This is a genomic window from Sulfurimonas sp. HSL3-7 (assembly GCF_039645985.1).
GTDB classification, from domain to species: domain Bacteria; phylum Campylobacterota; class Campylobacteria; order Campylobacterales; family Sulfurimonadaceae; genus Sulfonitrofixus; species Sulfonitrofixus jiaomeiensis.
Genome location: NZ_CP147919.1, coordinates 628005 through 743347, shown reverse-complemented (window position 1 = coordinate 743347; position 115343 = coordinate 628005). Strand labels below are relative to the sequence as shown.

General features: G+C 49.3%; 115 protein-coding genes, 5 tRNA genes and 3 rRNA genes (2 of these 123 cut by a window edge). 51 read left to right on the top strand and 72 right to left on the bottom strand.

Going from position 1 to position 115343, the window contains the following annotated elements; all coding sequences use genetic code 11:
- The 7 genes from thrB to nadA all read right to left on the bottom strand — a co-directional run.
- On the bottom strand, positions 1–261 hold the 5' end (the start) of the coding sequence (gene thrB / locus WCY20_RS03805) for a homoserine kinase (RefSeq protein WP_345977109.1). The gene continues 621 nt to the left of window position 1, outside the view; 261 of the gene's 882 nt are visible here — the first part of the coding sequence; the start codon lies at positions 259–261; its stop codon lies beyond the left edge, outside the window.
- 9 nt (positions 262–270) lie between these two features.
- On the bottom strand, positions 271–723 hold the full coding sequence (locus tag WCY20_RS03800; RefSeq protein WP_345977108.1) for a hypothetical protein: 453 nt from the start codon (positions 721–723) through the stop codon (positions 271–273).
- Positions 716–1600 (bottom strand): UDP-3-O-acyl-N-acetylglucosamine deacetylase, encoded by an 885-nt coding sequence (lpxC, locus tag WCY20_RS03795; protein WP_345977107.1) that lies wholly within the window; start codon positions 1598–1600, stop codon positions 716–718. The genes WCY20_RS03800 and lpxC overlap by 8 nt, the downstream gene beginning before the upstream one ends.
- A gap of 62 nt (positions 1601–1662) precedes the next feature.
- Positions 1663–3030: a M23 family metallopeptidase gene (locus WCY20_RS03790; RefSeq protein WP_345977105.1), complete on the bottom strand. Its 1368-nt coding sequence runs from the start codon at positions 3028–3030 to the stop codon at positions 1663–1665.
- On the bottom strand, positions 3027–3956 hold the full coding sequence (locus WCY20_RS03785) for a DHH family phosphoesterase (RefSeq protein ID WP_345977104.1): 930 nt from the start codon (positions 3954–3956) through the stop codon (positions 3027–3029). The genes WCY20_RS03790 and WCY20_RS03785 overlap by 4 nt, the downstream gene beginning before the upstream one ends.
- Before the next feature lie 13 nt (positions 3957–3969).
- Positions 3970–4785: a carboxylating nicotinate-nucleotide diphosphorylase gene (nadC, locus tag WCY20_RS03780; RefSeq protein ID WP_345977102.1), complete on the bottom strand. Its 816-nt coding sequence runs from the start codon at positions 4783–4785 to the stop codon at positions 3970–3972.
- Positions 4782–5807 carry a quinolinate synthase NadA gene (gene nadA / locus WCY20_RS03775; protein WP_345977101.1) on the bottom strand — a complete coding sequence of 342 codons (1026 nt, stop codon included), beginning with the start codon at positions 5805–5807 and terminating at the stop codon, positions 4782–4784. The genes nadC and nadA overlap by 4 nt, the downstream gene beginning before the upstream one ends.
- A gap of 138 nt (positions 5808–5945) precedes the next feature.
- On the opposite strand from nadA, the gene plsY reads away from it, so the two are divergent.
- The 6 genes from plsY to WCY20_RS03745 all read left to right on the top strand — a co-directional run bounded on the left by plsY (position 5946) and on the right by WCY20_RS03745 (position 11088).
- Positions 5946–6560: a glycerol-3-phosphate 1-O-acyltransferase PlsY gene (gene plsY / locus WCY20_RS03770; protein WP_345977100.1), complete on the top strand. Its 615-nt coding sequence runs from the start codon at positions 5946–5948 to the stop codon at positions 6558–6560.
- 2 nt (positions 6561–6562) lie between these two features.
- Positions 6563–6886 (top strand): dihydroneopterin aldolase, encoded by a 324-nt coding sequence (locus WCY20_RS03765; RefSeq protein ID WP_345977098.1) that lies wholly within the window; start codon positions 6563–6565, stop codon positions 6884–6886.
- Positions 6887–6966: 80 nt separating this feature from the next.
- Complete coding sequence (gene hsrA, locus WCY20_RS03760; RefSeq protein WP_345977096.1) at positions 6967–7638, top strand: homeostatic response regulator transcription factor HsrA; 672 nt, start codon at positions 6967–6969, stop codon at positions 7636–7638.
- Positions 7639–7827: 189 nt separating this feature from the next.
- Positions 7828–9129, top strand: coding sequence for a HAMP domain-containing sensor histidine kinase (locus WCY20_RS03755; protein WP_345977094.1), 1302 nt, complete (start codon positions 7828–7830; stop codon positions 9127–9129).
- Between the two features lie 128 nt (positions 9130–9257).
- Positions 9258–9515, top strand: coding sequence for a YfhL family 4Fe-4S dicluster ferredoxin (locus WCY20_RS03750; RefSeq protein WP_345977092.1), 258 nt, complete (start codon positions 9258–9260; stop codon positions 9513–9515).
- A 106-nt stretch (positions 9516–9621) separates the two neighbouring features.
- Positions 9622–11088, top strand: coding sequence for a Ppx/GppA phosphatase family protein (locus WCY20_RS03745; RefSeq protein ID WP_345977091.1), 1467 nt, complete (start codon positions 9622–9624; stop codon positions 11086–11088).
- 65 nt (positions 11089–11153) lie between these two features.
- On the opposite strand, the gene bamA is transcribed toward WCY20_RS03745, so the two are convergent.
- A complete protein-coding gene (gene bamA / locus WCY20_RS03740; RefSeq protein ID WP_345977089.1) occupies positions 11154–13406 on the bottom strand; it encodes an outer membrane protein assembly factor BamA in 2253 nt (750 codons plus the stop codon).
- Between the two features lie 316 nt (positions 13407–13722).
- Here bamA and WCY20_RS03735 point away from each other — a divergent pair, with 316 nt between their 5' ends.
- Positions 13723–14556 (top strand): prephenate dehydrogenase, encoded by an 834-nt coding sequence (locus tag WCY20_RS03735; RefSeq protein ID WP_345977087.1) that lies wholly within the window; start codon positions 13723–13725, stop codon positions 14554–14556.
- On the opposite strand, the gene WCY20_RS03730 is transcribed toward WCY20_RS03735, so the two are convergent.
- From WCY20_RS03730 to WCY20_RS03690, 9 genes are read right to left on the bottom strand one after another with little or no spacing between them, the layout of a single operon-like run.
- Positions 14553–15965, bottom strand: coding sequence for a BatD family protein (locus tag WCY20_RS03730; protein ID WP_345977086.1), 1413 nt, complete (start codon positions 15963–15965; stop codon positions 14553–14555). The genes WCY20_RS03735 and WCY20_RS03730 overlap by 4 nt on opposite strands.
- The gene (locus WCY20_RS03725) at positions 15946–17577 is read right to left on the bottom strand and encodes a VWA domain-containing protein (RefSeq protein WP_345977085.1); all 1632 of its coding nucleotides are present in this window, start codon (positions 17575–17577) and stop codon (positions 15946–15948) included. The genes WCY20_RS03730 and WCY20_RS03725 overlap by 20 nt, the downstream gene beginning before the upstream one ends.
- Positions 17574–18500, bottom strand: coding sequence for a VWA domain-containing protein (locus WCY20_RS03720; protein WP_345977084.1), 927 nt, complete (start codon positions 18498–18500; stop codon positions 17574–17576). Before WCY20_RS03720 ends, WCY20_RS03725 begins: the two co-directional genes overlap by 4 nt.
- Positions 18493–18897, bottom strand: coding sequence for a hypothetical protein (locus tag WCY20_RS03715; protein ID WP_345977083.1), 405 nt, complete (start codon positions 18895–18897; stop codon positions 18493–18495). Before WCY20_RS03715 ends, WCY20_RS03720 begins: the two co-directional genes overlap by 8 nt.
- Positions 18894–19727 carry a DUF58 domain-containing protein gene (locus WCY20_RS03710; RefSeq protein WP_345977082.1) on the bottom strand — a complete coding sequence of 278 codons (834 nt, stop codon included), beginning with the start codon at positions 19725–19727 and terminating at the stop codon, positions 18894–18896. The genes WCY20_RS03715 and WCY20_RS03710 overlap by 4 nt, the downstream gene beginning before the upstream one ends.
- Positions 19728–19736: 9 nt before the next feature.
- Complete coding sequence (locus WCY20_RS03705) at positions 19737–20684, bottom strand: MoxR family ATPase (protein ID WP_345977081.1); 948 nt, start codon at positions 20682–20684, stop codon at positions 19737–19739.
- 39 nt (positions 20685–20723) lie between these two features.
- Positions 20724–21851, bottom strand: a complete 1128-nt coding sequence (locus WCY20_RS03700; RefSeq protein WP_345977080.1) for a hypothetical protein — start codon at positions 21849–21851, stop codon at positions 20724–20726.
- Positions 21832–23367, bottom strand: coding sequence for a VWA domain-containing protein (locus tag WCY20_RS03695; RefSeq protein WP_345977079.1), 1536 nt, complete (start codon positions 23365–23367; stop codon positions 21832–21834). The genes WCY20_RS03700 and WCY20_RS03695 overlap by 20 nt, the downstream gene beginning before the upstream one ends.
- Positions 23364–24260 (bottom strand): VWA domain-containing protein, encoded by an 897-nt coding sequence (locus tag WCY20_RS03690; RefSeq protein WP_345977077.1) that lies wholly within the window; start codon positions 24258–24260, stop codon positions 23364–23366. The genes WCY20_RS03695 and WCY20_RS03690 overlap by 4 nt, the downstream gene beginning before the upstream one ends.
- Positions 24261–24430: 170 nt before the next feature.
- Between WCY20_RS03690 and WCY20_RS03685 the strand changes: the two genes are divergently transcribed.
- Both WCY20_RS03685 and WCY20_RS03680 read left to right on the top strand, forming a co-directional pair.
- Positions 24431–24506 (top strand) — tRNA-Lys (locus tag WCY20_RS03685).
- A gap of 9 nt (positions 24507–24515) precedes the next feature.
- Positions 24516–24590 (top strand) — tRNA-Glu (locus WCY20_RS03680).
- Positions 24591–24595: 5 nt separating this feature from the next.
- Here WCY20_RS03680 and WCY20_RS03675 read toward each other — a convergent pair.
- The 8 genes from WCY20_RS03675 to WCY20_RS03640 all read right to left on the bottom strand — a co-directional run bounded on the left by WCY20_RS03675 (position 24596) and on the right by WCY20_RS03640 (position 33877).
- On the bottom strand, positions 24596–25234 hold the full coding sequence (locus WCY20_RS03675; protein ID WP_345977075.1) for an alpha/beta fold hydrolase: 639 nt from the start codon (positions 25232–25234) through the stop codon (positions 24596–24598).
- Between the two features lie 566 nt (positions 25235–25800).
- Positions 25801–25916, bottom strand: a 5S ribosomal RNA gene (gene rrf, locus WCY20_RS03670).
- A 156-nt stretch (positions 25917–26072) separates the two neighbouring features.
- Positions 26073–28987 (bottom strand): 23S ribosomal RNA (locus tag WCY20_RS03665).
- A gap of 172 nt (positions 28988–29159) precedes the next feature.
- Positions 29160–29232, bottom strand: a tRNA-Ala gene (locus tag WCY20_RS03660).
- 23 nt (positions 29233–29255) lie between these two features.
- Positions 29256–29332: transfer RNA gene (locus WCY20_RS03655), tRNA-Ile, on the bottom strand.
- 118 nt (positions 29333–29450) lie between these two features.
- Positions 29451–30968, bottom strand: a 16S ribosomal RNA gene (locus WCY20_RS03650).
- The 16S, 23S and 5S rRNA genes sit together here with 2 tRNA genes alongside, the layout of an rRNA operon.
- A 348-nt stretch (positions 30969–31316) precedes the next feature.
- Positions 31317–33407 (bottom strand): MMPL family transporter, encoded by a 2091-nt coding sequence (locus WCY20_RS03645; RefSeq protein ID WP_345977073.1) that lies wholly within the window; start codon positions 33405–33407, stop codon positions 31317–31319.
- A 2-nt stretch (positions 33408–33409) separates the two neighbouring features.
- Complete coding sequence (locus WCY20_RS03640) at positions 33410–33877, bottom strand: hypothetical protein (RefSeq protein WP_345977071.1); 468 nt, start codon at positions 33875–33877, stop codon at positions 33410–33412.
- 405 nt (positions 33878–34282) lie between these two features.
- On the opposite strand from WCY20_RS03640, the gene WCY20_RS03635 reads away from it, so the two are divergent.
- The gene (locus tag WCY20_RS03635) at positions 34283–34657 is read left to right on the top strand and encodes a hypothetical protein (protein WP_345977069.1); all 375 of its coding nucleotides are present in this window, start codon (positions 34283–34285) and stop codon (positions 34655–34657) included.
- 24 nt (positions 34658–34681) lie between these two features.
- Here the strand turns inward: WCY20_RS03635 and WCY20_RS03630 are convergent, their stop codons facing one another.
- The 3 genes from WCY20_RS03630 to WCY20_RS03620 all read right to left on the bottom strand — a co-directional run bounded on the left by WCY20_RS03630 (position 34682) and on the right by WCY20_RS03620 (position 36208).
- The gene (locus tag WCY20_RS03630) at positions 34682–34864 is read right to left on the bottom strand and encodes a hypothetical protein (protein WP_345977067.1); all 183 of its coding nucleotides are present in this window, start codon (positions 34862–34864) and stop codon (positions 34682–34684) included.
- Between the two features lie 12 nt (positions 34865–34876).
- On the bottom strand, positions 34877–35764 hold the full coding sequence (locus WCY20_RS03625) for a 3'-5' exonuclease (RefSeq protein ID WP_345977065.1): 888 nt from the start codon (positions 35762–35764) through the stop codon (positions 34877–34879).
- Between the two features lie 69 nt (positions 35765–35833).
- The gene (locus WCY20_RS03620) at positions 35834–36208 is read right to left on the bottom strand and encodes a hypothetical protein (protein WP_345977064.1); all 375 of its coding nucleotides are present in this window, start codon (positions 36206–36208) and stop codon (positions 35834–35836) included.
- A 70-nt stretch (positions 36209–36278) separates the two neighbouring features.
- Between WCY20_RS03620 and WCY20_RS03615 the strand changes: the two genes are divergently transcribed.
- Positions 36279–36677, top strand: coding sequence for a rhodanese-like domain-containing protein (locus tag WCY20_RS03615; RefSeq protein WP_345977062.1), 399 nt, complete (start codon positions 36279–36281; stop codon positions 36675–36677).
- 223 nt (positions 36678–36900) lie between these two features.
- Here the strand turns inward: WCY20_RS03615 and WCY20_RS03610 are convergent, their stop codons facing one another.
- The 6 genes from WCY20_RS03610 to WCY20_RS03585 form a co-directional block, all read right to left on the bottom strand.
- Positions 36901–37218, bottom strand: coding sequence for a hypothetical protein (locus WCY20_RS03610; protein ID WP_345977060.1), 318 nt, complete (start codon positions 37216–37218; stop codon positions 36901–36903).
- Between the two features lie 81 nt (positions 37219–37299).
- Positions 37300–37638, bottom strand: a complete 339-nt coding sequence (locus WCY20_RS03605) for a translation initiation factor (protein WP_345977058.1) — start codon at positions 37636–37638, stop codon at positions 37300–37302.
- Positions 37635–37850 carry a DUF1653 domain-containing protein gene (locus WCY20_RS03600; RefSeq protein WP_345977056.1) on the bottom strand — a complete coding sequence of 72 codons (216 nt, stop codon included), beginning with the start codon at positions 37848–37850 and terminating at the stop codon, positions 37635–37637. The genes WCY20_RS03605 and WCY20_RS03600 overlap by 4 nt, the downstream gene beginning before the upstream one ends.
- Complete coding sequence (locus WCY20_RS03595; protein WP_345977054.1) at positions 37843–38673, bottom strand: DUF5718 family protein; 831 nt, start codon at positions 38671–38673, stop codon at positions 37843–37845. Before WCY20_RS03595 ends, WCY20_RS03600 begins: the two co-directional genes overlap by 8 nt.
- Positions 38660–40264: an ATP-binding cassette domain-containing protein gene (locus WCY20_RS03590; RefSeq protein ID WP_345977052.1), complete on the bottom strand. Its 1605-nt coding sequence runs from the start codon at positions 40262–40264 to the stop codon at positions 38660–38662. Before WCY20_RS03590 ends, WCY20_RS03595 begins: the two co-directional genes overlap by 14 nt.
- A 151-nt stretch (positions 40265–40415) precedes the next feature.
- On the bottom strand, positions 40416–40790 hold the full coding sequence (locus tag WCY20_RS03585) for a YchJ family metal-binding protein (protein ID WP_345977050.1): 375 nt from the start codon (positions 40788–40790) through the stop codon (positions 40416–40418).
- 172 nt (positions 40791–40962) lie between these two features.
- Between WCY20_RS03585 and pta the strand changes: the two genes are divergently transcribed.
- The 4 genes from pta to WCY20_RS03565 all read left to right on the top strand — a co-directional run bounded on the left by pta (position 40963) and on the right by WCY20_RS03565 (position 45463).
- Complete coding sequence (pta, locus tag WCY20_RS03580) at positions 40963–43056, top strand: phosphate acetyltransferase (RefSeq protein ID WP_345977048.1); 2094 nt, start codon at positions 40963–40965, stop codon at positions 43054–43056.
- Positions 43053–44246 (top strand): acetate kinase, encoded by a 1194-nt coding sequence (locus WCY20_RS03575; RefSeq protein ID WP_345977046.1) that lies wholly within the window; start codon positions 43053–43055, stop codon positions 44244–44246. Before pta ends, WCY20_RS03575 begins: the two co-directional genes overlap by 4 nt.
- Positions 44247–44531: 285 nt before the next feature.
- A complete protein-coding gene (locus tag WCY20_RS03570; RefSeq protein WP_345977044.1) occupies positions 44532–44735 on the top strand; it encodes an RNA-binding S4 domain-containing protein in 204 nt (67 codons plus the stop codon).
- Positions 44735–45463 carry a hypothetical protein gene (locus WCY20_RS03565; protein ID WP_345977042.1) on the top strand — a complete coding sequence of 243 codons (729 nt, stop codon included), beginning with the start codon at positions 44735–44737 and terminating at the stop codon, positions 45461–45463. Before WCY20_RS03570 ends, WCY20_RS03565 begins: the two co-directional genes overlap by 1 nt.
- 15 nt (positions 45464–45478) lie before the next feature.
- On the opposite strand, the gene WCY20_RS03560 is transcribed toward WCY20_RS03565, so the two are convergent.
- Complete coding sequence (locus tag WCY20_RS03560; protein WP_345977040.1) at positions 45479–45712, bottom strand: hypothetical protein; 234 nt, start codon at positions 45710–45712, stop codon at positions 45479–45481.
- Between the two features lie 158 nt (positions 45713–45870).
- On the opposite strand from WCY20_RS03560, the gene WCY20_RS03555 reads away from it, so the two are divergent.
- The 3 genes from WCY20_RS03555 to WCY20_RS03545 are packed head-to-tail and all read left to right on the top strand — an operon-like array spanning position 45871 to position 48237.
- Positions 45871–46572: a WbqC family protein gene (locus tag WCY20_RS03555; RefSeq protein WP_345977038.1), complete on the top strand. Its 702-nt coding sequence runs from the start codon at positions 45871–45873 to the stop codon at positions 46570–46572.
- Complete coding sequence (locus WCY20_RS03550) at positions 46569–47549, top strand: ATP-grasp domain-containing protein (protein ID WP_345977036.1); 981 nt, start codon at positions 46569–46571, stop codon at positions 47547–47549. Before WCY20_RS03555 ends, WCY20_RS03550 begins: the two co-directional genes overlap by 4 nt.
- Positions 47530–48237 carry a metallophosphoesterase family protein gene (locus WCY20_RS03545; protein ID WP_345977034.1) on the top strand — a complete coding sequence of 236 codons (708 nt, stop codon included), beginning with the start codon at positions 47530–47532 and terminating at the stop codon, positions 48235–48237. Before WCY20_RS03550 ends, WCY20_RS03545 begins: the two co-directional genes overlap by 20 nt.
- A gap of 41 nt (positions 48238–48278) precedes the next feature.
- On the opposite strand, the gene WCY20_RS03540 is transcribed toward WCY20_RS03545, so the two are convergent.
- Positions 48279–48992, bottom strand: coding sequence for a DUF445 domain-containing protein (locus WCY20_RS03540; protein ID WP_345977033.1), 714 nt, complete (start codon positions 48990–48992; stop codon positions 48279–48281).
- Between the two features lie 87 nt (positions 48993–49079).
- Here WCY20_RS03540 and WCY20_RS03535 point away from each other — a divergent pair, with 87 nt between their 5' ends.
- Entirely contained in the window at positions 49080–49553 is a 474-nt protein-coding gene (locus tag WCY20_RS03535; protein WP_345977031.1) for a hypothetical protein, read from the top strand.
- A gap of 32 nt (positions 49554–49585) precedes the next feature.
- Here the strand turns inward: WCY20_RS03535 and WCY20_RS03530 are convergent, their stop codons facing one another.
- The 5 genes from WCY20_RS03530 to WCY20_RS03510 all read right to left on the bottom strand — a co-directional run bounded on the left by WCY20_RS03530 (position 49586) and on the right by WCY20_RS03510 (position 52916).
- Positions 49586–49948, bottom strand: a complete 363-nt coding sequence (locus WCY20_RS03530; RefSeq protein ID WP_345977030.1) for a hypothetical protein — start codon at positions 49946–49948, stop codon at positions 49586–49588.
- 190 nt (positions 49949–50138) lie between these two features.
- A complete protein-coding gene (gene lpoB / locus WCY20_RS03525) occupies positions 50139–50753 on the bottom strand; it encodes a penicillin-binding protein activator LpoB (protein WP_345977028.1) in 615 nt (204 codons plus the stop codon).
- A gap of 9 nt (positions 50754–50762) precedes the next feature.
- Positions 50763–51122 carry a DUF1425 domain-containing protein gene (locus WCY20_RS03520; RefSeq protein WP_345977026.1) on the bottom strand — a complete coding sequence of 120 codons (360 nt, stop codon included), beginning with the start codon at positions 51120–51122 and terminating at the stop codon, positions 50763–50765.
- A 1-nt stretch (position 51123) separates the two neighbouring features.
- Positions 51124–52554, bottom strand: coding sequence for a hypothetical protein (locus WCY20_RS03515; protein WP_345977025.1), 1431 nt, complete (start codon positions 52552–52554; stop codon positions 51124–51126).
- A 2-nt stretch (positions 52555–52556) separates the two neighbouring features.
- Positions 52557–52916, bottom strand: coding sequence for an MmcQ/YjbR family DNA-binding protein (locus tag WCY20_RS03510; protein ID WP_345977023.1), 360 nt, complete (start codon positions 52914–52916; stop codon positions 52557–52559).
- 57 nt (positions 52917–52973) lie between these two features.
- On the opposite strand from WCY20_RS03510, the gene WCY20_RS03505 reads away from it, so the two are divergent.
- Complete coding sequence (locus tag WCY20_RS03505; RefSeq protein WP_345977022.1) at positions 52974–53402, top strand: hypothetical protein; 429 nt, start codon at positions 52974–52976, stop codon at positions 53400–53402.
- Between the two features lie 6 nt (positions 53403–53408).
- On the opposite strand, the gene WCY20_RS03500 is transcribed toward WCY20_RS03505, so the two are convergent.
- Entirely contained in the window at positions 53409–54713 is a 1305-nt protein-coding gene (locus WCY20_RS03500; protein ID WP_345977021.1) for an aminopeptidase P N-terminal domain-containing protein, read from the bottom strand.
- A 243-nt stretch (positions 54714–54956) separates the two neighbouring features.
- Here WCY20_RS03500 and WCY20_RS03495 point away from each other — a divergent pair, with 243 nt between their 5' ends.
- On the top strand, positions 54957–55139 hold the full coding sequence (locus WCY20_RS03495; RefSeq protein WP_345977020.1) for a DUF2892 domain-containing protein: 183 nt from the start codon (positions 54957–54959) through the stop codon (positions 55137–55139).
- On the opposite strand, the gene WCY20_RS03490 is transcribed toward WCY20_RS03495, so the two are convergent.
- The 7 genes from WCY20_RS03490 to greA are packed head-to-tail and all read right to left on the bottom strand — an operon-like array spanning position 55140 to position 60822.
- Positions 55140–55754: an ABC-type transport auxiliary lipoprotein family protein gene (locus WCY20_RS03490; RefSeq protein ID WP_345977019.1), complete on the bottom strand. Its 615-nt coding sequence runs from the start codon at positions 55752–55754 to the stop codon at positions 55140–55142.
- Positions 55755–56714 carry an MlaD family protein gene (locus WCY20_RS03485; protein ID WP_345977017.1) on the bottom strand — a complete coding sequence of 320 codons (960 nt, stop codon included), beginning with the start codon at positions 56712–56714 and terminating at the stop codon, positions 55755–55757. It lies immediately after the preceding gene.
- Positions 56711–57466, bottom strand: a complete 756-nt coding sequence (locus tag WCY20_RS03480) for an ATP-binding cassette domain-containing protein (protein WP_345977015.1) — start codon at positions 57464–57466, stop codon at positions 56711–56713. The genes WCY20_RS03485 and WCY20_RS03480 overlap by 4 nt, the downstream gene beginning before the upstream one ends.
- Positions 57467–58597, bottom strand: a complete 1131-nt coding sequence (locus WCY20_RS03475) for an MlaE family lipid ABC transporter permease subunit (RefSeq protein ID WP_345977013.1) — start codon at positions 58595–58597, stop codon at positions 57467–57469.
- Positions 58598–58600: 3 nt separating this feature from the next.
- Positions 58601–59338 (bottom strand): metallophosphoesterase, encoded by a 738-nt coding sequence (locus WCY20_RS03470; protein ID WP_345977012.1) that lies wholly within the window; start codon positions 59336–59338, stop codon positions 58601–58603.
- Positions 59328–60326, bottom strand: coding sequence for an N-acetyl-gamma-glutamyl-phosphate reductase (gene argC, locus WCY20_RS03465; protein WP_345978212.1), 999 nt, complete (start codon positions 60324–60326; stop codon positions 59328–59330). Before argC ends, WCY20_RS03470 begins: the two co-directional genes overlap by 11 nt.
- The gene (gene greA / locus WCY20_RS03460) at positions 60319–60822 is read right to left on the bottom strand and encodes a transcription elongation factor GreA (RefSeq protein ID WP_345977011.1); all 504 of its coding nucleotides are present in this window, start codon (positions 60820–60822) and stop codon (positions 60319–60321) included. The genes argC and greA overlap by 8 nt, the downstream gene beginning before the upstream one ends.
- Positions 60823–61056: 234 nt before the next feature.
- Between greA and WCY20_RS03455 the strand changes: the two genes are divergently transcribed.
- The 6 genes from WCY20_RS03455 (at position 61057) to WCY20_RS03430 (ending at position 65511) form a co-directional block, all read left to right on the top strand.
- Complete coding sequence (locus WCY20_RS03455; protein ID WP_345977010.1) at positions 61057–61224, top strand: hypothetical protein; 168 nt, start codon at positions 61057–61059, stop codon at positions 61222–61224.
- Positions 61225–61245: 21 nt separating this feature from the next.
- Positions 61246–61392, top strand: a complete 147-nt coding sequence (locus tag WCY20_RS03450) for a hypothetical protein (protein ID WP_345977008.1) — start codon at positions 61246–61248, stop codon at positions 61390–61392.
- Complete coding sequence (locus tag WCY20_RS03445) at positions 61352–61561, top strand: mechanosensitive ion channel domain-containing protein (RefSeq protein ID WP_345977007.1); 210 nt, start codon at positions 61352–61354, stop codon at positions 61559–61561. The genes WCY20_RS03450 and WCY20_RS03445 overlap by 41 nt, the downstream gene beginning before the upstream one ends.
- Before the next feature lie 187 nt (positions 61562–61748).
- The gene (locus WCY20_RS03440) at positions 61749–62546 is read left to right on the top strand and encodes an N-formylglutamate amidohydrolase (RefSeq protein WP_345977006.1); all 798 of its coding nucleotides are present in this window, start codon (positions 61749–61751) and stop codon (positions 62544–62546) included.
- Positions 62543–64471, top strand: coding sequence for a flavohemoglobin expression-modulating QEGLA motif protein (locus WCY20_RS03435; RefSeq protein WP_345977004.1), 1929 nt, complete (start codon positions 62543–62545; stop codon positions 64469–64471). Before WCY20_RS03440 ends, WCY20_RS03435 begins: the two co-directional genes overlap by 4 nt.
- Positions 64468–65511, top strand: a complete 1044-nt coding sequence (locus tag WCY20_RS03430) for a glutathione synthetase (RefSeq protein ID WP_345977003.1) — start codon at positions 64468–64470, stop codon at positions 65509–65511. The genes WCY20_RS03435 and WCY20_RS03430 overlap by 4 nt, the downstream gene beginning before the upstream one ends.
- A 21-nt stretch (positions 65512–65532) precedes the next feature.
- On the opposite strand, the gene polX is transcribed toward WCY20_RS03430, so the two are convergent.
- On the bottom strand, positions 65533–67251 hold the full coding sequence (gene polX / locus WCY20_RS03425; RefSeq protein WP_345977001.1) for a DNA polymerase/3'-5' exonuclease PolX: 1719 nt from the start codon (positions 67249–67251) through the stop codon (positions 65533–65535).
- 43 nt (positions 67252–67294) lie between these two features.
- Here polX and WCY20_RS03420 point away from each other — a divergent pair, with 43 nt between their 5' ends.
- From WCY20_RS03420 to nadX, 7 genes are all read left to right on the top strand, one after another.
- Positions 67295–68026, top strand: a complete 732-nt coding sequence (locus tag WCY20_RS03420; RefSeq protein WP_345976999.1) for a DUF72 domain-containing protein — start codon at positions 67295–67297, stop codon at positions 68024–68026.
- Positions 68023–68760, top strand: a complete 738-nt coding sequence (locus WCY20_RS03415; protein WP_345976997.1) for a protein-L-isoaspartate(D-aspartate) O-methyltransferase — start codon at positions 68023–68025, stop codon at positions 68758–68760. Before WCY20_RS03420 ends, WCY20_RS03415 begins: the two co-directional genes overlap by 4 nt.
- 4 nt (positions 68761–68764) lie before the next feature.
- Entirely contained in the window at positions 68765–71173 is a 2409-nt protein-coding gene (locus tag WCY20_RS03410) for a hypothetical protein (protein WP_345976995.1), read from the top strand.
- Positions 71174–71230: 57 nt separating this feature from the next.
- Entirely contained in the window at positions 71231–71662 is a 432-nt protein-coding gene (locus tag WCY20_RS03405) for a CBS domain-containing protein (RefSeq protein WP_345976994.1), read from the top strand.
- A 44-nt stretch (positions 71663–71706) separates the two neighbouring features.
- Positions 71707–72834, top strand: a complete 1128-nt coding sequence (locus tag WCY20_RS03400; RefSeq protein WP_345976993.1) for a site-2 protease family protein — start codon at positions 71707–71709, stop codon at positions 72832–72834.
- Positions 72835–72966: 132 nt separating this feature from the next.
- Complete coding sequence (locus WCY20_RS03395) at positions 72967–73827, top strand: universal stress protein (protein WP_345976991.1); 861 nt, start codon at positions 72967–72969, stop codon at positions 73825–73827.
- Positions 73828–73882: 55 nt separating this feature from the next.
- Positions 73883–74641 (top strand): aspartate dehydrogenase, encoded by a 759-nt coding sequence (nadX, locus tag WCY20_RS03390; RefSeq protein WP_345976989.1) that lies wholly within the window; start codon positions 73883–73885, stop codon positions 74639–74641.
- Between the two features lie 49 nt (positions 74642–74690).
- On the opposite strand, the gene WCY20_RS03385 is transcribed toward nadX, so the two are convergent.
- Entirely contained in the window at positions 74691–75353 is a 663-nt protein-coding gene (locus WCY20_RS03385; RefSeq protein ID WP_345976987.1) for a DUF2459 domain-containing protein, read from the bottom strand.
- A gap of 113 nt (positions 75354–75466) precedes the next feature.
- Between WCY20_RS03385 and WCY20_RS03380 the strand changes: the two genes are divergently transcribed.
- From WCY20_RS03380 to WCY20_RS03365, 4 genes are all read left to right on the top strand, one after another.
- Positions 75467–76753, top strand: a complete 1287-nt coding sequence (locus WCY20_RS03380; RefSeq protein WP_345976985.1) for a nodulation protein NfeD — start codon at positions 75467–75469, stop codon at positions 76751–76753.
- A 2-nt stretch (positions 76754–76755) separates the two neighbouring features.
- Positions 76756–77517 (top strand): slipin family protein, encoded by a 762-nt coding sequence (locus WCY20_RS03375; RefSeq protein ID WP_345976984.1) that lies wholly within the window; start codon positions 76756–76758, stop codon positions 77515–77517.
- A 6-nt stretch (positions 77518–77523) separates the two neighbouring features.
- Positions 77524–78741, top strand: a complete 1218-nt coding sequence (locus WCY20_RS03370; protein WP_345976982.1) for an APC family permease — start codon at positions 77524–77526, stop codon at positions 78739–78741.
- Positions 78742–78821: 80 nt separating this feature from the next.
- Complete coding sequence (locus WCY20_RS03365; RefSeq protein WP_345976980.1) at positions 78822–79307, top strand: Mut7-C RNAse domain-containing protein; 486 nt, start codon at positions 78822–78824, stop codon at positions 79305–79307.
- A 4-nt stretch (positions 79308–79311) separates the two neighbouring features.
- Here WCY20_RS03365 and WCY20_RS03360 read toward each other — a convergent pair whose 3' ends face one another.
- Positions 79312–81747 carry an ATP-binding protein gene (locus WCY20_RS03360; RefSeq protein ID WP_345976979.1) on the bottom strand — a complete coding sequence of 812 codons (2436 nt, stop codon included), beginning with the start codon at positions 81745–81747 and terminating at the stop codon, positions 79312–79314.
- 216 nt (positions 81748–81963) lie between these two features.
- Here WCY20_RS03360 and WCY20_RS03355 point away from each other — a divergent pair, with 216 nt between their 5' ends.
- The 7 genes from WCY20_RS03355 to WCY20_RS03325 all read left to right on the top strand — a co-directional run bounded on the left by WCY20_RS03355 (position 81964) and on the right by WCY20_RS03325 (position 91574).
- Positions 81964–82269 (top strand): hypothetical protein, encoded by a 306-nt coding sequence (locus WCY20_RS03355; RefSeq protein WP_345976978.1) that lies wholly within the window; start codon positions 81964–81966, stop codon positions 82267–82269.
- Positions 82270–82342: 73 nt separating this feature from the next.
- Positions 82343–83518 (top strand): TolC family protein, encoded by a 1176-nt coding sequence (locus tag WCY20_RS03350; RefSeq protein ID WP_345976976.1) that lies wholly within the window; start codon positions 82343–82345, stop codon positions 83516–83518.
- Positions 83515–84567 (top strand): efflux RND transporter periplasmic adaptor subunit, encoded by a 1053-nt coding sequence (locus WCY20_RS03345; protein ID WP_345976975.1) that lies wholly within the window; start codon positions 83515–83517, stop codon positions 84565–84567. Before WCY20_RS03350 ends, WCY20_RS03345 begins: the two co-directional genes overlap by 4 nt.
- The gene (locus tag WCY20_RS03340; protein ID WP_345976973.1) at positions 84564–87629 is read left to right on the top strand and encodes a CusA/CzcA family heavy metal efflux RND transporter; all 3066 of its coding nucleotides are present in this window, start codon (positions 84564–84566) and stop codon (positions 87627–87629) included. The genes WCY20_RS03345 and WCY20_RS03340 overlap by 4 nt, the downstream gene beginning before the upstream one ends.
- A 168-nt stretch (positions 87630–87797) precedes the next feature.
- Positions 87798–88718, top strand: coding sequence for a substrate-binding domain-containing protein (locus WCY20_RS03335; RefSeq protein ID WP_345976972.1), 921 nt, complete (start codon positions 87798–87800; stop codon positions 88716–88718).
- 2 nt (positions 88719–88720) lie between these two features.
- Positions 88721–91204: an EAL domain-containing protein gene (locus WCY20_RS03330; RefSeq protein ID WP_345976971.1), complete on the top strand. Its 2484-nt coding sequence runs from the start codon at positions 88721–88723 to the stop codon at positions 91202–91204.
- 139 nt (positions 91205–91343) lie between these two features.
- On the top strand, positions 91344–91574 hold the full coding sequence (locus tag WCY20_RS03325) for a hypothetical protein (protein WP_345976970.1): 231 nt from the start codon (positions 91344–91346) through the stop codon (positions 91572–91574).
- Positions 91575–91602: 28 nt separating this feature from the next.
- Here WCY20_RS03325 and WCY20_RS03320 read toward each other — a convergent pair whose 3' ends face one another.
- Together WCY20_RS03320 and WCY20_RS03315 are read right to left on the bottom strand one after the other, a co-directional pair.
- A complete protein-coding gene (locus WCY20_RS03320; RefSeq protein ID WP_345976969.1) occupies positions 91603–92055 on the bottom strand; it encodes a hypothetical protein in 453 nt (150 codons plus the stop codon).
- The gene (locus WCY20_RS03315; protein WP_345976967.1) at positions 92055–92594 is read right to left on the bottom strand and encodes a DUF2202 domain-containing protein; all 540 of its coding nucleotides are present in this window, start codon (positions 92592–92594) and stop codon (positions 92055–92057) included. The genes WCY20_RS03320 and WCY20_RS03315 overlap by 1 nt, the downstream gene beginning before the upstream one ends.
- Positions 92595–92803: 209 nt before the next feature.
- On the opposite strand from WCY20_RS03315, the gene WCY20_RS03310 reads away from it, so the two are divergent.
- Positions 92804–93268 carry a DsrE family protein gene (locus WCY20_RS03310; protein ID WP_345976965.1) on the top strand — a complete coding sequence of 155 codons (465 nt, stop codon included), beginning with the start codon at positions 92804–92806 and terminating at the stop codon, positions 93266–93268.
- 297 nt (positions 93269–93565) lie between these two features.
- Here the strand turns inward: WCY20_RS03310 and WCY20_RS03305 are convergent, their stop codons facing one another.
- The 8 genes from WCY20_RS03305 to WCY20_RS03270 form a co-directional block, all read right to left on the bottom strand.
- Positions 93566–94315 carry a DUF695 domain-containing protein gene (locus WCY20_RS03305; RefSeq protein WP_345976963.1) on the bottom strand — a complete coding sequence of 250 codons (750 nt, stop codon included), beginning with the start codon at positions 94313–94315 and terminating at the stop codon, positions 93566–93568.
- Positions 94316–94327: 12 nt separating this feature from the next.
- Positions 94328–94669: a hydrogenase maturation nickel metallochaperone HypA gene (hypA, locus tag WCY20_RS03300; RefSeq protein ID WP_345976961.1), complete on the bottom strand. Its 342-nt coding sequence runs from the start codon at positions 94667–94669 to the stop codon at positions 94328–94330.
- Entirely contained in the window at positions 94669–95667 is a 999-nt protein-coding gene (gene hypE, locus WCY20_RS03295; RefSeq protein ID WP_345976960.1) for a hydrogenase expression/formation protein HypE, read from the bottom strand. Before hypE ends, hypA begins: the two co-directional genes overlap by 1 nt.
- Complete coding sequence (locus WCY20_RS03290) at positions 95664–95840, bottom strand: hypothetical protein (RefSeq protein ID WP_345976959.1); 177 nt, start codon at positions 95838–95840, stop codon at positions 95664–95666. Before WCY20_RS03290 ends, hypE begins: the two co-directional genes overlap by 4 nt.
- On the bottom strand, positions 95812–96933 hold the full coding sequence (hypD, locus tag WCY20_RS03285; protein ID WP_345976957.1) for a hydrogenase formation protein HypD: 1122 nt from the start codon (positions 96931–96933) through the stop codon (positions 95812–95814). Before hypD ends, WCY20_RS03290 begins: the two co-directional genes overlap by 29 nt.
- On the bottom strand, positions 96933–97223 hold the full coding sequence (locus tag WCY20_RS03280) for a HypC/HybG/HupF family hydrogenase formation chaperone (protein ID WP_345976955.1): 291 nt from the start codon (positions 97221–97223) through the stop codon (positions 96933–96935). The genes hypD and WCY20_RS03280 overlap by 1 nt, the downstream gene beginning before the upstream one ends.
- A gap of 1 nt (position 97224) precedes the next feature.
- Entirely contained in the window at positions 97225–98004 is a 780-nt protein-coding gene (gene hypB, locus WCY20_RS03275) for a hydrogenase nickel incorporation protein HypB (RefSeq protein WP_345976953.1), read from the bottom strand.
- 66 nt (positions 98005–98070) lie between these two features.
- Positions 98071–98712: a hypothetical protein gene (locus tag WCY20_RS03270; protein ID WP_345976951.1), complete on the bottom strand. Its 642-nt coding sequence runs from the start codon at positions 98710–98712 to the stop codon at positions 98071–98073.
- Positions 98713–98850: 138 nt separating this feature from the next.
- Between WCY20_RS03270 and WCY20_RS03265 the strand changes: the two genes are divergently transcribed.
- Positions 98851–99531 carry a transposase gene (locus WCY20_RS03265; RefSeq protein ID WP_345976949.1) on the top strand — a complete coding sequence of 227 codons (681 nt, stop codon included), beginning with the start codon at positions 98851–98853 and terminating at the stop codon, positions 99529–99531.
- Positions 99528–100094, top strand: a complete 567-nt coding sequence (locus tag WCY20_RS03260; RefSeq protein WP_345976948.1) for a HyaD/HybD family hydrogenase maturation endopeptidase — start codon at positions 99528–99530, stop codon at positions 100092–100094. The genes WCY20_RS03265 and WCY20_RS03260 overlap by 4 nt, the downstream gene beginning before the upstream one ends.
- A gap of 67 nt (positions 100095–100161) precedes the next feature.
- On the opposite strand, the gene WCY20_RS03255 is transcribed toward WCY20_RS03260, so the two are convergent.
- The 10 genes from WCY20_RS03255 to WCY20_RS03210 all read right to left on the bottom strand — a co-directional run bounded on the left by WCY20_RS03255 (position 100162) and on the right by WCY20_RS03210 (position 112297).
- Positions 100162–100719, bottom strand: a complete 558-nt coding sequence (locus tag WCY20_RS03255) for a hydrogenase maturation protease (RefSeq protein WP_345976947.1) — start codon at positions 100717–100719, stop codon at positions 100162–100164.
- Positions 100712–102955 (bottom strand): carbamoyltransferase HypF, encoded by a 2244-nt coding sequence (gene hypF / locus WCY20_RS03250; RefSeq protein ID WP_345976946.1) that lies wholly within the window; start codon positions 102953–102955, stop codon positions 100712–100714. Before hypF ends, WCY20_RS03255 begins: the two co-directional genes overlap by 8 nt.
- A gap of 13 nt (positions 102956–102968) precedes the next feature.
- Entirely contained in the window at positions 102969–104891 is a 1923-nt protein-coding gene (locus WCY20_RS03245; protein WP_345976944.1) for a hypothetical protein, read from the bottom strand.
- A 302-nt stretch (positions 104892–105193) separates the two neighbouring features.
- Positions 105194–105901, bottom strand: coding sequence for a cytochrome b/b6 domain-containing protein (locus WCY20_RS03240; protein ID WP_345976943.1), 708 nt, complete (start codon positions 105899–105901; stop codon positions 105194–105196).
- Positions 105902–105911: 10 nt separating this feature from the next.
- On the bottom strand, positions 105912–107690 hold the full coding sequence (locus WCY20_RS03235) for a nickel-dependent hydrogenase large subunit (RefSeq protein ID WP_345976941.1): 1779 nt from the start codon (positions 107688–107690) through the stop codon (positions 105912–105914).
- Positions 107690–108922, bottom strand: coding sequence for a hydrogenase small subunit (locus WCY20_RS03230; RefSeq protein WP_345976939.1), 1233 nt, complete (start codon positions 108920–108922; stop codon positions 107690–107692). Before WCY20_RS03230 ends, WCY20_RS03235 begins: the two co-directional genes overlap by 1 nt.
- Before the next feature lie 175 nt (positions 108923–109097).
- Positions 109098–110396, bottom strand: coding sequence for a nickel-dependent hydrogenase large subunit (locus WCY20_RS03225; RefSeq protein ID WP_345976937.1), 1299 nt, complete (start codon positions 110394–110396; stop codon positions 109098–109100).
- On the bottom strand, positions 110377–111285 hold the full coding sequence (locus WCY20_RS03220) for a hydrogenase (protein WP_345976935.1): 909 nt from the start codon (positions 111283–111285) through the stop codon (positions 110377–110379). The genes WCY20_RS03225 and WCY20_RS03220 overlap by 20 nt, the downstream gene beginning before the upstream one ends.
- Positions 111266–111859, bottom strand: coding sequence for a TetR/AcrR family transcriptional regulator (locus WCY20_RS03215; protein WP_345976933.1), 594 nt, complete (start codon positions 111857–111859; stop codon positions 111266–111268). The genes WCY20_RS03220 and WCY20_RS03215 overlap by 20 nt, the downstream gene beginning before the upstream one ends.
- A 361-nt stretch (positions 111860–112220) precedes the next feature.
- Positions 112221–112297: transfer RNA gene (locus WCY20_RS03210), tRNA-Met, on the bottom strand.
- A gap of 230 nt (positions 112298–112527) precedes the next feature.
- Here WCY20_RS03210 and groES point away from each other — a divergent pair.
- From groES to WCY20_RS03195, 3 genes are all read left to right on the top strand, one after another.
- The gene (gene groES, locus WCY20_RS03205) at positions 112528–112788 is read left to right on the top strand and encodes a co-chaperone GroES (protein WP_345976931.1); all 261 of its coding nucleotides are present in this window, start codon (positions 112528–112530) and stop codon (positions 112786–112788) included.
- A 35-nt stretch (positions 112789–112823) separates the two neighbouring features.
- The gene (groL, locus tag WCY20_RS03200; RefSeq protein ID WP_345976930.1) at positions 112824–114461 is read left to right on the top strand and encodes a chaperonin GroEL; all 1638 of its coding nucleotides are present in this window, start codon (positions 112824–112826) and stop codon (positions 114459–114461) included.
- 334 nt (positions 114462–114795) lie between these two features.
- Positions 114796–115343, top strand: the start of a protein-coding gene (locus WCY20_RS03195) for an EAL domain-containing protein (RefSeq protein ID WP_345976928.1). The gene runs 637 nt beyond the window's last position; only the first 548 of its 1185 coding nucleotides appear in the window; the start codon lies at positions 114796–114798; its stop codon lies off the right edge, out of view.

The window sequence follows — 115343 nt, the reverse complement described above, 5'->3', positions numbered from 1 at the left end:
GCGTGAAAGCGGAATGTTATTATAAAAGGTAAATTTAAAGTTTTGGCGTTTGCTTGTCAGCCGTTTATAGTGGTCATTAAAGATACTGATAAACAGGTTATTGCCCTTAAGACGTGGGTTACCTTCCCCTTCACCTTTGATGCTGACACTAAAAAACCGTGAAGGTTTAAACTCTACACGATTTCGCAGGTTTACAGCCAATCCTAAAGAGTCAAATCCAGGTCCTAAATTTGCACTGGTTGCCGGTACGCTTATCGTCACTATATGTCCTTATCCTACTGCACCGATACCGTAAAACGGCGCAGTCTCTTCGCTAAAATCTTCTAATATTAAATCTTGGGGCAGAGCAAATTCCATGACAGGCACTTCGCTGAAGCTCTGAGTCGCAATTGTATCCCTATTTTTAACAAAATAGAGCTTTCCAACCGCTTTGATGGGGGCATTGTTGTTAAAGTAAAAAGCATCTGTAGCCAAAAGGGATATATTTTTGACGATGCAGAGTGTGCGAAGAAAAATATAGCTCACTTTGATGGCCATAAAACTGCCCGGGCCTTTGGCATAGATGATATGACCTACCTCATATTTAGAGAGCAGTTCCTTGAATATCTCGGGCAGGATCTCAGAACTTCTTTCATCACTTTTTATTGTGTCTATGAGTTTTTTATCTTTATAGACACCAATGATCAATGGCGGGGTAAGTGCGATGACAACCAGATCATGCATAGGCTTTTGCCATCTCCTTCTCCTGTTCGCCGGAGAGTTCAACCACCTCAAAATTTTCAGGGTCTTTTAATAGGGCCAACGTCAGCTTATGGTTCAGATCGTGGCTGCCGGCAAAGGCTTCATACGAACCGATAAAGTTGAGTCCAAGAAGAGACATATCGCCGATGGCGTCCAATATTTTGTGACGAACGAATTCATCGGTATAACGCAACCCTTCGGGGTTCATTACTTTTTTGTCATCCAGACCGATGGCGTTGTCCAGGCTTGCGCCCAGCGCGAGCCCTTTTGACTGCAGGTACTGCATCTCATGCAAAAAGCCGAAGGTACGTGCCCTGGAGATCTCTTTTTTGTAGTTTACTTTGTTAAAGTTCAGCACAAAGCTCTGTTTGTCAATGACAGGATGCTTGAATTTGATCGTAAAATCATATTTCAGGTCGCGCGAAGGCATCAGCTTGACATATTTGTCACCCTCTTTGACACTAACCTCTTTTTTAACACGAATAATCTTTTTAGGCGCATCCAGTTTCTGTGTGCCCGCCTCATCAAGCAAAATACAAAAACTTGCACTTGAACCATCCATGACAGGCACTTCGTCAGCATCAACGATGACCCTGAGGTTGTCAATCCCATAGGCATAAACAGCAGAAAGCAGATGTTCGATCGTCGAGATGAAATACCCTTCTCGTCCGATCACCGTTGCCATCTTGGTGTCAACCACATTCTCGGGTTTGAGCGGAATGGAAACTCCTGCATCTTTGCGATAAAAGATAATACCGCTGTTGGCTTCAAGCGGCTCAAGACGCAGACGAACCGGACTGCCTTTGTGTAGGCCGATACCGACGAGTTCTACTGCTTTTTTAATGGTGGTCTGTGTCACATATATCCTTTAGTAAAGGCTTCACATTGTGTGAAATATTCTGGCTCTATTATAGCAAAAAATTATCGTTGATTGATCAGCTTTCTTGCCTGACGCATCGGGTCGGTGATACTTTTACGGATCCAGTCTTGATCCATCCACTCCTGCGGACGGACTTCAATACCTTGTACCAGCACACCGAAATGAAGGTGGTCACCCATGGCATAACCGCTTAGGCCGGTCTTAGCCACCGTTGAATTGGAGCTAAGCGAATCGCCCTCCTTGACCATCATGCTTGAGCAGTGCCCATAGATCGTATAAAGCCCAAGCCCATGGTAGAGCACCGGCATGTTGCCGTAGATCCCGTTCTCCTCGGCGTAGGCAACGACAGCCGGGTTCTGCGTCTTAATGGGCGACATTGCATTGCTGGCAAGGTCAATGCCCACGTGATAAGCTTCGGAGATCACTTCGCCTTGATACGAATAGATGCGGTGATCACCGAACTGGGCCACAACCTGGCCATTTTTCAGCGGGTACATCTTGTTGAGAGGGAAACTGCTGATCATCGTATCGCTGACCTTCGAGGTGATATTATGAATCACATCCTCATTGTTTTTACGCATCTCTTCATTAACGAATTTAAAGCGTGAAATAAGATCGGCATCATCTTCAACACCGTAAGCGTAGGCCAGTTCGGAGACTTTTCCGTTAAGAAAACTGTCGCTGAGATTGATCTTCGAGACTTTATAGCTTTTGTTATACGGGATAACCGGAACCTTCACTTTGCCTATATTGCCGGCACTGTCTTTAGCTGTAATATACGCGGCAAAGGGTTTGTCTTCGGTCACAGGCCAGGCAAGCAAGGTCACATAATATCCCTCTTTATAAAAAGGCTGTGCGATAAAGCGTTTTCCGAAATTGCTTTCGACGTAAAACTCTTCCATATTGTCATCTTCCGCCTTGAAGATAACAACTGCGGAACCGCCTTTCATAATGCGGTACGAAGCAGCGATCGTTGCCACATAAGGGCGTTTTTTGTCCACTTTAAGCGTGATCTCGCGGCTTGATTCATTACCGGCAAGGAAGTTCCATTTACTGGCGTCTTTGGCCTCCACCATGATCTTGACCTCTTTGCTTTTTAGCGCATAGGCACGTTTAGGCGTTTCGATCTCCAGAAGCTGGGTACCTTGAGGCGCCGCGAACTGTTCATCGGAAAGGACAAAGGTCTCGGTGCCGCTAAGAAGTGTCACTTTGTATGAGAGCAGCCCGCTGGCATCATCGATCTTGATCTTAAGCGGAGCTCGCAGGTTCCAATAGCCGCTGTTCTCTATTTCAATCGTCGGTTTGTCACGCTCGAACATTGCCGAGTTGTAAAGATAGACCACACCCCCGATTATTGCCAACAGAGCAACCGTGACCATCATCGAACCAAAATTTCGTTTTTTTCTCATATGAACTCCTCTTTTATTATATTCAACACTTCTTCACAAAGCTCAGCCAACGGCCTGTTCTCAACGTCAAAACCGGCAGCATGGCTATGCCCGCCGCCGCCGAAACGTTTAGCGATCTGTTCAACATCGATATCACCGGTCGAACGCAGCGATCCTTTGATCGTACCGTCCCTGTTCTCACGTAGCATCAAGGCGAACACAGCATGCGGCAGGCCCATGCTCTCTTCGAGCGCGGCCTCACAGTCCACTTCGCGGGCACCGCTCTGCGCCATCATTTGGGCCGAGACAAGATGCACAACAACTCTGGCCTCAAAGAGCAGCTGCATCCGTTCAAACATCATGCCTTTAAGACGCAATGCTGCCAGGGAGTGACGATGAAAAAGAGCATCGGCGCACTCCGAAGTATCAGCTTTCGCTAGCGTCAGCTCCTCTGCCATCTTAAATGTTCTCGCATCCGTCTTTGGTGATAAAAAACTGTGAGAATCATCCAAGAGTCCGGCATAAAGTGCGGTTGCCATCTTCGGATTTATCGTAATGCCTTCTCTTTTAAAGGCATCAAACAGTACCTGTGTCGTACTGATCGCAGAGATATCAATGACATTGACATCACCGTAGTTCTCATTGCTTTTGTGGTGGTCCACATTGACCATCGGGCATGCCACCTCGACACCGAGACGCGCATAGGCCCCGCAGTCAAAACTGATCGCTAGATCAGCTTTGGCCGGAAATTGATGGCGTATTTTATCGAACCAGGGTAAAAACGCCAAATGGGGATTGATACGTTCAGTCACGCAGAAAAGGGTTATTTTCTTCTCCAAACGAAGCAGATGGGTGTACATTGCCGACGCCGAACCGAGAGAGTCGGCGTCAGGGTTGATATGGGCAATCAGGACAATATGACGGGCATTATCAATAGCTTGAAACAAAGGTGCCGCTACCCTAATTGACTTTCATCGAAAGATCGATCCAGTTGGCTTGATGGATCAAAGCACCCGAACTGATCGCGTCGACACCCGTTTTAGCATAGGCCTCGATCGTCTCCAGAGAGATATTGCCGCTGGCTTCGAGCAGAACACCCGGGTAATGGGCCTGTTTATAGCCGACCACTTCCGCCAACTGTTCCGGTGTCATGTTGTCACACATCACGATATCCGCACCCGCCGCCATAAACATCTTCGCCTGCGCAAACGTCTCCGCCTCGATCTCGATCTTTGAGGTAAACGGGATCTTCAGACGCGCCTCGGCCATGAATGCGTCAAGATCATCAATGGTCTTCAGATGCGTATCTTTCAGCATCAGGCAGTCATCAAGCCCCATTCTGTGGTTGACGGCACCGCCGCAGCGCGTCGCATACTTCTCAAAGACGCGCAGCATCGGACGGGTCTTGCGTGTGTCCAACAGACGCGTGCCGTAGGGTTTGACGATATCGGCAAAACGGCGTGTCAGCGTGGCGATGGAGGAGGCATGCAGCAGCATATTGAGCAGGGTGCGTTCGCACTTCAATAGCGTGTGCGAATCGCTCTCCACGAGCGCTATCTGATCGCCTTTGGCAAAGGTATCGCCATCGTTTTTAAACCAGGTGACTGAAAGTCCCTCTTCTTTGGCCAGAACATCACAATACTTTACACCCGCCAAGACACCGTCACTTTTGGCCATGATGTTGGCCGATGCTGCTTGTGCTTCGAAGACCAATGCGTAGAGATCACCCCGTCCGACATCCTCCGCCAGGGTTTCGAGTACAAACTTCCTGATCATAGCGCCAACATTCTGTCAAGAGCGACTTTAGCCCATTTTCGGGTCTCTTCGTCGATAAAGATCTCGTTGATCGGCTCACCGTCTTCAATCGATTTAAGCGTCAGGTAAAGATCTTCCAGTGTCGTCTCGTTCATCGTCGGGCATTCCGGCTTGGTCGAAGAGAGGACGTAGGTATTTTTCTTACGCAGGCGGTTGACCAGGTTGAACTCCGTACCCACGGCCACCTTCTGTTCGGGATCGAGGTCGGCGATGTATTTGATCAGCTGCGAGGTTGAGCCTACAAAATCCGCTACAGCACAGACAGAGGGGTCGCACTCCGGATGCACCGCGATCTTGATGCCCGGGTATTTTTTACGGTAGAAAGCGACATCATCAACACTGAAAAGCTGATGGACCGAACAAAAACCGTTATAACAGATGATATCGGCGCTTGCGAGATCTTCGTCTTCACCGATCACCGCTGATTTCAGGCCCATCATATGTGCGATATTCTGTCCCAGACATCGGTCCGGCACAAAAAGAATCTTTTTGCCCTCTTCAAGCGCCTTTTCGATGATCATCTTCGCATTGGAGCTGGTGCAGACCATGCCGCCCATCTTGCCCACTTTGGCTTTGACGTCGGCGTTGGAGTTGATATAGGTGATCGGCAGGATGTTCTCTTTGGCAATTCCCTGCTCTTCCATTGCTTTGACCGCGTCATCGTAATACATTGAATCGATCATACGTGCCATCGCACAACAGGCAAGTTTCGGCATCAGTACCCGTTTCTCCGGACTGAGCACCTTGACACTCTGCCCCATAAACGCGACACCGCAGAAAACGACGTACTCCGCATCATCCGCCATCGTTTTTTTGGCGAGTTCCAGTGAATCACCGGTAATATCACCCATCTCGAAGACCTCGTCACGCTGATAAAAGTGCGCGACAACAGTCACATCAAGACGTTTTTTAAGATCGTTGATCTTCTCTTTGAGTTCTTCGGTTGTGTAGTTCAAACACAGTCCTTGTACAATAAAGCGCATATCACTTTATATTGATATCGATTCGCGATTATAACAAAGTTGTAGTTAGCAATCTATTTTTTTCGTCAATTTATCCAGATGTAACATGCTTTAAAGTAAAATCCACCCACATTTCTCAACATTGAGGTCAACAAAAACATGGATTTTCTTTTCAATATCAACGCACAGTTTTATATTGCCGCCTATCTTGTCGGCGGGATTCCCTTCGGGCTGTTACTTGCCAGATTTTTTGCCGGTGTCAACGTCAAAGAGAGCGGTTCTAAAAGCATCGGTGCGACCAATGTTTTGCGTGTCGTCAAAGAGAGCAACCCGGCACTGGCTAAAAAGCTGGGAGCCGCGACCCTCCTGCTTGACGCACTAAAAGGGATCGCCGTACTTCTGGCAGCGATGTTTGCAGGCATGCCGGAGTCGACACTTTGGGGTGTCGCGGTCTTGGCGGTTATCGGCCACTGTTTCAGTCCCTACCTCTGGTTCGAAGGGGGAAAAGGAATCGCAACAGGTATGGGGGTACTGATGGTAATGCTGCCTCTGGAGACCTTGGTAGGGATCGTAGTCTGGGCTGTCATGGCCAAAACGCTGAAGATCTCATCCATCTCATCGCTTACCGGTGTTATTGCCCTGCTTGTTGCATCATTTTTTATTCATCCGGAGATGGCACACGCCCCTGTCGTTATCATTACCATCATTCTTTTCTACAAACATATTCCCAATATTGTCCGCCTTGTCAAAGGTGAAGAGAAGGCGGTCGTTTAAGCATGCAGATCAAGATCAAAGATCTGGAATTTGAGACCATTATCGGGATCCTTGACCTTGAACGGGTCGAAGAACAAAAAGTCCGTATCAATTGCACTATTGAGTACGACTACGACCAAGAGTTCCTCAACTATGCCGAAGTCGCAGCACATCTTCAAAAAGAGATGAAAGAAAAAAAATTCGAATTGATCGAAGAAGCGCTTTTGTCTCTAAAAAACTCATTAAAAACAGAATTTCCGCTGATAAAGAACTTAACCTTAGAAATTTCTAAACCGGATATCCTCCCAAACTGCGAGGTTTCACTCTCCGAAAGTTTCATTTTTTAAAATAAATTTAAAAAAATATTAAATTTTCCTAAAACTATGCTATAATTCCGCCCACAAAATTAAAATTTATGAGGTAATGCATGCGCATTTTAATCATTGAAGATGAAGTTACACTGAATAAAACTTTGGCAGAAGGTCTTAAAGAGTTTGGCTATCAAAGCGATGTCGTTGAGACACTTAAAGATGGTGAATATTACCTTGACATTCGTAATTATGACCTCGTACTGATGGACTGGATGCTTCCGGACGGAAACAGCGTTGACATTATCCCTGATATCAAATCAAACACGCCAAAAACAAAAGTGGTCGTACTTTCGGCCCGTGATGACAACGAAAGCGAGATCACAGCATTAAAAGCAGGCGCTGACGATTATATTCGCAAACCTTTTGATTTTGATGTCCTTGTTGCGCGCATTGAGGCGCAGCTTCGTTTCGGCGGCAGCAACATTATTGAGATCGACGACCTTATCATCAATCCTGAAGAGGAGAAGATCGTCTATAACAACATCGAGATCGAGCTTAAAGGCAAGCCTTTTGAAGTACTGACACACCTTGCCCGTCACCGCGATCAGATCGTCTCCAAAGAGCAGCTCCTTGACGCGATCTGGGAAGAGCCGGAGTTGGTAACGCCAAACGTTATCGAAGTCGCGATCAATCAGATCCGTCAAAAAATGGACAAACCGCTTAACATCACGACAATCGAGACCGTGCGTCGCCGCGGTTACCGCTTCTGCTTCCCTAAAGAAGCGTAAGCTTTTTCAACAGAGGGGAAATTTCTCCTTTGTCTCCAATTCCCTCCTTTTTTTTTATTTACTTCTCTGGCATCAACTCTAATCAAAAAAAAGTATTATATTTGTTAGAATATAACCATTAAATCAACCTAACAGCATTTCTGACATCGCAAAGATTTCTGGAGTCGCCTTCAACGTAGAGAGGTCATTTTGTTTTCACAGCGCAGTATCCGAAGCCGTTTCCTTATTCAACTGATCATCGCCTCCGTTGCCCTGATGATAATATTCTCCTCCATACTCTATCTTTTCATTCAATCTTCGATCTATGATGAAAAACGCAATGAGCTTTTGGGTATTGCAGAAAATATCTGTTCCTACAAATCTCTGGTCGACGCGCAGGAGAACAGCAATGATGCGATGCTCGGCTTGACGGTTGAACTGGTCAACCGTCACACTGAACAGCAACAGATCGATTTTTACGAGATGGAGAGTGATGCACAGACTTTAATCATCTTGCTCTACCCTTTCAACCTCATAGAAGACAGTTATATCAAAATAAGCAAGAACATCACACCGACCAAACAGCTGCTTAAAAAAATTCTCAACTCCATCTTTATCATCAATGCTATCGGTTTCCTTCTGGTCATTGTCTATGCGATCATCTTCTCCAAGATGCTTATCGCACCGATTACGGGACTCAACAAACGTCTCTCAAATATGAATGAACATATGATACGCCCTCTTGTCGTACAGGAGCTGCCCGATGAGTTTATCTCTTTGGGTGAAAGCATCAACCATCTGATCAACCGAATTCAGAACTTCGTAAAGTACCAAAAAGAGCTTTTTATCGGAGCCGCCCATGAACTTAAAACACCTCTCGCGGTGATGAAACTCAAAAACCAGGTCACCTTGATAAAAAAACGCTCACCCGAAGAGTACGTCGACGCGATCAAAGTCAACAACAAAACCATAGACGAGATGAATGCTATTGTTGCAAGCATCCTGAACATCGGTCGGCAGGAAGGTGCACAGCTTGAGACACCGATACAAGCTGACGTCATCGCTATCTTGAGGCGCAAGGCCAATGATTTTGCCCTTCTGGCCGAGTCAGAAGGCAAAGAACTACAGATGCATTTCGAGCCCAACGCCTTTATGGCGATCCTCCAAGAGAGTCTTCTCAACCAGATCATCCAGAACCTCTTACAAAATGCGCTGAAATTCACCCCGAAGGGAAAAAAAGTCTTGCTGCAGAGCCGTCTTAATGACGAGGGGCTTCTGATCGAAGTGATTGATGAGGGGTGCGGAATCGATGATACCGTCGATCTCTTTGCCCCGTTTAAACGCCAGGGGAACAAATCCGGTGCGGGCCTCGGACTCTTTTTGGCAAAAAGTGCAGCGGATGCACTTGGGGGTGAACTGGAGCTTAGAAACCGCGATGATCATTCCGGTACTGTTGCTTCGCTGCTGCTGCGCTCAAAACTCCACTGTATACTTCCTATCAAATCAAAGTAATTTTTAGGTGATAAACTAAGGCTTCTGGATTTCATTTTTCGTTTCAAATTACTTCAAGCTTTCTTTTGTTATAAATCGGGCAAGAAATATTTTCAGGACTTATACTAACGTCCTCCATAAGGTTTACGATGGCACTTTTGATTAATGATGAATGTATTGCGTGTGATGCCTGCCGCGAAGAATGCCCGACTGAGGCTATTGAAGAAGGCGACCCGATCTATATCGTCGATCCGGACCGTTGTACAGAGTGTGTCGGCGTCTATGATGAACCTGCCTGTATCGCCGTTTGCCCGGTTGACTGCTTTGAGCTCGATAAAGACAATGTTGAAACCATTCCCGAGCTTCAGTTCAAATATGCACAAATCCTTAAAGAGTATGAAGAGTAATTTCCTCTTCTCTCTTACCCTCCCTTAACTCCCCTTTACCTATAATATCTCCATAACTATTTCGAGTCAGTTCCTAACAATTGGCTCATCTTTGAGGCACAACAGTATGGCAAAACGCACCGCAGTTATTGATATTGGTTCCAACTCTGTCCGCATGATCATTATGGAAAAGACAAGCCGCTTTGCTTTCCACCTGCTACACGAGGTCAAATCACGTGTACGCATCTCTGAAAACGCCTACCAGAACGGCGGTGAACTTCAAGAAGAGCCAATCCAGCGTGCCATCTCTGCACTTAGGGACTTTATGCAGATAGCCCACTCCTATGACGCGCGTAAGATACTCTGCGTTGCTACATCTGCCGTGCGTGATGCAAACAATAAAAAAAGTTTTCTGTCGCGGGTTCGAAAAGAGTTGGGCCTTAATATCAAAGTGATCAGCGGTGAAAGGGAGGCTTATCTTGGCGGGATCGCCTGTGCCAATCTGCTTCCGCTGAAGGATGCTATGACGCTGGATATCGGCGGCGGCTCCACGGAGTATGCCTGTACGCAAGATGCCAAAGTGCTCTCCTCGGATTCACTGGACCTGGGAACCGTGAGGCTCAAAGAGCTCTTTTTTGACAAGAACGACATCAAAGGGGCAAAGGCCTATATCGACAGTGTACTTGAAGGCCTTAAAGCAGGTAATCAAGAGGATATCATCGGGGTCGGGGGAACCTTTCGTGCGTTGGCACAGATCATAATGAAAAAGAAAGCCCATCCTCTTGATAAACTGCACGGTTTTACTTTCAATGCCGAGGATATGGTTGCTTTAGGCGAAAAGATCATCAATGCGAAAGATACGGCCGCACTCAAAGCGCTCGGTGTTAAAAAAGAGCGTTACGATGTCATCAAGCCCGGTACCCTTATTTTGCTGCGCATCATCAAAAAAGTAGGGGCCAAAAGACTCATTTCAAGCGGTGTCGGCTTAAGGGAAGGCCTCTATCTTAGTGATCTTCTGCGCCATAACAAAGATGTCTTTCCTGAAAACTTCAATCCATCACTCACCTATCTGCTGGATCAGCACAGCCATAATGCCGCGCAGCGTAATCTCCGTGTCAAACTGACAAAAAGACTTTTCATGCTTTTACATCAGGAACTCGCGCTTGATCCGACATTAGAGAAAAGCCTCCTGATCGCGGCCAAACTTGCCAAGGTCGGGGCCGCGCATAACTTCTACCACTATCAACAGCACAGTCATTATCTTGCCTTGAGCGCCCTTGAGTACGGTTATACCCATCAGGAGATTGCCCTGATCTCCATGCTGCTGCTCTATCAGCTCGGGAAAAGCCCGAAGAAGAGTTACATCGCAGAGTATCAAGTCCTGCTTCCGTCAATAGATACCATCAAAAAACTGAGCTATCTCTTGGCGCTTTCGGATGCGTTGCTTACCGATCATCCTTCGAAAATCGATTTTGAACTGCGAGTAGAAAACAGCACCCTGGTAGTAGTACCTAATAAAAGATTGGCCTATTTGGCCAAGGAGAGTGTTCTTGCTCTAGGCGACGACACGATAAAGGTTGCGTTCGCTCTTTGAGCCCGCTCTTTTTACAGAGAGAGATCGGCAGCGACGTCGAAGCTGCACAGCGTCAATGAGTCTGATTAAAAACGCTGTCCGATGGTGAACTCAAAGTGGGAGATATTATCATTGCTGTCCGCATTGACAGGGTTCGCGAAGACCAGCTGAAGAGGTCCTACCGGTGAGAACCACTCCAGACCTGCGCCGTATCCCATACGAAACATTTCGGGCACATTGCCAAGCTCAGGACGGTCTGTTTTGATCCACCCCAGGTCGTAAAAGACGGAAAAACGCATTTTGGCTTTCGGTACAAGCGGAAAGCTCACCTCAATGTTGCTTGAAGCGGTCTGTGTCGCTGATACACGCACGGCATTACCCTCTTCATCTATAATATACGGCAATGAGTAGGACTCATATCCGCGTACCGAACCAAGGCCGCCCATATAAAAACCTTCAGCCTGCGGCAAAAAGCCGGTGTCTGCTGCAGCATAAAAACGCCCCTTGAAACGGAAGATAGCATCAAATCCGAGGTAAGGTTCCAAGCCGTTGTATTTGTTCAGGGTAGAACGGCTTTTAAAGAAGTTGGCATCCCCGCCGATACCGGATTTTTCAAATGACTGCGAGATCGCCCATCCGCTTCGCGGAAGATAATAGTCATCGGTGTTGTCGAAATTGGCACTGACCGTGACCGAGCTTTTGTTATAGCTCTCAAAATAGCGAACAAGCTGCGGGTTGAGTATAAAATACTCCGGATCGATATCCTCGTAACTGACGGCCGCGTAGTTGTAACCGAGATATCCCGAGATAAAACGTGTGAAGCGGTGGCCCGCACCCAATGTCACCCCATCCGTATGGACCGTATAGTCATTATACTCGTAGATCGATTTGTAGATGGAAAAGTTACCGCTGAAGTCACTGTCGTTAAGACGCGGGTTCGAGATGTTGAACGAGTAGTTCTGCGTACGCTCAGAGTGTTCCAGTTTGATCCCCACATTGATACCCGAGCCGAAGATGTTACGGTCATTGACCCCGACGCTCAACAAGATACCGCCGTAAGAGCCGTAACCGCCGCCGAGCTGGACATTGCCTGTCGGTGCTTCTTTGACTTTCACAATAAGGTCCATCGTTTTTTCGTCGATACGCTTCTCTTCAATGGTCGAACTCTCGAAATACCCGGTACGCCCCAGCGCATTTTTAGAGTCGCGAAGGTCGGTCAGGTTATAACGTTCACCCGGTCCAAGGTAGAGCTCACGGCGGATAATTCGGTCGAGAGTACGCCCGTTACCGGCAATGACAACGTTGCGAATATAGACCTTTTCGCCCGGCATAATGCGAAAAACAACCTCAACAGTTTTGTTCTCTTTGTCTTTACGCAGATCCGGCACGACCTCAACAAAGGCATAACCTAAATCCGCGATCTTTGTCTTGATACGGTCAGCATCTTCACGAAAGGTCTTGATATTGAAAGGTTCCTGCAGTTCCAGCTGGACTACTTCACGCAAGAGTTCATTATCGATCACCTGTTTCTCTTGAGAGAGCACGATACCACTAGTACGGTAGACATTGCCTTCAGAGACCTGATAGCTCATCTGCGCCGTGTATGAGTCGAAATCGACACGTACGAACGGCTCGTCGACTTTGGCATCAAGATAGCCGTTCTGCATGTAGACATCACGCATACGAAGCGGATCGTACCCCAGTTCTGCCAGCTGCATCTTCCCGTCGTTACGGCCCCAAAACCATCCCATCCACTGATGCGCTTTGTTAGCGATAGAAGCTTCAAAAACGTCCGGTTCCAACCCTCCGACACCTTCATACTGCATCGCTTCGATGATGATGGTCTCACCCTCGTTGACTTTGAACTCGACCGCGACACTGCCGTTATCGAGGTACTCTGTCTCTATTTCAACGACCGAGTCGATCTTCCCCTCTTGCGAGAGGGCTTCGATGATGCGTTTTTTAGCGGCCTGAAGACGTTTATCATCATACAGGGCCCCTTTTTTGATCTGCAGCAAGGAGTCCTGAACCTCTTTGTCACTCTCTTTCCAGCCGCTCATCTTGATCTTCGAGATGATCGGCTTTTCGACAAAGTGAAATGTCAGGACACCATTCTCCTCATCAGCCCAGATATCGGTAAAGTAACCCTGATCAAAGAATGCTTTTATACTCTTATCAACATTTTCAACATCAAGTTCATCGCCCACCTCGACTTTTAACATGCTTTTGGCAATAGACTCGGAGATGTGGACCATCCCCACAAACTTAATATCGGTGATCGTTGTTGCAAACAGTGGCAAAGAAAGTAAAAGGGCCGAGGCGGCTTGAAAAAGCTTCATCCATATCTTTCGTCAGTATCTCTAAAAAACCGGCTCGTCACCACCGCGCTTTTTAGAAATACTCGTATCATAATTTAGGCTGAGATTTTAACAACAGAAGCATTAATGCTGGGTAAATATCAAGGATTTCTAACATATTAAGAGATATCATTACGCAAACATTAAGTTAAAATCTCAAATGAACAAATCTATGGGACTGCTCTGTACAGGGTTCACATTCTTTTGTCCCGTTTGATTTGCTTTTTTCGACATAATTGCTTAATCAGACAATCACAACTTAATCGCATTGAAATACACACCTAAATAAAGGTTTATTATGAAAATCGGTATTGTCGGGCTGGGGCTGATGGGCGGTTCCCTTGCCCTGAGCCTCCGCAAACTCTCTTTTGTCTCCAACATCTATGGTCTTGACCATAACACGGAGCACCAAAAAGAGGCGCTTCGGCTTAAACTGGTTGAGAAGATCATCGGTTTTGATGAACTTTGCACCCTTGATCTGATCATTTTGGCTATACCTGTCAACGGCATTATCAAAAGCCTCCAGGCACTGGAGGGCAAGATCTCCGAAACAACAACGATCATCGATCTCGGCAGTACCAAAGAGGTTATTGTCAAAGCGGTACCGCCATCCATACGCAAAAACTTTGTTGCCGCGCACCCGATGACAGGAACAGAGCACAGTGGCCCAGGCGCTGCGTTCGCCGATCTCTATAACGATCAGGTCGTCGTACTTTGCGACCTGGAAGATTCAGGCACCCTGCAGCAGGAGACAGCCGTACGTATCTTCTCGGGCATTCATATGCGTCTTAGCTACATGCATGCCCATGAGCATGACCGCCATGCTGCTTTCATCAGCCATATGCCGCATGTCATCTCCTACTCTATTGCCAACTCCGTCCTTTCCCAGGAAGATCGCTACAACATCCTTGCCATGGCAGCCGGAGGGTTCCGCTCAATGAGCCGTCTTGCCAAATCTTCTCCGGATATGTGGGAGGATATCTTCAAGCAGAACAAAGCGAACCTTCTCGATGCAATAGAGACCTTTCAAAACGAACTTGAAGAGTTCAAAAAGGAGATCAAAAACGATGCGTGGCAAGAGGTACGCGAAAAGATGCTCAAAGGCAATAAACTCGACGAAATCTTCTCTTAAGAATATTTCTTCAACAATTTTTTCAATACTCTTTCATCGATCTTCTCATCTTTACCCTCATAGAGAAACGCTTCGAGTTTTACGATCATCGCCTGCACGTCAGGCGCATCTTTATGCATCAGCAGTACGCGTAGAACACGCCTGTAATCCGCAGCAGAGACTTTCTTTGCAGCGGGAACCGTTTTCACGTACCTTCGCCACGGCAGCATGAAGAGCAGTGCCGCACTCGCCGCGCCCAAAAGATAGATCACAACGGCCTGCACCATATTTATTCCTTCACCTTTTTGCTTAAGGGCATGCTCTTCTTCAATCGTCTCTTCGCTTTTCTGCGCATCAATCACATAAATAGATACCGGCTGCGTCTGTACCCTTTTCACACGCCTCTCTTCAAGATCAAAATAGTCCAAAGTGATTGGAGGGATCGTGAAATTGCCCTCTGCGATAAAAGTGAGCTTTTGACGCCAAAGTTCCTGCCTGCCGGCACCCTTCTCCTCAACTCTCGGATCACCTGATAATACCTCAACACCCGGCACCGTCGGCCTGAACGCAGGTATGTCCTCAAAATTACCGGTACCTCGGATGAGGAGTTCCGCCTCCAGCGGCTTCTTCGCCTCCACCCTGTCTGCGTCAAGCTCCAGCGCCATTGAAAAATCGCCCACCATTGTAATATCTGCAGGCAGAGCCTTCACCTCGAGCTCCAGGGCGTTGGAGTAGTAGCTCTGCCAGACGCGTTCATCTTTCGGGTTTCCCCAGCCGTCGTCTCTTTGATAGTCCGCCGCGATCTTCATCTCGGCCGGATAGATACGCAAGGTGCCCGCTTGCTGCGGCACCATCAGATAGCGGGTTGTCGCAACACTATAAAGCCCCTCTTTTGTGTAGAGAGTCTCAGATATTTGTTTGATCCAAAGATGCTCTGTCTCCGGCATGATGAGTGAAGTATTCCTTTCATCCATTAACGCTCTTATTTTAAAAACGGCTTGAACCTCAAAGAGTTCTCCGACGTACAACTCTTTTTTGTCACTTTGAAGTTCAAAGAAGATGCTGCTGTCACCTTTGCCGTCAACCTCGATCTTTATCGGCTGGGAATAGCTCTCAACACCATCCACCTCAATGGCGATCGGCGCGATCACGCAATCCGACTCGGGCCGAAAACGGTACTGATAAATCTCCGCCTTCTGAAACCCGCCTTCACCACTCTCGGCCACCGTCCGATGCGCATGCTGCTCTATCCCGACACCACACAGCGTTGTCATCGGCGGCATTGAAAAGGTCTTGCCTTCAACCCGTAATATCAGGGCGACGGCTTCGCCCTTTTTTACCGTCGTCTTATCCACTCTTGCCGTTACGCTTGCATACAGCGCCGTACCGATCAGAAGAAAAAACATTAGTCTACCAGGGCTTTTCATCATCGCCCCCCTCATCGGGATCATCGACTGCTATTTTGTAGGGGTGCAGGCTTTGATGCTCGCCCAGGATTTTCAGCCACTTTTTCGCTTCTCTGTCGCTCATCCCCCTCTCTTCCTCTTGCGACAGGGCAGTAACACCCGGTACCTTTTTGACGTCAGCTTCCGGGGTCATCTTGGCTGATCGTGCTGCGGCAGCTGCAGCAGGCTGCTTGAGCGCTCTTCTATCTCCCTTTCGTAACAGCTCTTCCACCATTGCCAAGTTTTCCCTGCTCGCTTGATCTTCCTGAAATCGCAACGCCTTGTTATAGGCCTCCACCGCTTTTTTCAGATGCGCCTCATCACCGAGCTTCACCAGGGCATTGCCAAGATTATGATACAAGAGGTGATTCTTTTGTGCTTCGACAAAATGGATAGAATTGTAGAGCCCTATCGCCCTTTCATAACGTCCAAGCCTGTACAAGGCATTTGCCTCGTTATAGATCGCTTCCGCACTTTTGTGCTCTATGCCATAGCGGTGGTAGCCTTTCGCACTGGCGCGAAACGCTTCATTTTCATACGCCGATTTTGCCTCATCAAGATTCCTGTAGTCGAACAGAGAAGCTTTGAGCTGCGCCGGCTGCACCAAGTTCACCGCTAATAACAGAAGTGCCGGAAGATGATAACGTTCGCCCTTGCCAAAGGAGCTGGTTGCGATCAGCAGCATCAGCATCGCCATGCCGATAAAAAAGACAAAGAGATGAAAATAGATCGGTTGCTCTTTCTCCGAGGGGTTCAACTTCTCACCGCTGATCTTCTGAAGGAATGCATTCATCTCCATACTTTCGATGCTGACGAACGTACCGCCACTCTCCTCAGCCAGCCGGCTTATCCCCCTATTGAGGCGGCTTATGACAACACGTTCTGCACTCTCTTTGCGCAAACCGCCTCCGGATTCACGCAGAGGCGCTCCCCTGTCGGTGGCCACACCAAGAACAAAGACCTTGATACCCCGCTCTTTGGCAAAAGCGATCTCTCTTGAAAAGGCTTCGCTGTCTCCGCCGTCACTTACGATCAGAAGCTTCTTCTCCCCGTCCTGAGCAAAAAGTTTGTCAGCCGCTTTTAACAGCGTCAGTATATTAGTTCCCTGCTCACTGATGTGTGTTCCCTGCAGACCTTTGAGAAAAAAAGCAATACTCCGATGATCAAGCGTAGGCGGCGAAAGCAGATAGCTCTCTTTGGCAAACGCCAGCAGACCGATCTGGCTCGAACGCGCCGCCTGCAAAAGCTCCAGAAGGGTCAACTTTGCACGTTCAAGCCGGGTAGGATAGATATCGTCACACAGCATCGAATCGCTGATATCGAGTGCGACAAAAAATGCGTCGTCCTTCACCTGCACCTTGGCGATCCCCTTCTCTATGACGGGGCCGGCGAGTGCCATGATGATAAAAAGGAACATCAAAAAGTAAAAGAAGTTTCTGACCCGCGTAGAGAGTCTGTTTGTATCGACACGCAGTTTTTCCAGTATTTTTGGGGAGAAGAGCTGCTCTTGCACCTCGCTTTGGGTGAGCAGAAGCGCAAACAGGACGATCAGGACCGGCAGCATCATATAGATAAACTCAGGGTACAGGAACGTCATAACCACCCTCTCCTGTTACGCAGATAGACATACAGAAGCAGGGTAAAAAAGGCTAAAAAGAGGGGGTAGAGATAAAAGTACTCTTTAAACGTGTAGTCATAACGTTCGATCTCCGATCTTTCCAGCGCATCGATCTTTTCATAGACACTCTGAAGTTCCTGCGCATTCGTTGCCTTGAAACTTTCGCCGCCGCTCTCTTCGGCAATGTACCCCAGCAATGCGCCGTCATATTCGTTTTCACCGCCGATGCCGATCGTATAGAACCTGACCTCCTCTTTTCTGGCCAGGGCCATTGCCGCGTGCAAAGGTATCTTTATATTCGCCGTGTTGTGCCCGTCACTCAGGAGTATCGCGATTTTGCTTTTTGCCTCTGACTCGCTTAAGAGCCTGACAGCCTGTGCAACCGCTTCATACAGGGCTGTTGAACGTCCTGCTATGCCGACATCAAGATGGCCCACGACCTGCTGGAGGATCTTTTTGTCATATGTCAGCGGCGAAGCGACGAAGGCGTAGTCGCCAAAGAGCACCATGCCTAGGTTGTCCTCCTTGCGCGAGGCGATAAAATCGTTGGCGATCGCTTTGACGACATCGAAGCGGCTCTTTTCAGGCCGGGTCGTGTCAAAGCCTTCCGCTTTCATCGATTGGCTGGCATCGAGCACCAGGGCGATAGCATAGCCTTCGACGGGAGAAAGTTCCAAAACAGAATCTTTGACAGGCGACATGATGGCGAGGGTGAGCAGCACAATACTCAGCCATTTCAGGATCCACATCCATGTGGAGACCTTTGCCGTCTCGCGGGTCAAAACCGCTGCACGGGGGAAATAGATCGCCGAAGAACGGAGCTTGCAGTAGGCTTCACAGGCGATATAGATAAAGATAAAAGTCACGACTTTCGGGTACTCGAAATAGAGCCCTTCAAACATCGATCATCCCGAGATAGATATTGTAATAACTCTTGCTCTCCTCATCTATAGCCTCGACTCTCTTTCTGTATTTATAGCGGTTGAGACGTACAACCAGGTTATCATAGGCTTCATGCAGCCGCTCGGAATCATCGGCAAAGACACGCCCGTGGTCGGTGATCGCGTAAGCGGCTTTTTTAGGGTCGCTAAAGTCGATATTCTCAAGCGCCGTATAATGGATTTTCCTGAGATTGAGTGTTTGACGGCTTCTTACGAATCTGTAAAGCAGATAGAGCCCGCCCGAAAACAGGAGAGTTGCAATGATGATGATCACGCTCAACAGAACGAACGAGTTGTCCGAAACCTCCATCAACGGCTTTATGTCGTGCAGCGGGATATCATACGAACCGGGAATCATATCTGTCCTTCAAAGAGACGCCGCAGTGCGATGGCACTGTTCTCGTCGGTATAGATCTTTGTAAAACGCACCCCGTCTTTTCGAAGTGTACTGTAAAGGGTTCTGTCGTGTGCATGCACTTTTTTGGCATAGGCATCAACGCTCTTCTGCGAATAATCACCCTCAAGCTGCACGCCTGTTTCGGGATCGCGAAGAGAGGCAAAGCCCATCACCGGCGGTTTCTCCTCCAGCCTGTCACGAACGATGATGGCGACCACTTCGTGTTTCTTGGCCAAAAGCTTGAAGTCCGGCAGTTCAAAGAAATCGGCCACCACCAAAATCAGCGAACGCCTGCGCACCCGTTTGTACAGCGTCTCGGCCAGCCCCTTGTAATCTGCAACTTTGTTGATCGGATCAAACTGCAATATCTCATCAACGCTTTTCGTGACCGATGAGACCTTTTTGGTCGGCCTGCTTTCGCTGTAAAGCCTGTCGGCATAGATATGGGTGCTTAAAAGATCGCCGTTATGCAGGATCGCGTAGGAGAGGTTCGCCACGATCTCGGCAATGAGCTCCTGCTTGAATTTTTTAGCGCCGAAATGGACGCTGCCGTTAAGCATCGTTGCAATGACGATATTGAGCTCACGCTCCTCTTTGAAGATCTTGATATAGGGCGTTTGCATCTTCGCCGAAATGTTCCAGTCGATGTGACGGATATCATCACCCGGCATATACTCGCGCAGCTCGATGAAGTCATACCCCTCGCCGTGAAAAATGGAGGGGTTGTTGCCGATCATCTCGCTGAAGACCTGACGGCGCGCCCTGACAAGGATCTTGTTTAGTGTTGACACGCAATCCTCCTAGGGAATCGGCACCGCCGCAAGGATCTTCGCGATCAGCTCATCGGTCGTGATACCTTCCGCTTCGGCCTCATATGAGAGCACGATGCGGTGGCGCATCAGCTCTTTAGCCACATAGGCCACATCCACCGGCGTCACAAAATCCTTGCCGCGCAGAAAGGCCATCGCTTTGACCGCCTTGAACATATCGATGCTCACACGCGGGCTGGCACCGAACTGGATATACTCGGCTATCTCTTCAAGCCCGTACGCTGCCGGGTCACGTGTGGCAGCAACCAGTTCGATCATATAGCCCTCCACTTCCCGATCGATATGGATCGCTTTGACCTGCGCCTTCATGGCGGCCAGCTCCTCTTTGTCCGCCACGGCCCTGATTTCCTGTGCCTCGCCGTTGGCTATGCGGCGCGCGATCTCAAGCTCTTCCTCTTTGGTGTTATAGCCCACGACCAGTTTAAGCATGAAACGGTCAAGCTGAGCCTCGGGCAGCTGATAGACTCCCTCCTGCTCAACCGGGTTTTGCGTCGCCATGACAAAGAAAGGCTTATCAAGCGCGAAACTCTCTTCACCGATGGTGACCTGACGCTCCTGCATCACTTCCAAAAGCGCCGACTGCACCTTGGCTGGAGCCCGGTTGATTTCATCGGCAAGCAGAAGGTTGGTAAAGACGGGACCGTGTTTGATCTTGAAGGCGTTTTTCTGCGGATCATAGATCTCGGCACCCAAAATATCAGAAGGGAGCAGGTCCGGTGTAAACTGTACCCGTTTAAAGTCCAGTCCCAGGCTCTTGGCAAGCGCATTGACCGTTGTCGTCTTGGCCAGACCCGGAATACCTTCGATCAATATATGGCCTTCACAAAGGAGCCCGATCAGCAGACCGTCGATCATCTTCTCCTGACCGACGACGACCTTGGCAACTTCACTTTTTATCGTTTCGATTTTACTTAACATCTCTACCCTTTAACATTTGGTTATTGTATCCTTAAGTGATTAATTACTTTTTAAAAGTGCTTTGAGCTCTTTTTTAAGATCACGAAGTGATGCCTTTTCACCCAAGACGTCATACTTCTCAATAAGGGCTGCATACCGTTCATCATCCTGCATCACCAGCTTTGTCAAGAGGCTCTTCACCGATCGACACGCCTCAATCTCCTCTTCAAACTCTTTCGGCTGCTTTTTCACCCGTTTGAATCGGGCTGCGAAACCTCCGATCACCACCCCGGATATAAAGGTCAAAAGGTAATAGAGATAGGACCAGGACCACCCGACAGCCGCCTCTTCCTGCATCACTTTGTCAAGCAGTTCTTCTCTTGCATACCCCTCTTTCACCTCGACTTGAAAGGCTTCTGAGCGGAGTACTACGCGCTCTTTTCTCCCGATATCAAAATAAGCCAGCTCTATCGGTCTGATCGTAAAGCTCTTCTCGCCTACAAGAGAGAACTTCTGCTCCCACTCCCCTTTGAAACCTTCTTCGGTCAGGCGGTAATGTTTTTCACCCGCTTCGCTGAAGATCTTGACACCATCGATACTAAGGTTGATATCTCTCATCTGGTCAAAATCGCCTTCACCGCTGACATGTACATCGAGGTGCACCGGTTCATACGCCTTTACCTCGTTCTTATCAAGAGTAACATCAAGCGCAAAGCGTCCTGTCATCCTCTCGCGATGATCAAGGACCTCCAGTTTGACAACAGGTAGTACCACCTCTTTATCACTAAAGGCATACCCCTGTACATTGTCGCGGCCGATGACAGAATTTTCGATCGAGGCTTTGGTCGTTTTACGCATCAATGCCGTTAAACGTATCTCTTTTTGCCCCGCCTTTTTCGGAAAGAGAACATAACGGTACGTACTGATCCGTTTTGCATCTTTGATATTCTCGATCTCACCCAAAGAGAGCATGCGGTACTCATCAGTCTCACCCTCGGGAGTAAACTCTATCACGTAGAGATAGGCTTTATCACTAAAATTACAGGTGTACTCGATCTCGACCGCTTCATTGACATAGACGCTGCTTTTGTTGGTTTTGAGGCTCCACACATAGGGCTCATTTCCATGGACAAGAGAGGTGATAAAAAGAAAGATAACACCCCAGATACTACCACGGTTTTGTCTCATGCACACTCCTTTGATTGATCAGTTCATACTGCTTTGACGAGAGTCTTGACTTTCCGCCTGAAAAGGAGATACGCTCCTCGCCCTCCGTCTTTTTACCGCCGGCCCCTTTGGAAGAATCGGCATCACTCTGTTGGTTGGAACCCCCGCCCTCTTTTTTCTTAGCGCTTTCAGGCGAGCTCTCGCTCTGTGAATCCTGGGCCCGTTTTTTCCCCTCCTGACGGCCTGTCAGCATATGATCCTGCTCTTCAGCTTTCGCAATAAAAGCCAGATTCTCATCCGCCTCTTTGTCATAGTTCAGCGTCAAGGACTTTATCAGCATCTCTCTCGCCTTGGCAAACTCTTTGAGACGTATATAGCAGTTTGCCATATTAAAATAGAGCCTGGCTTTGAAATCCGGATCACTCGTCCGAATGCGCATAAAGCCGTTGAGTGCATTTTCATATTCACCTTTTCTATAGTAGCTCGATGCCGTATTATAGCGTGCTGCATCGCTCTCTATCTTGGAAAAAAGTGCTGCCGCACTTCGATAGTTCTCTTTCGCATAATCCCGCTTTGCCGCCTCAAAATAGTAGGCCTCCAACAATGAGGCTTGTGCGTTAATACCGAAAAGCAGCAGCAGTACGGAGAGGGCTCTAGAGATCTTTTTTCCTAAAAAAGTAAACGCCAGCATCGCAAAAAGCAGTGCTGAAGCAGCGAAATAGTAAAAAAGCTCGTTATACTGCATCAGTTTGGTGTTAGAGATAAAATCCTCCTGCTTTTGCGAAGCGAGGGCATCTTCGAGCGAAGAGAGGCTTTCAACAACAGCGCCGCCGGACGCTGATGCCACCATTTCGATGGCATCGTTGCGCGATGTAACAACAATATGGCCCTCTTCATCTTTGACAACCTTCCCGTTTCGGTCTTTGAGCGTGCTTCCACCATGCGTACCTAAAAGGACGACATTGACGAGAAGTCCATTCTCTTTTGCAAAAGAGGCCTCCTCATTGTAATTAAGTGCATCGCCTCCATCGCTCAGCAGCACCACAATCGCTCTTTTGCTTTTAGACATCTTTCTGGCGAGTTTAAGCGCCGGCATCAGCACCGTGCCTTTGGTCATGATCATAGTCTCGTCCAAACCTTCAAAAAGATGCAGTAAGAGTTCCCTGTCACTGCTCAACGGTGAAAGAATAATCGCATTGGTGGTGTATCCTATGATCCCGTAACGGTTTTTGCTCTCTGCCTCTATAAGTTCTTTAAGCATCGTTCTGGCTGCTTCAAGACGGCTGGGGCTAACATCATCTGCCTGCATGGAAAAAGAGAGGTCAAGTGCAATGATAATGTCGCTCCCGCGCTCTTCGACATCAATAGGCTCCTGCTCAAGCACCGGACGAGAGAGTGCGACGACAATAAAGGTAACAGACAGGATCAACCAAAGATGCTGCCTTAAAAGAGTGGCTGCGTGTTTTGGTCCTCTTGGCAAAAGCAGCAGTGCCAGCGGTAGAAAGAGCCATAAATAGTGCGGTTCCAGCAGTATCATGCACGGCTCCTCTGCCAAAGTATAAAAAGGAGTACGGCCAGAGCGCCCAGCAAAGGCCATTGAAAATAGTACTCTTTGACCTGAAACTCCCGGCTTTTAATGCGGGACTGTTCCATCGCATCGATTTCTTCATAAGCCTTTTGCAGCTCTTCTTTATTATATGCGGCGAAGAAATGGCCGCCGCTCTCTTCGGCGATCTTTTCCAGAAGGGCTTTGTCGAATTCCCCTTTGTTGCCGATACCTATCGTGTAGATCTTTATCCCCTCTTGTTTTGCTAGCTCAGTCGCTTCCTTAGGAGAGATGCGGCCGCTGTTATGCTCACCGTCAGTCAGCAAAATAACAACCCTGCTTTTAGCCTTGGACTCCTTTAAAGCACGCAGCCCCATCACAATGCCTTCACCTATTGCCGTATTCTGTCCCGCCATCCCGTGTGAAAGATAACCGATCATCTCGGAGACGATCTCTTTTTCATAGGTCACCGGCGATGCGATAAAAGCAAAATCGCCAAAAAGCACCACTCCGACATTGTCCTCATAACGTTTCATCACAAAGTCCTGCGCGATCTTTTGCGTGATCTCAAAACGGCTGTCGCGGGAGTTTTCATCAAACCCGGACGCATTCATTGAGCCGCTGCCGTCAATAGACAAGACGATATCGATCCCCTTGCGGTTTAACGGATCCGTCTTGTCAATGATAATAGGTGATGCAACTGCAGTCATCAGGAAGAGAACAGCAGTGATCTTAAGTATCCACTCCCAACGCAACAGTTTTGTATGTGTCGTAAAAAAATCCAGGTGGACAAAATACCCCTGCACTATTTTCTCTTTACAGCGGTAAAGACAATAGAACAGAGGGAACAACAGTAAGAGGAGATAGGGGTACTCAAAAGTCATGTCGGATTTTAGCATAACGTAGCGCAAGTGTTAATGCAAAAAAAAATACTAAATTCGTCGATTTATTAAAATATCAGAAATTTTACATTTTTTTCAAAAAAGTATTGACATTGTTTGTAGTTTTCCCTATAATTCCCGTCCACAAACGATGAGATTCAAAGTTTGTAAACGTCCCGTTAGCTCAGTTGGTAGAGCATCTCACTTTTAATGAGGATGCCGATGGTTCGAGTCCATCACGGGACACCACTTTTTTGTGGCTCCATCATCTAATGGTTAGGATTCAAGGTTTTCATCCTTGCCATAGGGGTTCGAATCCCCTTGGAGTCACCACTTCACTACTTTAAAATTTTCAAAATACAATTAAAAACATCTTCATCATATAAAATAGAAAAATGTGTGACCGGATATACACTGTGATGTGTTCTTTCCATACCTTCGGCAAGGGTACTTTCAACACTTACAACGCCGTCGTTTTCGTCGCTGAACAAACGGCCGAAGAGTGTCCATTTTGAACTGTTCCCTGCAATGACATGATAATCGTTTGGAATGTATTGTAAATTGTTGAGGAAATGAGAGTTACTTCCCAGTTCCAAAAATGCTGGGCCAAGATACCATCTTAATGGCGAATATACTCTCAACCTGTCTACCAACAGTGAACCTTTATTCGGCGGGGCCAGTGCAATAACTTTCCCTTGGTTCCGACACCAATACCGATAGAGAAGATTCCGAGCCAGAATTCCACCCAAAGAATGGCCTATCAGATGAACGTGCCGGTATACGCCTATCTGTTTATTCTGAATTTGGTCGTGAATAAATGCCGTCACCGTCTCAATATTATGATATCGAGATGGGTAATCGATATTGTAGACATCATAGCCGTTCTCATTCAGACGTCTGGCCACTTTTGCCATAAAATATGCATGAAGACCCAGACCATGCAGCAGAACAACAGCTTCGTGTTTAGGAATACGCATTATTACAATCCTGTCTACCTAGTGCCAATATGTCAATTCTCTTTCACCCTGATCCGTCACTATTCTTATCAACTGTATTGGAATAAAAAAGATATCGTCAGAACAATAACCATTATACTACAGCAGCTTGGAATTTGGAACTAAAAAATGTCCATGTATTTCATGATCATTCATTATTGGATCTGCTTTTTTATGACAGATACTAAAGGTAAAATACTAAAAAGATGATATAGAAGCCATACTGAGTATTTTTTACTATATGATAGATGGAAGTGAGATTAAAAACAATAGAAACAGTCTCTGTGGTGGATTTGTTGCGATAAGTAAGTAAATATAACCTGGAGCATGCTGGTGGTATATTATAAGTAATAATTTATTTTAATGCATTGAATATTGAAGTAAGTCCAAGGAGTGGGGTATCAGATAAAGAATAATCCCGAAGAATGATTTGTAATGAGTAAAGTAAGAATAGATAGAAGCGAAGCTACAATGCCGCCGATATGGATGTGAAAAAGTTTATAATAATTGTAGATGATTGAAGTTTAAAAGTTGAAGTAAATCCGAGAACTAGGCGGCGACCTACGTTTCCACACCTGAAAGGTGCAGTATCATCAGCGAAGGGAGGCTTAGCTTCTGGGTTCGGAATGGAGCCAGGCGTTTCCCTCTCTCTATAGCCACCTAGACAATCGGAAGTAAAAGCATCGAGATGATCTTACTTCCAACTGCTTGGATATATTGGAGTAGTTAATTATTGTCAGTCAACAGGTTTTGTAACTATAATCGATTCATGCTGCTCATTCGATATATACTGAATAAGGCAGTGATTACGCAATTATGAAAGAAAAAGACGAACGGACTATTAGTACTGGTCAGCTAAACATATTGCTATGCGTACACACCCAGCCTATCAAGCTTGTAGTCTTCAAGCGTCCTTCAGGGAAAGTTCATCTTGGAGTTGGCTTCCCGCTTAGATGCTTTCAGCGGTTATCACATCCGTGCGTAGCTACCCAGCGATGCTCTTGGCAGAACAACTGGTGCACCAGTGGCACGTTCACCCCGGTCCTCTCGTACTAGGGGCAACTCTCCTCAACTTTCCTACGCCCACGGAAGATAGGGACCGAACTGTCTCACGACGTTCTGAACCCAGCTCGCGTACCGCTTTAAATGGCGAACAGCCATACCCTTGGGACCTGCTCCAGCCCCAGGATGCGATGAGCCGACATCGAGGTGCCAAACCTCCCCGTCGATGTGAGCTCTTGGGGGAGATCAGCCTGTTATCCCCGGCGTACCTTTTATCCTTTGAGCGATGGCCCTTCCACACAGAACCACCGGATCACTATGACCGACTTTCGTCTCTGCTCGACGTGTATGTCTCACAGTCAGGCTAGCTTATGCCATTATACTCTACGATGGATTTCCAACCCATCTGAGCTAACCTTTGTAAGCCTCCGTTACTTTTTAGGAGGCGACCGCCCCAGTCAAACTACCCACCAGACATTGTCCTCGCACGAGATAATCGTACCAAGTTAGCTATCAGAATATTCAAGGGTGGTATCTCAAGGATGCCTCATCATGAACTGGCGTCCATGAATCAAAGGCTCCCACCTATCCTGCACATGAATATCCCAATAGCAGTGTCAAGCTATAGTAAAGGTGCACGGGGTCTTTCCGTCTTTCCGCGGGTAGGAGGAATTTTCACCTCCACTACAATTTCACTGGATTTACTGTTGAGACAGCTCCCATCTCGTTACGCCATTCATGCAGGTCGGTATTTAACCGACAAGGAATTTCGCTACCTTAGGACCGTTATAGTTACGGCCGCCGTTTACTTGTGCTTCAATTCACCGCTTCGCAAAGCTAACGGATCCTTTTAACATTCAAGCACCGGGCAGGCGTCACACCCTATACATCCTCTTACGAGTTAGCAGAGTGCTGTGTTTTTGGTAAACAGTCGGGAGGGACTCTTTGCTGCGACCATGTAATGCTTTCGGGAGCAAGTCCCTAAACATTTATGGCACACCTTATTCCGAAGTTACGGTGCTAGTTTGCAGAGTTCCTTAACAGTAATTCTTCCACGCGCCTTAGAATACTCATCTCACCCACCTGTGTCGGTTTACGGTACGGGCAACGGTTGTTCTCATTTAGAGGCTTTTCTCGGCACGACGGCATCATCGATTCTCCTCGCTAGCCGAAGCTATTGAAGAGCCTGTAAGATCTCGGTCTAATGTACAGCGGATTTTCCTACTGTACAACCTACGTCCTTCGACCCACTATTCCATCAGTGAGCTCGATTAGCCCTATGCGTCCCCCCATCATTCAAACAAACAACCGTCGGTATCGGAATATTAACCGATTTGCCATCGTCTACCCCTTTCGGACTCGACTTAGGTCCCGACTAACCCTACGATGACGAGCATCGCGTAGGAAACCTTGGGTTTACGGCGAAGAGGATTCTCACCTCTTTTATCGCTACTCATGCCTGCATGCTCACTTCCAAACGCTCCAGCACTCCTTACCGGTATACCTTCAACGCTGTTTGGAACGCTCTCCTACCACTCGTACAAGTACGAATCTAGAGCTTCGGTGACTGTCTTAGCCCCGTTATATTTTCGGCGCAGAATCGCTAGACCAGTGAGCTGTTACGCTTTCTTTAAAGGATGGCTGCTTCTAAGCCAACCTCCTGGTTGTCACAGCAACTCCACATCCTTTTCCACTTAGACAGTACTTAGGGACCTTAGCTGCTAGTCTGGGTTGTTCCCCTCTCGACATAGGATTTTATCACCCTACGCCTGACTCCCGAGGTTACACATGAAGTATTCGGAGTTTGATAGGGTTTGGTACCGCTGTATGCAGCCCTAGCCCTGTCAGTGCTCTACCCCTTCATGCTACTGCTCGAGGCTATACCTAAATATATTTCGGAGAGAACCAGCTATCACTAAGTTTGATTGGCCTTTCACCCCTATCCACAAGTCATCCGAAGACTTTTCAACGCCTACCGGTTCGGTCCTCCACCGGCTCTTACACCGGCTTCAACCTGCTCATGGATAGATCACTTAGTTTCGGGTCTGCAGCATCTGACTAATTCGCCCTATTAAGACTCGCTTTCGCTACGGCTTCTCGTTTGATTAACCTTGCCAGATACCACAACTCGCAGGCTCATTATGCAAAAGGCAGTCCGTCACACGTATATATAATCGTGCTCCGAATGATTGTAAGCCATAGGTTTCAGGTTCTATTTCACTCTGCTCACCGCAGTTCTTTTCACCTTTCCCTCACGGTACTGGTTCACTATCGGTCTGGTAGTAGTATTTAGGATTGGAGGGTGGTCCCCCCGGCTTCAGTCAAGATAACACGTGTCCCGACCTACTCTGGATCCTGCTAGCGTTCTTCTGATTTCGACTACGAGGCTATCACTCGCTATGGCCCGACTTTCCAGACGGTTCGTCTATCATCCAAACTACATATCGCAGTCCGCAACCCCAAGCACAAGTGCCTGGTTTGTCCTAATCCCATTTCGCTCGCCGCTACTATGGGAATCTCGTTTGATTTCTCTTCCTTCAGGTACTGAGATGTTTCACTTCCCTGAGTTCGCCCCCCGTAGGGTAACATGAATCGCTCCATGCTGGGTTGCCCCATTCGGAAATCCCCGGATCAAAGCTTCTTGGCAGCTCCCCGAGGCTTTTCGCAGCCTAGTACGTCCTTCATCGCCTCTACCAGCCAAGGCATCCACCTATGGCCCTTAATATCTTTATTCTAATTTGCGTATTCACTACCTTATCAATATACATCAAATAAAGCAGTCAATGAATTAATTGTAGTTACAATTTTGTTGACTTTGACAATAATAAGTTAAATAACATCTAGACTTCTAAAAGTCTAATTCAAATACTTCGTTTAGTACTTGAATTAAACTTCTAACCTCTAATGGTGGAGAATAGCGGGATCGAACCGCTGACCTCCTGCGTGCAAGGCAGGCGCTCTCCCAGAGCTAATTCCCCATCCGGTCTTCGTGATCTTTACATGGTGGGCCTAGGAGGACTTGAACCTCCGACCTCACCCTTATCAGGGGTGCACTCTAACCAGCTGAGCTATAGGCCCTAATTAATATGTTCAAATAACATAGATCACTGAAAACTAAGTAAGTAGACACGTTAACTCTTCTAAGACGTGAGATTTTCTTTGAGTTCGTCAATCGAATGCGAACTCGTTACTCTAGAAAGGAGGTGATCCAACCGCAGGTTCTCCTACGGTTACCTTGTTACGACTTCACCCCAGTCGCTAATTCCGCCGTAGAGGGTAGCTACTTTAGCATCCCCGCTTCGGGCGAAATCAACTCCCATGGTGTGACGGGCGGTGAGTACAAGACCCGGGAACGTATTCACCGTAGCATTGCTGATCTACGATTACTAGTGATTCCAGCTTCATGTTCTCGAGTTGCAGAGAACAATCCGAACTGAGAGACGCTTTGTGAGATTGGCTCCACCTCGCGGTATCGCAACTCTCTGTACGCCCCATTGTAGCACGTGTGTAGCCCTAGCCATAAGGGCCATGATGACTTGACGTCGTCCTCACCTTCCTCCTCCTTGCGAAGGCAGTCTCGCTAGAGTGCTCAGCCGAACTGTTAGCAACTAACGACGAGGGTTGCGCTCGTTGCGGGACTTAACCCAACATCTCACGACACGAGCTGACGACAGCCGTGCAGCACCTGTTTTCAAGCTCCCCGAAGGGCACTCTCTCATCTCTGAAAGATTCTATCAATGTCAAGGCTAGGTAAGGTTCTTCGCGTATCTTCGAATTAAACCACATGCTCCACCACTTGTGCTCCCGTTCTGTCCTCCCTCTATTCCTTTGAGTTTTAATCTTGCGACCGTACTCCCCAGGCGGAATGCTTAATCTGTTAAGTGCATCACCGAAGAGACAAGCTCCCCGACGACTAGCATTCATCGTTTAGGCGTGGACTACCAGGGTATCTAATCCTGTTTGCTCCCCACGCTTTCACGCCTCAGCGTCAGTAATGTCCCAGCAGGTCGCCTTCGCTTTCGGTATTCCTAGTGATATCTACGGATTTTACCCCTACACCACTAATTCCACCTGCCCCTTCCATACTCTAGGTTCCCAGTTTCAAGTGCAGTTCTATGGTTGAGCCATAGGATTTCACACCTGACTTAAAAACCCGCCTACGCGTCCTTTACGCCCAGTGATTCCGAATAACGCTTGCTCCCTCCGTATTACCGCGGCTGCTGGCACGGAGTTAGCCGGAGCTTATTCATCAGATACCGTCATTTTCTTCTCTGATAAAAGGAGTTTACACACCGAAATGCGTCATCCTCCACGCGGCGTTGCTGCATCAGGGTTTCCCCCATTGTGCAATATTCCTCACTGCTGCCTCCCGTAGGAGTCTGGTCCGTGTCTCAGTACCAGTGTGGCGGATCATCCTCTCAAACCCGCTATGTGTCATCGCCTTGGTGAGCCATTACCTCACCAACTAGCTGATACAATATAGGCCGATCCCTTAGCGAAAAACCTTTCCCGACTTGCATTAAACAAGAAGGAGTATCCGGTATTAATCACCGTTTCCAGTGGCTATCCCAGACTAAGGGGCACATTACCTATATATTACTCACCCGTGCGCCACTCGTCAGCAAGAAGCAAGCTTCTCCTGTTACCGTTCGACTTGCATGTGTTAAGCACGCCGCCAGCGTTCATTCTGAGCCAGGATCAAACTCTCCATAATTAATTATGTAAAGACTGCCTAAGCAGATTACTGATCTTATGCCCAAGATTTTAAAATCATTGGCTATAAAAAATAGTGTCAATTTCAATCTAAGTATTTAAACTTCAACTGAAATAGACGGTTGTGTTTTTGTGTCTTATAAAGTTAACTTCCAACCCCGAAAGGTCAGTGTCAAACTTACTTAGTTTTCAATGATCTCAAACTTTTAAAAAGCTTCAACTCGAAGTCTTTCTCGTCTCTCTTTCAAGCGACTCATCGTTTGTGGACGGGAATTATAGACAAATCAAAACCCTATGTCAAGAGCTTTTCGCGCGAATTGTCAAATTTCTTGAAATTTGTAAATATCCTTTACTGAAGAGCCCTTTTTATGCCAAAGCGATCGATGGCCAAGAGCAGTACAGGAAGGATTAACAGATCGGTCAACAGCGACAATATCATCAACGAGGCTCCGTACCCGCCTATCAGTTCCAGTGAGGGGACATCCGTCAGCGTCAGAAGCACAAAAACACCTGTCAGAACGATGCCGCCGATGATGACCGGAACACCGGCATAGAAGAACATGATTTCCAGCGCGTGTTTCTGCGTCCGTCCAAAGAACCGGCTCCGGTAATATTTATAGGCAAAGTGGACCGTAGCATCTGAAGCAAGTCCCACCGTAATCGTCATGGCAATCAGCACCTCCAGACTCAGCACTATATTAAAGATGTTCAGAAAGAGGGTAAACCAGATAATCGGGATTGCATTGGTGATGAAACCGACGAAGACCATCTCCTTGTTTCTAAAAATCCACCCCATTATTACCCCTATCATAATCAAAGCCGTTCCCAGCGATATGCCCAGCATCGCCACCTTATCTATTTTCGCGCTGTCAATGATACTGTTAATGTCCGTAAAATAGATAGGTATTTTATGATAGTTCTGCAGCCAGTGTATAACACTGTTCTTATCGATATCTTCCAGACTGACGCGCAGCCGCAAGGTGTCATTATTGATCAGATTCTCTTCCAGGCCGTAAAGTTCCAGGAAAAAAAGTGCCTGCATATAGTTTTGTTCACTAAAAATATCTTTTTGACCACTGGCCTCATTAAAGAGCTTCATGACACTCAGCAATGAGTAGACCTCTTTGACACCGTCATTCTCTTTTTTCAATGCTGTTTCGAAAGCATCGATCTTTTTCAGCAGATCCAGGTCAACTTCATTATAAGGAACGGATATGCTGATAATATCCTTCTCTACATTTTGGGCGAAGAGCTTCTCTTGCACAAAAAGGAGCTGATAAGCACCTGCAATCAATACAATAGTCGAAGCACCCAGGAAAAACTTGAGATAGTTTTTATTGTAATGAATCTCGCGGTTGGCAAAGATGTAACAGTAACGTGCGAACTCGACTTTCGGATGCTTCACCCGGAAGTAGCTCAAAACGGCAGGCAGCAGTGTCAGGTTCAGCAGATAGGCAAACCCAGAGGCCAGAATGACACTCAGGCTCAGCTGCTGCACAATAATGGAGTCGACAAAGAGAAGCGGTCCCAACCCGATCAATGTAATAAAAGTTGTCCAAAAAGCGGGGCTGAGATTTCTGTTGATCGTTTTGAGCATGGCGCGCGAGGTATCCGCCTTATATTGCGACACATGCCAGCGGTAATAGAAATAGAGATAATCTACAAGTGCAATACTCACAACGATCAGTGTCATCGAGATATGCACTTTGTTGCTTCCGCTCACCACAAAGCTGAGGGTAAAGGTTGCAACCAGGGTCAGGGTGATGATCATCAGCGCAGCCAAAGCCGAGATATAGTTATGAAACAGCAGACGGAAAAAAAGTATAATGGTAAAGACCACTGCCATGGCGTAGAGAATATAATCACTCAGATTCGCATCGGCATCCGGTTCGGAATAGCTGTACGCATACGGTATCTTGACGCCGTCAAGATTCACAGGCTTGCTTGAATAGATATAGTAGGCAACTTTGGTAAAGTCGTTGTTGACAAAGTTCTCATAGCGACCGTCAAAGACTTTTACAAACGCCTGCAGCGCTTTTGCATCCATCATTCCCAGATGCGTCGCTTTGACCAGTGAAGACCCCTCGCCGCTGCTCTCGTTATAGATACGGTACGAACTGCAGAGGGATTCAACATGACGGACCCCGTCCAAAGATTCCAGCCGCTTCTGGAATTGGTTGAGTTTCGCTTTGACCCCTTCATCAAAGGTATCCAGTGAAAGGACTAGCCTCCCGATATGATCTGCTTCGTACGACTGCATCTTGGTACGCTGCATCTCTTTTGATTCGTTTAACCAGAAAAGGGCATCCGAGGTCATGAATTCCGGACGGTATAGAAAGAGCGACAGAACCGTGACGAAGAGATAACCCAGAATGATCTTCAATCGGTGTTTTTGCACTTTCTCCACATAGGAGCTGACCTTCGGGGTGTGGTAATACATAACTATTGGCCTCTCTTTTTCTTGGGCTTTTTGACCATGATCATATAGGGTCGTTTATAGACATCCAGTTTTCTGGCTACCGCTTCGATCGCTTCTATCTTTTGACGCACCGCAGCACTGTTGTGCTCGGTTGTCTCGACCTCTTCACGTTTGACCATGACTTTGAGCAGCAGCTGCAGAGGATTCTCGGCAGAAAATATCGTAGCGACCATCGCTTCAGAATGCAGACGCGGAAGGGTATAGAGATAGAAGTTGTAGCTGTAACGCGAGCGCATCTTCTCGCTCTCGGCAACCATCTCGACAAAATTGCGCGAGTGCGGGCACAATGGGTCGATAAAGACATGCACCTTGACAGGACCACTGCCCAGATGAAGCGCCTCCGTTTCAATCGTTTTCAGCAGAGGTAGGCTCTGTGACAGCGGAAGCTTCACATGCACCTTACCGTCATCAGCAATCAAATGTGTCAGCATAACAACAGTAATAAAAAAGAGTATACTAAATAAACGCATGTTCTAAGAATAACGGTTATGCGTTACAAAAACGCTACAAAATTGTCTCTTTTTTGTGCAATCGTCAACTTTAGGGCACCACTAAAAACCCCAGTCCGCCTCAGAGGGTAGAAAGAGAGATGAGATGGTGCAGAACTTTTATTGAATCATAGCCGTAGCTATGAGGATAGAAAATTCTGTGCAAGATCGCTCTCTTTATCCCTCCCTTCGGGCGATAGAGAGAAGTCCACACTCCGCGTTGCTCCTTTTCGCCTTAGCTATGGCTAGGGCTTTAAAGGAGCGCCTTGATTGTGAATTTCTCTCTATCGCTGAGACTAACTGGTGTTTTTACTGGTGCCCTTCATATAGATTGACTATAATTTTGCCATGAATAAAACGCTCGGAGCATGTCCTTACTGTCCTGACGGACGAATTGAGGTCAGAAATATCAGTGTCGAAGGCAAACCGCTCAAACTTTATGCCTGTTCCAATGCCCGCTGGACATATGAATATGATATGGCAGAACTGACAGACGACTCTACCTGTTCGTTTCGCATCTTTCAAAATGCACTGCTGCGCTGGAACAAAAAGGCGATCAGTGAAAAAGAGATCCGTACCCTGCTCGAAGATGAACAGGTCATGGTACGGCTCTACAGTTCCCGTGCGAAAAAAGAGTATTATAAATGGTTGGTGCTAGATGAAGAGTATGGCTGTTCGATTGTATGGGATATTTTTATTAATTCGGATGAGAACGATCAATAGAGGGCAGAGCTAAGGAACGCGTCCTTATTTGGACGAAGCGTCTATATCCTTGGCACTGTTTTGCAGTTTGTAAAAGTTTAAAATATCTTCTTCGAGGACAAGGCGGCAGAACTCTGCTTCTTCACCCATCGCTTCAAGCTCGATCACGAGTTCGATGATCTCCTGTTTCAAACGAACATCGGGCGGAACATAACCACATGCACCCATGTCAGACTCTTTCTAACGACCGATGTCGGCGAGGGCTTTAACGACCGCCTCTTTAAGTTCGGGAGAGATGCGGTCCGCCTTGTCGCGGATCCAGACCAGGAAACCAGGATCGATCTGCGCAACTTCTTCCGGAGTTTGACCGCGGTATTTCGCAAAAGGGATGGTGATCTTGATCTGTGACTTCGTCTGCTGCATGATCGTTTCCATGGTATGACGAAGGTCGGTGTCCAGGTCAAAGGTATCAATCATATATTGCAGTGAATTGCGGTCATTGAGCGCGATCTCTTCAAAGGTCTTGCCTTTATGCTTGCCGAACGTCATGATATCGAGCATGATCGGCCCTGAACAGAGTTCCATCATCTCTTCCAACTCTTGTTCTTGCAAAAGATGGTCTAAAAAGAGTTTCAGCACAATAACATCACCCAAGGCGTCATGCGCACGCACGGCAACGCCCAACTCATCGATCAAGGCCTGCTCTTTTTTGTACAGTCCCAGTTCATACCGTTTATGCTGAAGACCGTGCGGGGTCTGCAGCGGGTACTTTTTGCGCAGGATACGGTAGGTGTCAACCAGCTTCATCTTGGAGGTGAACCCCTCTTTCGCCAGCATTGCCTCATCAAACTCTGCATTTTGGATGATCAGTACATTTTCAGGCGTGTTGAGTTCATTCAGACGTCTGAACGCTTCCGTATCGACACATGCCGGTTTGCCTTCAAGCATCTCGGGCGTAATATGGTGAATCGCCATCGAATCAAACTTGATCGGCACCGGCGCGCTACAGAATTGATCGTGTATCTCCAAGATATTGCCCTCTGCGTCTGTAACCAAATAGCTTAATTGAATAATACGGTCTTCCGCATCGACTCCTGTTGTTTCAGTATCTAATATAATAAATTTCAAATTTTTCCTTTAATCTGTATAACATTGTAACTATTTATCTTGAAAGTGGGCTAGTCACCGCCCTTTCTCCTACTCCCAGTCCTTGAATTTGGACGAGGAGTGTTTGTCTTTTTTATATTGCCGCTGGTTCATACTTTTTTCGATCTGGTTGGCGGTGTAAAGGATGTCCTGCTTTATCTGCTGGATATCTTCATCCGAATCACGGTAGCCCAATATCTTCTCGACCAATTTTTCGAGTTCGTTAAACTCACCCTTATAGAGGGCTACTTTCTCAATTCGGTCAAGATAACGTCTGTTATTATCAACCTTCTTGTCAAACACCTCTTTACTCACCTCTTCCGCTTTAAAAAGATAGTTGGTGATGCTGTGGGTAAAGCGTTCAAGAACACGGATGTAGCGGAGCCGCTTGGTGTTCTCGTCACGTTTTGTTGAAACTTTTGCCATTACAGATATACTTTATAGTCAATTTACATTTAGCAAGTACAATTATAGCAATGAAACACCAAGGAAAAAAATGAGATACCTGATTACTTTTATGCTGCTTATGACAACGCTTCTGCAAGCAGAGATTATCATTGAACCGATCTCTCAAGAGTTACTGGCCAAAAAAGTGCCTCTTATCGATATTCGGACAGAGGGAGAGTGGAAAGAGACAGGTATTATCAAAGGTGCAATACCTATCACCTTCTTTAACGAACAGGGCCAATACGACCTGGAAAAATTCCTTGCCGAACTCAATGCAAAAGTCGACACCAAAAAAGAGTTTGCACTGATCTGCCGCAGCGGCAGCCGTTCAAACATGGTTGGAAAATATCTCTCGGACAAACTTGGCTACAAGGTGATCGATATACAGGGCGGGATGCTTGATGCCAGACAACGCAATGTGCCTGTAGTGCCTTACGAAGGACAATAGATAAAACTTCTCAAGATCTTCTTTACGATCTTCTTGCGGATCGTCATTGTCTTCAGCCTGATCGCGCTTGTCGTTTTCCTATTTTGGGCTCTGCTCTATTGGATACTCTATTGAAACGCCAAGCGAACACAGCCTGCTGGGCTACTTAAACACCACATTCAACCTGAAGATGTCTTCTTCGGTCGCCTAAGCGGGGTCTCATTTGCAGTTGGTTTGTGAGTAATTACTTTTTCAAAAAACGCAGAAGATCAATATATTCTTCTTCGATCGTCTTCATATTGTCGAGCAGCTTCATCTCGTCGATACCGGCATTTTCATTAAGAAACTGCTGTTTCCAGGCGATGTTGTTGACCAATTCAACAAGCCCTGTCTCGACATACTCGATCATATCGTCGATATCCCGTCCCTTGATCACCCCGCTGCTCTCAGCATTGTAGAAGAGCATCGCCTTGTCGGTCATCTCCTGGGTAAATCGAAAATCTTCCGCAATATTTTTGATGATTGTCTTTATACGCTCATCTTTTACGACACGTTTTGCCATCTGTTATTCCTGATAGTTTTTCTGTATTTTAGCCAAAGCGGCTTTATCGAGAGGGAGGGGATACAAAGGTCGTGTTGAGTCTTATCTGCGTTTAAAGCGATACTCCATCTCTTCTAGAAGCCCTTTGAGTTTCGTCTGGATATCCCCCTGAAACTCAAGAAACACTTCATTGACCGTTCCGCCGCAGCCCAACCTCTTTTTCAGGGTTTTGAGCAGCTCTTTCATCTCATCCTTGGAGACGGAGAAAGGCCCCACCAGTGTCACGGGCTTGCCCCTGCGTTTCTCTTTGTGAAAAACAAGCTGGTGCCTGGAAGGTTCCAGACTCTCCACTATCACACTTGCCCGTTTCTCAGTAACCTGGGCCCACCCTTCGTCAAATTCAGCGCCGATCTGAAGATCAAGTTTCTTGCCTCTGCTCATGCTTGCTCCCCGATATGCGCAAAACGCGGCACAGTAAGTCCGTCGACTTTCACGCTCTCCGTAAACATCGCCAAAGGACGCACCCACAGGCCCCTTTCGCCGTAAAGGGCGCGGTAGAGCACCAGCTCTTCCTCCGTTTCCGAGTGGCGTACGATCTCGATCACCTCGTATCGATTGCCTTTATAGTGCTGATAAAGCCCTGCTTTAAGCACGCTTGACCTTCTGGACAAGCGCGCTGACACCCGGCGCGTCCAACTCGCCCTTCTGGGCCATCATCATGATCGGATTTTTGCAGTAGAGGTCATTGTCATAGACAACGACAATCACCTCGTCGCCCTCTTCAAGGAAAGTCGTCTCACCGTACGTCGTATAACGTGTCGCACCGATGCTGATAACGGCTCTCTCGGGATAGCCGGCTTTTTCGATGTACTCGATCAGCGGTTCAAGCGGACCCTTGTCGACCTGTTCATTGATCTGGTTTCGCATCCAGTCAAGCAGTTTCTGGTAGAAAAAGCTGTAACCGCTGAGTTCGACATCCTCACCGTAGCGCATCATCATATCGCCGCGGCGAAGGAAGCTGCAGATACGCCAGTGGTCAAGCATGCTTCCTTCCTCAAAGGTATCGATATCGATCAGCTTCGGGCTCAATCCCTTGCTTGAAGGGCCCCAGTTCTTCTTTTCCGAGATCTTCTTGGCCCCCTCTTTTCGGATGGAACAGTCGTTGTAGGCAGCAAACTGCTTCGGTGTGATCGCACTGACGCTGCCGTTCTCGTAGCTTATCTCGCAGATCAGAGCGACTTCGGGTTCTGCCTGGACGTTCGACTCTTCGTCAGGCAGGATAATCGTGTCGCCGGAGATCGGGTAGACCCCGAGCCGGTTCTCAAAACCCGGAATATAGAAAGGGAAGATCCCCTTCGGCCCGTTGGGGTCTTCCGTTATGACATCCTTGAAGTCCGCCAGTTCACCGGCCTGCTCCAGATGAAGCGCGAAGTTTCCGGCGATCCCCAGCCCGAGACAGTCTTTAAAGAGAGCCATTCGCTTTTGCCTCGGCGAACTCTTCGTAGCTTCCTTTGAAGTCGATATAGCTTCCGTCACTGTGCAGTTCGATGACTCTGTCGGCGAACGCATCGAGCAGCTCGCGGTCATGCGAGACACAGATCACATTGCCTTCGAAGTTGTAAAGGGCCTCACCCAGTGCGACGATAGCCTCAAGGTCAAGGTGGTTGGTCGGCTCATCCAATACCAGGAAGTTACCGTTTTCAAGCATCATTTTGGAGAGCATCATACGGTGTTTCTCACCACCCGAGATTTTCTCGACCGATTTTTCCTGCTGCTCGCCGTTGAAGAGCATACGCCCCAGGCAGTTACGGATCTCTGCGATGTCGCGTTTAGGATCAAAACCGCGCAGCCACTCATAGAGTGTACCGTCGCCTTTGATCTGGTCCGTCGTATCCTGCGGGAAGTATGAATTTTCGATCGTTGCACCCCAGTGGACCGAACCGGCCGTCGGCTTCATCTCTTCCATGATAATCTTACAGAATGTTGTCTTCCCCACACCGTTGGCACCGATAAGCGCAATCTTCTCGCCCGGTTCAACACGGATCGTCATATCTTTCAAGACTTCAAGGTCACCGTAGGCGTGTGAAACGCCCTCAAGCCAGAGTGCTTCGTCCCCCATCTGGCGCTTCGCTTTAAAGACGATGCTCGGGTCACGGCGCGAAGAGGGCTTGATATCTTCAATATTGAGCTTATCAAGCTGTTTCTGGCGGGATGTCGCCTGTTTTGCTTTCGACGCATTCGCAGAGAAACGGCGGACGAAGGCTTCGAGGTCCGCTTTCTCTTTGAGCTTTTTGGCGTTGTCGTTTTCGAGCTGTTTCGCCATTACGGTCGAGGCGATATACCAGTCGTCGTAGTTACCAGTGAACTCGCGGATCTTCTGGTAATCGACATCCAGGATATTGGTCACAACGGCATTAAGGAAGTGTCTATCGTGTGAGATGACGACCATCGTCCCTTCATGGCGCTGCAGTTCATTCTCCAGCCAGCCGATACTCTCGATATCGAGATTGTTGGTAGGTTCATCGAGGAAGAGGACATCAGGTTTCGGGAAGAGGACCTGCGCAAGCAGTACCTTGAACTTGTCGGAGGTCTTTAGCGACGACATCAGGTTGTAATGCTCTTCCGCCGGGATACCGACGTTTTCGAGGATCTTGGCGATCTGGATCTCATACTCATAAGTCGGGTCTTCCTCAACACAGATCATTTCCAGTTCGCCCAGGCGCTCATTGACCTTGTCATCTTCGAAATCGCCCGTCGTATAGAGTTCTTCCTTCTCTTTGACCGCATCATAAAGACGTTTGTTACCGTACAGTACCGCGTCCATGATCGTGAAATCTTCAAAGGCATACTGGTTCTGCCCCAGAACGCCCACTTTGAGGCCGCTGCCGATGATCACTTCGCCTTCATACTCTTTGATCTCGCCACTTAAAATTTTCAAAAAAGTTGTTTTTCCGGCGCCGTTGGCACCGATCAGACCATAGCGTTTGTGCTGGTCAAGTTTAATGTTGATATCTTCAAATAGGATACGACTGCCGAAACGCATCGTTAAGTTTTGTGTTCTAACCATAATTCTTCTCTTCTTCAGGCAATACTATTATCAAAGTACCTAAAATATTTTTTGGAATTATACCCAAAAAGTGGTTAGTAATGGTGAACAGGGCTTATGCCTCCTTCAGAGGGGGCCTCGCAAAAAAAACGCGTTTGCAAAGTCTTTCTCTCTACCCGCAACACTTTTTGTATTTTTTTCCACTGCCGCAGGGACACGGTTCATTGCGCTCGATCTTTGTGTTGAAAAGCGTGCCCTCGTCATAGAGCCACCGAGAACCGTCAAAAACGAATCGGCTCTTCTCATGCAGAAGATGGATGCCGATTTCATCACGGTAATAGGCCTTGAACTCGACAATGTCGTCATGTGCATCCAGTACTTCGAGCTTGAGCCATTCAACCTGTCCCATCTGTGCCTTAAGCTGCTCAAGCTCATCTGCAGCATGATGTTTTGGCATCGACGTCTTGAGCAGATACGCCGCCTCTCCCAGGGCAAAGGCACTGTAACGTGAACGCATCAGCTGTTCGGGGGTTTGTGCTTTTTGCAAACCCCTGTGCAACGGTTCACAACACTCGGAATATTGTTTTCTCGAACCGCACGGGCAAAACATTTTGAACCTTTTTTTGATACGTCTTGTATCGATTAAATATGCCGTAAGGCTATCACAATGAAGATTGAAGTAACATAAGCCAAATACAGTGGCCTACCGAGGAATTTTAATGTCTAAAACGTCCAGTCTCTATCTCGCTTCACTCGAAGCTTCAGCCGGCAGTCTTATTGTCAGTATGGGTTTGATGGAACTGCTTAAAAGCCGTTATGCAAAGGTCGCTTTTTTCCGTCCCGTCATTATCAACAAAGAGAAAAACGATGACGACATCGATTTTATGCGCGAACACTTCAGACTGAAACAGTCCTATGAAGAGAGCTTACTTTATTCTGTTGAAGAGGTCGAGAAACTGATCGCCGAAGAGCGCTTGGACACCCTGGTAGAAACGCTTATTTCGCATTGCAGGACCCTGGAAAAACAGTATGATTTCATCCTTATCCAGGGGCTTCCCCGTTCCCTTTTCAGCAAGACGCTTGACTTTGATATCAACCTCTTTCTGGCCAAAAATCTCAACGCCCCTTTTATCCCGGTATTCAATGCCAAAAATAAAAAGAGCCGCGAACTCTATGACGAGATCAAGATCGAAGAGGATATTATCCACAATGAAGGGGTCAGCCATTTTGCCACCTTTATCAACCGCATTGAAACGTCACAGCTAAAAGCCCTGAAGCAACTTCTCAACGACCATCCGACAAACGTGGCAAACTATCTGCTGCCTGAGAACAGCGAACTCGATACCCCCTCGCTCCGGGAGATAAAAAAGGCCCTGAATGCCGAGATGCTGCTTGGCGATGAAAAGGCACTGAACAATGTCGTCAAACAGAGCAAGATCGCCGCGATGAGTCTGGAACACTATCTTCCCCGCCTGAAAGAGGGTTCGTTGGTCATCGTTCCAGCCGACCGTATTGATATTATTCTCGCCTCTTTCGTCTCGTTTTATGCCAAAGACTTCCCCAACATCGCCGGGATTATCCTTACAGGGGGCCTCACCCCGAATACGACCATGATGCAGCTCCTGGAAAACTTCCATATGATCGAACTGCCGATCATAAGTGTCGATTCCGATACCTATGAGACGGCTACGGTAGTCCATAATGTACGCGCCCGCATTACAGCCAAAAGTACCCGAAAGATCGCCCTGGCAAAAGGGATCTTTGAAAGCTGTGTTTCCAGCGAACATATCGTGCAGGGCTTAAAAGAGGTGCACAGCAGTGTGACTACCCCGATGATGTTCACCTACACTCTATTTGAGCGGGCGCGACAGCACCGCAAACGCATTGTCCTGCCTGAAAGCGGCGATGAGCGAATCCTGCGTGCGGCAGAGATCTTGCTGCGGCGCGATATCGTCGATATCATTTTACTCGGAAACCGAGAGGAGATCGAACACCATGTCTCTCTGTTAGGGCTTGACCTCTCCAAGGCAACGATCATCGATCCTGAAGACTCCCCGTTAAAGGAGAAGTTCACCCAAAAGTTTTTTGAACTCCGCCGGGCAAAAGGGCTTAGTCTCGATGCGGCAAGGGACGCCATGGTCCATCCCAACTATTTCGCGACGATGATGGTACACCTAGGCAAGGCTGACGGCATGGTCTCCGGAGCCATGCATACCACCGGCGATACGATTCGCCCTGCCCTTCAGATCATCAAAACAAAAGAAACCGCCCAGATCGTCTCCAGTGTTTTCTTTATGTGTCTGGAAACCCGTGTTCTGGTCTATGGTGATTGTGCGATCAATCTGGAGCCAAATGCCGAAGAACTGGCACAGATTGCCATCTCATCAGCCGAAACGGCGTTACTTTTCGGGATCGAACCGCGTATCGCCATGCTCTCATACTCCACCGGCCGATCGGGTCAAGGCGCCACCGTAGAAAAGGTACGCAAAGCAACCGAGATCGTCAAGTCAGGCCACCCTGAGCTCCTTATTGAAGGGCCGATCCAGTATGACGCCGCGATCGATGCCGATGTTGCCAGAACAAAACTGCCCCAAAGCAGCGTCGCCGGACAGGCGACCATCTTTATCTTCCCCGATCTCAACACCGGTAACAACACCTACAAAGCCGTACAACGGAGTGCCGGCGTTATCGCCATAGGCCCTGTACTGCAGGGGCTCAAAAAACCGCTCAATGACCTCAGCCGCGGCTGCAGCGTCGACGACATCGTCAACACCGTAGCCGTCACCGCTATCCAGGCCCAGGGCAGTAAATGACAATACTTGTTTTAAATGCCGGAAGCTCCTCGCTTAAGTGGAAACTTTTCGAACTGGAGGGAGAAAAAGAGATTGCCTCCGGACTGATCGAAGGTATCGGTGAAGAGCGCAGTCTCTTCCATCTTTACCATGGCGCTAAAGAGCTCGAGCTCACACAGACCACCCCCGATCACCAAAGCGCCTTTTCAATGCTATTTGACAGTTTTGAGAAAGAGCAGATCATCAATATCAAACAAGACCTGGACATAATAGGCCATCGTGTTGTCCACGGCGGAGAACGGTTTTACAAACCGACCATCATTAATGAAAAGATTCTTGGCGACCTCAGAACACTTCATCTTCTTGCCCCGCTGCATAACCCGGTCAACATACTCGGCATCGAAATCACCCTCAGAGAGGCACCGCAGATCCCCAATGTGGCTGTCTTCGACACGGCCTTTCACCATAGCATACCCGAATATGCTTTTCGCTATGCGCTGCCCACGGAGCTCTACAAAAGGGAGCATATCCGCCGCTACGGTTTTCACGGTACTTCGCACCGTTTTGTGGCAGAAGAGACGGCAAAAACACTCGGCCGGCCGCTCAAAGCACTCAACCTGATCACCCTGCACCTCGGCAACGGCGCGAGTGCCTGCGCTGTCAGACAGGGTGAAAGTGTCGATACCTCCATGGGTTTTACGCCGCTTGAGGGGCTTATAATGGGTACGCGCAGCGGCGATATCGACCCTGCCATCGTTACCTATCTGATGGACAGGCTCAACCTGAATACGGCCCAAATCAATGATCTGCTCAACCGCGAAAGCGGCCTTAAGGGTATCTGCAACGAGAACGATCTACGAACCATCGTCCAAAGGACCAACGGCGGCGATAAAGAGGCCCGGCTTGCCCTCGAAATGTTTGCCTACCGCATCAAAAAATATATCGGTTCTTATGTCGCTGTTCTGGGAAAAGTCGATGCCATCGTCTTTACCGGCGGTATCGGCGAGCATGCAGCACTGATACGAACCCTGGTACTCGAAGGTCTCGACACGGCGTTCGGCATTATGCTTGACCCTCTTCTCAACCGGCATGAGAGCGGAGAGACGGAGGCTATTCACGCAAAAAACAGCAGGATCGGGGTCTATGTCGTGCCCACGGATGAAGAACTCGAGATTGCCAGGGAGTGCGGCAGACTTATTTCAGAAAAATAAAATAGGTAGATATCATATTTTTTAATATTCAAATAAGATAATCATGCTAAAATCTCTAAATCATTATATTCCTTATAATGTATTTCCGTTAGATTTTATTTTTCAACTTTCTGTATGCAGTTGATCTCTATATCATTCTCGACAAAAACGTTGGAATCACTCGAGATCTAACAGATATCCTGATGATCAGGCACCTGATGCCTTTTCATCTTTGCCTCTTAATTTATTCCAGATCTTATATCCCTCTTTAACAGCACCTTCGCTACTATACGAAAAAGGAAAAGTATGATCTATCAACTCACCGAAGAGTACATTGAACTCTATAAACTTATCAAACTACTTGATCTTGTCGACAGTGGGGCCGAAGCAAAACTGATCGTAGAACACGGGCATGTCATCCGTAACGGCGAGGTCGAGACACGCAAACGGGCCAAGATCCGTGCCGGCGAGACGATCAAGATCGCCGATGTCACCATCGAGGTCCGCTAATGCGTCTTTTACTGCTTTTGGGGCTCCTCCTCTCCCAGCTCTCGGCCGACTTCTATATCGTTTCCGCAAATGAACGCGTCAAGCTGGCACCGATGCCAAGCGGCAAGATCGATTTCAAGACACTCGACACCCTGCCCCAGCTCAAAAGCTACGACAAAGAGCTCTACCTGGAGTCCGTCGGCGAAGAGCTCAACCACCGTCACGCCAACACCCGGTTTGCCACCATCGGCGTGACGCAGTACAACTACACCGTCACCGAGTACACCGAGAAGGTCTCGTACACCCAGGACATCTACCACACCTCTTACGACAAAATCCTTCCCGGTCACGTATTGGAGCTCTTCTATCATAACAACTGGTACGGGATCGTCCTGGGCGATACGAAAGAGATCCTCTATTCACTTTTCGATGATGAGGGGCTTGATGCAAAAAAAGCCTACGCCAAAGTCAAAGAAGCACGAGTCGCCTACCCGGACGATGCGAAGCTGAAAGCGTATGAAAAATATTGGCAGAAGAAGAGTGCTCTGGCCGACGAAGTCGCCAAAGCCGAAGAGATAAAAGAGAGCTACGCCGCCTTCATCGACACGAAATCCCCCTCGGCAAAACGTTTTGCAGCGATGCAGACCAAAGCGCAGATCGAAGCGTTCCAGACGGCGTTTTCCAGTTCTGAACTGCAACCTTCCATGCAGGAACTATTAAACGAGGTCGATGCTTATCTTCATCCGTAAATAAGCGCAAGAGATTCAATTCGCCGCCCTTGATTTTTTCATTATATGCGCCACTGTTCGTATGAGCGCTGGCATCCCACAAACCTGTGCTTTTTTTAAAGTACGAACGAGCTTCCCAGCCCGATCACCGCACCAGACAACAAGCCAGCCGAGGTGTTCGCGTATGAGGTTCTGCACCATCTCTTTGACCATCTGCGGGGTCAGTCCGTTCAGGCGCGCTTCTATCACCTCTTCGATCTTTTTAAGCATCTCTTCGCTCAGCGCCGAACCGCTCAGGTACGCTTGCAGCTGTTTCTCGAAACTCTCATCAGAGACGTCCGATCCTTGTATTGAATAATTGGCGCTTAAAGCAGATATAAGTACGTTATACTTAGCTATAATCTTAATGAAGAGGAGGAGGCGTTGTTATGTCTAAACCTATGGTCACAGCAATAATGCAACCCTATCTTTTCTCGTATATTGGTTATTGGCAGTTGATTAAGAGTGTAGATACATTTGTGATTCTGGATGATGTACACTATAAAAAAAAAGGCTACATTAACAGAAATAGTATTTTGATTGACGGTAAAGCACACAAGATTACACTGCATCTTAAAGCACTAAGTCAAAATAAGTTAATTAACGAAATTGACATTGGAAACAATTCTGTAAATATTTTAAAATCTATCGCAATAGTCTATAAAAGAGCTCCCTATTTTCAAGATATTTTTCCACTCATTAAATCCATATTAGAATTTTCAGAAAAAAATCTGGCCAAGTTCATTGGCAACTCACTTGAAGAAATTTCCAACTATTTAGAATTGAATACAAAATTTATTTATTCAAGTGCTATTGAGAAAGACAATAGTTTAAGAGGACAAGATAAGATAATAAATATATGTGAGATATTAAATGCCAAAGTGTATATCAATTTGATAGGTGGCCAAGCATTATATAGCAAAGCAAAGTTCAAAGAGTATGATATAAAATTGCATTTTATTGAAAATGAAATAGTCGAGTATCGACAATTTCAAAATGAGTTTGTACCCTATTTGTCAATTATAGATATTATGATGTTCAATTCAAAAGATGAAGTCAGAGAGATGTTAAATAGGTATAGATTAATATGAACAAATTCAATATATTAGTCACGGGAGTCAGTGGCATCATAGGTTATGGAATTGTTAAATCTTTGAAATCATCCAAATATAATTGCAATATTATTGGTATTGATATATATGATGATGCTGTAGGGCAATTTTGGTGTGATGTTTTTGAAAAAGGTGTGATGGCCTCCAGTGAACGCTTTCCGACATTTTTATATGACACGATCATCAAATACAATATAGATTTAGTGATACCTTGTATCGAACCGGAATTGGAAGTTCTGATGAGGCACAAAAAGCTCTATGATAAGTTAGATGTTAAATTGGTATTGAACAACGAAGAGGTCTATCCTCATTTACATAACAAAGCTAAAACGTATGATTTTTTAAATGGCAAAATAGAGCAAATACCGACGCTTATAGGAAGAACAGATTTCGATTATGATTATGTTGCTGCCAAATTAGGTGTACCTTTTATATTGAAAAAAAATATCTCCTATGCTTCACAAGGCGTTGTGACCATAAATGACCAAAAAGATTTCGACTATTGGAAATATCGGTATTCAGATGGTTACATTTGTCAAAAAAAGATTCAAGGTGATAATGAGTATACGATTTCTGTATTCGGAACCCAAAACGGTGACTATGCAAATATGATAGTTTTTTGGAGAAAATTGGGAAATGGCATAACTGTAAAAGCGAAGTGTATCAATGCAGATGACGATATGATTGACTACGTAAACCAGTTATGCAACCTAATTAAACCTATTGGTCCAACGAATATACAGTTAATAAAAGATGGCAGCAAATATCTTCTTCTTGAAGTAAATGCAAGAGTATCTGCATCCACTTCCATACGTACAAAGTTTGGCGTTAATGAAGCAGAAATGTGTATTGAGTATTTTCTCTTAAATAAGGTTCCGCAAAAGTGTAAGCAAAAAAGAGGATCCGCTATTCGATATCTTAAGGATGTTATTCAATATGACAGCGATAATTTCTGATGTCCATGCGAACTACCCTGCCCTGAAAGCAGTAATGGATGATATACAACGTCGAGGGATCAAGAAAATATTCTCATTAGGAGATGTGTGCGGTTATTACAGCATGATCAATGAAAGTATTGAACTGCTAAGAAAGATGAATGTCATTAATATCAGAGGCAATCATGATAACTATATGATTGAGAATGAACAATGTGAACGTTCCATCAGTGTCAATAGGAGTTTGGATTTTCAACGACAAGTAATAACCGAAGAGAACTTTAAATGGTTAACACAAAGTATCCCTTTTTACAAAGATTCAACATATTACATGGTTCACGGTTCATTTTCAGAAAATGGTCTTGATACTTATTTATATACGATCAATAATGAGATGTTTGCACCATTTAAAGAACAATATTTTTTTGCTGGGCATACCCATGTCCAGACTGTCATCGGTTTAGACAATAACAGGCTTTTTTGCAATCCCGGTTCCGTAGGACAGCCAAGAGATGGAGACAAGAGAGCGGCGTACGCTATTATAACTGATGGTACCATCGAATTGATCCGTCTTGAATACGATATCGATATGATCGCTAATCATATGAAAAAGAGTGGCTTTGAATCATATTTCTATGAAAATCTTTATTCGGGAACCAACTTACGCGGTCATGTCTTGAATATCAGTTTCGACAAAAAGAATAAATAATGTTTGTCTTCTAGGCTTGGGGGCAATCCCTTCTTGGACTGCTACAGGACGAACGAGCTTCCCAGCCCGATCAGTCCGCCGAATACACCGCCCCAGACGACCAGCCAGCCGAGGTGTTCGCGTATGAGGTCCTGCACCATCTCTTTGACCATCTGCGGGGTCAGTTCGTTCAGGCGCGCCTCTATCACCTCTTCGATCTTTTCAAGCATGTCTTCGCTCAGCGTCGAACCGCTCAGGTACGCCTGCAGCTGTTTCTCGAAACTCTCGCTGACGACGATCCTGGTCACCGCGCTTTTGAGCTTGCGTGTGAAAGGATCGCGCAGCCCTTCCAGTGCTTTCTCGCCGCCGAACATCCCCAGCATCCCGCCGAAGGAGGACTCCATCACCGTTTTGCTCAGGGCATCGAAGGCGGGCGAGAAGTCGGTCGTCTCTATCATCGGTGCGAGGTCAATCTTTTTCTCTTCGTTGGCAAAAAAGTTGTCGAGCTGCTCCTTGGTGAAGAACTGGCTCATCATCAGCTCTTTGATCGCCGCTTTGAAACTCTCGAAGCGGTTGACGATGACGCCCGAGCCGTAAAGCAGCGGCACCTTCTCAAAAAGCATATGGATCGCCAGCAGGTTGGTGATCGCCCCGGAAAAGGCAAAGATACCGCCGTAAAGCAACGCTTTTGAAAGGGTTGGCTCGGGTATCAGGTAGGAGAGGGGTATCAGCGCTACGGCGACGGTGTTGGTCAAAAGACTTTTGTTGATCTGCATTGCATTCCTTAATCATAACGGTTTGTTGCGTTAATAAGGGTGGAATTATACAAGAAAGGTTACAGTACGAAAAAATACGGGAAGAACATGATACGTACCATCGAACAGATTTTAAACACAGCCGCTTCGGAAGAGATCGTCAAGCTCATCGATGCCAACCTTGCTACAAAAAACGAATCCCCTTTTTGGGCTGAAAAGGTGACGCCTCTCGTCAAGGTGATTCTTTCCGTTCTCATCCCGCTGCGCGAACAGCATCTTCTCTTCAACCCCGAAGGCAAGCCCTATGAGGCCCTGACGCCGGAGCTTTTCCTGCGCTACACCGACCTTGCCAACCTGAAATGGCTCGCCTTCACCCTGCAGAAGAGTAATGATGCGGGTTCGCTTCAACGCACGAAATACAGTGAAGAAGATGCAGGGAAGTACCAATCAATTGAACTGGGTGAACTGGCAGGTTATCTAAGCGGCTATGTCGTCAATCTCGAAGACGAATGGCTGGATTTTCCGATTGCCCACTACAACGTCCATATCGGTGTCGGCGACATCATCAAAAAACTGCTTTGATCCGTTAAGTTCCATTCCGAAACTGTCAAAAACTATGCCGGGACAAACAGAAGATATTTCTTGTCTCTGACAGATTCGCCGAACCCCATCAATGAACTGTCCACACGTTCCCGCTCTTTGGAGTAGGATACACAGACCTCATACATCATCGCGGCATTGGGCAGGGCATGGAGAACCGTCAAAAACTGCCCGACACCCAAGGCTTTCCCCTTCCCAAGGAACAAAAAGAGCCGATTTTTCTCATCGTCGATCTTCATACTGCAGATAGGACTCTCCCAGGAAGGGGAAAACTCTCCGCTCTCCTCTTCTTTCAGCCCCATAGCCAAAAGTGAAAAACTGCTGTCGTTATTGATGGCCGTACGGATATCTTCTATTAGATCTATAATTACTTTCATGGAGGAATTATAGCGAAGCAATTATGCGTATTAAGCGTTAAGAAAGATAGCGCAGCGCATCTTTCAAAAGTCTGAACTTGTAAAAGTTTCAGATTTGGTGCAGATTGTGCAAAATGTTTAGCCGACTGCGCACTGCTATGCGCCGAGAGCTAAACTTTTGTGCAAGATGTGCCGAAGCTGGAACTTTTACTTACCAGGAGACGGATTTTCCGGAACCCCGCTTTCCTATGATGGTCTCCCCTTCCCACCATGCAAGCCCCGTCTTGATCTCGGTCAGACTGAGCATAAAATAATACTCCACCTGCTGTTTGCCGTCGTCCATTCGGACATTGCGCTGCAGGATCTTGCCCGAAAGACTCATGTCGGGCGCGATCATCTGCCCTTTCTCCTGAACAGTACGCTGGTTGAACTCCTCGTCTTCGCGCAGTTCGCGTGCCTGCTTGCTCATCCTGTCTTCAGGCCCGTTCGCGCCGACCGCGGTCGTCACGACCACTTTGCCGCTTCTCAGCAGCTCCACGCGGATCTTTTTGACCAGCTGATCGGTGTCGATATGCTGCATCGTGTCATTGGTCACACGCGAAATAGCCAAAACATAACGGTCTCCTGTCTTTTTATCGAGCGCACCCGACTGCAGCATCGACTGTACCGCCTCGGCTGCGGCTTCATTGAAATCGCGGTAATCCAGCCCCATGACCTGGGCACCCTTATCCTCATGCATATCGATACGTTCCGTTTTCTGAGCACAACCGCTCATAAAGGCTGCTGCGAGCAGCGAAGAGAGTGTGATGGTCACTATATATTTCATGATATTCCTTTACTTGTTGATGAAGAGGCGGTAGTCTGTCGCCTTCTTATTCGGTGCGACGATATGAATGGTGAAATTGGCATTTTTATACACCGGCAGCTCTGTCCAGTTCTTGCTTATAGAGTCAATCTCAAAACCGTCTTTGTCAAACCAGACCACACGGTAGCGCAGTTTCATATACTCGTCCGTCTCGTTTTCACCTAAGACCTGCAGCTCTTTAAGCCCGCTTTCGCTGTTGATGCGTTCATTGATCTTCTCGATGGAAATATCATCTTCGATCGAATCGTCCACAACCTTGACATACGATGTTTTATCGGCACATCCGACCAAAAAGAGCGTCAAAGCGATAAGCCATATCCATTTTTTCATGCTATTTTCTCCCTAAAGGTATTATTGACACGGAGGGTTTTGCACCTGCTGTAGTCATTTTAACATAAACTAAAGTAGGCATCCTTGATGGCAGTTCGACCTGGGTCAATATCAATCCGCTCGACGTTTTAATATTGAACTTTCGGCTTTCGGGCTGATGTAAACGTATGAGGTCAAAACGTTTCGGCAAGCTTCTCCAGCTGCGGGTATCGGCCTGTGCTGAACCGATTGTATAGGCCGTCGTCGCAATAGAAGCCAGAGCCCAGAGCGCCTGTGCGTTTCCTTCGGAATTTTGCATCTGGCGCTGTGTCTGGTACTGAATAAAAGCCTTTGTCATTGCCGAAAAAAGTGCCCGGCGCAAAATAGCCGGATACTCCTCTTTAAACTCCGTCATCACCACCCGGTCCATATCGCTGAGCAGTTTTGACGGGAACACCTCGTCTTCAAGCGCGATCGAATAGCTTTCAAAAGCACGCATCCGTGTCTGCATGCGCGGCAGCGCCAAAGAGACATAATTCAGATTGTTTGAAAATATCCAGACCGGCACATCAAGCCGCCATTCGGTTTTAACCGGGGCCAGACCGTCTTCGATGATCACCCAGACTAAGGGTTCTCTGCGCAAAGCCGATCCGTCCAGAAGCGCGTCGACATAGGCAAGGTCCTCTCTAATATACGCATTCTCCCGGTTCATCCCGTAGGCCTCTTTTAAAAGCGTGAAAGCTTTTTGATTGTCCCCTTCGCTTAAGGCAAAAATACCGGCCAGGTAGCTCACCATAGGGTTGATGAAATCGGGGTAGGCCTCAAAACTGTACAATGAAGGGTACTTCTCGTTCAAGACCTGCTTGGCCCGCGGCATCGAACTATCAACATCGACCCCTTTATTATCGTTTCGCTGCTGCTCTTCTATCGCTTCTCTGTTTTTTTCGATCAGCTTCGCATAGTAGGCCTTTGCCCGCCGCTGCCTATCAACAGCACGGTTGAATTCGACACGTGCACCTTCATTATCCTCCATCGCCAGATAGTCGATCGCTTTATAGGTATTGGCCATCACCCCGTCGTACTGTGTCCCTCTATACGGCGCGGTCGTATCATTGACAAAAAGGCTGGCTGTACCCTGTGAAATATCGGCATTTAAAAGTTGTTCCTGGAAATGTTTGATCAGCCATTCGCTCTCATCGAAGGCTTTAATGCTTGCGCTGTTGTTGTGATCAAAGCGGTAGGCAAGCCCGGCATTCAGGTACCACAGCAGATTGTTGCGCTGTGTGCGGTCGGAGCGGTCGATCTCCTTTTCAGATGCCACTGCCGCTTTGCCGTAATGACCCTGAGCCACCAGAACATCATTGTTGAGCATCGCCTCTTTCGGGGCACAGGCGCTCAAAAAAAGAAGCGCGGCAGCGGCCGATACGATAATTTTAATTTTATTTTCAATCATATTCAGACCCTGGCCTTGATCTCATGTTGCAGCTTTTTTGGCAGAGAAGCGAAGACGAGATCGTACGAATCATCGATCCACTCCTGAACAAGCCTGTCATCCGCTTCCTGATTGCAGACGACCGTATTCCAATGCCTCTTGTTCATATGGTAACCGGGTTCGACACAGGCGTAGATCGAACGTAACTCTGCCGCATAGAGGGGATCACATTTCAGGTTGATACGCAGTTCAGCAGCGCTGTCACTGCTGAGCGCGAACATCTTCCCGCCTACCTTATAGACCGCCGTCATCTTGTCGAAAGGGTACTCTTTGACGGCACCGTGTTTTGAGAGGCAGTATTTTTCCAAACTCGCTTTTGTCATAGGCACCTCTTACTTTCTATTGTTTATAATGCCATAAATAATAAAAAGAAGAGAAAAATGCAGACACATGAAGCTTTAAAGACGCAACGCTATTTTGACGAGGCGGAGATCGCCGCGCATCTTGAAGGTGTTGAATACATTATTATGGCCGCGCCATCGACACGTCAGGATGCACAGGCCCCTATTCACATCACTATCTTCTTAAACACGATAGACGATCTTCCGCCGCAGATCCAGCAGGCTGTCCTCGAAAAATTTGCCGCGCAGTACAAGCTTTTCAACATCAGTGATCTCTTCAGCCAGATCGATGCCGTGGCTTTTGCCGTAACCAATCAGGACACGCCGATGCCGATGCACCTTTTCAAAGACGATGACAAAAAGAACCTGCCGCACGCCTTTATGCATATCATCGACTTTGAAGCCGATTCGGAAGATTTCAAAGAGGCAAAGAGCGGTTCGACCGGCTGGAGTTACAGCTACAACTAAAGGGCCTCACCCCCGGCAGACCGCTTCGATCTCTTCAACGCTTTTCGCAATCCCCTCCGAAAGGTTCTCTCGCCCCTCTTGCGTCACAAGGATGTTATCCTCGATACGAATACCGATACCGCGGTAGCGTTCCGGGACCTCCATGTCATCGGCACGGATGTAGATCCCCGGTTCGATCGTCATTACCATGCCCGGCGCGAAAGGTATCTCATTGCCGTTTCCGTCCACGTAGGGGCACGGATCGTGCACGTCTATGCCCAGCCAGTGGCCGATGCCGTGAGGATAGTACTGTTTATGCTTTTTCGTCTCTATCAGAGCATCGACCTCCCCTTTGAGAATGCCGAGTTTGACCAACCCTTCGGTCAGCCATAGCTCGCTCATCTGCTGAAGCTCTTTTTTCGTTACGCCGGGTCTGATCATTTCGATGATGCGCAGCTGCACGTCAAGCACCATCTCGTAAACCTCCCGCTGCGGCCGGGTATAAGTGCCGCTGACCGGAAAGGTGCGGGTGATGTCGCTGGCATACATCTTATATTCGCATCCGGCATCGATCAGAACGAGGTCCTCTTCTCCGAAGACGTCGCTGTTGTTGATATAGTGCAGCGTATTGGCGTTGTTGCCGCCGGCGACGATGGTCATGTAGGCGTTGCTGTGTGCCCCGCGATGCCGGAATACGTATTCAATATCCGCCTGCAGGGTAAACTCATGTACACCCGGGTGCGCCGAACGCATCGCCGCATGATGCGCCTCTTTTGTGATCGCCAGCGCTTCTCCGATCAGGGCGATCTCATGTCCGTCCTTTATCAGCCGCATCGTCTGGATCATCTCGGTGATATCGATAAAGGTTCTCGGCGACACGGTGCTGCTTCGGTCATGTACCAGGTGGCGGCACTGCTGTTTGACCACACCATACCTCGGATCTTCGCTGAAGAGATCAAGATAGAGCCGTTTCTTGTTCTTGAGCTCCTCCCTGACAACGTTTTCAAACGCCTCGATGCTGTGCACCTCATCCAGATCGAAACGTTCTTTTGCCGCATCGACCCCGGTACGCTTCCCGGTCCACAGCTCCATCGTCTCGTCTTTGGGCTGGACGAAAAGCAGTACCTTCGCGATATCGCCGCTCTTGACGAGCACAAGTGCGCTGTTATCCTCTTCGAACCCGCAGAGATAATAGAAGTTGCTCTCCTGCCGGAAAGGGTGCTCGGTATCGTTGGAGCGTGTCTGCAGACGTGCTGCCGAAAGTACGGCGACGCCGTCGTTCATCATCTCAAGTAGCCGGTCACGGCGTTGTTTATATACTGTTTCATTCATGGCGCTATTGTAACAAAAATCTTTCTACTTCAGGTGTCATTGCCGATCTTCCGGTTGAAACCCTGTCTGAAACAGGAGATAACCTTACATCGTATTTTGTATGAAAGCCGTTATCGCCTCTATGTTCGATCCGTCCTTCTGATATGGCTTTGTCACATACAGAAGTGTTAAAAATAGTATATACTTATATTATAATCTAACTAATCGGTCTCTTCAAAAAGCCGATATTAAAAAGGATCTGCAATGTGTAATACAGGATTTTTTGACCGTTTTCTACGCGTCTTTGTCGGAGGACTTTTTGTTTTTATCGCCGTCTTTACGGGCTGGGTGTGGGGTTATATCGGTCTTATTCCCTTACTGACCGGACTTTTCGGATTTTGTCCGCTCTATACGATCTTTCGTATCAACACCGGGTGCAAAAGCTGATCACAGACAGTTTGCACCCAAAAAAGCGTTGACCTGCTGCAGCAGTTCAGCGATCATCGCGGAATAATTTTCTACGGCACTGTCCACATTACCGCCGACACCGTCTCGTTCTATCTCTATCAATGAGGAAGCAATAATATTACGATGGTACTGCTCCAACAAGACAAATTGGACGGCAATCTTCAACGTTGATGTACCGTCTGGATGGATTGTCTGCGAAAACTCCTGGATCTCCGTTTCGAGCAGAAGATCATTGTCGGCGAAAGATTTGAGTGAAATAACATTCCCAAAAGTCCCATAACGGGTGACCGCACCTGCAAGCAGATTACCCAACTGGGCATTGATACTGCTCATCCAGCGTGCCTTGGTATAACTGTAACTGCGCCCGCTGTCCGTCCTATAGACAATATCACGCGTGGTCAGAATATCCGGACTCTCAACCAACCCGATGCGCAGTACTTTGTCCCGGCAGGCAGTTGCCGATGAAACGTCATAGGAAGTCGGTACGTTCAACAGATATTTTGACGTCGGCGGTACCTTGGTCTGAAGAGAGCAGCCTCCCAGTAAAATCCCCACTACGGCGGTAACGACTATGATCAGTTTTCTTCTCAACATCTATCTTTCTCCTGGTCCAATATCCGGTTCTTCACTGCGCAAAAAGATATCGGACGGGCTGTCGCGATAATCAGCAAGCAACATCTTGATCTGCGCAAGCGTCGATTCCAGCTCTTTCATAGTAACGGCAAACTGCTTCATCGGCTCCTTGACGCCTTCCTTGACCGAATAATCCCCGTTGGCATTGCGCTCTTCAAAAACAGCCATGGAGGAGCCGACTTTTTTCGCACTCTCATCGTATGACGCCAGTGCAGCTTCAAAGCGCTCTTCGAACAGGACCGTTCTATCCACCAAGGCACCGATCTTCGGTACCATTTTCTCTATCTTTTCAAATGAACCGCTCGACGCGTTCAGCAGCTTCTTAAAATTATTGACACTCTCTTCGTCCAGTGCCTTATCCAGCTTGCCCATCGTTTCCGAAACATGTTGCAAAATCTTGGTAATCTCTGCCTGGTTCTCATCACGCAGCAGTTTCCGTGTCGAGTCCAGGGTCTGTGAAAGGTTAACAGAGACCGATCCGAAAGACTCTTCCACCTTCACAAGAAATGAGGGAACAGACTTTATAACAGGGGCCTCTTTATCACCCTTATAGAGCAGCGGCGCCTGCTTGCTGCCTTCACTCAAATCGATGTAACTGAGACCCGTGATCCCCTGTGCTTTCAATTTGGCAACCGTATCGATTTTGATCGGCGCTTCCTTATCGACCAGAATATCGACCTCTATCTCTTCGACATTAGCCGGATTGATATGCATTTTGGTTACCTTGCCGATGGTCACCCCTCTATACTTAACCGGAGAATCGATATTGAGACCCGAGACCGACTCCGTGAAATAGATCCTGAAGAGTGTCATTACTTTTTCATCACTCGGTTTGACCAGCCATATCACAAACACAAAGGTCAGCACAATTGAGAGGATCACAAAGAGACCGACCAGGGTGTAATTCGTTTTTGCGTTCATCCTTTTCCTTTATCCATCTCGAAGAAACGTTCGATGAAGGGACTTTCGATCATTTTGACCTCTGTTAAAGTCCCCTCTGCCACGATCTTCTTATTGTCAATGACCGCCATTCTGTCAAGCGTGGTATTGATCGAGGTGAGGTCATGCGAGACCATCACCACCGTCAGGTTCAGCAGATCGCGTAACTTTACTATAAGTGTATCAAATTCCCGTGCGGAAATAGGGTCGAGGCCCGACGTCGGCTCGTCCAAAAAGACGATTTTAGGGTCCATCACCAAGGCGCGGGCCAAAGCTGCCTTCTTTTTCATCCCCCCACTGATCTGCGAAGGATAGAGCATCCCATCGGACTGCTTGAGCCCCACAATATCGATCTTGAAGGCAACGATGTCATTAATGCTCTCTTGAGAGAGTCGGGTGTACTCCTGGAGTGCGAGGGCAATATTTTCGGCCACGGTCAGTGAGGTAAAAAGAGCATTGGACTGAAAAAGAACACCCCACTGCAACCTTAGTTTCTGCGCCGCTCTCATGCCGATAGACTCTATCTTATGACCGAGAAGTTCTATCGAACCGCTGCGGATCTGTTCAAGCATGATCATCTCGCGCATCAGAACCGACTTGCCGCATCCGCTCGGTCCCAGCAGTCCGTAGATCTCGCCCTCATTCACATGCAGATTAATCCCGTTGTGCACGAGCTTGTCACCAAACTTCGTAATCACATTGCTGACTTTCATGATCTTGTTGCTATTCGACATCTAATACCCCAGGTTCGTAAAGATGATCGAGAAGAAGGCATCGCAAATGATCACGGCGAAGATCGACTCCACCACCGCCTTGGTGGTATTGAAGCCGATGCTTTGGGTGTCATTTTTTACCTGCAGGCCGCGATAGATTCCGATACTGGCAATCAAAACGGCAAAAAACGGCCCCTTGATCAGACCGATCCAGAAATGTTTGACATTGATCACTTCGACGAAACGCTCCATAAAAAGTGTCGTACTCAGACCGAGATCGATCTTGGCGATCAACATCCCTCCGATAAGGCCGGCTATGTCGGCAAAAAAGATCAGTATCGGCATCATGATGACCAGCGCAAACATACGCGGCAATACCAGAAAGGCATAAGGATCAAACCCCATCGTGCGCATGGCATCGAGCTCTTCGGTGATCTTCATGACCCCGATCTGCGCCGCGTAGGCCGAGCCGCTGCGGCCGGCGACGATGATAGCGGCCAGCATCGGAGCAAGCTCTCGCAAAATCGATATACCGAGCATATCGACGATAAAGATGTTGGCCCCGTAGAGTTTCAACTGCGCCGCCGACTGGTACGCCACGACCACACCGATCAGAAAGGTGGTCAGCGCGATGATCGGCAGGGCCTTGATACCACTCTCATTGATCTCGAAAAACATCTCTTTCCACCGGATATGACGCAAATGGTAAAACGAGTAGAAGAAGGTGAGACTTAACCGCCCGAAAAAGTCGAGAAAGTCCGCAAGTTTTTTAAGCCGATCAATACTGTCTGCACCGACAGTCTGCAGAACACTCTCTTTGGGCGATTCAAAACTGCTGTCGAAATGGGCATGTTCCTGCGCCATAGAGAGCATCCTTTTCACCTCGCTTCCCATTACACTGAAAGTCACCTCCTGGCCACTCTTCTCGGCCTGATGAATATGTTTTGCAATCAGCAGAGCCAAAGCGGAGTCCATGCTGTCAAGGTCAGAAAGGTCCCAAATTATCTTTTTGACTTTTGCCTCTTTTGCCGAGGCGGCAAGCTTCTGCTCGATAGGGGCAAGCCGTTCAATCGTCGGTGTACCCTGGATTTTGAACGTAAGCGTCTGCGTCCCTTTTGTGACGTGCAGTGCGACTTGCGTTCGGGCTCCCATGACTTATACCTTCTCACTTACAAATTTAATACTTTGCAAGCTCCCTCTGCCTACCGACATATACCCCCGTCCGCAGGCGAAAGCGGGAAGATTGACATAGCGGCATTCACCGATATTGAACGCGTGGTTTTGGTGATGATGCCCCTCTATGAACATCGTATAGCGGCTTAGATCTTTTTTTGAGAGGTGTTTCGTGACATACTGCTCAAAGGTGTGCATACTGTGGCAGTCGTTCTTACGTGCCAGTTTCTTGTCCAGAGCGTTGATAATGAAATGTCTTCCGATGGTATCGAGCAGGCTTAAAAACCGCAGCATGAACGGGTTTCGGATGACGGCCGTATAGAGGCGGTACCCCAGCGGCCCGTCAAAATCCCCGTGGGCCAAAGCGACCGGCTGACCACCCAATTCACACGCAACCGGCTGTTCATTGATGGAAAAGATCCTGACACCGGGGAAGATAGGAGCGAGGTTGAAATCATGATTACCCTCAAGATAGACGATCTCGATGTTATCGCTGAGGGTATTGATGAGATCAACGACCTCTTTGTTACGCTCAACCGTATAGGGGATGCCGCCGAAAAGCAGATCGAAAATATCGCCCATCAAGATGAGCTGCGGCGTCTGGATATGTTGTGAACGGATCGCTTTTAAAAAATCGTAAAGCTCTTTATGTTTAAAAGAGTAGTGGGCATCGCTAAGAAAGATAGCCCCCTCAAGAAGCTTAAGCGGATTACGGGACATAGGCGATATCGGGGACTCCGGTTTCCATAGCGAGACCCATCATCAGGTTGGCATTGACGATCGCCTGCGAACTTGCACCCCGCATCAGGTTGTCAATGGCTGCATTGATAAAGAGCGTCGAACCGTTGCGTCGTGCAAAGATGTCGCAGAAGTTGGTGCCGGCAACGCTTTTTATGTCGACCGGGTTCTCCCGGACGCGGACATACGGTTCATCCTTGTAGTACGTTTTAAGCACTTCCATCACATCGAAATCGCCCTCGACCTGCATGTAAACTGATGAGAGCATTCCTCTTGTCAGCGGCAGAAGGTGCGGCACGAAGTTGACCGAACTCTCATCAAGCTGAAGCTTCTCGGCAATCTCGGGACCGTGGCGGTGCAACAGAGGGTTGTAGGCAAAGGCGTTGTCGTTGATCGTCACATAGTGTGTTGTCTCTGAGAGCTTCTTGCCCGCACCGCTCACCCCGCTCTTGGCATCGACGATCAGTGCCGAACCCTTGACTTGGTACTTCAGAAACGGCAACGCCGCCAGGATCGAAGCGGTCGGATAACAGCCCGGGTTTGCCACCAGCTTGGCCTTTTTGATCGCCTCGTGGTTGAGTTCCGGCAGGCCGTAAACGGCATGTTTAAGATTTTCGGTATCGATGTGCGGGACATAGTGCTGCTCGTAGCGCGCCTGTTCAAGACGGTAGTCTGCAGAGAGGTCGACCACCTTGACATTTCGCGCTATCAGCTCCTTGACAAAGCCCATCGCCGTCTTGTGCGGCAGGGCCAGAAAGGCAAGCTCGCAGCTTTTGGCAACCTCGGCGGCATCCGCCTTCTCGACATCACACTCGGCCACCCCCAGCAACGAGGGATGCAGTTCGCTAAGCCTGATGTTCCCTTCGCTCGTCGCGACATAGGCAAGATTGAAAACAGGGTGTTTGACGATCATCTTGATAAGTTCGAGGCCGGTGTACCCGCTCGCCCCGATAACGGCGACATTAATCATGGCACTCAAAGACGATCTCCTGGTATTTCACCTCGGCTACTTCAAACTCTTTGACACCGCCCGGTAGACGGACTTTGACCTCGTCGCCCTCCTCTTTGCCGAGGATCTGTTTGGCCAGCGGCGAGTTGAACGAGATCAGTCCCATTTCCGGGTTACTCTCACAGCCGCCGACGATGGTGTAGGTCACCTCCTCGCCGCTGTTGATATCTTCAAGGATCACCGTCGAACCGAAACTGACACGGGCATGTTCCAGCGTACTCGGGTCAACGATCTGAGCATTGCTCAGCAGATCGCTGATCTCCTGAAGACGGCGGTCGATGTTGGCCTGCTGCTCTTTGCCCGCGTGATACTCGGCATTCTCTTTCAGGTCACCCATATCAGCTGCCTCTTCGATCGCCTTGATCACCGCAGGACGTACCTCCAGTTTCAGGTGGTTCGCCTCCGCCTGAAGACGCTCATACCCGAATTTTGTCATCGGTTCTACATTATTTTCCAAAAGATTCTCCATTTTTATCGCTGCAGCATGCTGCGCTGTACATCGTAATAAGATGTATTATACCCTTTGGAGGTAAAAATTGGAATATAGGCTTCTGGTTCAGCCTGCAGTTGCACTATGGAACGGTTGACAAAGTGTCGTCGTCAGCGATACAATAGGTGACACCAGTGCGGAGTGTTTACATGTTTTTTTAATCCTCTATTTCGCTACCTCATCCTACCGTTCATTTTCTCTTTGGCCTTTGTCTTACCGCTTTTTTCTGCGACCGAGGAACATACACCGCAGCCGCTCACTATCTGGGGTGACACCATCGTCACCTTTCAGATTCCCTACCGCAGTCACAGTGTCGGCGACCGTATCGACGAAGCCACAAAGAAGATCAAGGCGATCCCCGTCGGGTAGAAGCGTTACGAGGTCAAAGCAGTGCCTTCGACGCTCGGCAATGTCAAAGGGGTCTGGGTTACGGTCAATGACCGTCAGATTTTCGGCATCATGGAAGAGGATTTTGAGCCCGAAGAGGGGAAGAGCTTTGAGCAGTATACGCAAGAGGTTGCCGGCATCAACCTGTGAGGGCAATATCCTGGAGATAGGCGTCCTCTCGACCAAGATAAAGACCCTGTACAATGAGGAAGTCACGATTCCCAATGCGGTACTACTCTCGGTAACGACAACCAATTTCAGCCGCTATGCCCGCGAAGAGTGGTATGCCGCACCTGCGACGGCTCCCGAAAAGGGTTGAGAGAGAACTTTTTGAAAACGAAGGTTGTACAGCACCTCGCCTTTTTTGAAGGATAACGGCGCAAGAGCATTACTTAAATGAAAAACGCTCTGTTTCATACACCTTATCGACGGGTCTGTTTACGAGAATGTTTGATTTGTTGTATAATCGTTGTAAAGGTGCTTTTGCTTACACATTAGGAGCAAAGATGAAAGAGAGACACTGGGTCATCGAAGAGGCTGATGTCCCCATCATAGCAACAGCTATTCATAACGGCCATAAAGTCCGCCGTGAACTCGAAAGGCTGTTTGCCATCGATGAGAACGAGAGGCTCAGAGAAGAGGACCCCTATACCGCTATCTGGACCACCGTCGTGCCCAACCGTACCATCGTACTGACGTCACGATTCGAAGTCGATCTGAACCGACCGAGGGAACATGCCGTCTATCTTAAACCCGAAGAGGCATGGGGCCTTAAGGTCTGGAAGAAAAAACCGACCCCTGCAATGATCAAAACGTCGCTGGCGGAATATGATGCTTTTTATGACGACGTTTATCAGCTCTTTTCGCATGTCAAAAAACGCTTTGGCTATTTTGTCGTGTTGGACCTGCACACCTATAACTTCCGAAGAGAGGGTCCGGAAGGCGGCGAAGCCGATCCAAGGTTCAACCCTGATGTCAACCTCGGCACGGGAACGATCGAAGACCATAAACATTGGGAACCGCTTATCGACCGTTTCAGGTATGATATTCAGCAGTTTGATTTTCTGGGGCATTCTCTGGACATCCGCGAAAATGTCAAATTCAAGGGGGGCCATTTTCCATTATGGATCCATCAGACATTCGGAAAAAATGCCTGCGTCCTCTCCGTCGAATTTAAAAAGTTCTTTATGGATGAGTGGAGCGGGATGGCAGACAGTAAAAAAGTGGACATGATCCGCAAGGTATTGGAATCAACCGTTCCGGGCCTGCTTGAAGAGTTGAAAAAAATAGGGGCGAAGCTATGAAACAGGCGAATCTGCTCATCACGGAAAAACTGATCGATTCGCTCATTAACAGGCTGCTCGACAACAAGGCAGTGCGCAAGGAACTACCCGGCTGGGGACGCATCCATATCGACCGTCAGCTCCCTTTTTTATGCCTCTACAGGCGTCCTGCCGATCGGAGCGATGTCGGAACGAAGAATCTGGTCTACGGCGAAGCATCCTACATCATTGCACCCAGTGACCCCGATTATCAGGAGGGGCTGGCACAGCTTGTCAAACAGATCGCCGCAGCGATGAGTGCGCGTTTCGGGGCTTTTTTGCTGGTTGAACTGTGGTCGCTTCAGAGCACAACAGCGGACGAAAGTGCGGCAGCACAAGCCCGAAAGCCCGGATTTACACTCTTTTCGCCGCAGCTCGGCCTCCTGACGCCGACAGTCCAAACGCTTACAAACAGTCTCTCAGACATTTCGCTCAGCCGTCAGCACGGAGAGGTCGATCCGCAGTTTTCCGAGTCAATAGCCCCTGCCGGACTCCCGCCTCTGCTTTCGCAGGAGCTGCTCGAAAAGATGCGATGCTACACCGTCGGTCTGGGCATCAAGCCGGTCTATCACGACCCCGAGGGCAGGATTCTCTACCCTTCTGTGCTTCGAAACCTCCACCACGGCATAGGCACAGCGCTGAAAAAAAGTTTTTTTACCTTCATGCACAATCAGACCACCGTCTCCCCGGCCCACTATCAGGTTTTGGGCCGACGAAATGTCACCAAAGCGGTCTGGAAAATAGACCGGGCACTTTCTGAAATTGATGATTCGTTTGATTTTCTGCTTCAGGTGACACCGGTCAATACCGAGACGGCCTGGGAGGCGTTCAAAGAGAGCGGCTACAGAAAGGGACCCGATTTCTATTACCGGCCCGTGCCCTTTGACCCGGCTGCGGTCAAACGCCGCCTTTATGCGATTCCCGTCGAAAAGATCGAGGATCCGACACTGCTGCACCTCTTCAGCGAAAAGAGGGATGAACTCGACAGAAAACTGACGATGCTCGGCGACCGGGATACCCCCAACTTTTTGCACGGAAGTATCCAGACATACGGTACGGTCGAAGAGAACCTGCTGGAGACGGCACGGCAGATGCTCTCCCTGATGCCGGCCAAAGATCTCGAGAACATCGGAGCGGACAGTGACACCGATACCGTTTCGGCAGAAATATTTGCACGTCTTGCCGAAGCGGAGCTCGATTTCTACAGGGAGCGCTATCCGTCGCTTCACTCCAGGGTGGAGCTTCGCGAAGATATCGTCTCAGGTGCGATGGTCTCGGGAGGGGATTTCCTCGTTTCAAAATGGGCCCATTTCCCGAAAAACCGTGTTGAAGCGCTCCTGCATCATGAGATCGGCACCCATATATTGACCTATACCAACGGCTTTTCCCAGCCCTTTCAACAGCTGCATACGGGCCTTTCGGGATATGATGAGATGCAGGAGGGGATCGCCGTACTCGCCGAATACCTCTGCGGCGGTCTCAGTATTGAACGGCTTCGGATACTTGCCGGCAGGGTCGTTGCAGCGAAATGCCTGATCGACGGGGCATCCTTTATCGAAACATTCGAGATCCTGCACGAACAGTACGGCTTTATGCCGAAAACCGCTTTTACCGTTACGACACGCATCTTCAGGGGTGGCGGTCTGACCAAGGATGCGGTCTACCTCAGGGGGCTCATCGGGATACTGGACTATATCGCGGGCGGCGGGGCGATAGAGCCGCTGTTGGTGGGGAAGCTCTCGGCAAAGCACATCCCGCTCATCGAAGAGCTGCAGTGGCGTGAGGTTCTGTGTAAGCCGCCGCTTTTCCCCCGATATTTGGAGCAGCCCGATGCGAAAAAACGGCTCGGCGAGATAGAAGAGAAGGGTTTGAATATTCTGGATCTGGTCAAAAGGAGTCAGCCATGAGGATCGGTTTTGTTTTAAATGACCTGTTGACCGAACGTCTGCCCAGTTCGACGATCCGTATGGCGATGGTTGCGACCAATATGGGACACGAGGTCTGGCTGATGGGAGTCGGGGATTTTTCGTACGATTCCGACGAACTTGTCCATGCAAGGTCACGCTCGGTTCCCGACACCGGCTATGAGACACCGGAACTCTATTACCACAGCCTCTGCAGTGAGCAGGCAAAATCAGAGCGGATAACAGTCGATGATCTGGATGTGCTGATGTTGCGCAATGACCCGGCTGCCGATTACCAGTGTTCCTGGGCGCAGCATGCCTCTGTCGTATTCGGGCGGACCGCGATGCGCCACGGTGTGATCGTCTGCAATGATCCCAACGGGCTCAGCAAAGCGATCAACAAGATGTATTTTCAATATTTTCCCGAATCGGTACGCCTGCAGTCACTCGTCTCGCGCAACCGTGACGATATCCGCCACTTCTATGATCAACATGCAAAACGGATCATACTTAAGCCGCTGATGGGATCAGCCGGTCGCGGTGTTTTTATGGTCCAGCCTGATGATGCTGCCAATCTCAACCAGATGATCGATGCGATCTCACGCGACGGCTATGTGATTGCAGAAGCGTTTTCACCTCAGGCGCTTGAAGGCGATACGCGGATGATCCTGATTAATGGGCGGCCGCTCAAAGCCGATGGAAAATATGCCGCGTACAGACGCACCAGGAGCGGCGAAGATATCCGCTCGAACCTCCATGCGGGCGGCATACCCAAGCCGGTAACCGTCACCGATGAGATGCTTGAACTTGCCGAGATCGTGCGTCCCAAACTGGTCCAGGACGGTATCTTTTTTGCCGGACTCGACATCGTCGGGAACAAGCTTTTGGAGGTCAACGTCTTTAGTCCCGGAGGGCTGGACAGTTCCGAAAGGTTTGAAGGGGTGAATTTTACCGGAGCGGTCATAGAGGCGCTGGAAAAAAAGGTACGCTATATGAAATATTATCACCGCAACTTTGACAATGCGGAGATGAATACCTTATAAGCTTCCGGCCTGAAAGAAGCGTCAGCGCTTCAGCATCTTCATCAGCACTTTCAGGCTCCTGGTATTGACGACATCCTCTTTTTCAAGCCAGCCCCGCCTTGCCTGTCCGATGCCGAGTTCCATCAGATCAAGGTCCCTGACGGAGTGGGCATCGGTCGAAATGGCTATCGGCACCCCCGCCTCTTTGGCCATCTTGCAGTGGATGTCGTTGAGATCGAGCCGGTCCGGCTGGGCATTGAGTTCGAGGATGCAGCCTCTCTGCGAGCACGCCTCTATGACCGCCTCAATGTCGACTTCATAGGCATCCCTAAGGCCGATCAGCCTTCCCGTCGGATGCGATAGGATCGAAAAATAGGGGTTTTCCATCGCTTTGAGGATGCGCGCCGTCTGCTCTTTTTTGGAGATGTTAAGCTTGTAATGGACCGCGCATACGGCGAGGTCGAGCTCTTTCAAGACGCTGTCCGGAAGGTCCAGTTTCCCGTTTGCGAGGATATCGACCTCGGCAGATTTCAAGACGGTGATCCCCCCGAGCTCTTCATTGATGCGGTCGATCTCCTCAAGCTGCCGGCGCACCCTCTTCTCATCGAGGCCGTGGGCGATGGTGAGATGTTTCGTATGGTCGGTCACGGCAATGTACTCGTACCCCCTCGCTTTAGCCGAGAGCGCCATCTCCAAGATGGTGTTCGCACCGTCCGAATAGTCCGTATGGATGTGCAGGTCCCCTTTGATCTCTTTTGCTTCGATCAGCTTGGGCAGCCTATGCTCCCGGGCCAGAGCGATCTCGCCCCGGTTCTCCCGCATCTCCGGCTCCACATAGGCCAGTCCGAGAGTCTCAAATACATCGTTCTCCCTGCTTCCGGCGATCCTTCTCTCTGCTTTGAAGATGCCGTACTCGTTGATCTTCATCCCCCTTTTGAGGGCCATCGTCCGCAACGCGATATTGTGGGCTTTTGAACCGGTAAAGTGGTGCAGGGCCGCACCGAATGCATTTTTCGGAACAACCCTGAGGTCGACATGGAGACCGCTTTTCAGGACGACGGAGGAGCGTGTTGTCCCCTCCATCACTATTTTGTCCACCCCCTCAAGCGCTCTAAAGCGCGCCATGATATCGTTGCCGACTTCGCATGACGCGACGATATCGATGTCGTGGACCGTCTCTTTTCTTCTGCGGAGACTGCCGGCTATCTCGATCGCTATGACGCCTTGGCACTTTCGCAGCTCTTCTCTGATCGCTTGCGCAACAGGCAGGACGTCAAAAAGACGGTACCGTTTCTCCTCATAGAGTTTTTTCTCCACACCGGCAGCGATGCTCTCGATCAGCTTCGAGCCGAAACCCCGCAGTTTCTCCAGCTTGCCCTTTTGGAGCGCATCTTTGAGGTCATGCAAGGAGTCTATCTGAAGCTTCTCATGCAGAAAGCGTACCCTCTTCGGCCCCAGTCCGGGGATCTTGAGCAGCGGTTCAAGCTCGGAAGAGACCGATTTTTTCAGCTCTTTCAAAAAGGCGAGCTCACCGGTTTGGACGATCTCGATGATCTTTTCGGAAAGATCTATCCCGATCCCCTGTAGCGTGGTCAGATCAAACCCCTCCGCCACCAGCTCGGCCATGCTTTTTGACGAGGCGGTGATGTTCCGTGCCGCATTCCGGTAGGCTCTGACCCTGAAGGGGTTTGCCTCTTCAATGTCCAGAAGATCGGCTATCTCCATGAAGATGGATGCAATATCCCGGTTGGTGACGTTCATGGTACTCCTTGTGCTCTCGCCCGCTTAATGATATTATATATTTATGCAAAAGATACATATCGGAACATCGGGATTTTATTATGACCACTGGATAGGCAGATGCTACCCGGACACTATCTCGAAACATGATCTGCTGCCTTTTTTCGCACAGCACTTCAAAACCGTCGAGATCAACAGTACATTTTACCATCTTCCCAGGCGCAGCACGATCGAGCACTGGCTTGAAACAACACCCGACGACTTTATCTTTACCCTGAAGGCCAACCGGAGCATCACCCATCGCAGAAGGCTCGACGCCGCACTTAAAGAGGTAATGATATTTATCCACCTGATAAAGCCGTTAAAAAAGAAACTCGGAGTGATCCTCTTCCAGCTTCCGCCCTATCTCAAACTCGATATCGGACTGCTCGACGCCTTTATTTCGCAACTGCCCAAGGGGTACAAATATGCCATCGAGTTCAGGGACGTCTCCTGGATGGACGATGTGGTCTTTGAGCTGATGGAACTGCACGGCATCGGTTTTTGCATCAATGATTTCGAGCAGAGACAGACCCCTCGGATCGCAACCGCCCCCTTTGCCTACATCAGGATGCACGGTCCTCAGGGGCGGTACCGCGGGAAGTATGATGCGCAGAGCATCCGTGCTCTGTGTGAAACCATCCACGGTTTTGTCAAGGAAGGCAGAGAGGTCTTCTGCTATTTCAACAACGATATGGAAGGGTTTGCCTGGCAGAATGCACAGGAGCTTGTAGCACTTTGCAGGAGCAGCCGATGAGAAGAGATCCTATAGGCATGATATTTGTCTTACTGATGACCAGCACCCTGCTGTATTCCGGGAATTTCGTAGACCCGTACGAAAAGGCCAGAAAAAGCTTGGTCGAGACTATAGAAAAAGAGGTAGAAGAGACAAGAGGATATCTGGGAAAAAGAAGGCTTGCCAAAACGACGATCGATGCGATGGAAAGGGTAAAAAGGCATGAATTTGTACCTGTTCTTTACCGTTTTAAAGCCTATGAGAACAGGCCGTTGCCTATCGGCTACGGTCAGACAATCTCGCAGCCCTACATTGTCGCCGTCATGACCGATCTTCTTGACCTTAATCCGACCGACAGGGTCCTGGAAATCGGTACCGGTTCGGGATATCAAGCCGCCGTGCTTGCCGAGATCGTCAATGAGGTCTACACTGTCGAGGTGATCAGAAAGCTGGGTCTTGCGGCAGAGAAAAGGCTTGATCGGCTCGGCTACAACAATATTAAGACAAAGATCGGCGACGGCTATTACGGCTGGGAGGAACACGCCCCCTATGACGCCATCATCGTCACCGCCGCCGCAGGCCAGATCCCGCCGCCGCTTCTCAAGCAGCTGAAACCGGGCGGCAAGATGATCATCCCCGTCAAAAGCTTTTACTATGTCCAGTATCTTATCCTTGTCTCCAAAGACGAAAAAGGGGCCATCACCACCCGTCAGACCCTTCCGGTCATGTTTGTACCGCTTACAGGAAAGCACTGAGATCATGAGAAAAGTGCCGCGCCTCTCTATCGCCCTGGTATCGGCCTCGGCACTCGCCTATGAGATCCTCCTGATGAAGCTCTTTTCCATCATCCAGTGGCACCATTTTGCCTATATGATCATCAGCCTTGCCCTGCTCGGATACGGGGTGAGCGGCACCTTTCTCGCCCTTGCCCGAGAACGGCTGCTCCGACATTTCCCCTACGCCTTTGTCGGCAATATCGCACTTTTCGGAGTCGCCTCGACAGTCTGTTTTCTTTTTGCCCAGCAGATCCCTTTCAACCCCCTTTCGTGGGAGACAAAGCAGCTCTTCTTGCTCTCCGGCCTCTACCTGCTTCTCTCCCTTCCCTTCTTTTTTGCGGCCAATGCGATCGGCCTCGCCCTGATCTACTACAAGAGAGAGATCTCCCCCATCTACGGCGCCGACCTGCTCGGTGCGGGTCTCGGCAGTCTCGCGATCCTTGGACTGCTCTATCTCTTCTTTCCGCTCTTCATCCTTCAGCTTATTGCCTTTACCGCACTGCTGGCGGCGCTGATCGCCGTCAAAGAGCTCGCCCTCAAACCGGGGAGAAAAACACTGCTGTTCTTTGCACTCTCCTTTTTCTCTGTTCTCATGGCCGGTAGAGAGACCACCCTCAATAGCAACGAGTACAAGGACCTGAGCCAGACCCTGCGGATCTCCGGAGCGAAGATCGTTGAGGAGCGCTCCTCGCCGCTCGGGCTGCTCTCCGTTGTGGAGAGCACGGAGGTCCCTTTCCGGTATGCCCCGGGGCTGAGTATGGCCTCCGATCTGGAACCGCCGCAGCAGCTCGGCGTCTTTACCAACGGCGACGGCATGAGTGCCATCACCCGATATCCCGACAAAATGGAAAAGCTGGGCTATCTTGACTATCAGACCTCCGCCCTTGCCTACCATCTGGGCTCTCCCAAAAAGGTACTGATCCTCGGTGCCGGAGGAGGTTCAGAGGTGCTCCAGGCGCTCTACCATCGAACAAACCGGATCGATGCCGTCGAGATCGATCCCGAGATGGTCGATCTTGTCGGCGAAAAGTACGCTGTTTTTGCCGGCGGCATCTATAACAGGGAGAACGTAAATATCCATACCGCAGAGGCAAGAGGTTTTATCGCCGCATCGGCCGACAGATACGACCTGATCCAGATGGCGATGGTGGACTCCTTCGGGGCCTCATCGGCAGGGCTTCAGTCCCTGAACGAAAACTATCTCTATACTGTCGAAGCGCTTCAGCTCTATCTGCAGCATCTCGAACCTGACGGCTACCTCTCGCTCACGCGATGGCTGAAACTTCCGCCCCGAGATACCCTCAAACTCTTCGCAACAGCACTCGAAGCACTCGAGCAGAGCGGCACAAAAGAGCCGAGAAAGCAGCTTCTTCTGATCAGGGGGTGGCAGACCAGTACCCTCATCATCAAGAACGGCATTTTCAGCGCCGAAGAGATCGAAGCGGCCGGAAAGTTCTGCGAAAAACGCTTTTTTGACACCGCCTACTACGACGGCCTCACCCTCCCGGGAACGAACCGTTACAGCATTCTGGACAGGCCCTATTTTTTCGAGGGGGCGCAGGCCCTTCTGCAAAACAGAGAGCAGTTTTACCGCGACTACAAGTTCGATATCCGGCCCGCTTCCGATGACCGGCCCTATTTTTACCACTTTTTCAAATGGGAGACACTCGGCGAGATCTTCGCGCTGCGCGGAAGCGGCGGGCTGCATCTTCTGGAGTGGGGCTACCTTGTGCTCGCCGCGTCGCTTTTTCAGGCTCTCATTGCCAGTATCGTCCTGATACTTCTGCCGCTTCTGCGCTACCGAAGAGCCGAGAAAAGCACCGTCGCAGCAAGCAGGACAAAGGTGTTCCTCTACTTCTTTGTTTTGGGGCTCGGATTTCTCTTTCTGGAGATCTATTTCCTGCAGCGTTTTATCCTTTTTCTCAGCCACCCCATCTATACGGCCACAATCGTTCTGAGCGCATTTCTGATCTTTGCCGGGCTCGGCAGCAGCTATTCCAAACATCTTGCCCAACGCAGGGGCTACCCTGCAACAGCCCGATACGCTATCTACGCCATTTTGCTGCTGGGCCTTTTCTATCTGTTGACCCTTGAGCAGCTTTTCGCATTCCTCCTGCCCCGGACAGAGGCTATAAAAGCAGTAGCCGCCATAGTGCTCATCGCCCCCCTCGCCTTTGCGATGGGGATCCCTTTTGCGATGGGGCTTTCCGAACTTGGCGGCCACTCTGAAACGCTGATCCCCTGGGCATGGGCCGTCAACGGGTGCGCTTCCGTCATCAGTGCCGTTGCCGCAACCCTTTTTGCGATCCATTTCGGCTTCACAGCCGTCATGGCCATGGCACTGCTTTTTTACCTGAGCGCCTACCTCTCCTTTCCCCTGCGGCGCGCATAAGGCTTTATTCAATCAATGCGGTATACAATGGTTCTTATGTCTATAAAAGGAATGGTGATGACTATTGGTGAACTCTGTAATCGTGATACGTTTATTGTCCAGAAAGAAGAAAATATCGTGGAGGCTGCCAAGCTGATGCGGGTTTTTAATGTCGGCGACCTCATCGTCGTATCCACCGGCAAAAAGGGCAACACGCCGATCGGTATTCTGACCGATCGCGACATCGTTATGAAAGCAGTCGCTGAGAACAGTGATCCGCAAAGCCTTACGGTTGCTGATATCATGAGCGACCAACTGGTGACCGCCAAAGAAGAGGACGGCGTATATGAAAGTATCGAAAACATGCGCAGGCATGGTGTCAGACGCCTGCCTGTCGTCGACAAAGAGGGCTGCCTTGCCGGTATCCTATCGGTCGATGACCTGCTGGAATTTTTAGGCGAAGAGGTCAATGGTCTGATAGGGCTTGTTTACAAAGAACAGCACGCCTAAACCGGCAGGACCGACTGAAGGTCATAGAGTGAGGAGCCTCTCAGATGCTTAGAAACAAGATACAACTTTTCAAACTGTTTGGTTTCAGCGTCTCGATCGATGCAAGCTGGGTCGTTATCCTCTTTTTAGTGGTCTGGTCCCTGGCCAAGGGTCTTTTCCCTACCTATTATCCCGATCTCAGTGATCTGACCTACTGGCTGATGGGGCTGGCCGGAGCGGTCGGGCTCTTTGCCTCCATCATCATCCATGAGTTCTCCCACTCTATGGTCGCCCGCAGGCACGGCCTGGCCATCCGCGGCATCACCCTCTTTATCTTCGGCGGCGTGGCCGAGATGGCAGAAGAGCCGAAGAGTCCAAAAACGGAGTTCTTTATGGCCATAGCAGGCCCCATAGCCAGCCTGATACTCTCGCTTCTCTTCGGCGCTCTTTACCTGATCGCAGCTCTCCTCGAATGGCCGGTGCCGGCTACAGGGATCCTGGGCTATCTTAGCGGCATCAATATGCTGCTTGTCGTCTTCAATATGGTACCGGCCTTCCCGACCGACGGTGGACGGATACTCCGTTCAACCCTATGGTGGCTGAAAGGCGATATCTACTGGGCGACCCGTTTGGCTTCACGCATCAGCCTGCTGTTTGCCATGGTCATTATCTTCATAGGGTTTATCGGGCTTATCGGCGGGAACTTTATCGGTGGTCTATGGTGGATCCTGATAGGCTCTTTTCTCTTCAATGCCGCCGGTGCTTCGTATCAGCATCTGTTGACGGAGCGTTCCTTCAGGGGCAAGACCGTGCGCTATTTTATGAACCCCGAACCCGTTACCGTCCCTCCGCAGATCACGCTGGAGGAATTTGTCGAAACGTACCTTTACCATTATCATTACAAGATGTTCCCTGTCGTTGAGAGCGGCAGACTCGAAGGGATCATCACGGTCAGCGACCTTAAAAAAGTCCCTCGTGAGCAGTGGCGCGCTCTTTCTGTCGCCGGCTTGATACAGCCTGTGACCCAGGAAAACTCTATTGATCCGGAAACACCGGTCAAGGAGGCCCTGAACCGGATGAGTGTATCGGGTATAAGCCGGCTGCTGGTGATAGAACACGGCAGGATGGCAGGGATCGTCACACTCAAAGACCTGCTCGAGTTTCTGGCACTCAAAATGGAGTTGGAGACGTAAAGCATACTGCAAAACAGAGTGCGGACCCATATCGTTATTATCGGCAATCTTTGGATGATAATAAATCTTTTAGAAAGCGGATAGTATCATTAATGAGGATTAGTGCTTATTTATTCTGTCAAGGAGAGGGAAATGGGAATCTTAAACAATATAGTCGCAGCGATAGACACTTCGGTGATGGCGGATGAAGTCTTAAAAAGAGCCATCCTTTTGGCAAAAAAAGAAAATGCACAGATTACGGTGCTTCACAGCATCGATATACCCCTGTTTGACAAGCCTTTTGGCAATGTTGACGATGAAGCGAATATCAAAGGCAAGATAGCAGAAAAGATGGATGCATTAAACTCCGAAGCGAAAGTGGATTATTTTGTGACGATCACGCGGGGCAATCCTTCCGATGAGATCGTCTATGAAGCCAATCGGCTCCAAAGCGACCTGATCATCATAGGTGCGCACGGCAGACAGAGCATCAGAGATACATTTTTCGGATCCACCGCCCACAATGTAACGCAGAAAAGCCATTTGCCGGTGCTGATCGTCAAGACGCCCGCCAAAGATGACTACAAGAATATCCTGGCACTTACCGACCTCTCGGAAGCCTCTAAAAAAAATATACGCTTTGCACAAGAGCTTTTTGAAGATGCGACGATCAACGTCTCTTATGCCTACCAACAGATGAGCGAACTGAGTGTCGATTTTTACAACCTTGAAAGCGAGAGAGAGCTTTACAAGGAACAGCTGAGAGCGCAGGTGGAAGAGGATGTCGAAGCGTTTCAAAAGAGTCTCTCGCTTGACAACACCGAGGTGATCGAAGGGTTCGATCCTGTCAGCGAAATGCTGCTTGAAACGGCAAAGAAGCAGAAATGCGACCTGGTGCTTCTGGGTGCACACGGCATAAAGGTCTCGGACACTGTGCTTTACGGTTCAACAGCCTCTTATCTAATGAAAACCGTTCCCTCGGACGTATTGATCTATGTACCGTTGGAAAAGTAGCCGTTTTGAATGATAATACGATAGAGCCTATAGGAGCAAAGCCGACAGGAAACCGATGCGACGCATAGGGTTGATAGGGTGCGGCAACATTGCGGAAATCATCACCGAGTTTTCGCCAAAAGACGATATCACAGCGGTATTTGACCGCCACAGCGACCGTGCGGACAAAATAGCAAAAAGATGTTCTGCCAAAGCATTCACAGAGTTTGAGCACTTTATCAACGAGCCTTTTGATCTCGTCATCGAGGTCGCTTCGATCGGAGCCGTCAAAGACTATGCGGATGCCGTACTGCAAAAAAAGTGTGACCTGATGGTATTGAGCGCCGGTGCGCTGGCCGACGAGCAGTTCAAAGAGCGGATCGTCTCTACAGCAAAGGAGAATAACCGACGCATATTGATCCCAAGCGGTGCGCTTTTCGGCCTGGACAATGCGAAAATCGCCCGATGCGGCGAAGTGGACAGGCTGACAATGCGGAGCACCAAACCGCCGAGATCGTTCGGCCTGCAGACAGATAAACGCGAATGTCTTTTTAAAGGGAGCGCGGCAGAGTGTATCAAGTATTATCCCCGCAATGTCAATGCAGCCGTCGCCCTCTCGATAGCCGCACAGAAAGAGGTACAGATAGAACTCTGGGCAGACCCCTCCATTACGACGAACACGCATGAAGTGCATGTCAGCGGATCATTCGGAGAAACATTTATAAAGATTGAAAACAGGCCCAGCCCGCATAACCCCTCCACCAGTTATCTGGCCGCACTCTCGCTTGTAGCGATGATCAACACGCTTGATAATACGCTTGTCGTCGGAACATAAAGGTTTTTGGGATAAATGCAATAGAGATTTGTCTTCTTAAATCAACAGGTCACTGCATCCCCTGTTTCAATTGATACATCATATTGTCGGACGAAAATACATAAAAGGTGCTTATTGGGAATCCTGAAGAACGAATGGCGTCGGCACTCCAGGTATTGCAGTTGTTAAACAGATGGAATGTCCCTTCTGCACGGTAGAACCTGCTTGTGCCGTAAAGACCGCTTCCCAACGTAATGATCTCGCCTTTCTCGTCCAAAGCAAAACTGTTATCGATGAACTCGACCAGTCTGATAAAACCTCTGTTTGAAAGTTCCAATGCAACCACGTCGCTATCTGAAAAGTGTGCTAACGGTTCATCCTGAAGTGCCACGACATGAAGAACCGAGTCCGTAGGCCAGAATGCAGCTCTGATACTCATCCAAAACGTTATCTTCTTCGCCTGATAATAGAGTTCATCTCCCCATCCTATCTCCAGATAGCGGGCACTTTTAAAATCATCAAATGCATGCAGATAAGGCGCTGCATCTTTTCTGGATAAAACAATCCCGGTATGCCATCCATAGTTGTTGACGACGTAGACCGTTTTATTATCGTTTCGATCCGGATTCGGCGGGTACAACGTACGAACAGTTTTTGCACACCCGGTCAGCAGGATAGTAGAAAAGGCAACCAACATAATAAGCATACCTTGCAGATAACGGCTGGATTCCATAAGAGACCTTTGATCAACTATTATACCTTGTCCGGAAAAGCGTTTTGCTTGACTTTGCATCGGCTTCTGAGCTATCATGATTCGTAATTACTTCAGCGCGACAGGTTGCTAAGATGAAACGGTTACTGGTTCTGTTTCTACTGTTACTCTCCCCCCTTTTTACAGCCGAATCTATTGTCATGAAAGTGGCCATCAAAGGGGCGATAGGACCGGCCAGCTCTTCTGTGCTGCAGGAGGCGTTAGATGCGGCGCAAGTGCAGAATGCCGAAGCCCTGCTGATAGAGCTTGACACCCCCGGCGGTCTGTCGACGTCGATGCGGGAAATGATCCAGGCCATCACCAACAGTCCTGTTCCCGTCATCACCTATGTCGCGCCGAGAGGAGCACGTGCCGCAAGCGCGGGGACCTACCTGCTCTATGCTTCGCATGTGGCAGCGATGTCTCCCGGGACCAATCTCGGCGCGGCAACACCCATCAGCCTGATGCAGCCGCCAAAGCAGTTGGATATAAACACCAGTTCACCTACCACGGCTGAGAAGAAAGCGATTAACGATGCCGTTGCCTACATCACCAGCCTGGCCCAGATGAACGATCGCAATGTGAGCTGGGCCGTCAATGCCGTGGCCTCAGCCGAAAGTCTCTCTGCCGAAGATGCGCTTCGTATGGGCGTCATTGACCTCATCGCCGGTGATACCCAAACGCTGCTGCAGAAAGTCGACGGACGGACAGTCAAGCTGTTGGAGAAGAGCGTCCGCATGCACACAGAAGGGAGCATGATCGTCCCCTTTGAAGCGGACTGGAAGAGCCGTTTTCTTGGCGTCATCACCGACCCGAACATCGCCTATATACTGCTGCTCATCGCCATGTACGGCATCTTTTTTGAACTGATGAACCCCGGTGCTATCGTGCCGGGGGTCATTGGCGTCATCGCCGGTATTATCGCACTCTATGCATTGAACATGATCCCTTTTAATTATGCCGGACTGCTGCTCATTTTCATTGGTATCGCCTTTATGATCGCCGAGGTCTTTGTTGCCGGTTTCGGTGTTTTAGGCATAGGCGGGGCCGTCGCTTTCGCCTTTGGTTCGCTGCTGCTCTTCGACGCCGAAACGCTTGGGCACGACATCTCATTGCCGCTGATCATCGCCTTCAGTCTGGTCAGTCTGGGCTTTTTCATCATCGTGATGCGGCTCTTTGTACGTTCGCGATCGGCCAAGGTGGTCACCGGAGCCGAAGAGATGGTCGGTGCTTCCGCTGAAGTGCTGGAAATTACAGAGAACGGCTACTATGTCCGCTGTCATGGCGAAACATGGCAAGCAATGAGTGAGAAGACGTTAAAAGTCGGCCAGAAAGTTCAGGTTACCGGACGCGACGGCCTCATCTTAAAAGTCAAGGAGTAACCATGTTTTTCGACCTACCTATGATTATTGTCTATTCCGCCATCCTGATCATCCTATTATTGGCGATGGCCATCCGTATTTTACGCGAGTATGAGCGCGGCGTCGTCTTCACCCTCGGACGTTTCACGGGCGTAAAAGGGCCGGGGCTCATCATACTGATCCCCTTTATCCAGCAAATGGTGCGCGTAGACCTCCGCATCATCGTGCTTGATGTACCGACGCAGGATGTCATCTCCCACGACAATGTCTCGGTCCATGTCAATGCCGTCGTCTACTACCGTGTGCTTGATCCCCAAAAAGCGATTATCCAGGTGGAAAATTTCAATGCCGCGACCAGCCAGCTTGCACAGACAACGCTGCGCTCGGTCCTGGGCGGGCATGAACTCGACGAGATGCTGGCCGAACGCGAACGGCTCAACTACGACATCCAGGAGATCCTCGACAAACAGACCGATGCCTGGGGGATCAAGATATCGAACGTCGAGATCAAGCATATCGATCTTGACGAGAGCATGGTCCGTGCCATTGCAAAACAGGCCGAAGCCGAGCGCGAACGCCGTGCCAAGGTGATCAACGCAAAAGGGGAGCTTGAAGCCAGCGAGAACCTGCTTGCTGCAGCCCAAAAGCTCAGCGAAAATGACCTCGGGATACAGCTGCGTTACCTCCAGACCATGAGCGATATCTCCAACGACAAGACCAACACTCTCATCTTCCCCTTCCCGACGGAGCTGAGCAAGTTTTTTAAAGGAAGCTCGAAAGAGTAATCGGCCATGACCCAACCCCCGCACCTTCTCCGTAAAATAACAATGCCGATGCTGCTTTTTTACGGGCTGGGGAACATTTTGGGTGCGGGCATCTATGTCCTCATTGCCGAAGTGGCCAACACCGCCGGGATGTACGCGCCGTTTTCCTTTCTGGTGGCACTTGTCATTGTCTCGTTTACCGCATTGAGTTACGGTGAACTAGCCTCGCGGTATCCTGATGCAGCCGGCGTAGCCCTCTACATAAAAGAGGGGATCGGTTCAACCAGGCTCTCCATCATCACCGGTTTGATTATCGCCCTGGCCGCTCTGATCTCAGCCGCAACCATAGCAAGAGGATTTGCCGGTTATCTTGCGGAGTTCACCCCTCTCTTGCCCGAGTGGATCGCGCTGGCAGGGCTGATTGGGATCCTTTGCCTCATCGCCATCTGGGGCATAGGCGAGTCCGTTGCCATCGCCGTCGCCTTGACCTTTATTGAGATCGGCGGGCTGCTGCTCATCTTGTGGATCGGCCTGCCGGCAATCCCGTCTATGGCAGAAAGGGTGCCTGAACTAATACCCCCTCTTCAGTGGGATACATGGTACGCCATCTCTTTAGGCGGTTTTCTGGCCTTTTATGCCTTTTTGGGGTTCGAAGATATGGCCAATATCGCCGAGGAGGTCAAGGCACCCGCCAAGGCCTACCCCAGAGCTATAATTTTCTCTTTGCTCATCGCCTCACTGTTCTATTTGAGCGTATCGCTGGTCAGTGTCCTTCTTCTCTCCCCTGAGCAGCTCTCTTCGACCGATGCGCCTTTTGCAACCATCTACGAACAGGCCACCGGCAATGAGACGACCCTCATTACGGTTATCAGCATCTTTGCCATTATCAACGGGGCACTGATACAGATTATCATGGCCTCGCGTATGCTCTACGGCATCAGTAAAAAGTGGTGGCCGCCATCGCCTTTATCATACATCAGCGCCAGGACAAAGACACCGGTTGTCTCGACATTTCTGGTCAGTGGGGTCACCCTGGTTTTTGCCCTCTGGCTGCCGCTGGTCACGCTGGCCAATCTGACCAGCTTCCTGATCCTGATCGTCTTTACCGTGGTCAATATAGCCCTGATCCGCATTAAACTACGGGCTCCGACTCCGAAAGGGATCTATCTTATCCCCTTTTGGATTCCGGTTGCCGGGGTTGTCGTCAATCTGCTCTTTTTGACCCTGCAACTCTTTTCGCTTTAAGCGCTCTACTCTTCCTGTCGCCTGCAGTACAAAGCTGTGTTAGAATAAGAGATACCGCAACACATAAAAAAGGAGACCGGTTGCCGAAAAGAGAAGAGAATGATACAAAGATGCCGGCATTCATCGCCGACTGTCATCTGGGAAAACTTGCCAAGTATCTCCGGTTGATGGGGTTTGACACCCTCTATTTTTCACAGATCGATGACGATGACCTCGCCAGCCTTGCTTTGGAGCAGAACCGCATCATCCTTACCCGCGACAAACTCTTGTCCGAGCGCAAAAACATTCCTGTACTTCTGTTGGATTCGATGGAGACCAAAGCACAGCTTCAAACCCTGATCAGCCATTACCGCCTCAAAGAGCATCCTGCACCGTTCAGCCGCTGCATCGTCTGCAACACCCCGCTTCAAGTGGTCGAAAAAGAGAAGATACGGCACAAACTTCCGCAGAAGATCCAACGCACATTTTCCCACTTTGAGTACTGTCCGCATTGCGACCGTGTCTACTGGCACGGCGACCACTACCGCCGTATGCAGCGGTTCCTTGACAGTGTGTTAGAGGATTAGTGTTCTACTCTTTACTCTTTTTTTTGGTCGCTGTTTTTCGCTTTGCAGCCGGTCTTGGATGACTAAACTGGCGGATTGTTTCGGAAAGTATCTTCAGACGGGCAACAACCTTGCCGTTGATAGACGCTTTCGGAAAATCGCCTTTTTCGTCTGCTTCGCCGGCATCAACGCCTGTCAAAATAGCAATGCCCTCATCGATTGTCTTGACGGCATAGATGGAAAAGGTCCCGTTCTCTACCGCTTCGAGCACTTCCGTTTTCAGCATAAGGTGTTTGACATTGGCCTCCGGGATGATGACCCCGTAGGAAGCGTCTGCATCTTTACGCATGCAGATATCGAAAAATCCTTCGATCTTCTCGTTGACACCGCCGATAGGCTGGATCTCGCCAAACTGGTTTACCGAACCGGTGACGGCAATGTTCTGCTTGATCGGCACTTCCGAAAGGGAAGAGAGGAGCGCGTAGAGCTCGGTCGATGAGGCGCTGTCGCCTTCGATCTTGCCGTAGGACTGTTCAAACACCAAAGAGGCGGAGAGACTAAGCGGTAGATCGGAGGCGTATTTCGATCCGAGGTAAGCACTCAGTATCATCACCCCTTTGGAGTGGATGGGACCGCTGAGCTCCACTTTGCGCTCGATGTCGATGATCTCACCTTTGCCGATACGGGTTCTGGCGGTAATACGTGAAGGAAGGCCGAAATTATGGCCGCCTATAGAGATATAGGTAAGTGCATTGATCTGACCAACGGCACTGCCGCTGATATTGATCATGATCGTCCCCTCCTCGATCTGTTCATAGAGTTTCCTCTGGATACGGTTAAGCCGTTCTGTCTGGGCAGTGAGCGCTTTTTCGATATCGCTTTTTTCTATGGATGCGTGCGTATACTTTCTCGACCAGTAATCCGCTTCTTTCAGAAGATCGGAAAGTGTGCGGATATGGGTCGAGAACTTCGCGGCATGCGAGACCTCGCGCGAACTCTGTTCGATGACCCTCGCAACCGCTTCGGGCGTCAGTGCCAAAAGCTCGTGCTGTTTTGCGATCGTACCGATCATACGGGCATAAAGATCAATATTCTCATCGCTTCGCGGCATATCATCCTCAAAATCGGCACTCACTTTGAAGAGTTCTCTGAAATCGGGGTCGTAGTGGTGCAGAAGATAGTAGAGGATGCGTTCGCCGATCAGAATGACCTTGACATTGACCGGGATCGGTTCGGGTTCAAGCGAAGTGGTGCTGACAAGAGAGTACTGCTGCGCCAGCGATTCGATCCGTATCTCCTTGGCCCGCAAAACGCGTTTAAGCCCTTCATAGGCGAAAGGCTGCATGAGCAGTTTTCTGGCGTCCAGAACCAGGTAGCCGCCGTTGGCTTTATGCAGCGCACCGGGCTTGATCATGCTGAAATCGGTCACCAGCGTACCGACCTGGGAGACATGTTCGATTCTACCGATCAGGTTCTGATGAATCGGGTTGTCCTCATAGATGACCGGCGCCGTCTTGTTCCCGTTGTGTGCTATGAAAAGATTGACTTTGTAGCGGGTAAAAGAGGGGGTGTAAAACTCCTGCATAAACGGCGGCATCCCCATCTCTTCAGGTTTTACCAGGAAATCCTGCACATGGCGGACAACATCGCTTTGGAGCCCGTCAAGATAATCGACGATCTTCTGGACACCGGCATACTTTCGGCGAACCTCATCAATAACCGTTTCGACAGATTCCTGTGTGATCTTGCGGTCCAGCGCTTTAAACTCTTTCTGCTGGGCTTTGTTGAGTTCACTCACCCTGCGAAGACCCTCTTTGACGATCTTCTCAAACTCGGTCATCTTGCGCGTGATCTCTTCTTTCTGCTCCCCTTCTATCGCCTTGAACTCTTCTGCGGAGAGTATTTTCCCGTCAACGACAGGCACAAAGGTGACGCGACTGGTCGAAGAGGCGCTCATCGAGACATCATGCTTCTGTGCCTCTTCCTGCAGATGCTGAAAAATATTCGACTGTGCTTCGATATATTTCTGGTTGATCATCTCCTTTTCGTTACGGTAGTTATTACTTTCAAAAACAGCAGGAAGCATCGCTTTCAGCAGTTCCACAAGCTCGGCAATATCACTTTGGAACGGGGCTGCTTTTCCCGGCGGCAGTTCGATGGCGATAGGCTTGCGCGTGTCTTTGAAGTTGTTGACGTAACACCAGTCATTCGGCACGGCTTCGCTCTTCGCCTTCGTCTCCAGAAGCGCCATCACGGTAGAGTGCTTGCCGCTTCCCGAAGGACCCATCGCAAACAGGTTATAACCGTCCTGCTGGATATTGGTACCGAAATCAACAGCTTCAAGTGCATTTTTCTGCCCGATCGGCTGTTCGATCGATTCAAGCTCATCGGTTGTTTTAAATGTGAACAATGAAGGATCGCATCTGTGGTAGAGTGCCGAAATGTCCAAGGGAGTACGCATGTACTGCCTCCTTTAAAGATCTTTAAAAAAGTATAGCGTAAAGATAGATGAATTCCATTAAGACTATCTTACCCCGCCTTCCAGCACCGATAGATGAAGATGTACACGTTTTTTCACTTGTCTGAGATAGAAGCGTAACTTTAAAAAAAACTGATAAAAAAATGTAACTTATATTATCAGTTTGGCAAATGGTTTTTTCGTTAGAATTCCGCCATTATGAAAAGCGTACGATTAACAATGTTGTCGGTTCTACTGTTTGCTTTCAGCTTCTTCATCATCCATGACTATGTTATGGTCGATGTCGATGCCGATACCCAGTACGAGCTCTGTTATGCACAGTCCGACAACAGCGCTTTGGACCTTCCTTCGCAGATCCACGACCACATACACGTTTTACTGGCCGCACCGGACATAGAAAAATCATTGGCGCCTTCTTTTTTAGTTTCGCCTAAACCGCTGTATCTATCAGCAGCATTCAACTCCAACACCCTTTCCGTCCCTCAGCGTCCGCCGCTGGCCTAACCTTTTTATCCCATTTTCGCAGTTTTTACTGTCACAAACACCGCCTCCACCGGCGTCTATAAAAAGGTTATCCATGAAAATATTAGTACTACTTTTGCTGTCACTGGCAGGCCTGAGTGCAGGCTCGATGCCACTGGCATCCTATCTTACGGCAGTCGAATCATCCAACGCAATCGGTGCCTTTAATGCACAGAGCGCTGCAGAGGCCGCGTTGCAGCGCTCGCAGGTGCAGTCGGAGGGGTTTCTGCTTAACGGCGAGCTGGGCTACGCCGCCGAAAAACAGAGCGACCGCGATGCCCTAGAATACCATCTTTCTGTCGAGAAACGACTCTTTTTCGGTAACAGCGGCGCCTATGCCGATGCGCTCAGGCTCTCCTCCGAAACGCAGCAGACCCTGCAGCTCAACCGGCTGCGCACGGTCGTCTATGAACACTATGTCAACGCCTGCGCACTGCAGGAGAAGGCCGGACTGTTAAAAGATGCCCAGGATCGCAATATCGAACTGACGAAACTGATCGACGAAGGGGTAAAGGGAGGCGAATTCGACCGTAGCGCCCTACTTCGCAGCGAACTGATCGTCGACGAACTTCAGCTGCGTATCCGCGACCTCGAAAGCCGCTATTATGAGGCGCTGCAGACCCTGCAGCTCTATACACAAACAGATGAAGAGCCGCTCTGCCAGGACCTCCCTTTTGCCGTCACTCTTCAGGATGATCTGGAAGCAGACTCCCTGCTCTACCGCTATCTCGAGAGCGAGATAACGGCAAGCTCGGCGCTCAAAGCGTTTCACGCCACTGCCATCAAAGAGGTCTCCGTCGGCGTGGGCTACGACAACGAGATGGACCTCTCCCGCGGCATCGTCTTCATGCAGATTCCCCTGACCCAGGGAAGCCGCCGCGAAAGCGAACGCGAGGCTGCGGCCCAGTCGAAACTGGCCGCGCAACAGCAGCTGCTCTTCGCAAAGGCGGAGATGCAGGCGCAGATCCGCAGCTACAAAACGGCACAGCAGACCCGTCAAAAGGCCTATCAGCGCCTCAACGATATCCTTATCCCGACAGCCTATGAGACCAGTGTCCTGCTACTGGAGCGTTTTATGGGTTCAGAAGGGAGCTACCTGGCCTATATCGATAGCCAGAAAACGCTCTTCGACCTTCTGATCAGAGGCATCGACACCCGTGCCGACACCCTGCTTGCGCAGGCAAAACTTTACCGAACTCTGGGCATCGACCCGCAAAAGGACATCAAATGAAACTATTTTTTCTTACGCTGAGCTTTCTATTGTCAATCAACCTCTATGCCGCCGAACTGATCCAGGCAGGCTCCCTCAATGTCACGCTTGCTGCGCCGAAAAAGGTCGAAAAAGTACCGATGGGAAGTTACCTCGGTACCTACACCTACCCCGCGGCACACCGTTTTACAATCAGCGCCTATGTAGACGGTTTCATCTCCGAGATCGCCGTCAAACCGTTTGCCAACGTCAAAAAAGGCCAGAAACTCTTTGTGATCCAGAGCCCGAAACTGCTTGACCTGCAATCGGACTACATCGCCACACTGATCGAGCTGGAATTCCACCAGAAGGAGATCGACCGTCTCAAACCCCTTGCAGAAAAAGGTGTCGTCGCCTCCAAACGCTACACCGAAGCCAAAAACATGTACGACCAGCTGAAAGCATCAGTCCGTCTGAAACAGAACCTTCTGCGCTCATACGGTCTCTCGCAGGCCGCACTCAACAAGGTCACCTCGCAGCACAAAGCCTACCCGAGCCTGGTCATCAATGCCCCGGCCAATGCGACGGTCAGCAGCATCGAAGTGCAGGTCGGCACTTTTATCCACCAGGGTGCGACGCTGGCCAAACTGGTCGACACGACAGAGTGCCATTTCGAGATCGATCTGCCGTGGCAGCTGGCCGCGACACTGAAACAGGGCGATATGCTCTATTCGCACAACAGCTCTTTCAGTATCTTTGCCATGTCGCCTGAGATCGACGCCGTCTCCCAGACACGCAGCATCGATCTGCATGAGAAAGAGTCCTGCAACGCACAGGGCGGTGCCAGCGTCAATGTCACCTTCTATCGAAAAACAGAGGCATGGATGGTGCCTTCCTCCGCTCTTGTCGGCACGGAGAACGGGTATGCCGTCTTTGTCGCCGCAGAGGGCGGTTTCCGCAGTGTCCCCGTAACCCTTCTCGCACAGCTTGAAGGCAAAAACTTTATCAGCGCACCGTTGAACGAGAGCGACCGCATCGCCGTCTCTTCGGTCCTGGCACTCAAGAGTGCCGCGGAAGGAGCAGAGGAATGATCGATAAACTACTGGGCTTTGCGCTTTCACAACGCTACCTTGTCATCCTCTTCGCCCTCGCAATCGCTGTCTACGGCGTCATCTCCTACAGCAAGCTGGTGATCGACGCCTTTCCGGATGTCTCCTCGACGCAGGTCAAGATCATCATCAAAGCGCCCGGAATGACCCCTTCGGAGGTCGAACAGCAGATCACCATCCCGATCGAACTCGAGATGAAAGGTATCCCGTACCAAACCATGGTGCGTTCCATCTCCAAATACGCACTGGCCGACATCACCATCGACTTTGATGAAGGAACCGACCTCTACTGGGCGCGCGACCGCGTCTACCAGCGCTTCAGCGCCATCAAAGAGGAGCTGCCGGGCAATATCAGCGGCGGTATCGCCCCGATCACCACACCGCTCGGCGAGATACTGATGTTCACCATCGAGTCCGATACGCTGAGCCTGATGGAGAAACGCACGCTGCTTGACTGGGTCGTCCGGCCCGCACTGCGCAGTGTCAACGGGGTCGCCGACGTCAACGCCCTCGGCGGCGAGGTCAAAAGCTTTATCGTCAAACCCGACTTTGCCAAACTTGCCCTCTTCGGCATTTCCGTCGAAGAGCTACAGCGGGTGCTAGAACAGAACAACGCCAACTATGGCGCCGGGCGGATCGAAAGGGGTGACGAAGCCCTGATCGTCAGGGTCGTCGGCAAACTCAACAGTATCAATGCCATTGAAGAGCTTGTTCTGGCACAGCGCGGCAGTAGCACCATCTATGTCAAAGATGTCGCCGATATATCGGTCGGCGCGATCACCCGCTACGGCTATGTCACCAAAGACGGCAAAGGCGAAGCGGTCGAAGGGCTGGTGCTGGGTCTCAAAGGGGCTGACTCTTCACAGACCGTCGCCGCGCTCAAGACCCGACTTTCCGAGATCGAGAAGAGCTTGCCGGAGGGGACGAAGCTCTCCATCTTTTACGACCGCAGCCACCTGGTAGGCAAAGCGGTCTCCACCGTACAGAAAGCGCTCATCGAGGCCGTGATACTGATCATCGTGATCCTGCTGCTGATGCTCGGCAGCTTCATCTCGGCCCTCACCGTCGCCCTGATCCTGCCGATGGCGATCCTTACCACCTTTATCCTGATGCAGTTTTTCGGTATCAGCGCCAACCTGATGAGCCTCGGCGGGCTTGCCATTGCCATCGGGATGATCGTCGACTCCGCCGTGGTGATGGTCGAGAACATCGTCGCCTGGCTCGCCCATCCGAAATACAAGAATGAGACCCGCGTCCGCCTGGTCTATATGGCCGCCAAAGAGGTGAGCCTGCCGGTCATCTCCGGCGTCGTCATCATCATCACCATCTTTTCCCCGCTGCTGATGCTGCAGGGGCTGGAGGGCAAACTCTTCGCCCCGGTGGCGCTGAGCATCGTCTTCAGTCTCGGTGCGTCGATCATCTTCGCCCTTTTCCTGATCCCGGTGATCTCGGAATGGCTTATCAAGAATCCCTCCGAAGAGCCGACCTGGCTGGTACGCAACCTTACCAAGATCTATGTGCCGAGCCTGAGAAAGGCCTTTGCCTACGAGAAGTGGATCTATCTTTTCCTGCTACTGACCGTTCCGCTTACCGTCGTGATGTTCAACAATATCGGCAAAACCTTCATGCCTACCATGGATGAAGGGAACATCGTCATCGGCATCGAATCCAATCCCTCCATCAACATCCCGGCGGGCATCGCGCTCAATACGCAGATCCAGCAGCAGCTGATGGCCGAAGTACCGGAGATCGACTCTATCATCTCACGCAGCGGTTCGGACGAGATCGGACTCGACCCGATGGGGCTCAACGACACCGACACCTTCCTGGTGCTCAAACCCAAATCCGAATGGCGTCAGGAGGATACGGAATGGCTCAGAGCCCGGATGCGCGAAGTGCTTGAGGATATCTCCGGTATCGAGTTCGGCTTCACCCAGCCGATCGAGATGCGTACCTCGGAGATGCTCACCGGTGCGCGCGGCGACGTCGTCGTAAAGCTCTTCGGCGATGAGACCGAAACACTCAACACGCTCGGAGAATCCATTGCAGCGATCATCCGTAACAGTGAGGGGAGCGAAGATGTCTACATGCGCCAGAACGGGGGTGTCACCTACAGCCAGGTTGTCTTTGACAAAAAGCAGCTTGCAAAATATGGCATGAGCCTCGACGAGGCGGCGCATATACTGAACATCGCTGTCATGGGAGCACAAAGCGGTAAGATCTACGAGGGGATGAAGCAGTTCGACATCCTGATCCGCGGTGACTACACCCTCAACAACCTGCCGCTGGAACAGATCTATTTAACCTCCCCGACAGGCGTACGCATCACGCTTGCCAACATCGCCCATGTCGAACGTGTCGACGGCAGTGTCGAGATCAAGCATGAGCAGGCACAGCGTTTCGTTTCCATCCAGACCAACGTCAGCGGAACGGACCTCAACACCTTTGTCGAACAGATACAGGAGAATATCAACACCAACGTCTCCCTGCCGACAGGCTACCGTCTGGAGTATGGCGGCGAATTCAAGAACCAGCAGCGTACAATGGCGCGCCTTGTCGTTGTCGTCCCTATCGCCCTGGCCGTCATCTTTATGATCCTCTTCTTCACTTTCCGATCAATGCGCCAGGCCGCCGCAGTCTTTGCAACTATCCCGCTGGCGTTGACCGGCGGGGTATTGGGGCTCTTCATTACGAACAACTATCTCTCAGTACCGGCATCGGTGGGATTCATTGCCCTGCTCGGTATCGCCGTGCTCAACGGCGTCGTGATGGTGAGCTACTTCAACGAGCTTGTCAAGACGATGCCGCTCGAAGAAGCGGTCATCGAGGGGGCGAAGCGTCGTCTGCGCCCGGTCATCATGACGGCACTTATCGCCGCCTTCGGGCTCGTGCCGATGCTTTTTGCCACCGGACCGGGCTCCGAGATCCAGAAGCCGCTGGCGATCGTCGTCATCTTCGGCCTGATCAGCTCGACGCTGCTCACCCTGCTCATCCTTCCGATCCTCTACCGTCGCGTCGAGACCGGACAGACGCAGAGATCCTGAATAACAGCTTTCGAATAAGCACCGGGTATGGATGTGAAAGCGTCCATACCGTCACACCGTTTCTCCGCTTTTACCTCTCTCTTTTCAATAAGCTTTTAACACTATTAAATGTACACTTTTACTTTAGAAAATTATAAACCATTAATATGTTGATCCGAAAGAACAAAAATGCGCTCTATAAAAACTGCTATCGTCGTTTTACTCTTGTTTCTCGGGGCAATGCTCAATGCATCGGCCCAGCCTCTTAGAACGGTCGCTTTTGCGCAGGATATGATGGCCAACGATTTCCGCCGGGCGCAAGTCTTCGAGGTGCGCGACGCCCTTGCTGAACATCCGGACCTTGCCTTCATCTACTCTGATGCAAAAGGGCAGACATCCCTGCTGATCCGCCAGATCGAGCAGTTTATCGCTGCCGGGGTCGACCTGCTTATCGTCGGTACGAACCATGCCGATGCGGTGGTACCGGTCGTCGCCAAAGCCCACCGGATGGGGATCCCCGTCATCATCCTTGACCGCGGTATCAACAGCCTTGACTACACCACTTTTATCAACTCGGACAACATCAGGATCGGTACGATGGGAGCCGACTACATTGCCAAACGCTTAAACGGCAAAGGAACCGTGCTTCTTTTCGAGGGGCTGCAGGAGGCCGATGTGACACAGCTTCGGAGCAAAGGGTTTCTTGATGAGATCGCCAAATACAAAGAGATCAAAGTCATCAGAAGGACCGGGAACTATCTGCGCAAAGATGCCATCATCGAAACCGAGAAGCTGATCAAAGAAGGGATCCGCATCAACGCCATCTTTTCGGAGAGCGACAGCATGCTCAGCGGCGTGCGTTCCGTTTTGCATCGGTATAACATTGACCCCGCCTCCATTGTTACGGTCGGATGCGACTATACAAGCGAAGCCAGAAAAGCAATCCTCGAAGGAGAGCAGTCAGCCTCCATTCTCTTCCCGCTGGGCGGAAAAGCGTCCGTTGACGTTGCCCTGAAGATCCTTGCAAAGGAGAAGGTACCCAAGCATATCTCCATTCCTGTCAAACTGATCACCATGGACAATGCCGATAGGATTGACCCGATCTTTTGACCATGAAAAATTTCAGCCTGACAAACAAGCTTTCACTGCTTCTTATTGTGATCATTGTTCTCTCTTCCGCCGCACTCGGCTTCTATTTTGACACCTTTTTAAAAGAAAACTATTTTCAGACCACGCAGAAACGGATGTATCACGGCTTTCACCGTATGTCATCCGACCTGTCCAAAATCACCGATGACCTTTCAAAGGGAACTGTTTTCATCCAGAGCGATGAAAGTATCCTTGCATCGATCGACCTGATCAACAACTATCAGGACAAAATGCACTACAACACCATCCTGCTCGACGAAGAGAAGAAAAACATTGCCCAGCTGCTGCTGACCAAGGTAAAACTTTCGCTCAAGCACGATATCGCGCTCTATGACAAAAATGAAGAGCTGATTGCTTATGTCGTAAAGGAAGCCGACGGCTACTGTCTCAACTTCATCTCTTATCAAAACGGTTCAAGAGTTCTCTACTGCAAACACGAGCATCAGCCCCTCTACATAAAAAAACCTTTTCAGGAACACCCGCAGATACCGTTCAAACATATCTCCTATTACCGCAACGACCAGCTTGCCCATCACGCCCTCATCACCTACCACTTTTTTCAGGACGAGATCTCTGTCCGATCCCATCGGAGCATCTTTTCGAGTGCCAGCAAAGAGGTCCTGGCCCATATTGAGATAGCCTGTCAGTTCGGCAAGACGTATCTGAACGCCCTGTCGGAGGATCTTGACATGATAGTAGCGGCCAGCCAGGACCAGAGATATGCCCGCTATGCCAGCCCGCTGCTCGAGGACAAGGTACTTGAGCAGATGCATATCAGCCAGACGGACGAAGCGTACTACGGTGCAGCAAGTCTTCAGACCGAAAACGGTCCGGTCTATCTCATCGCCACCCTGAATAAAGCACTGCTCAAAAATGCACTCGACGAAAACAGAAAGAAGCTTGTATTCTTTCTGCTCTTTGGCACTGTTACTGTACTGCTGATGCTGCGTTTTCTCTTTGCACGCACCCTCTCAAGACCTATGGAGACACTGATGGAACAGATCAGAAAGATCGAAAATGGGGATTATTCCCGCTCCAAACTGGTCAATACGGGCGATGAACTTGAGACCATTTCCACAAACATGCGTCAACTTGCCATGACTGTTCGTGAACGTGAATCTGCCCTGCAGACATCACAGGAGGACCTCGAGTACCTCTCCTATCACGATGCCCTGACCGACCTTCCTAACCGAAGGCTCTTCAGACAGCGCCTTGACCATGCCATCGAACTCTCCAAGCGAAACGGCACAAAAGCGGCGGTCCTGTTTCTCGACTGCGACCACTTCAAACAGACCAACGACACCCTCGGGCACAATATCGGCGACGAACTGCTCAAGGCCGTCTCCGAACGCCTGGAAGAGGGTCTGCGGAAGACAGACACACTTGCACGCATCGGCGGTGACGAGTTTACCGTTTTGATCGAAGAGGTTAACGATATCGACGAGATCAATACGGTGGTAAAGAAGATACACGACGATTTCAAAACCCCCTTCCTCTGTGGAGAACACAAGATCAGCATCACCGCCAGTATCGGTATCGCACTCTACCCGGACGACGGGCGTAACAGTATGACACTCATTAAAAATGCCGACCTGGCAATGTACAAGTCCAAAGAGAAAGGACGAAACCGCCACACCTTTTTCTCCAAAAAACTGTCTGATTTTCTGGAAGAGCGGACCATGCAGACCCGGGCTTTGACATCTGCCGTAGAGAAGAGCGACGAGTTCACCCTGCTTTACCAGCCGAAGGTCTCCCTGCACAACGGTAGAACCACTGCCGTCGAAGCGCTGATAAGATGGCATAGTCCGAAACTCGGCTTTGTCCCGACAGAGCATTTTATCGCCCTTGCGGAAGAGACCCATCTCATCATCCCTGTCGGCGAATGGGTCCTGAGGCAGGCCTGTAGCGATTTTGTCAAACTGCTCGAGGAAGGCTATGCACTTGAATATATCAGTATCAACGTCTCCAGCATCCAGTTGATACACAGCGATATGACAGCAACGCTCAAACGCGTTATCGCGGCAACAGGTATCGCGGCTAACCAGATAGAGCTTGAGATAACCGAAAGCTATATCGCGACAAATACCCAGAAAATGATGCAGACGCTGCAGGAGATCCGCGCAATGGGCGTCAACCTTGCTATCGATGATTTCGGCACCGGCTATTCGTCGATGAGCTACCTGCAGAAACTGCCGGTCACACGCCTAAAGATCGACAAATCCTTTACCGACGGTCTGCCGGATTCCACGGAACATATTGCCATTACAAAGGCGATCATCGCTCTCGCCAAGACCTTCGATCTCGAGATTACAGCCGAAGGTGTCGAAACAGCCTCGCAGGTAGCCCTCCTGAAACAGGAACAGTGTGATGAAGTCCAGGGTTATTTTTACTCAAAACCTCTCGGCATCGATGCATTGAAGGCCTTTTGCCACGGCAGTCGCAGCTAAAGCCACGGCCTCCTCTGAGACCGGAATCAATCCGCTGCCCTTTTTGCGCTATGATGTAAATAATCTCTTTTTATGCATCTATTAAATACCATATTTAGATAGAATTATATAATGCGAAGCATATAGCAAGGATAGAGTGATGAGAAAAATGATCTTGACAGCAGTGGTCTGTCTTACAATGGAGCTCATGGCGGCCGATACGGTCTCGTTCGCAAAAGTCGAAAAGACCCCCATAACCAAAAATGAAGAGCTATGTAAACTTTTTAAAAAGAAGATAGCCGACTACAAGGCCAAAATGCGCGACGACGACTACGCAAGAGCGACCCTGGCCTCATATGAAACAAGGGCTGCGCTCTACTGCGAAAAGTAGTCAACCCTTCAGTATACAGTCGTGTACTTTAATGGCGTTTTCGGCCCGCTTTGTAGTCGATCTTCCAGAACCCGTTATGTCGGGAGAGATAGAGCTGTTTCGGCTTTCCCTCTTCCGTGAACCGTACGAGAGCACGGGCATCGTCTGTCGCCATGACACGTAAAGACGCCGGCGTTTTATCGGGGCGATTGCGAAGTTTTTTTTCGACCTCTTTTTTGACAATCTCCCTTGCCTCAGGGCTCTCTTTATACTGCTTCAGGATCGTACGAAAGGTCTTGTCCTGAAATGCGATGGAGAGGGCATAGACCTGAACATCCAGATCATAAGAGTCCCGGACCATCGTCTGTTCCAAAGCTGTAAGATTACCTTCGTTCATCGCGGCATAATATGAAGCGACCGCAGCCGTCGGCGAATGCAGGTTAACTTCATTGCCAAGCGATGCAGCAACGAGGAAGTAGAGTGCAAGAGCGGTCTTCACCATTAGCGGTTGCTATAGGCATCGATCGCATCGCGGAACGCGGCCAGATGGCTCAATGATCCCTCTTTGAGATTTTCATAGGTACTGACGACATCGCTAGGCATACCGACTTCCGCCTCTTCCAGATCATCAATGTCTGTGATCTCGATATATTCGCCCACCATCAGCGCACTCAACTCCGACTGGCTTCCCTGCGCGACCAGCGTATCGTAAAGCTCCTGGAGTACCGGAACAACGAACTCACCGACTTCCTGCTCGTTTATGGCTGACGTATCGGCACCGTATGTATCGCAGAGTCCCTCGGCTTTATCGATGTGTTCCTGTTCCGATGACTGAATATTGGCAAAGACCGTCTGATTGGAATAGATATCGCCCAGTGTGATATAGGTATCGCGTGCCACTTTCTCCTCCTGATAGACGAAGACCAGCGTGTCCAACTGTTCCTCCGTCAACGTCACTGTCGTTGTCACAGTTTTTGCGGCGAAGGCCCCCGTTGTCATCACTGCTGCGGCCAATCCGGCCATTACCACTTTTCTTACCATGTTATGTACTCCTTGATTTTTATTTCGAGGCTATTGTACAGACGCGGAATGAAAAAATCATGAAATTTATATTATTTTTTATTATACATTTTTCGATTGCAATCCCCTTTCGACTCCGCCCGGCAAGTGAAAATGCTGCTTTCTATAAAAATTTATACTGCTTTTACATTTCATAGATATCATATCCCTACACTATCCAAGGAGACACGATGCGAAAGATTGTTTTACTGCTGACATTGATCGGGCTGCTGCAAGCCGATGAAGATGCCGTCAAAGTCGTTTTTGACCTGACAGCGGGCAAACTGCAGACATTTGAAAAAAAAGTCCTCAAAGGTATTGCCGCCCATAAGGCGCATTACGAAGGATCGCTCAAAGAGCTCGACGTCGCCGTAGTCATTCACGGCGGCGCATACAAGTTCTTTCTCAAAGATCCGGGGCATTCCCCTTTCAGTAAGGAGAAGGAGCTGGTCAAAGCCCAGCCCGAACTTGAAAAACGGATTGCGGCAATGGCCGATACCTACGAAGTAAAATTTCTGATGTGCGACTCGGGCCGCGTCAGCAATAAGCTCCAGAAAAAAGAGATCTATGATTTTGTGACGATGGTACCCAATGCCGCGATCGGCCTGATCGACAAGCAGAATGAAGGGTTTGCCTACATCCCGATCAGCGACTGAAACGACATAATCACGACGCAACCATATAAGAGGCCAGAACAACTTCCAAAAGGATCCACGAAGAGCAGACAGAGGAAAAACACAGCGTAATATTCTGTTGACTTTGCAGAGTAACAGTGTCTGTTCGTACAGTTGATTGAACACCTTTTAAGTTGACAAAGTTAAACGCAGATACAGCAAAAACATATTCCCGGAGCTTGTTCGATACTAATGCCGGCCGGGTAGACTCAATTTTCCCAATGACAGCCATACAAACGATCGCTCATTTACCCTGTGTAAAGAGGATACTCCTCTATCTCAACTTTTGACCAGACTCGTTTCCCAGCCATCATATTGACCACCCAACGCTTCCGTCAGATCGATTAGCGAAAGTGTCAGTGCGTCGATATCGTAATAGTAGGGCCGGTCACGCCTATAGAAGATCAGGCCGCATAGGGCAATATCGTCTGAAGGTTCTATCTCTTTTTGAATATGAAATCCTTCTGCCTCTATCTGTTTTTTGAACAGCTCACGGTTTTCAGAAAGATCAAAATAGGTTTTGTGCTCGATGGCCCGGGTAAGAAAAAGGTTGTCCCCGGCTTCCTTTAGCCGGTCACAGGCGTGATGGTTCTGAATGATCTGCCACTCTTTAGGTGTCGGGAAGAGAAGCTTTTGATACACTTCCCATTCCGTATCAACGCGGGAACCGAACGTGAAAGTGTATGTTTCGAAATTTCGCATTGCGGCATTGACAGTATCGCCCCACTCAAAATCAAGCTTTAAACAGTAGATAAAATTGACTTCACCCTGTGTGATGATCCGGCCGATATATTTACCGGCGCGGTAACGTAAAGACTCCATTTCCAAACGGTCCTCGATGAAACTTATATCATCTTCTTCCTTCGGTGCTATAAGGCCTTCTGCCCCGGGGATCTTTAACGGTACTTTCACAAAGCCGACGTAGCCGAACGCTCTATCCGGCACGTCAGCCGAAACCCCCGCATTGAAAGAGACCATAGCCGGATGACCTTCCATGGGTTTCATATACGCTTCCCAATAGTCTTGCATTCTCTACTCCCTTTATTCCATCTCCAGGCTCATGAGGAACATATCTTCCCCGTCAACGACCTCGACATCGATACTCCCGCATGCCGGGCAGCAGTAGTGAACGGCATTGAGTTCGCTCCTCACGTGACACGCTCTGCACACAATCGCCAGTGGCTGTATATTCATGACAAACTCCGCCGCGTCACAGATACTCTTCTCTTTGAATGTATTGAACGCGATCTCTAGCAGATGCGGTTCCACCCCGCTCATCACACCGATCTTGACGATCACCTTGGTCACCTTTTGGGCACTGTGCTCAACAGCGAGCCTCTCAACCTGCTCCATAAGTGCCTGGACAACAGAATATTCGTGCATCAGCAGATCCTCGGCAAAAGCTCGCCTTTTGGCAGATCGAGAAAACGGCTGCTGCCATAGTTCGAGCGGAGAACGACTTTGGCAGGATATTTTTGTGTGACACGACCGATGATCGAAGCGTTTTCACAAAAATCGAACCTGCGCAAGATCTCGATCGCGGCATCGGCGTCCGCCGGTGCCACCGCAAGCACAAAGCTCCCCTCATTGGCAAAGTCCATCGCTTCGAAGCCGAACATCTCACAGATACCGCGTACCTCATCACAGATCGCCACACCATCCTCTTCGATCTCGAGGCAGACACGGCTGCTTTGGGCCCACTCGTTCAGCACGGCAGAGAGGCCGCCGCGGGTCGCATCGCGCATGGCATGTATGGCGATATTCCCCCCGATGAGCGCCTCGACTGCAGGCCAGAGCGTCTCACAGTCGCTTTGAAGATCGGCACTCACATCAAGATTTTCCCTCGCCATAAGTACGGTAGCACCGTGACGGCCGATATCCCGCGAGGCGATGATGACATCCTCTTCTTTAAGATTAAGCGTAGAGATACCCTCTTTTTCAATCTCACCGATGCCCGCCGTGTTGATGAAAAGCTTGTCGACGCTTCCCCGCGGTACCACTTTGGTATCGCCGCAGACGATCCTGGCACCGGACTTGACCAGCTCTTTGGCCATACTCTCCACGATCTGCTCAAGGTCACCGAAGGAAAACCCCTCCTCGACCATAAAAGCGGCACTCAGATAAAGCGGCCGCGCACCCATCATCGCGAGGTCATTGACCGTTCCGGCAACAGCAAGCTTTCCGATATCGCCGCCGTTGAAAAAGATGGGGCTGACGGTAAAGCTGTCGGTCGTAAAGGCGATCTTTTTATTGACCTCCAATACGGCGGCGTCTTCGGCTTTGATGAGGATATCGTTACTGAAGTGTTTGTAGAAAAGATCACGGATAAGCGTATTGGTCTCTTCACCGCCGCCGCCGTGGCTGAGCTGTACGACTTTCATGCCTGCACCCCTGCATAACGGTAATAGGCGTTGCAAGCCCCCTCGCTGCTGACCATGACACCATTTTGACACACCAAACGGGCAAAAGCCCGTTTGCTTTCGCTGGCCGCTGTGGCACTAAAGCTAGCCCCTACGGGGCAGAAGTCACACACCTTGATAACGGTAGTACGCATTACAGGCTCCTTCCGAACTGACCATACAGCTGCCGAGCGGCGTGTTCGGGGTGCAGGCTTTGCCGAAGACCTTGCAGTCCATCGGTTTGGCAAGCCCCTTCAAGATCGTCCCGCAGATACAGAGCTTGTGGTCATCGATGGGCTCGTTCGGCAGCACATCGCCAAAGAGTTTTTCAGCATCCAGATAGGCAAATTCAGGCCTCAGCTCCAACGCACTGCGCTCAATGTCGCCGATGCCCCGCCAGCGGAAGTGCGGACGCGGCTGCAGGTAGGTCTCTATCAGCTTCTGGGCTTTTGTATTGCCCTCCATCGTCACCGATCGGGTATATTCGATCTCGAGTTCCGCCCTGTTCTGCACCTGCTGGCGTACGGTCATCAGGATCCCCTGCAGCACATCGACCGGCTCAAATCCTGAAACGACGACAGGGGTTCTGTAGGCAAGCGGGATCGGCTGATAGATCTTGGCACCGGCTATGACACTGACGTGGGAGGGGCCGATAAAGGCATTGATCCGGGCCTTTCCGTCTGCCATAATGGCATCGACCGCCGGCGGTACAAGCACATGGTTGATATGGAAAAAGAGGTTTTTGATCTTTTGCTCCACCGTCGCTTTTATAACGGCCGTCGTCATGGGGGTCGTCGTCTCAAAACCTATAGCAAAGAAGATCACTTTTTTGTCGGGGTTCTCTTTCGCGATCTTCAGCGCGTCCGCCGGTGTATAGAGCGGCCGTATGTCATAGCCGGCCGCACGCTCCTGAGCCAAAGAGGTCTTGGAACCGGGTACCCGGATCATATCGCCGAGCGTCACCAGGATCGTGTTTTCCATTTTTGCCAGGGCAATGGCGTGGTCGATGCGCTCTTTGGGCATAATACAGACAGGGCAGCCGGGACCGTGAATAAAAGAGATCGAATCGGGAAGCAGCTGCGGCAGTCCGTACTTCATGATGGTGTGGGTATGCCCTCCGCATACCTCCATAATACGCAAAGGTGCCTCGAGCTTCTCGGCCTCCCGTGCGATCTGCTTTGCCAAAGAGCGGATCGTATCCGGGTTGCGAAAACCGTCATAAAGGTCTTTGAGCTGTAGTTCACTCATCAGGACCCTCTGGTGCCGCAGTTGTCATCTTCCAAAACCAGGTTTTCGCGTTCTTGCTCATCCATCTTTTCAAGGATCTCGTTATAGACCTTCAGGGACTCCAGGGCATCCTCTTCATCGATCTTGTTCATCACAAAACCGATATGGATCAGCACATAGTCGCCGACCTCGACTGTGCCCTCCTCGATAAGCTCCAGGCCTGCTTTGCGGGTGACACCCATAGTGTCTACGACAGCCGTATTGTTCTCTTTATCGATCTTGACCACTTTTGATGGGATGGAGAGACACATATCAACCCCTCATCTTTCGTTTGAACTCGATCCACTCGATCACACGTTTAACGGAGGCCTCATCTTTAATATTGACTTCCAGGATATCGACGCCGGGCTTGAGCTTGCGCGCCTCGCTCTTTTCATGTTCGACGTCATAATCGAAGTATGGCAGCAGGTCCGTCTTTGTGATCAGTACCAGATCGGCCTGGCGGAACATCACCGGGTATTTCTCGATCTTGTCGCTCCCCTCGGGGACGGAGACCAAAACGATGTTGAGATGCGAACCCACGTCGTAACTTGCCGGGCAGACAAGGTTGCCGACATTTTCGATAAAGCAGACATCGATCGCATCCATCGGCATAGCATGCAAGCCTTTATGCACCATGAACGCATCGAGATGGCAGGCGCTTCCTGTCTGTATCTGGAAGGCCGGAATGCCTTTTGCCTTTATGCGCTCCGCGTCGCGGCTGGTCTCAAGGTCGCCTTCAACAACACCGAACGTAAAAGGTGCCAATGCAGCCATATGCTCCAGCAGGGTCGTCTTGCCGCTGCCCGGACTGCTCATCAGGTTTATGGCCAGTACGCCGTGACTGTCGAAATGGGCCCTGTTGTGCGCCGCTTCGTGATTGTTCTTATCAAGTATCTTTGTGATGACATCGACGGTCTTCTTATCATTAAGCTGGGGGTTATGGTGCAGCGTCTCATGCGCCGCCTGATGGTCGTGGGAGTGGTCGTGGTCATGATTGTGATCATGCGTATGGACATGATCCGTAATTGAACAGCCGCAGTCTTGACACATAAAGCTTCCTTCTTTTTGATTTATTTTACGCGTGAAAGGAACAGGGTCCCCCTTCATAACGCTATCTCATGCTATCAGCATTTGGCTTCCGACTGCAATGGAGATCACCCCGGCAGCTACAAATGTCCTGCGGATATTTTTCAGGTTTGTTAAAAGATGGCGGTTGAGATAGAGTATGATAACACCGAAACCCATAAAGACAAGCGATACGCCGGCAACAAAAGCCAGTACCATTGTCCACTCCACATCGGCACCGTTAAGCATGCCCAGTGTAACCAGCATGCCCCGTACACCGCCCATGCCCATCAACGCCCCCATTGTCCACGCAGAAGCGGAAACCGATGCATCAGAATGCGTGTGTCTCTTTCCAAAATAGATATGGGTGTGTTCTTTGCCCTCATGCCCGTGCCGATTCAACTGAATACGATCCGCCATCGCCATATAAAGCAGATAGCCGCCCATGGCGATGATCACCGTAGAAGAGATCATATCGCCGTAGCCTGTAATGGTATCGCTAAGCGCATAAAGCTGCATCACTTTTGCGAAAATAAACAACATCAACCCGTGCCCGAACGCGAACATAACCGTTATCAGCATCGTCTTTTTCATGGACTTTCCGATCGAAAAATCAGCGATCGCCGTGAGATGGTCAGGCCCGAACGCATGCAGTACGCCGTACCAGAATATCAAAATAAAACCTATTTCCATATCGGACTCCGGATTTTAAGTGAATGTTTATTCAGTTTTAAAAAAATTATAGTATCTTTTTGTAAAAGAAAACTAAAACTTCCAATTTCTTGTTTATATTTGGGACAAAATTTAATGACGGGAAGCGTACAATAGAACATGCAATGGTATAAAGAATGTATTTATTGTCACCATCACGTCTATCATCTGAACGACGGCATGTTGAAATGCAGCCGGTGCAAGGCGAAATACAGTCCGGAGCGGGTCAACAAGGTCGTTACGCTCATCGATTCGTTTTGCGAAAACGAAAACGCCCTGCAAGCATCCAAACGTCTCAGGTTATCCTATGTCTCGGTACATCGTTATTATGAAGAGTTTCGAAAACACTCGGCCAGGATATGCGAGGATGAGTACGAAACCTTGCGGCATAAGCCTTGTGAATATGAGGAGTATTTTTACCTTGAGCGTTCCAAACGTCAGCGAAGTGAAGCGATCTTCGATGCCCATAACTTCATAACCTTTGATTACGAAGGGCATCTCTACACCATTGTCATGCCGACACTGAAAAAGTACCGGCAACAGTTCATCGATGACAATCTCGAAGATGTCTATGCCAGTGAGTTTATCCGTTTCAAACGCAAAAGCCGTCTTATAAAAGTCTCGAAGCATCTCAATAAGATCGTACGCTTCTGGGACTACCTTGAAAAAGCTATCCTTACCTACAAGGGGGTTTCCGCAGAAAATTTCCCCTTGTACCTCAAAGAGATCGAGTTCAAGTTCAACCATGATGCGGCTGCCCGAAAAGCGCTTTTACAACAATACTATTTTAGGAGCAGATGATGAAGCAGCGCCGTTTTAGCATCTTGGGGGTCGGAAATATTTTGGAAAAAGATGACGGGATTGCCGTTTATGCAACCGCCTATCTCGAGCAGAACTACACCTTCGAGCCCTCTATCGAGATCATCAACGGCGGGGTCGAAGGGATCAATCTTTTGAATGTGTTTATGGAGTATGATCGGATTCTAATACTTGATGCCATTGATATTGACGATGAACCGGGCAGCATCTATCATATTCCCTCGCATGAGCTGACAGGCTACGGGCTTAGCAGCGGCGGTGCCCATGAGATCGGAGTTATGCAGTGCATCGACATGCTTGAACTGATCGGCAGGTCTCTGCCTGACTCAAGTGTTCTCGGCATTGTCCCCAAAACTGTTGACGTGCATATAGGGCTTACCCCGCTTTTGCTGGAACGGTTTCCGACCTATATCAATGCGATCATTACGATACTTGAAAATGAGAACATCGTTGTAAAGAAGAGTGCGAAAGAGGTCACTCTGCAGACGATCATCTCCCGCTTTGAAAACCCGAGGGATGATACAGAGGTGAAGAGAGCGCTATAGTCCCTATACGGTCTCAACAATAGAGAAAAGTTCCCAAGCCGGGCATTTTGTTTCGCCCGCAGTGATATCAGAACCCTCTACCGTGTTCGATGCTCGGGGAGGAGAAGGTATGCAGTACCTCTTCTAACGGCATTGTCTTAGACTTTTTCCTTGCCTCTACACCGCATTTTCCCAATACCTGTAAAACTGTATCGATATACTTCGGCCAGGCCGCAACAAGATGGTCCGTCAAACCGACCTCTACGCTTATGATGTCTTCGGGAACAATACTGATAATCGTCGTATCGGCCATATGCTCCGATAAAGCGCAGATCTGCAGCATCTCGGCGATCTCAACTTCATTTGCTGTCTTTTTGATCAAAGAGCCCTCAAGAAAGTCGTCACAGCTTTTGACCGAGATCACGCCGGCTATAGTAGCCTCTTCCGAAGCGGTGTTGACGATGATCACTTCATCATGTTCCTGCAGCAAAGGCATGAGCCTAAACCCCAGCGTACCTCCGTCTACAATCGAAATATTTGGCGTAAATTCATAATTTTCTTTCAAGTATTTTGCAGCATAGAGCCCGATGCCCTCATCTTTAAAAAAAGCGTTTCCTGAGCCGATCAGCGCGATTCTTTTACCCATTGTTCCTCCCTGATTTATGCAGCGCATGGTAGAGTTGCCCCAGTGCGATCCCGCCGTCATTGACCGGCGTATCCTGCTGTATATAACAGCGTCGGCCGCGGGCTTTCATCGCTTCTGTCACCGCAACGACCAGCGAACGGTTCTGAAACACCCCGCCGCTCAACACAATAGGCAATTGCGGGTACTGCTCCGCTGTCTCTAAAATAACGCCACTCAGCATAGAGATAAACCTGGAAGCTATCTCGTTTTTTGAGGAGATCGCCACTATCTCCTTGATCATCGGTCTGCAATCGATCTCTCCATTCCCCATCACACAGGTAAATGCTTCACCATCGGTTTTTTTAGCGGCTGCCTCTATAAGTAGCCCGCTTTCACCCTCATATCCGAGTTCTTGAGCGATCCCGCTCAGCGACGCTACGGCATCAAACAACCTGCCTGCCGAACTGCTCAAGGGTGCGTTTATGCCCTGCTCCCACATTTTATGCATGGTCTTTAACTGCGCTTGGGTAAAGCTGCGCACCGCAGGATTCTCCAATGCCATCACCTCTTCAAGGCTGAAACATTCGAACAACAGCGCCAAGGCGACTCTTCGGGGCTCTTTAACCGCTTTTTCACCGCCGAGCAGACGAAAAGGACGAATATGGTTCACGCGTTCATATTGCATCGGATCGGCTACAAGAACTTCTCCGCCCCATAACGTGCCGTCCGCACCGTAACCCGTTCCATCGAAACAAAAGGCCAGTACCTGCTCCTGCAATTCATACTCGGCCATGCAGGCCAATGCATGCGCATAATGGTGCTGCACCGCTATCAATTCGACCGACAGTCTCTCTTTTGCCAGCTGTTTCGCCCATTTTGTTGTCTCGTAGCCGGGGTGTGTGTCACAGACCACCACATCCGGCTGAAATCCGTAAAACCGCTTAAAGGTCTCAAGCGTACGCTCAAAATACTCAAAAGCCTCCAGAGAAACCAGATCTCCGATGTGCGGTGAAAGAACAAGATGTTCGCCAAAAGCCAGGGCAATACTGTTTTTTTGATTGGCACCGACCGCCAGGATCTTTTTTGGCGTTTTCTGCCGAAGCGGCAGACTTTTCGGTCCAAACCCGCGGGCCATGCGCATCAGCAGTCTCTGTCCGCCCGCCATCATGGCCACACTGTCATCGCAAGCGTTTACGATCGCCCTGTCATAGTCCAAAACAGCATACACCACCTTGTCAAGTTTTTTGAGTACACTATCTGCATCGGTAATGATCGGTTCATCGCTTATGTTGGCACTTGTCGCAACAACAGGACGGTCCAGCTTTTCAAGCAGCAACAGATGTAAAGGCGTGTAAGCCAGAAAAACGCCGATTCTATCTATGTTTGGTGCGATGGACGGGGCAAGCGCAGACCTGCTGCTTTTATCTGCAATAACGATAGGCCTCTCTTTAGAGAGAATCTGCCGCTCCTCTTCTTCAGTGACATCGGCCGCCTCTTTGAGGCTCGCCATATCCTTGAACATCACGGCCAGCGGCTTCGAAGGCCGGCGTTTATTGCGTCGCAGTGCCGCAACAGCCTCCTCGCTGCTTGCATCACAGACCAGATGAAAACCGCCAAGCCCCTTGATCGCGACTGTTTTGCCCTGCAATATCAGGGTGCAGACACGACTGATTGCCTCGTTGCCTTGCGCAGTGACGGCTCCGTCAAGATCTAACAGTGCAATGGTCGGACCGCAGTCGTAACAGCTTATCGGTTGCGCGTGATAACGCCGGTCCATAGGGTCCGCATATTCGCCGCCGCATGCTTTGCACATCGTAAAATGGGCCATAGAGGTGTTGGGCCTGTCATATGGAAGTGCCTTGATAATGGAGTAGCGCGGTCCGCAATCAGTGCAGTTGATGAAAGCGTAACCGTAACGGCGATTGGATGGATCTTGCATTTCGGCGGCGCAGGCGTCACAGATCGCGATATCGGGAGAGACCATGGTACTGGCACTGCTCTGATGTGAGCGGCGGATAGAGAAACCTCTCGCCTTCGTGTAGGGTATCTCGTCTTGGCTGATCGAATCGATACGGGCAAGCGGGGGCGGTGTCTGGGTCAGTGTGTCGATAAAGGCTTTGTGATCGGCCGCATCGCCTTCGATCTCGATCATCACACCATCGCCGTCATTGAGGACAAAGCCGCTTAGCGACAGTCGCTGTGCCAGCTGATAGACGAAAGGGCGGAACCCCACACCCTGTACGATCCCTGTGACCATAAGTCGTGTTCTTCTAAAGGTAGACGCCACCGACAACGGCATTCTCCTTACCTATAGGATAATTGATATTCATCAGCGGAGGTGTCTGTTTTAGATTGCGCTGCATCCGGCTGAAAAGCGATTGATTGGCAAAATGGCTCCCGCAAAGAACAATCGTCTCGGCTTTCGTTTTACCTCTGATCTCCTGGAGAAGTTCGCTGAAATAGTCGCCGAAAGACTCAAAGATAGAATAACTCAACAGTGGCGTATCGACACCTGCCAATTGATAACTGACTATACTGGATAAAAATGCCGTATGGTCAAAACGGTTGTCTTTGACACGTGTATCCATCTGCAAACCGCCCTTTCCGATGAACTTCAATGCCTCTTTGGTAACACCGCGCATACTCTCGTCTTCAAGTCCCAAAATGATTGCCGTTGCTTCGAAGAGAGTGACGCCGTCACGCATTTGCAGCGCTTCAAGTTTTGCATATACGTCCGGCATCTTATCTTTCAGGTTCATGACCAAACGGTCCGACCCCTCTCTCAGTGTTGCCATATTTTCCAATAGTTCGGCAGGATGGAACGCTTTCGGCGGCACCAAACGGATCACTTTTTTTCCGTCATAATACAAAAATGATGGCTCTTCATCAAAGTGGACACCGATGCATTTTGTACCGAAACGGTGGTGTTCGGCGATCACCGACATAAATGAGGCTTCGTCTTGTTCCATTTCACGCTGATTGCTATGCCATTGCCTGCCATCCCCATGTAAGACGACCGACCTCTCCACCTCTACCGAATCGAAATGCTCCATCTTGTCGAACAGCATCACATCATCATCCACGATACCGACCAGGCCGTGTGCAACACTCAAGGTATTGACCGACGGTGCAAGTTTCGAGGGGAAACTGACACGTTCGCCTTCCGCGAAGAACATGGAATCTTTGTTGATAAAAAGCCGAAGATCTTCCTGCGCGGCTACTTCGAGGTCATAATCCATCAAAATATCCGCCTTCGTATCAACATCAGCCGCTTCATAAGCGACAAAGTCTTCGCCTAATCTCTGCAGCTCTTTTGCCAGAAGGATACTGAAACCGTCATCCGGGTATTTGACATCAATCGTATTTCCAAGCTTCTCTTTTAATGTCTTGTCTTTTACGGCCACATGCAAAATCGGCCGTTCGATGCTTAGCAGGGCATTAAACTCCGCTTCGATCAACGAGAGATGATTTGTAATATTTTCAGCCTTGATCATCATCAAAATGGAATCATTATGTACCTGATCGATCGTATAAAAAAGCCTGTATCCCATCGTCGTTTTGACCAATACCCGCTTGTTGTCTTTCAACGCCTTCGCGGCAACCTCGAACATTGTTCTGAAACTGCCGGCATCATTGGCATAACGTTCATTCTCTTTGTTCATCAAACGAACGGGTACACCGCATTCATGACAGCTGTTGATGCGGTGATGCTCGCGAAGACCGGCTCTTTTGGTCTCCTCTTCGCACGTGGTGCACGGACGAAAAAAACTGAATGAGGTGTTGGCACGTTCATAGGGAAAAGCGGTGAAAAAACCATACTGTCCGCCGCAGTGGCTGCAGGAGGTGAAAGGGTAATAGTAACGGCGTGACGAGGGATCAAACATCTCCTTTTGACATGACGGGCAGAGACCGAGTCCTAAAGGGTACTCGGGTCTGTATTCCGGCAACGCGTCCGGTTCACCCTCGATCTCATAATGGTTGCTGCCCGTTAAAAAACACGATGCCGGCAGCCTCTCGGCGATGGCTTCAAGACACTGCCGGAGTTTCGGATGTTCCGATGCGAAAGCAGCGATGACCTTTCCGTTTTGCTGATGCACAAGCGCGTTGATACCGAACTCGCGCACAATGCTGATGACATAGTTTTTAATATAGGGTTGTGACGATGCGGTCTTTAGTTCGAGCACGAATGCCATTGAGGTCCTTTGGTGTTTCAGGCCTGTTTAGCCGAAAACAGTATACCTTAGATTTTTGCCTTGCTTGACGTTATTTTAGCCTACGGCACATCGGCTCCGGTTCCGAAGCTACAGAGGCAAAGCAGTTTGCCTCTGCTTAACGCTTTTTAGCCTTCGCCGGTGCCTACGGCACATCGGCTCCGGTTCCGAAGCTACAGAGGCAAAGCAGTTTGCCTCTGCTTAACGCTTTTTAGCCTTCGCCGGTGCCTACGGCACATCGGCTCCGGTTCCGAAGCTACAGAGGCAAAGCAGTTTGCCTCTGCTTAACGCTTCTCATCCCTGACAAATTTTGAGCCGCCTATGACGATGGCGATGTCGCCCTCTTTCCAGAAGATCGTGCGCCAGATCTGGTAGTAGACATGGAACATGACCCAGGCGATAATGGCATACATGCTGTAGTGATGGCATATTCTGACATCCATAAGCGATCCGCCGCATACGCTCACCGTCCAGTCGGTAGCAAAATGCAGCAGTGCCGGCCACCACCCGCCGATAGAACTGATGCCCGATGCCAGTCCGTGCACGTACATCTGAAGTCCGCTTAGCAGCATCCATACCAGCATCAGGTGAAAGATAAAAAAGAAGACGGCGTTAAAGCTGTCCGCATGCGACGAATCGAACTTTTTCACCCTGTTAAGGGTTAAAAGATTGATGAAAACCGCCAAAAACTCTTTGATATTCCCGCCGGAAGGGATCAACTTCTTATAAGGCTTTTCAAATCTTGAGAAGAAATAGAGATAGGCGACTACGACACTGCTGACATCGAAAATGATTGCAGACATGAAGTGGATCCATCGGTTCCATGCCATCACATACTTTGTGACGGCCGGGTCGGCCATAAAACTTTGATAATAGGGATGACCGATATAGAGGCCCGTCAGAACGGCGGCAACCATACAGATCGCGACCGTCCAGTGGTTGATCCGCATAAAAGCGGTCATCCGCTTGACTTGTTTGTGTCCTGAGCTCATAACAGCCTCCTTAGATACTGCACTGAGTATCTATTTTATAGACACCTAGCTCTTTACCCTTGGTATCGACGACGTGCACGGCACAGGCAATACACGGATCGAAACTGTGGATAGTGCGTATGATTTCCAAAGGCTGTTCAGGGTCGGCAACGATGGTACCGATCAAGCTCGCTTCATAGGCCCCCATACGTCCTTTGTAGTCTCGGGGCGATGCATTCCATGTTGACGGCACCACGGCCTGGTAATTGGCGACTTTTCCGTTTTCTACACGGACCCAATGACCCAGCGAACCGCGCGGTGCTTCAGCGAGTCCCATCCCTTTTGTTTCAACACTGACACTCTCAAAATCAAACTCTGTCCAGGTGCTCAGATCACCGCTGAGCACATTTGCTGCCAATTCATCTACCCATTCTACCATGGCGTCTGCCATCAACTCGGTCTCAATAGCACGCCCCGCTGTTCGTCCGACAGTACTGAAGAGTACACCGACAGGGAGGTTTCCGCGTTTTAAGAAGTTCATCACATATTTCGTAATACGTTCATCTTTACGCGCCACACCGACGATCATACGGGCAAGCGGTCCGACCTCAACACGGGTGTCATTGTAGATCGGTGACTTGATCCAGCTGTATTTCTCGTCTGTTTTAAGATAGGCAATACCGTCCTCGCGTTTATCCAGTCCGGTATAATCAGGAATTGTCTGCCCGTCATACGGGTGGAGCGGTTCACTTCCTTCATACCATGAGTGTGTAACATCTTCAGCAATTTTCTCCGGATCGACATCCTCCACCTTTGAGAGATCGCCGCCGTAAACAATGCCGCTTGGAAAGAGTGTTTTTGCCTTATAGAAACCGGTATCATCCAACCGAAAATCGCCATAACTCATGTAGTTCAGCAAACCGCCGCCGGTGCCGCCGACCCCTTTGCCTTCGATCAGTTCCGTAAAAGTCGCCTTGGAATCCGTCGCTTCATCGGCATACATGGTTCCCGCCATATAGACATCCGGCAGATACGCCTGTTTGATAAACTTGGTCCCGTCTTTCAACAGCTGTTTGAACAGTGCGATACGTGCCGGGTTCTGAATATCCTGAACACAGGTGACCCCACCGACGACGATGGATTGCGGATGCGGGTTTTTACCCCCGAAGATCGCCTGCATTTTTGCAAGATCGCGCTGAATATCGAGTGCTTTGAGATAGTGTGCCACACCGATCAGATTTTGTTCCGGGGTCAATTTGTAGTGCTTGTTTCCCCAATAACCGTTACCGAAGATACCCAAACGTCCCTGTTTTACGAATTTTGTTACCCGGTCTTGTATCTCTTTAAATTCGCCTTGACCGTCCGTATAGGGAGCCTCGCCGGCAACAGATGCCCATTTTCTGGCTTCTTCTGCTGCTTTGGCCGGATCGGCCGAGAGTGCGGACACAACATCGACAAAGTCCAGTGCATGAAGGTGGTAGAAGTGGACCAGGTGATCATGAATGTAGAGCGCACCCTGAATAAGATTCCGCACAATGCGCGCATTTTTCGGAATCGTGATATCAAAGGCATCTTCAACCGCTTCGATGGAACGCTGGTAGTGGGTACCCGTACAGACGCCGCAGATACGCATGGCTAAAAGACCGCAGTCTCTTGGATCGCGTCCTTGCAGGATTGTCTCAATTCCACGGAACATTGTTGATGCGCTATAGGCGTCGACGATCCTGTTGTTTTCGTCAATAACCGCTTCAATCCTCAGATGACCTTCGATCCGTGTTATCGGGTCGACTACGATATGTTTTTTGCTCATTATGCTTCCCCTCCGTCTTCTTTTTTACCTGCGATCGCGCTCGCGGCGGCATGAATACCGATCCCGATACCCGCTGCCGTCAAGAGACCCAGACCAAATTCATCCACTGACTTTTCAACCCCGCCGGTCGGCGCTTTGAGTTTTGCATCGGCCATTGGACGTTCATAGGCGTATTTATCCCAGAAGTCCGGCTCGGAACAGCCGATACACCCCCGTCCGACACCGATAGGCCAGTTCACGCCTTCGTTATAACGTACGATCGAACAGTTGTTGAACGTCATCGGTCCCTTACAGCCCATTTTGTAGAGACAGAAGTTGTTCTTGGCCCCCTCGTCTCCCCAGGACTCAACATACTCGCCCGCATCAAAGTGTGCGCGGCGTTCACAATTGTCGTGGATGCGATACCCGAACGCAAATTTCGGGCGAAGCAGCGAGTCGAGTTCAGGCACCTGCCCTGTCAGGACATAGTGCAGTACCACCCCGACCATATTGGCCGGATTCGCCGGACAGGCCGGAATGTTGATCACCGGTTTTCCTTTGATGACATCCATGACGCCGACCGCACCGGTGGGGTTCGGCGCGGCAGCCGGGATACCGCCGTATGTCGCACATGATCCGACCGCGACGACCGCCGCTGCACCCTCGGCGACGCGCGTCAGGTGATCAAGAAAATTTTCTCCGGAGGCCCCGATAGTACACCACTCTTTTCCGGCACCGACAGGGATCGATCCTTCAACAAACAGAAGGTACTTCCCATTAAAATGTCCCATCGCGCCATCAAGCTGTTTCTCAGCCTGATGACCCGACGGCGCCATCAAGGTTTCATGAAATTCCAACGAGATGATGTCCAGCACGATCTCGTCGATCTTCGGACCGTCTGAACGCAAGAGAGCTTCCGAGTTGCCTGCACAATCCTGGAGCTCCAGCCAGATCACCGGTGCCCGGTTCATGAGTTCGGCCGCTTCAGCAACCAGCGGAGCGAACATTGGGGGCAGCATCAGCATCGCCGTTGTCGCACTGACCCATTTCATGAAGTCGCGCCGGTCTGTCCCGTGTTCACTCAACAGTTCGCTGAAGTCCAACCTGTTCACAGGCTCCTGAGCCCGAAGTTCATCAAGCCTCGCCTGACATCTCTCGAACAGATTATTATAATATGACTCACCTCTGTTGGTTTCCACACGGGCGCTTTTCGATGTAAAAAGCTTTTTTACCCCTTCGATTTTATCTGACATCCTCAACTCCTCTGAAAGTGAATGATTATTCACTATGCTAGTCCAGGATAACTTAAACGAATATTATATTAATTAATTCAATATTAAACTGCTGCTTTCTTATCTGATTTTAGGACCAACAAACCGGAGCAGTTTTTTTCTTGTCTGCTTTCAGGACTGGGATAAAATGTGCGATCTAATGTGTTGTGCAGACAGAGCAGACGTCAAAGGTTCTGAAAATGAACAGGGCTTCTTCCATCGTAACATTACCCATCATGGCTAATTGCGCCGGCGTAGGATTTTCTTTGACAGAGCTTCCGATATTCCACTGCGTCGGTGTGACAATCTCATAGCTCTTAATGATACCTTCTTCAATCTCTACACGGTGTATCAACGGTCCTCTCGGGGCTTCGACAACACCGACACCGCAGCCGCTGATACCGGTAATGGGTTTCGGCGGGATCAGGGAGTCTTCGTTCAATGCCAGTGAACCAAGCATATCCCTGGCATGATCCAAAAGCCGCGCTGTTTCAAAAATACGTGCCATCACACGGCTATAGGCACTGTCTTTGAAGCGGCGATGCATACTTTTGATCAATTCGACATTCGAGGCCATCGCCCGTGAAAGCGGTCCGCATTCGTAAAACTCATCTTTGTAACAGGCATTTTTGGCGAACGTTTTTTCAGACGGGCTATAGGCGCTATGGGTCTTTACATGTTTTTCGTCCGCCTGAAGAAGGCGCGTCTGCATCACTTTGGCAGGATTCGTAAACCGATGCTCGCCCAGTACCATAAAGCGATCATACGCAAACCCCTTTTTGTGCATCCCTGCAGCTGTCAACGCTCTCTCTATTTCACCGATATCACTTTCGAGTGCATTAAAATCATGGCAAGAGTCAAACGCCAAAAAATCATCCAGTGCTGTACCGGCACACTCTTTTTCAAAAAAAGATATCAATTCATCGACAAGGCTTTGCGCTTTGATACGTTCCAGATGTGTCGGGTCACAGCTTACACCGCCGGGCAGCATATAGGAAGAGTGCGGCCACTGTCCTGCAAATGATGCTAATGCCTTGCTTGCCAGCGACGCCGCGTAGGCACCTTTTAACGGGGTTAACGCTATTTTCTCGGGCCTTAACTTCGCAAGTTCCGGCATGATGACAAGATAGATCCACTTAAAGTGATTTTGTATCATCTCCAGGACCAACGTCACTTCCCGAATCGTATCTGCTTTTGCCGTGAGTTGCACAGGTTCGTTTGCATCGGCATAAGCCGATTCCATAGCCCGCACGCTGGCCATCAGGTGCGCATGACCGCAGATACCGCAAACCCTCGGCGTGACGACCAATGCATCCAAAGCGGGTTTGCCCTCCAAGATAGCCTCCATGCCCCTAAAATGGGGAAAGGCGATCGTGGCAAAATCAACCATATTCTCTTTCATATCAAAGCGGATGGACGCTTCGCCCTCTATCTGGTCAATCAGCTGTTTTGTCATCTATCAACTTCCCTTCAAGTCGTTCAATATGAAAAGCCTTGGCGATCCCCGTTATGGTCAGATAGCTTCGCTTCGGCACGCCCAGAGGCACATCCTCGGGAATGGACATATTCGTTTTTGTGTGAAAAAGATCATTGCGCGGGAAATCCGGTTCAGTACAACCAAAACATGGTGTGCCTGAGCGCGTTTTGGAACTGACGTCATTCCACAATATTCTGTTGCAGGAGGCATGCGTCATAGGGGCCCGGCATCCCTGCAGGTAAAAGAGGCACCCCTCTTTAAGACCGAAGGCCTTGGCATCGACCTTCCACTCGAAATATTCGTTTCGTGTGCATCCGTGATGTACGAGGTGGCTGTAAAGCTCCAGGGGACGGTGCAATGTGTCGACCTTGATCTCTTTATTATCTGCGATCATACTAAGGGTGTAGCCCAGCCATTCGGGATGAACAGGACAGCCCGAGAGATTGATCACTTTGTTTTTCAATGCGAGAAGAGGCCCGGAGGATTCCGACTCGTCAAAAATCAAGCCGGAGTTCCTCTGCGGTGCTGATGCCTTAAACATCCCGCCGAAACTTGCGCAGCTTCCGACACCGATAATATGACCGGCTCTCATGCCATAATAATCCAACAGTTCCGACAACAGTACCTCATGCCGCTTCATCAATGGGTCATACGCCCCTTCAAACACCAGTACATCGCAAGGCCGCTTGCACTGTACGACTTCCGAAAGCGTCGATGAGGCCGGCAGCAGAGGATGATAAAGAAGGTCGTATTTAGCCAAAAGCTGCGGCAGATAGGGCAGGTTTAAAAATGAGTGCGTGTTACCGTTACAGGTAACACCTTGGAGCCAGATGAGCGTGGGTCTGTCTCTATCTGACGCGCAATGCATTATAGATATTCTCCGAAATCGAAGCTTCATAACTGCTCAAAGGTTCCGGCAGTATTTTCTCTCCAAAAAGAAAGACCATACCGCCTAAATACCCCATAAAGAGCCCAAATGCACTGAAAAAGTCCTGATCACGCAAATCGCCGCAGCTGACGCCGTCATTGAAGAACATCATCATTTCCGTAACAAAAGGAGAGACACAGACCATACCTGCACACCCCTCGCCAAAGACTTCACGGTTTGACAGGTAGATGCGTAAAAAATATTCTATCATCTCGGGGCGTTCGTTCGCCATGGCAAAGTACATAGACACAATCGCTGCTGTCTTTTCTTTCGTTGATATCGGTTTGTCATTGATCTCGCGGATCTTCTCTCCAAGATACTCGGAAATATACATAACGAGTTCTTTGGCCAGGATATCTTTGGATGTAAAATAGTTATAAAAGTTCCCGACGCTCATACCGACTTTCTCAGCGATATCAGGAATAGTAGTGACATAAAACCCTTTTTCTGAAAACAGTTTCAATGCAGCCGATATAATTCCGTTTTTACGCTCTTCTTTCGATATACGTGCCATTTTTTTCCCATAAAATTCAATATTCTTGTTAATACTATCCTACTTACTATTATCACAGATTTAAATACTGTACAAAGTGAATAAACAGTCATTTACCTTAGAAATATACAGAAAATACAAAAGATGAATTGAAATCGCAAAAATGGTTTTATTTTGTAAATTGAGGTGTTCGTAATTTTAGTTTATTGAGAGTTTTTAGTTAGAAATGGTGTCAAGAGAATATTTTTGGTAGTATGTGCTCTCGGTTGCATTCAAATACAATGCGTGGAAACGAAAGAAGAATAGACATTTAATAGAAAGTTTAATACGATCAGAATGGCATGATGATTTGTTAAGATGTGAATTTTGCATGATTTGTGGATGGTGTCAAAGGGGGGACTTGAACCCCCGACCCCCGGCTTATGAGACCAGTGCTCTAACCAGCTGAGCTACCTTGACGTGTTTAAAGAGGCTGGAATTATAGTCACAGGCTCCTTAGGTAAAGCTAAAAGTGAGAAAAAAAGTTTTTTTCACTGAAAACCGCCTATTCTTTCAAATTATGACTCATAACCCCAATCAGAATAGGACTAAAAAACCCTTAGTCATAGTGACTAAAGTTGTTGACTTGTTGGTATTTTTTTTGTACTATAACGACGTTTAAATTTTAAACCCATATTAAAAGGATAACTATGAATTTTGAACCACTTGGAAAACGCGTACTGGTTTCACGTACAGAAGAAGCTAAGACAACCGCATCCGGGATCATTATTCCTGACAATGCGACAGAAAAGCCGTCACAGGGAACGGTTGTCGCTGTCAGTTCGGAAGTTGAGAATGTCAAGGTCAACGACACCGTCGTATTTGGAAAATATGCCGGCAATGAACTCAAATTGGATGGCGAAAGCTATCTTGTCATCGAAGTAGACGACCTACTCGGTATCATCAAATAATTTCAGCACGATAATCAAAAGATAAAGGATACAACATGGCTAAAGAGATCAATTATTCAGACAATGCACGTAATGCGCTTGCCGCAGGTGTACAAAAACTGACGGATGCCGTCAAGGTGACAATGGGGCCGCGCGGCCGCAACGTCCTGATCCAGAAAAGTTACGGCGCACCGGTCATCACGAAAGACGGCGTCTCAGTTGCACGCGAGATCGAACTAGAAAACCCTCTCGAAAATATGGGTGCGCAACTGGTCAAGCAGGTCTCATCCAACACAGCGGACGAAGCGGGTGACGGTACAACGACGGCGACGGTTCTCGCAAACGCGATCTTCTCTGAAGGGCTTCGCAATATCACGGCAGGCGCCAACCCGGTAGAGGTCAAACGCGGTATGGACAAGGCAATGACCGAAATCCTTCAACACCTTGGCGATGCTTCTATCAAAGTCACAGGGAAAAAAGAGATCGCTCAGGTCGCAAGTATTTCGGCAAACTCTGACACATCGATCGGCGACATGATCGCAGAGGCGATGGACAAAGTCGGTCAGGACGGCGTCATCACGGTTGAAGAGGCCAAAGGGATCAACGACGAACTTGACGTCGTTGAAGGGATGCAGTTCGACCGCGGTTACCTAAGCCCGTACTTCATTACCAACACAGAGAAGATGACAGCGGAGATCGAGCAGCCATTCATCCTTATGTTTGACGGTAAGATCTCGAACCTGAAAGATCTTCTTCCGGTACTCGAACAAGTCCAAAAGACAAACCGTCCACTGCTTATTATCGCTGAAGACGTTGAAGGCGAAGCACTGGCGACACTCGTTGTGAACAAAATGCGCGGCATTCTGAACATCTCTGCCGTCAAAGCTCCGGGATTCGGTGACCGCCGTAAAGCGATGCTTCAGGATATCGCGATCCTGACTGCCGGCCAGGTCATCTCCGAAGAGATCGGCCGTACGCTTGAATCGACCAACATCCAGGATCTTGGTCAGGCAGCACGCGTTGTCATCGACAAAGACAATACCGTCATCGTTGACGGTGCAGGCGACAAAGCCAACGTTCAGTCACGCATCGACGCCATCAAGAAGCAGATCGAGACAACGACATCCGAGTACGACAAAGAGAAACTGCAAGAGCGTCTTGCAAAACTCTCCGGCGGCGTTGCCGTTATCAAAGTCGGCGCAGCGACCGAAACGGAAATGAAAGAGAAAAAAGACCGTGTCGACGATGCGCTCTCGGCAACCAAAGCAGCGGTTGAGGAAGGGATCATCATCGGCGGCGGCGCGGCACTTGTCCGTGCTGCTTCGAAAGTCTCTTTACCGGAACTTGAAGGCGACCAAAAGATCGGCTGCGAGATCATCCTACGCGCTGTCAAAGCACCGATCAAACAGATCGCGACCAATGCGGGATTTGATGCAGGTGTCGTTGTCAATGCGATCGAGAATGCTGACAACGACAAGACCGGTTTCAACGCGGCAACCGGCAAATATGTCGATATGTTCGAAGAGGGGATCATCGATCCGCTTAAAGTGGCACGTGTCGCATTGACAAACGCGACGTCAGTCTCAAGCATGTTGCTGACGACAGAAGCAACGGTCCACGACATCCCGGAACCGGCTGCACCGGTTGCCGGTGGTGAGATGGGCGGAATGCCAGGCATGCCGGGCATGATGTAAGAACGCGTCAATAAAAAGCCAATTTCTTGGCTTTTTTAGCGTTCGTACCATAGGGAGATATGCGAAGCATCGACCGACGGAGTCAAAAGAAAACGACAAGAAATTGTCGCTTTCAGCGAGCGTGACCAAAGGAAATCCCTTCAGGGGGAAACCACAAAAACACTCCATCAACAACACTGTATAACTAATCACATTCTAAAGCTCTTTTATACACTAGATATTGGTTATTTTATAACCACATTAACGTCCTTGTCAACCACGCTCTTCATTATAATTGCAACAGAAAAATAACTTGAAAACACCGATACTCCAGTATCATCGGGTAGGAGATAAGATGCAGTTGCATGACCTTGGCATCACACATTTCGACATCTATTTCCAGCCCATTGTCACCATAAAACAAAAATCTGTTTTTGGGTACGAAGCGCTGGTAAGAGCCTATAACAATACGAGCTATATTGCACCGCATACACTTTTTTCAAAAGCTAAAAAGTTGGGTATATCGGCCGAACTTGACGAACTGATACGTCTCGAATCCATAAAAAGTTTCAAAACATATCTTGACGAGAACCCAAGAACACTGCTCTTTTTAAATATAGAGCCTTCCTTCATCGACACTTTTCAGCCGATAGAACAAAACTTTGAAAACAGTCTGCGTCAGCTGAATATTCCCGCTGAAAACATTGTGCTTGAGATCAAAGAAGAGGCCATTACCAGCAACGACGCACTGGCAGCCTTTACGGCCTATTACAAAGAAAGAGGGTTTAACATTGCGATTGACGACTTTGGAACGGGGCAGTCTCAGTTTGAGAGGTTATCCATCGTCAAACCCGATATCGTCAAGATCGACAAAACACTCTTGCGTGATATCGACACACACTA

Bases quoted from the DNA above. Each gene is read 5' to 3' on its own strand.
- groES (WP_345976931.1), top strand. From the start codon at position 112,528: ATGAATTTTGAACCACTTGGAAAACGCGTACTGGTTTCACGTACAGAA.
- WCY20_RS03310 (WP_345976965.1), top strand. From the start codon at position 92,804: ATGCGAAAGATTGTTTTACTGCTGACATTGATCGGGCTGCTGCAAGCC.
- WCY20_RS03380 (WP_345976985.1), top strand. From the start codon at position 75,467: ATGAAACGGTTACTGGTTCTGTTTCTACTGTTACTCTCCCCCCTTTTT.
- WCY20_RS03360 (WP_345976979.1), bottom strand. From the start codon at position 81,747: ATGCGTACTCCCTTGGACATTTCGGCACTCTACCACAGATGCGATCCT.
- WCY20_RS03240 (WP_345976943.1), bottom strand. From the start codon at position 105,901: ATGAGCTCAGGACACAAACAAGTCAAGCGGATGACCGCTTTTATGCGG.
- WCY20_RS03315 (WP_345976967.1), bottom strand. From the start codon at position 92,594: ATGGTAAGAAAAGTGGTAATGGCCGGATTGGCCGCAGCAGTGATGACA.
- WCY20_RS03575 (WP_345977046.1), top strand. From the start codon at position 43,053: ATGACAATACTTGTTTTAAATGCCGGAAGCTCCTCGCTTAAGTGGAAA.
- hypE (WP_345976960.1), bottom strand. From the start codon at position 95,667: ATGAAAGTCGTACAGCTCAGCCACGGCGGCGGCGGTGAAGAGACCAAT.
- WCY20_RS03305 (WP_345976963.1), bottom strand. From the start codon at position 94,315: ATGCAAGACTATTGGGAAGCGTATATGAAACCCATGGAAGGTCATCCG.
- WCY20_RS03790 (WP_345977105.1), bottom strand. From the start codon at position 3,030: ATGAGAAAAAAACGAAATTTTGGTTCGATGATGGTCACGGTTGCTCTG.
- hypA (WP_345976961.1), bottom strand. From the start codon at position 94,669: ATGCACGAATATTCTGTTGTCCAGGCACTTATGGAGCAGGTTGAGAGG.
- nadX (WP_345976989.1), top strand. From the start codon at position 73,883: ATGCGACGCATAGGGTTGATAGGGTGCGGCAACATTGCGGAAATCATC.
- WCY20_RS03705 (WP_345977081.1), bottom strand. From the start codon at position 20,684: ATGTTAAGTAAAATCGAAACGATAAAAAGTGAAGTTGCCAAGGTCGTC.
- WCY20_RS03560 (WP_345977040.1), bottom strand. From the start codon at position 45,712: ATGCTTAAAAAGATCGAAGAGGTGATAGAAGCGCGCCTGAACGGACTG.
- WCY20_RS03225 (WP_345976937.1), bottom strand. From the start codon at position 110,396: ATGACAAAACAGCTGATTGACCAGATAGAGGGCGAAGCGTCCATCCGC.
- WCY20_RS03545 (WP_345977034.1), top strand. From the start codon at position 47,530: ATGACAGCGATAATTTCTGATGTCCATGCGAACTACCCTGCCCTGAAA.
- WCY20_RS03470 (WP_345977012.1), bottom strand. From the start codon at position 59,338: ATGTCCCGTAATCCGCTTAAGCTTCTTGAGGGGGCTATCTTTCTTAGC.
- WCY20_RS03595 (WP_345977054.1), bottom strand. From the start codon at position 38,673: ATGGCTCTCTTTAAAGACTGTCTCGGGCTGGGGATCGCCGGAAACTTC.
- WCY20_RS03215 (WP_345976933.1), bottom strand. From the start codon at position 111,859: ATGGCACGTATATCGAAAGAAGAGCGTAAAAACGGAATTATATCGGCT.
- WCY20_RS03690 (WP_345977077.1), bottom strand. From the start codon at position 24,260: ATGACTTTTGAGTACCCCTATCTCCTCTTACTGTTGTTCCCTCTGTTC.
- WCY20_RS03330 (WP_345976971.1), top strand. From the start codon at position 88,721: ATGAAAAATTTCAGCCTGACAAACAAGCTTTCACTGCTTCTTATTGTG.
- WCY20_RS03350 (WP_345976976.1), top strand. From the start codon at position 82,343: ATGAAAATATTAGTACTACTTTTGCTGTCACTGGCAGGCCTGAGTGCA.
- hypD (WP_345976957.1), bottom strand. From the start codon at position 96,933: ATGAGTGAACTACAGCTCAAAGACCTTTATGACGGTTTTCGCAACCCG.
- WCY20_RS03550 (WP_345977036.1), top strand. From the start codon at position 46,569: ATGAACAAATTCAATATATTAGTCACGGGAGTCAGTGGCATCATAGGT.
- WCY20_RS03410 (WP_345976995.1), top strand. From the start codon at position 68,765: ATGAGAAAAGTGCCGCGCCTCTCTATCGCCCTGGTATCGGCCTCGGCA.
- WCY20_RS03485 (WP_345977017.1), bottom strand. From the start codon at position 56,714: ATGAACGCAAAAACGAATTACACCCTGGTCGGTCTCTTTGTGATCCTC.
- WCY20_RS03610 (WP_345977060.1), bottom strand. From the start codon at position 37,218: ATGGCAAAACGTGTCGTAAAAGATGAGCGTATAAAGACAATCATCAAA.
- WCY20_RS03495 (WP_345977020.1), top strand. From the start codon at position 54,957: ATGTGTAATACAGGATTTTTTGACCGTTTTCTACGCGTCTTTGTCGGA.
- WCY20_RS03540 (WP_345977033.1), bottom strand. From the start codon at position 48,992: ATGCAGATCAACAAAAGTCTTTTGACCAACACCGTCGCCGTAGCGCTG.
- WCY20_RS03505 (WP_345977022.1), top strand. From the start codon at position 52,974: ATGCAGACACATGAAGCTTTAAAGACGCAACGCTATTTTGACGAGGCG.
- WCY20_RS03565 (WP_345977042.1), top strand. From the start codon at position 44,735: ATGCGTCTTTTACTGCTTTTGGGGCTCCTCCTCTCCCAGCTCTCGGCC.
- WCY20_RS03530 (WP_345977030.1), bottom strand. From the start codon at position 49,948: ATGAAAGTAATTATAGATCTAATAGAAGATATCCGTACGGCCATCAAT.
- WCY20_RS03440 (WP_345977006.1), top strand. From the start codon at position 61,749: ATGAAAGAGAGACACTGGGTCATCGAAGAGGCTGATGTCCCCATCATA.
- WCY20_RS03615 (WP_345977062.1), top strand. From the start codon at position 36,279: ATGAGATACCTGATTACTTTTATGCTGCTTATGACAACGCTTCTGCAA.
- WCY20_RS03490 (WP_345977019.1), bottom strand. From the start codon at position 55,754: ATGTTGAGAAGAAAACTGATCATAGTCGTTACCGCCGTAGTGGGGATT.
- WCY20_RS03395 (WP_345976991.1), top strand. From the start codon at position 72,967: ATGGGAATCTTAAACAATATAGTCGCAGCGATAGACACTTCGGTGATG.
- WCY20_RS03675 (WP_345977075.1), bottom strand. From the start codon at position 25,234: ATGCGTATTCCTAAACACGAAGCTGTTGTTCTGCTGCATGGTCTGGGT.
- WCY20_RS03375 (WP_345976984.1), top strand. From the start codon at position 76,756: ATGTTTTTCGACCTACCTATGATTATTGTCTATTCCGCCATCCTGATC.
- hypF (WP_345976946.1), bottom strand. From the start codon at position 102,955: ATGGTCACAGGGATCGTACAGGGTGTGGGGTTCCGCCCTTTCGTCTAT.
- WCY20_RS03370 (WP_345976982.1), top strand. From the start codon at position 77,524: ATGACCCAACCCCCGCACCTTCTCCGTAAAATAACAATGCCGATGCTG.
- WCY20_RS03235 (WP_345976941.1), bottom strand. From the start codon at position 107,690: ATGAGCAAAAAACATATCGTAGTCGACCCGATAACACGGATCGAAGGT.
- WCY20_RS03730 (WP_345977086.1), bottom strand. From the start codon at position 15,965: ATGATGAAAAGCCCTGGTAGACTAATGTTTTTTCTTCTGATCGGTACG.
- WCY20_RS03535 (WP_345977031.1), top strand. From the start codon at position 49,080: ATGATACGTACCATCGAACAGATTTTAAACACAGCCGCTTCGGAAGAG.
- WCY20_RS03620 (WP_345977064.1), bottom strand. From the start codon at position 36,208: ATGGCAAAAGTTTCAACAAAACGTGACGAGAACACCAAGCGGCTCCGC.
- WCY20_RS03515 (WP_345977025.1), bottom strand. From the start codon at position 52,554: ATGATTGAAAATAAAATTAAAATTATCGTATCGGCCGCTGCCGCGCTT.
- WCY20_RS03290 (WP_345976959.1), bottom strand. From the start codon at position 95,840: ATGCGTACTACCGTTATCAAGGTGTGTGACTTCTGCCCCGTAGGGGCT.
- WCY20_RS03280 (WP_345976955.1), bottom strand. From the start codon at position 97,223: ATGTGTCTCTCCATCCCATCAAAAGTGGTCAAGATCGATAAAGAGAAC.
- WCY20_RS03520 (WP_345977026.1), bottom strand. From the start codon at position 51,122: ATGAAAAAATGGATATGGCTTATCGCTTTGACGCTCTTTTTGGTCGGA.
- WCY20_RS03480 (WP_345977015.1), bottom strand. From the start codon at position 57,466: ATGTCGAATAGCAACAAGATCATGAAAGTCAGCAATGTGATTACGAAG.
- polX (WP_345977001.1), bottom strand. From the start codon at position 67,251: ATGAACGTCACCAACCGGGATATTGCATCCATCTTCATGGAGATAGCC.
- WCY20_RS03510 (WP_345977023.1), bottom strand. From the start codon at position 52,916: ATGACAAAAGCGAGTTTGGAAAAATACTGCCTCTCAAAACACGGTGCC.
- WCY20_RS03355 (WP_345976978.1), top strand. From the start codon at position 81,964: ATGAAAAGCGTACGATTAACAATGTTGTCGGTTCTACTGTTTGCTTTC.
- WCY20_RS03765 (WP_345977098.1), top strand. From the start codon at position 6,563: ATGCAGATCAAGATCAAAGATCTGGAATTTGAGACCATTATCGGGATC.
- WCY20_RS03430 (WP_345977003.1), top strand. From the start codon at position 64,468: ATGAGGATCGGTTTTGTTTTAAATGACCTGTTGACCGAACGTCTGCCC.
- WCY20_RS03715 (WP_345977083.1), bottom strand. From the start codon at position 18,897: ATGATTCCCGGTTCGTATGATATCCCGCTGCACGACATAAAGCCGTTG.
- WCY20_RS03340 (WP_345976973.1), top strand. From the start codon at position 84,564: ATGATCGATAAACTACTGGGCTTTGCGCTTTCACAACGCTACCTTGTC.
- WCY20_RS03645 (WP_345977073.1), bottom strand. From the start codon at position 33,407: ATGTATTACCACACCCCGAAGGTCAGCTCCTATGTGGAGAAAGTGCAA.
- WCY20_RS03335 (WP_345976972.1), top strand. From the start codon at position 87,798: ATGCGCTCTATAAAAACTGCTATCGTCGTTTTACTCTTGTTTCTCGGG.
- WCY20_RS03745 (WP_345977091.1), top strand. From the start codon at position 9,622: ATGGCAAAACGCACCGCAGTTATTGATATTGGTTCCAACTCTGTCCGC.
- WCY20_RS03230 (WP_345976939.1), bottom strand. From the start codon at position 108,922: ATGTCAGATAAAATCGAAGGGGTAAAAAAGCTTTTTACATCGAAAAGC.
- WCY20_RS03345 (WP_345976975.1), top strand. From the start codon at position 83,515: ATGAAACTATTTTTTCTTACGCTGAGCTTTCTATTGTCAATCAACCTC.
- WCY20_RS03320 (WP_345976969.1), bottom strand. From the start codon at position 92,055: ATGGTGAAGACCGCTCTTGCACTCTACTTCCTCGTTGCTGCATCGCTT.
- WCY20_RS03255 (WP_345976947.1), bottom strand. From the start codon at position 100,719: ATGGGTAAAAGAATCGCGCTGATCGGCTCAGGAAACGCTTTTTTTAAA.
- WCY20_RS03555 (WP_345977038.1), top strand. From the start codon at position 45,871: ATGTCTAAACCTATGGTCACAGCAATAATGCAACCCTATCTTTTCTCG.
- WCY20_RS03265 (WP_345976949.1), top strand. From the start codon at position 98,851: ATGCAATGGTATAAAGAATGTATTTATTGTCACCATCACGTCTATCAT.
- hsrA (WP_345977096.1), top strand. From the start codon at position 6,967: ATGCGCATTTTAATCATTGAAGATGAAGTTACACTGAATAAAACTTTG.
- WCY20_RS03475 (WP_345977013.1), bottom strand. From the start codon at position 58,597: ATGGGAGCCCGAACGCAAGTCGCACTGCACGTCACAAAAGGGACGCAG.
- WCY20_RS03735 (WP_345977087.1), top strand. From the start codon at position 13,723: ATGAAAATCGGTATTGTCGGGCTGGGGCTGATGGGCGGTTCCCTTGCC.
- WCY20_RS03630 (WP_345977067.1), bottom strand. From the start codon at position 34,864: ATGGGTGCATGTGGTTATGTTCCGCCCGATGTTCGTTTGAAACAGGAG.
- WCY20_RS03725 (WP_345977085.1), bottom strand. From the start codon at position 17,577: ATGACGTTCCTGTACCCTGAGTTTATCTATATGATGCTGCCGGTCCTG.
- WCY20_RS03420 (WP_345976999.1), top strand. From the start codon at position 67,295: ATGCAAAAGATACATATCGGAACATCGGGATTTTATTATGACCACTGG.
- WCY20_RS03750 (WP_345977092.1), top strand. From the start codon at position 9,258: ATGGCACTTTTGATTAATGATGAATGTATTGCGTGTGATGCCTGCCGC.
- WCY20_RS03720 (WP_345977084.1), bottom strand. From the start codon at position 18,500: ATGTTTGAAGGGCTCTATTTCGAGTACCCGAAAGTCGTGACTTTTATC.
- WCY20_RS03605 (WP_345977058.1), bottom strand. From the start codon at position 37,638: ATGAGCAGAGGCAAGAAACTTGATCTTCAGATCGGCGCTGAATTTGAC.
- WCY20_RS03435 (WP_345977004.1), top strand. From the start codon at position 62,543: ATGAAACAGGCGAATCTGCTCATCACGGAAAAACTGATCGATTCGCTC.
- WCY20_RS03500 (WP_345977021.1), bottom strand. From the start codon at position 54,713: ATGAATGAAACAGTATATAAACAACGCCGTGACCGGCTACTTGAGATG.
- nadA (WP_345977101.1), bottom strand. From the start codon at position 5,807: ATGCGCTTTATTGTACAAGGACTGTGTTTGAACTACACAACCGAAGAA.
- WCY20_RS03415 (WP_345976997.1), top strand. From the start codon at position 68,023: ATGAGAAGAGATCCTATAGGCATGATATTTGTCTTACTGATGACCAGC.
- nadC (WP_345977102.1), bottom strand. From the start codon at position 4,785: ATGATCAGGAAGTTTGTACTCGAAACCCTGGCGGAGGATGTCGGACGG.
- WCY20_RS03270 (WP_345976951.1), bottom strand. From the start codon at position 98,712: ATGGAAATAGGTTTTATTTTGATATTCTGGTACGGCGTACTGCATGCG.
- WCY20_RS03245 (WP_345976944.1), bottom strand. From the start codon at position 104,891: ATGGCATTCGTGCTCGAACTAAAGACCGCATCGTCACAACCCTATATT.
- bamA (WP_345977089.1), bottom strand. From the start codon at position 13,406: ATGAAGCTTTTTCAAGCCGCCTCGGCCCTTTTACTTTCTTTGCCACTG.
- lpoB (WP_345977028.1), bottom strand. From the start codon at position 50,753: ATGAAATATATAGTGACCATCACACTCTCTTCGCTGCTCGCAGCAGCC.
- WCY20_RS03695 (WP_345977079.1), bottom strand. From the start codon at position 23,367: ATGATACTGCTGGAACCGCACTATTTATGGCTCTTTCTACCGCTGGCA.
- WCY20_RS03640 (WP_345977071.1), bottom strand. From the start codon at position 33,877: ATGCTGACACATTTGATTGCTGATGACGGTAAGGTGCATGTGAAGCTT.
- pta (WP_345977048.1), top strand. From the start codon at position 40,963: ATGTCTAAAACGTCCAGTCTCTATCTCGCTTCACTCGAAGCTTCAGCC.
- WCY20_RS03700 (WP_345977080.1), bottom strand. From the start codon at position 21,851: ATGAGACAAAACCGTGGTAGTATCTGGGGTGTTATCTTTCTTTTTATC.
- WCY20_RS03590 (WP_345977052.1), bottom strand. From the start codon at position 40,264: ATGGTTAGAACACAAAACTTAACGATGCGTTTCGGCAGTCGTATCCTA.
- argC (WP_345978212.1), bottom strand. From the start codon at position 60,326: ATGATTAATGTCGCCGTTATCGGGGCGAGCGGGTACACCGGCCTCGAA.
- WCY20_RS03325 (WP_345976970.1), top strand. From the start codon at position 91,344: ATGAGAAAAATGATCTTGACAGCAGTGGTCTGTCTTACAATGGAGCTC.
- groL (WP_345976930.1), top strand. From the start codon at position 112,824: ATGGCTAAAGAGATCAATTATTCAGACAATGCACGTAATGCGCTTGCC.
- WCY20_RS03635 (WP_345977069.1), top strand. From the start codon at position 34,283: ATGAATAAAACGCTCGGAGCATGTCCTTACTGTCCTGACGGACGAATT.
- WCY20_RS03260 (WP_345976948.1), top strand. From the start codon at position 99,528: ATGATGAAGCAGCGCCGTTTTAGCATCTTGGGGGTCGGAAATATTTTG.
- WCY20_RS03385 (WP_345976987.1), bottom strand. From the start codon at position 75,353: ATGGAATCCAGCCGTTATCTGCAAGGTATGCTTATTATGTTGGTTGCC.
- hypB (WP_345976953.1), bottom strand. From the start codon at position 98,004: ATGTGTCAAGACTGCGGCTGTTCAATTACGGATCATGTCCATACGCAT.
- plsY (WP_345977100.1), top strand. From the start codon at position 5,946: ATGGATTTTCTTTTCAATATCAACGCACAGTTTTATATTGCCGCCTAT.
- WCY20_RS03220 (WP_345976935.1), bottom strand. From the start codon at position 111,285: ATGCATTGCGCGTCAGATAGAGACAGACCCACGCTCATCTGGCTCCAA.
- WCY20_RS03570 (WP_345977044.1), top strand. From the start codon at position 44,532: ATGATCTATCAACTCACCGAAGAGTACATTGAACTCTATAAACTTATC.
- WCY20_RS03800 (WP_345977108.1), bottom strand. From the start codon at position 723: ATGCATGATCTGGTTGTCATCGCACTTACCCCGCCATTGATCATTGGT.
- WCY20_RS03405 (WP_345976994.1), top strand. From the start codon at position 71,231: ATGACTATTGGTGAACTCTGTAATCGTGATACGTTTATTGTCCAGAAA.
- WCY20_RS03400 (WP_345976993.1), top strand. From the start codon at position 71,707: ATGCTTAGAAACAAGATACAACTTTTCAAACTGTTTGGTTTCAGCGTC.